Here is a 115343-nt window from a genome sequence, read left to right on the forward strand (position 1 = left end):
CCCCTCGCGCTCCCGCGTCCCCTTCCGCCGATACTCCCGCGCAATCCCATCCCACCCAGCCCGCACCGCAACTCCATCTGACGTACCACCCCTAGCCGCCCTCACCCTGCGCAACACCTCAGCCCGCGAATTTGTAACCATATCAGTTGCCATCTCTACCCCGCCTCTCCCACCAGTCCCGAAACGTCTCCTTCGGCATCTCCTCGAGATCCCTCGCCTGAGTCCATCCGCCCAGCAGCCCCGGCAGCCATCCAATCCATCCCTCGCCCTGTCCATCCCTGCGCACCAGCGGCCTCTCCGCCACGCGCCCCAGCCGCTGCGCCGCTCTGAACCTCCGCTCGCTCCGAAAGATCATCGCCATCGCCTTCATCGCCCCGGCCTCCACATCAAACAACCCCGCGACCCCAGCCGTATTCTGCTTCACCACCTTATTGCGCAGATGTATCAGCACCTCCGGAATATTGATCTTCACCGGACAGACCTCATAGCAAGCCCCGCACAGCGAAGACGCGTACGGCAGCGACTGCGCATGATGCATCTCCTGCAGCTGCGGTGTCAGAATCGCCCCGATCGGCCCCGCATACACGCTCCCATACGCATGTCCCCCCGTCTGCCGATACACCGGGCACGCATTCTGGCAGGCCCCGCAGCGAATACAGTTCAGCGTCTGACGTCCCTCCTCATCCGCCAGGATCTCCGTCCGCGCATTGTCCGTCAGCACCACATGAAACACCCGCGGACCATCTCGCAAACCATCCCCAGAAGAAGCAGCATCCACCCCAGTCCAGATCGAGTTATACGGATTCATCCGCTCCCCGGTAGCCGACCGCGGCAGCAACTGCAGCATCACCTCCAGGTCCTGAAACCGCGGCAGCACCTTATCGATCCCCGCAATCGTGATCAGCGTCTCGGGCAGCGTCAGGCACATCCGCCCATTGCCCTCACTCTCCACCACGCAAACTCCACCCGTCTCCGCAATCAAAAAGTTCGCCCCACTCACCGCCGTCTTCACCCGCAGAAACTTCTCCCGCAAAAACATCCGCGCAGCATCCGCCAGATCCTGCGGCCTCTCTCCCAACTCCGGCAGCTTCATCTCCCGCTGAAAGATCTCGCGAATCTGCTGCCTGTTCTTATGCAGCGCCGGCACCACAATATGCGACGGCCGATCCTCCCCCAACTGAATAATCAACTCCGCAAGATCGGTCTCATAGGGATGAATCCCCGCCGCCTCCAGCGCAGAGTTCAGTTGAATCTCCTCCGTCGTCATCGACTTGATCTTGATCACCTGGTCCGACCCCGAAGCCTTCACCAGCCCGACAACAATCCCTCGCGCCTCCTCCGCATCCCGAGCCCAGTGCACCACTCCACCCGCGCGCGTACAGTTCGCCTCAAACTCCTCAAGATAGAAATCCAGATACTCCATCGTGTGCCGGCGAATCTGCCTCCCTGCCTCGCGCAGCTCCTGCCAGTCCGGCATCTCACCCACCACGCGAGCCCGCTTCTCCTGGATCACGTCCGTCGCATGACGCACATTCTTCCGCAGCTGCGTATCACCCAGCATCGCCTTCGCCGCCATAGGAAACGTCGGCGCCGTCTTCGGATCCAACCCCACTCCACTCATCGCCCTACCCCGTCTTCCCCCGCCAGAATCTCCGCCAGATGCACCGTCTTCACGCCCGTCCTCTGCCGATGCAGCGCCCCCTGAAGATGCATCAGGCAGGAGTTATCGCAAGCCGTACAAGCCTCCGCCTTCGTATTCAAAACCGCCGTCGTCTTCTCCGCCAGCATCGCGCTCGAAACATCCGCATTCTTCACCGCAAACGTCCCGCCAAATCCGCAGCACTGCTCCAGCCCCTGCAGTTCGACGAGATCAATTCCCCGCACCGCCTTCAACAGCCGCATCGGCCCATCGCCCAGCAACAGATTCCTCAACCCATGGCAACTCGCGTGATACGTCACCCGATGCGGATAGTAAGCCCCCACATCCTCCAGCCCCAACCGCTTCGTCAGAAACTCCGAAAACTCAAACACCCTCGGCAGCAGAGCATCCACCTCCGCAATCAACTCCGCCCGTCCGCTCGCCACAGCCATCTTCGGATAGTGATCCCGCATCATCGCCACACACGACGACGACGGCACCACCACAGCCTCCGCCCCGCGAAACTGCGCAACAAACCGCTCCAGCAGCGGCATCGCCTCCGCCTGGTAGCCGGTGTTATAGTGCATCTGCCCGCAGCAAGTCTGCCCTCGAGGAAACTCCACCATATGCCCAAGCCGCTCCAGCACCCGCACCACAGCCTTGCCGGTCTCAGGAAACAGCGTGTCGTTATAACAAGTAATAAAGAGTGAAACTCGCAGACCAACCTCCAGCGAAGCGCAATCTCGATATAATTCAATAGAGAGTATATTTCCCTAACGCAACTCGCGTCAGGTACGATAGTACCCGCTCAACCCAGCATCTCCATCATTCAACAGAACGAGGCTTCGTGGGACCCAATCCTTTCATCGGCGTCATCTATCACTGGATCGGCGGCTTCGCCTCCGCCACCAACTTCATCCCCTTCCGCGGCATTAAGCGCTGGTCGTGGGAGATCTACTGGCTCATCCAGGGCTTCGCCGCGTGGATCATCGCCCCCGTAGTCCTCGCCGCGCTCCTCGTCCCGAATCTCTTCGGCATCCTCCACGCCGCCCCGGCCTCCAGCATCCACTACGCCATCTTCTGGGGCATCCTCTGGGGAGCAGGCGGCCTCACCTTCGGCCTCGCCATCCGCTACCTCGGCATCGCCCTCGGATACGCCATCGCCCTCGGCCTCTGCACCGCCTTCGGAACCCTCATCCCGCCCATCTACGACGGCTCCATCCACGTCATCCTCCACGAGACCTCCGGCCAGATCATCCTCGCCGGCGTGCTCCTCTGTCTCATCGCCGTAGCCGTCAACGGAGCCGCTGGCCTCTCGAAAGAACGCGAAGTCACCCCCGAAGAAAAAGCCGAAGCCGGAGAGACCGACTACAACTTCGGCAAAGGACTCGCCGTCGCCATCTTCGCCGGCATCATGAGCTCCTTCTTCGCCTTCGGCCTCAAAGCCGGAGCCCCCATCGGAGCCCTCGCCAAGACCGAACTCCTCGCCCACAACCGCCTCGACCTCTGGCAGAACCTGCCCGTCCTCATCGTCGTGCTCTGGGGAGGCTTCCTCACCAACTTCATCTGGTCCGCCATCCTCATCCTCAAAAACGGCTCCATCAAACAGTTCACCGGCCAGCCCGGCCTCAACCCCATGCGCGCGACTCACGCCTCAGGCCAAACCCTGGTCGACTTCGACCCCCTTGACCCCTCCACCTACGACCACCTCGCCCCAAAAACCCTCGTCCAGAACTACATCTTCGCCTCGCTAGCCGGCCTCATCTGGTACTTCCAGTTCTTCTTCTACTCCATGGGCCAGACCAAGATGGGCAAGTACGACTTCTCCAGCTGGACCCTCCACATGGCCAGCATCATCATCTTCGCCACCCTCTGGGGACTCTTCCTCAAAGAGTGGCGAGGCACCAGCCGCCGCACCAAAACCCTCGTAGCCACCGGCCTCTTCCTTCTCGTCAGCTCCACCATCGTCGTAGGCTACGGCAACTACCTCAAAGCCAACGAAACCCCCACCACCATCACCACCCGCTAGCCACGACTATTACCACCCATTAACCCCAACCACTTCGTCATCTCGACCGAAGCGGTTCACAGCCTCATCGTGAACCGCGCAGTGGAGAGATCCCTGTATTTCGCCTTTGCCGTTGCCTCTTTTTTGTTGTCATTCCGTAGCGCAGCGGAGGAATCTGCTGTTGCCTTCGCTGTTGCTGTCCTTAACTCAACACGCAGCCACCACCATCATTTATCCGTATCCTCAAACGCATACCGCCCCAGCGCAAACGGACGCGAAACCGCCGGCTTACTATCCAAAGGATAAGAAGGATAAGGATCGACTGTCCCCGTAGGAAAACCCCAGATCTTCCCGGTTCGCAGATCCACAACGACCTTCCCATACACCTGCCCCGTCCCATCCGGATACCGCAGATTCTGCACTCCCGGCTCGATGTAGAACGCGTGAGCAGCCGCCGAGTCAGCCACAACCGGTGGTGGAGACACATACGGCCTCGCAGCGATCGCAACCAGCGCCACCGCAATCACAGACAGAAGAACATTCGTCAGCGCACCTTTTCTCACGAGGACCTCCCTCACCAACAAACTCCGCCGCATCCTTATTCCCAATTTTGGACGAGAACCCGCACCAAAAGCCTCACCGGAGAGAAACAATTCTCAAGAACCTAACACTGGCAACCTCCCTGCCGATAAAGCCCCCATGTTCTCAAAGCCGAAGTTCTCCGACGGAAGATTCTGCCCCCACTGCAACACCGAATCCCTGCACCGCTCGCACCGTCGCGGCTGGGACTGGTTCTTCCACTATCTGGCTCTGCGCCCTGTTCGCTGCACCTGTTGCTGCCAGCGCTTCTACGCCCCCCGAACCGCCTACGGCCCCCATATCCGCCCCCATACAGGCCATTCGCGATAAACTAGAAGGGACATGATCCCTACCCTCGAATGGCTCCCCACCGGCGTTAACTTCCTCGACCAGACCAAGCTCCCCCTCGAGGAGACCTACGTCCTCGCCACCGACTACAAGCAAGTCGCCACCGTCATCCGCGACATGATCGTCCGCGGAGCCCCAGCCATCGGCGTCTCTGCCGCGATGGGCATGGCCATCGGCATCGACCGCAGCATCGCCACCACCCTCCCCGCCCTCACCGAAGAGGTCGCCCTCATCGCCAAGACCCTCGCCGAAACCCGCCCCACCGCCGTCAACCTCTTCTGGGGCATCGACGAGATCCGCAATCTCTACATCCAACTCGCCGCCAAAGACACCGCCATCTCAGAGATCAAATCCGCCGTAGTCGCGAAGGCCCGCCGCATGTACGACGAGGACATCGCCGCCTGCAAACAGATGGGCGCGCACGGCGCCTCACTCCTCCCCAAAGAGGGCACTGTCCTCACCCACTGCAACGCCGGAGCCCTCGCCACCTGCGGCTACGGCTCAGCCCTCGGCGTCATCCGCGCCGCAATCGAGCGCGGCCACAAGATCGACGTCTTCGCCGACGAGACCCGCCCCTTCCTCCAGGGTGCCCGCCTCACCGCATGGGAGCTCATGAAGGACAACATCCCCACCACCGTCCTCTGTGACAACATGGCCGCCTCGCTCATGCGCCAGGGCCGCATCCAGGCCGTCATCGTAGGAGCAGACCGCATCGCCGCCAACGGAGACGTCGCCAACAAGATCGGCACCTACGGCGTAGCCATCCTCGCCAAAGAGCACAACATCCCCTTCTACGTCGCCGCCCCCTGGTCCACCCTCGACCTCGCCACAGCACACGGCGACAGCATCCCCATCGAGCAGCGCGACGCCCGCGAGGTCACCCACTCCAACGGCAAGCAGATGACCCCCAACGGCGTAGCCATCGAGAACCCAGCCTTCGACGTCACCCCTGCAAAGTACGTCACCGCCATCATCACCGAGCGCGGCGTCCTCACCGCCCCCTACAACAACTCCATCCGCGCCATGTCCAAACAGACCGAATCCGAGCTCACCGCAGTCTAGGAATCTCACGACGACTAAAGTTGCCCGCGGATAAACCGGCAATCTCATCTGGGGGTGTTCACTTATCTGGACGCACCCAGAAACCCACCACAACCAACTCCGCACAACGATCTCCCGCCATCGTTGCAATCCGCTTTGCCTGCATCAAAAAAATAAGGACCGTAGGTACGCCACGCCTCTCCCCCTAACTGGCACTAAACCCATCACGCCCGTATCCTTAAACAGATAGGTTCAACCAGACACACCGCGTGAAACATCCCCTCTTCAATCCGCGTGCCCACTCTCTTCTACGCGGCAGCCTCCTCGTACTCCTCAGCCTCGCCGTCTCTCTTCTCCTCTCCGACTTTCCCCACAACCGCGCCACGCTCTTCCTCATCCTTCCCGTCCTCTTCGCCATCGCCGGCACTGCAGACACCGTCCGTTGCATGCAGCGCCGCTGGAGCTTCTATCACGCCGGGGTCATCCTCTGCATCTACATGGACCTCATGGCCCTCTGCATGATTCTCTTCTTCCTCCTCTACCCCTACGCCCGCTGGATCGCCTCCTCCCAATAGCCCGCCCCAGCCCGTTTTCACCCCTCAACTATCCTCAAGCCTTAAAAATCTCCTGCGTTATACTCGCCGCACCGGAACAAGCAGTGATCAACGGTTCCCATGCACGATCAAACTAGGAGACTGACCTCATGTTCAAAGGATTCCGCGATTTCATTCTGCGTGGTAACGTCGTCGATCTTGCCGTCGCCGTCATCATCGGAGCTGCATTTACCGCCATCGTCACCTCGCTGACTGAAAAGATCATCAATCCCCTCCTGGGCGCAGTCATCGGCAAGCCCAACTTCGGCTACCTCATCGCCCACGTCAACGGCGGCGAGATCCGCTATGGCGACTTCATCACCGCAATCATCAACTTCCTCCTCATCGCCAGCGTCGTTTACTTCTTCCTCGTACTGCCGATTCAGTACCTCTTGAAAAAATTCCACCCCGCAGTTGTCGAGCCGCCAGCCACTAAACCCTGCCCCCAGTGCCTCGGCGACATCCCCATCCCCGCCACGCGCTGCAAGTTCTGCACTCAACCCGTATAGCCTTCTCTCGAAAAAGGAACACGTCGAAGCGGCTCACAATCCATCGTGAACCGCTTCGACGTGTTTGCAGCCACCCATTGCAGAGACTCAACCGCCTCGATAGAAGCCTCTGCCCTCAGAACTTACCCGCCCAAAATCCTGCCGAAACTCAATTCTGCGATACCCTGATATCTCAACAACCCACACCGAGGCCCACGACTTGACTCGTCTCCGCACCGTAGCCTGCCTGCTCCCTCTCGCCGCCCTCACCCTGGCCCAGTCTCCCGCCCCGCAGGTCTTCGGCTACCGCGACTTCGCCCAGCAGGCAAAGTGGGACAAAGTCTTCATGGCCGTCCCCGACGCCGCACTCGCCGGCCAGCACCTCAAGACCCTCACCGCCGCCCCCCACTGGGCCAGCTCGCCCGAGGACTACGCCACCGCCGTCTACGTCGCCGACAAGTTCAAAGCCGCCGGCCTCGAAACCCAGATCATCCCCTACAAAGTTCTCCTCACCAAACCCGTCAAGATCGTCATCGAAGCCTTCGACGCCGACGGCAAAAAGCTCATGTCCGGCCCCACGCCCGAGCATGTCGACCCCAACAAATTCGGCGGCGACCCCTTCCAGGACGACCCCCGCATCCTCCCCGCCTTCAACGGCTCCTCCCCCTCCGGCGACGTCACCGCCGAGGTCATCTACGCCAACTACGGCACCCTCGCCGACTTCCAGCAGCTCGCCAAATTAGGCATCAGCGTCAAAGGCAAAATCGTCCTCGTCCGCTACGGCGAAAACTTCCGCGGCATCAAGACCTACATCGCCCAGCAGTACGGAGCCGTCGGCGTCCTCATCTACTCCGACCCCGCCGACGACGGCTACTTCCGCGGCGACATCTACCCCCGCGGCCCCTACCGTCCCGAGACCGCCGTCCAGCGCGGCTCCATCCAGTTCCTCCCCATCTACCCCGGCGACCCCACCACCCCCGGCGTAGCCTCCACCCCCGACCTACCCGACTCCAAACGCATCCCCATCGACAAGCTGCAAAACAACCAGCCCACCATCCCCACCAACCCCCTCTCCTACCACGACGCCGCCCCCATCCTCAAAGCCCTCGGCGGAGCCGAATCCCCCCGCGACTGGCAGGGCGCACTCCCCTTCACCTATCACCTCGGAGCAACCGGAACTCTCGGAGCAGGTGGAAATCTCGGAGCAGGCGGAACCCACAGCACCCCTCCCAAAATCACCGTCCACATGCACCTCGAGCAGGACGTCGCCCTCCGCACCATCTGGGACGTCACCGGCACCATCGACGGAACCGACCCCGCCCAGAAAGAAGACTGGGTCGTAGCCGGCAACCACCGCGACGCCTGGGTCTACGGCGCAGTCGACCCCAACTCCGGCACCGCCGCCATGCTCGAAACCGTCCACGGCCTAGGCGAGCTCCTCAAACAGGGTTGGAAGCCGCAACGCCGCATCGTCATCTGCAGCTGGGACGCCGAAGAAGAAGGACTCATCGGATCCACCGAGTGGGCCGAGCAGCATGAGACCCACCTCGCCCACGCCGTAGCCTACTTCAACACCGACGTAGGCGTAGCCGGCCCCAACTTCGACGCCGCCGCCGTCCCCTCCCTCAAACAGTTCGTCCGCGAAGTCACCAAGGAAGTCGCCAGCCCCAAGGGCGGAACCGTCTACGAACAGTGGAAGGCCGACCAGGCAACCGCCCCTACCCGCCGCAGCCGCAAGCCCATTGAATCCACCGACTCTGACGTCCACATCGGCACCCTGGGCTCCGGCTCCGACTACACCCCCTTCATCCAGCACCTCGGCGTCCCCTCCACCGACATCGGCTCCGAAGGCCCCTACGGCGTCTATCACTCCGTCTTCGACAACTACAACTGGTTCACCAAATTCGCCGACCCCACCTTCGTCTACGAGCAGCAGCAGGCCCGCGTCTTCGGCCTCGAGATCCTCCACATGGCCGACGCCGACGTCCTCCCCTACGACTACCAGCTCTACGGCAAAGAGATCGTAGGCTACCTCGAGGCCGCGCAGAAACAAGCCACCACCAAAAACCTCACCCTCGACTTCACCGCCGCCCAAGCCGCAGCCAGCCGCTTCGCCGCCGCCGGCGCCGCCATCCGAGCCGCCCAGTCCGCACCGCCGTCGAACCCCGCGGCGCTCAACCAGTCCCTGCGCGAAGCCGAAGGCGCTCTCCTCAACCCCGAAGGTCTCCCCAAACGCTCCTGGTACAAACACACCATCTACGCCCCAGGCGAGTTCACCGGCTATGCCGCCGTCGTCATCCCCGGCGTCAACGAGGGCATCGACGCACCCGACGCACCCCGAGCCCAATCCCAGCTAGCCGCCCTGGCCGCAGCCCTCAATCGCTCCGCCGCCATCCTGGAGTCCGCCAACAAGGAAGCCGCCAAATAACCACCAACCCACCACAAACCACCATCCCAAACACCACAATCAGCCATCCCCACGTAGCTGGCTGACATGAGCCTCCGACCAACGGGAGGACCACGCGAAGCTTTAAAAAGGCGTGCGAACGCCCGCCCTCCGCGCAGGAGGCCCGTCCGGCAGGACACCAGCCTTAAAGAGAAATAAAACCATCCCCCAAAAGGTGCATCTTTCGTTGCCGAAGTGGGATATCCCCAGTTAGTCACCTGCCCCATGATTACTCTCAAGACGGTCAAAGCCGCCCAAAGGAGACTCCCCAATGGTCCACGATCTCGTTTTAGCTTTGGTATTTCTCGCAATGATTATTGCTCCTGCACTTCTTGCCATGCGATCTGACAAACAGGAGAAAGATATTCTCTAGACTCACCCCTGTGCTGCCGCCCCACGGAGTAAGTTGTTGCCAGCCCACACCAACCCGCATCCTCCACCGCATCGCGGGCATGGCCTTCAACTTCAGCGCTGACCAATTCGAGCCGTCCTTCGAACCCAGCTCTGAGCTACCCCGTGCCGCCCAGCAGCCCAGTCCGATTCGCCCCCGACGCAACAAACTCGCAGCCACCGCTACGAGCCAACCTAAACCAAACTCCTCCCCAAAGAGATAGGCCGCCTCCCAAACCAGGGACGCGGCCTTTTTCTATAGAACCACTGCCAACCCGAACAAAGCAGCCATCCCGAACAAAGCCTCCACCCCCAACTAAACCGCCCCCTCACGATCGTCATCCTGAGCAAAGTTGCTCGCGGCACTTTGCGAGCAACGCAGTCGAAGGATCCCTGTATTTCGTCTTTGCCGTTGCCGTTCCCTTCGCGGTTGCACTCTCCCGCAACCGCCGAAAGCTACCCCCGCAAAGCCATCTGCTCCGTAACAATCTGCGTCAGGTCCTGCTTATGCAGACCATGCTCCTTCGCATTGAACTCGTCCACCTTACTCGACCAGTTCATGCTGCAGAACTTCGGCCCGCACATGCTGCAGAACGCCGCTTCCTTGTAGTAGTCATCCGGCAGCGTCTCATCGTGCATCCCCCGCGCCGTCTCCGGGTCAAGCGACAGCGCAAACTGCTTATCCCAATCGAACGTATACCGGGCATGCGAAATAGCATCATCCCGATCCCTCGCCCCGGGCCGATGACGAGCCACATCCGCCGCATGCGCTGCAATCTTGTAAGCGATAATCCCGTCCTTCACGTCCTTCTCATTCGGCAGTCCCAGGTGCTCCTTCGGAGTCACATAGCAGAGCATCGCCGCCCCATGCCACCCAATCATCGCCGCGCCAATCGCCGACGTGATGTGGTCATACCCCGGAGCGATATCGGTCACCAGCGGCCCCAACACATAGAACGGAGCCCCATCGCACAGCTCAACCTCTTTATCCACCTGCAGCTTGATCTGGTCCATCGGAATATGTCCCGGCCCCTCGATCATCACCTGCACATCGCTCTTCCACGCCTGCCGAGTCAGCTCACCCAGCGTCTTCAACTCCGCAAACTGAGCCTCATCGCTAGCATCCGCCAAACACCCAGGCCGCAGCCCATCGCCCAGCGAGTAGCTAACGTCATACTTCGCCATCACCTTCGTGATCCGATCAAAATTCTCATACAAAAAGTTCTGCTTATGCTTCGAAGTCATCCACTGCGCCAGAATCGCGCCACCGCGACTCACAATGCCCGTAATCCGCTTCGCCACCAGCGGCACATACTCAATCAGCACGCCCGCATGAATCGTAAAGTAGTCGACCCCCTGCTGCGCCTGCTCCTCAATCACCTCAAGGTAAAGGTCGATATTCAGATCCTCCACCCGCTTCACCCGCGAGAGCGCCTCATACAGCGGCACCGTCCCAATCGGCACAGGGCTATGCCGCAGAATCTGCTCCCGAATCATCGGAATATCCCCACCCGTCGACAGATCCATCACCGTATCCGCGCCAAAGTGCACCGCTGTATGCAGCTTCCTCAACTCCTCATCCACGTTCGACACCAGAGCCGAGTTCCCGATATTCGCATTGATCTTGCACAGCGACTCCACCCCAATCGCCATCGGCTCCAGCTCCACGTGGTTGATGTTCGCAGGGATAATCATCGTTCCCTTCGCCACCTCGCTCCGCACCAGCTCCGCCGCAATCTTCTCCCGCTGCGCAACATAGGCCATCTCTTCGGTAATCAGGCCCTTCCGCGCAAAGTGCATCTGGCTCATATTCGTATCGCCAGTCAGCGCCGCTTCGGCCTTGCGCTTCACAATCCACTCCGCCCGCCCTGTCGGCACCTTGTAGTCGTTGCCGTGCGAATGCGCCCCATTGCCGTTGCCGTTTGCCCCGTTCCCGTTTTCGCTCATGTCTCTCCCCTGCCCGTCCTGCCGTGCTATCAAGTAAGTAGCCGTGTTATCGAGTAAGTATACGATGCACGCATCTCCCTAAACGCTTCCCTGACGCTTCCCAGCCGCTTCCCGCAAAGTTTGCCGCGCTCAGCTTCCGGCTGGCCGCCCCAGAAAGAAGGGCCCTCCGTGCCGCGGAGAGCCCTTTCGACTTTGTGCGAGGTCGCGATTCGAGGCCCGCAACTCCCAGAGGAGCCCGCACAAGGCAGCATCCTCCTACCTCCCCGCGTGCTAAGCCTTGCTTACGATCATCGTCTGCACTGCTCTATGCAGCGCGTGGCTTTCAGAAGACGCAAACCCCGCCTCGCCAAACAGCCTCTCGTACTCAGCGAAGGTATAGGCATCCCCCGCCGCTGTCGTCCCCAGCATCATCATCGCAAATCCCGCAGCCATCGGCGGCGAAACGCGATCGTCATTGGGCACAAAGTCCAGCGTCACACAGCGCCCTCCTGGAGCAAGCGACGCCCGGATCTTGCGCATCAGCCCCGCGCAGGTCGGTGGATCGAAGTGATGAAAGAAATTCGTCACCATCACCACATCGTACGGCCCGCCAAACTCCACCTCGAACGCATCCCCAGGCAGCAGTCGGTGACGGTCCGCGACGCCAAACTTCGCAGCGTTCTCGGTTGCGACCGCCAGCACATTGGGCCAATCAAGCGCCGTAATCTGCGCCTTCGGATTCTGCTTGGCGATCATAATCCCATACAGCCCATGTCCGGCCGCGATGTCCAACACCCGCACCTCCCCATCGCCCGCCACCAGCTCCGCCACCTCCCCCGCACCAGGAATGACCATCGGCGCCATCTGTCTCGCAAAATCGACCCAGATCGGATTGTCGTGGCTGACCGTCCCGTCCCCCGGAAGCGTCGTCGTTCCATTCCGCACCACGTCGGTCAAGTTGAGAAACGGAGCGATCATGCGAGGATCGAGAAGAAACTTCGCGATGCTCCCGAAGTACGCCGGCGAGCTCCGATCCAAAAACGTAGCTGAATTAACCGTCAGCGAATACTCCTCGCCACTCTTCGCAAGAAATCCACTGATCACCAGGTAGTCGCAAAGAATACGAATCCCGCGACTCGACGCCTTCACCGCCTTCGCAATCGCCTCCGCGCTGCGGCTCCCGCGTGCAACTTCTGTGAACACATCAAGCTCAATCGCAGCCTTCAAGGCCACAGAGCGCTGGTAAGCGTTTAATGTGTCGAAGATCATCCCGGGATCGGGCTCAGGGGCAGCGGACGTACCTGGCATTGTCATAAGTCCGCCATTCTACACACAGAATTTTGCGCGTCGAGAAAAACCGCAGGTAAGCCCTGTTTCACGGAATTCATCACCCTTTCCACCCAGCAGTAATAAGTCGAATTCCACAGCCAACCCTCTCTGCAACCTCGCATCCTACCCAGCAGAACGCAGAACGACCGTGAGCACCCCGGCTTGAACGTTCGCCGCTCTCACCCACACCTTACGCAACACCAAAGACGCCTCCGCGCGCCAGCGGGAACATCTCGCGATTTTTCCAAAAGGAGCATCACCATGAAGCTATTCTCCGAGAACATCGAAGACCTCCGCACCCTCTACATCGCCAACCTCAAAAAGGCGCTCGACATGGAGCAGAAGATCACCAAGGCCCTCCCCACCATGATTGAGAAGTCCACCGACCCGCAACTGGCCACCGCCTTCCGCAATCACCTCACAGAGACCCAGGGCCACGTAGCTAAAGTGGAAAGCATCCTCCGCGACGCCACCAACGGCAACGCCGACACCTCCACCTGCAAAGCCATCTCCGCCCTCATCACCGAAGCCGAGGACAACATCAAGGACGCAGGCGACACCAGCATCCGCGACATCACCCTCATCGCCTCCGCCCAGCAGGTCGAGCACCACGAGATCGCCGTCTACGGCACCCTCCGCACCTGGGCCGAACTCCTCGGCGACGACGACGCAGCCGACCTCCTCGACAGCATCCTCGACGAAGAGAAGAACGCCGACGAGCTCCTCTCCACCATCTCCGACAGCGTCAACACCACCGCCGCCGAACCCAAAACCGTAACCAGCACAGCCGTCTAAGCGCTTTCTAAAACGAAGCGGAGATCCCAACGATCTCCGCTTCGTTCGTCTCAATCCCCTCAAATCAAATCGAGCTCCCAGGTCTGTCCTACGAGATCTTTCCCAAAGCTGTGGTGCGGCTCTTCTTTCACCAACCTGAACCCAGCTCTCTCATAGATCCGATGCGCGCCTGTAAGAATGCTCTGCGTCCACAAAACCACTCTCTTGTATCCCGCGCCCCGCGCAAAACGAACGCACTCACTCACCAGTGCATCTCCCAACCCCATGCCCCGCGCACTTGGCTCAACAAACAGCAATCGCAGCTTCGCCGTCTCAGCTTCCGTCGGATGCTTCACCAGAAACACATGCCCCACACTCTTGCCATCCACCTCAGCAATCCAGCAGCGCTCTCGCTCAGCGTCGAAGTTCATGACGAACTCACTCACAATCCGCGCCACCAACGCTTCAAACGTCTCATCCCATCCATACTGCTCGGCATATCCGAGACCCTCTCGATAGACAATCCACCCCATGTCTCCCACTCGATGCGGGCGCAGACTATAAGCCATCCGACCCCGATCACTCTTGCCTGCAACTCCCCCAGCGGTCTCCATACCTCTACTCTACTTTTCACTCCCAACATGCGAAAGGGCCACCTCATTCACCTCCGGCAAAGAGGCCAGCAGCCTGCCCAGATCGTGCTTCAACCTGTCCAGAAACTTTACAGATCGTCATCTCGACCGGAGCCGTGCAGTCTTATCGCACGGCGCAGTGGAGAGACCCCCGCATTTCGTCTTTGCAGTTGCTTGTTTTCAGTTGGGACTAAGGATTCAGCGTGTCGTTCTGCGCAAACCCCTTCTCAAGCTCGCGCCGTATTTCAGGAGTGTCTTCCAGCACGCCGCATCGGTCGAGTTTGATTGGCGAGTCTTTTGTTAGGATGTCGTGCTTTTCGTCATTTCCAACGGGAAACACGATGTACCGCCTTCCTGGAACCAGATCTTCGGACTCCTCAGGCGGTGAAGTATATTCATTCCCGTGAAAGGGGTGTGCGTTTACGATCGCGCCACTCAGCCAGGGAGCAGGTTCCTTGAGAGAGGTAACAACCCGGACTTTTGCCACAAAGGGATCGGACTCGGGGTCGTTCTCGATCTTCGTCAGAGCCTCGACGGCTAAAACAAAGCGGGCGTCCCGCGCGTGCGCCCACACAGGAATGTTGCTGCAGGGAGGGATTGGCGTCTGAACATAGGAACTAGATTCGGGCCTTGGAGGTGGTATCGGCACAGTGGGGCTGGATGAGTATGGATCGTCGTAGAGGTGCCACTCTTTGGATGCAGGTAATAGATCTTCAATGTGTGAACACGCGATCAACTGAGTAAAGCAGGAGAAATTGTACGACGTCAGGCGCTCAATCTCGGCAGGTGGAGTATGGGTGGAATAGTAGACAACCTCAAACTGGCAGTTGATCTCGCAGCCCCCTGGCCTTCCTACTTTGTAGTACGGGTGTTGGGCGAGTTCATCCTCAGAGCCCATATAAGCCGGCCAATTCTCTATTGTCCGATGAAGTCTCTGGTAACTCACGGCACTGATAGAGAGACTCCGGGGCCAATCGTTATCCCTTCGGATCCTCCTGGTGGGGACGGTGACGCCGATCCCGCTGCCTGTTCTCCAGATGGTCCCGTCATGAACCGTGAAGGAAGCATAAAATACTGCGTCGCGGCCACCGAGCCATTCGTAGAGATTGAATCGGTCGTGCGCAGAAAACCATTCCACCCAAGCGCGGCGGGGAGCATTGGGGTTTTGATATCTGATGGTGCCCATGCCGATTGCGTATTGGCAACTTGCAGCCGTGCAGCTTCCGTCGTAGTGGCCCCACGCTCCCCAGCGATTCATGAGACGCTGCGCATCGGCCCAGGTGCTTTGGTAGAGGCGAATCTGATGCATATCTGCTGACAGCCGCTCGGCTCGCCAGCGCGATAGTATCAGCTGAATCTGCACTGCCAGAAAAATGAGCAGCACCAGAGACACAACCACCCAACCCGCAAAGCGGACCACCCGCACAGTCCACATTCTAAAGGTCATATCAGGTTAGACACCACGAAAAGTGAAAGTGCACCTGACCTCAAGTACATTTGAGATGTGTGATGAATTCATATCGTCTGGCGCAACCACCCGCAACTGTTCCCTGCAACTACTTTGCGCCGACGCACGCTGTATAGGTCGAAAGAAATCGATCTCTCATCATGCGATAGTCCTCAATCGTTTGGAAGCTTCGGTCCTTTGGCTCCTGATTCAAAAAATAAATTGTAGTCACCATTCTCGTCGCATCATTCAACAGCAGATAAATACCCAGCACTCCACCCTCAAGTTTGTCTCTATCCAGCCCACGAATATCCAGACCGTTCAGCTTCGGCTTCAACCCATAGTTTCTTGTGCTGTCTTTACTCGATGCCAGGAAGTAGTCGAAGTTGTCGACCAATGTCTGTCTCGTCTCCGCATAGTCCTTCTCCGGCAGTATCTCTACCTTCACGTTGGCGTAGAAATCCTTCCCGGGATACGCGAACATCACCCTTCGCCCCTCTACCATCCCAACCTGTCTCGGTCCCTTCAGGGTTTCAACCGTTCGCTCGTGAATGCCCGGCGCCAACGGCGACGTCTCCACCACCGCAAGTTCATCGCTGAACCTGCATCCCGTATAACGATCAAACGCCGAACTGTCCAAACGAACACTGCTCTGCGCTACCGATGACACCAGCGAAGAAACAAACGAAGAGAAGACAAACCCGCAAACTAGCAAAATCGATCCTTTACGCATTGCCGAACCATATCTCAAACGCCTGCTTCGAAGAAGCCCAAAAAGCTCCTTAGCGCATAAAGCGTGGACGAGACTCTAGTCCACGAACATAACGGGAGAAAATCTTGTCAAGCCCCACCTATGACAAAACCCGCGCCCAGAGCACCTTTTGTCGTGGCGTATTACCCCCCGCCAATCGTCTAAAATAGAAGTAGCAAACAGGAATCAATAGACTCCCGCTCCGCCCACACAACCAGGAGCGCAACTACAACAAAACAAATATTTTGTACGCAAGTCATTTGGATGGAATACTTTACAGACACACCCTCTCTGCAACCGATTCATTCCAATAGACTTCCGCCCAAAATACCCTCAGGGGGGAGGGGGGGTACCCCCCAACCGGTTGACTACCCAAATCGAACCCGCGAACGTAGACTGAAAGACGAAGAACATGGCAAACGCACTCCACAAGAGCCCGATCAAATTCATCGTCGCCACACTCATCATCGTGGCCACCATCGCCTATCTCTCGTTCACCGGCGGCCGCGACAACAAGAGCTACTACGTCACCATCGGCGAGCTGCAGGGCATGGGCAACAAAGCCTACGTCCGCCACCTCCGTGTAGCCGGCAACGTCGCCCCCGGCAGCATCCACCGCGTAGGCACCAGCGCCACCTTCGACCTCCTCGAACAGGGCCGCAAACTCTCAGTCGTCTACCAGGGCTCCGAGCCGCCGCCCGACACCTTCAAGGACGATGCCCAGGCCCTCGCCGTCGGCACCTACGGCCACGACGGCGTCTTCCACGCCACCCAGCTCCAGGCCAAATGCGCCTCCAAGTACGCCCCGGCGCCGGCCTCTGCAACCCCGGCCACCACCGCCGCCGCAACCCCTCCCACAACCCGCTAACCGCCGCGCACGAAAAAATATGACGCAGACGGCAGAGACAACCCGCAGCAGCATCTCTCCCTCCGCCGCCGACACGGACTGCATCTCGCTCGACTCCGTCTCCAAGATCTACGGCACCTTCGCCGCCCTCCGCAACGTAACCACCAGCTTCTGCACCGGCTCCTCGACCGTCATCCTCGGCGAAAACGGAGCCGGAAAATCCACCCTCCTCCGCATCATCGCCGGCCTCATCACGCCCACGCGCGGCCGCGTCACCGTCTTCTCCGGCCATCCTCACCTGCAACGCCGCCGCATCGCCTACATGAGCCACTCGCCCATGCTCTACGACGAGCTCACCGCCATCGAGAACCTGAACTACTTCTCCTCGCTCCATCGCGAAGGAGGCTGCGCCTGCGTCGGCAACCCCGAGATGGCCCTCCGCGCCGTCGGCCTCGACCCCAAACTCAACCGCCCCGTAGGCCAGTACTCCCAGGGCATGCGCCAGCGCACCTCGCTCGCCCGCGTCCTCCAGACCGACCCCGAGATCCTCCTCCTAGACGAGCCCTTCTCCAACCTCGACGCCGCTAGCGCCCGCCATATGGTCGAGCTCCTCGCCGACTTCCGCACCTGGCCCGTAGCTCCAGTCAACGGAGTAGCCGGCGCCCGCACCATCCTCCTCACCACCCACCAGTCCGCTCTAGCCGAACCCATCGCCGACCGCACCCTCACCATGCGCAACGGCCAGATCGTAAGCTCCCAGCAGACGAACCACCACATCACGGACTCCCCAGCCGAGGCCGCTGGGTGAAGACGCCTGCCCCAGCCAAGACCAACGCCGCCCGCCTCCTCGACACCCTGGGCATCCCCTACGAACTCCGCCCCTACGAGGTCGATCCCGACGACCTCACCGCCCTCTCCGTCGCCCGCAAGATAGGCCTCCCCCCCGAGCAGGTCTTCAAAACCCTCCTCGCCCACACCAACACCGGCGCCGCCGGCCCAAAAGGGATAGACCACGTCTTCGCGGTCATCCCCGGCGACGCCGAACTCGACCTCAAAAAACTAGCCCACGCCGCCGGCGCAAAAAAAGCCGAACTAGCCTCCCTCAAAGAAGTCGAGCCGCTCACCGGCTACATCCGCGGCGGAGTCACCGTCATGGGAGCCAAAAAGCCCTTCCCAGCCTTCGCCGACGAGACCATCGAACTCTTCGACCAGATCTCCGTCTCCGCCGGCCAGCGTGGCCTCCAGCTCCTCCTCGCTCCCGCCGACTACCTCCGCGCCGCCAAAGCAACCCTCGCCGACCTCACCAAAGGCCACGCGCCGGCATGAAGTACCTCCAGCACGTCCTCGACCACCTCCGCAAAGACCTCCGCCTCGAGTGGCGCTCCCGCGACTCCATCAACGGGATGCTCTTCTTCTCCCTCCTGGTCGTCGTAGTCTTCGGCCTCGCCTTCGACCCCACCAGCTACCCCACAATGGCCCGCCAGATCTCCGGCGGAATCCTCTGGGTAGCCCTGCTCTTCGCCTCCATCACCGCCCTCAACCAGTCTTGGACCCGGGAGCAGCGCAACAACGTCCTCGAAGCCCAGCGTATGGCCCCCTCCCCCGCCTCCGCCCTTTTCCTCGGCAAAGCCCTCGCCAACATGCTCTTCGTCCTGGCCGTCGAGGCGGTCCTGGCCCCCATCTTCATCGTATTTTTCAACCTCCACGCCCTCGGCAACGTCTGGCTCCTCGCCCTCATCCTGCCGCTAGGAACCTGGGCGCTAGTCGTCAACGGCACCTTCTTCGCTGCCCTCGGACTTCGCGCCCGCAACCGCGAACTGCTCCTCCCACTTCTCCTCCTCCCTATCTCCCTCCCGGCCCTCCTGGCAATGGTCCAGGCCACCACCGGGGTTCTCACCGCAGACCTCGACTCCATCCAGATCAACACCTGGATCAAGCAGCTCCTCGGCTACGACATCATCTTCACCACGGTCTGCATTCTGCTCTTCGAGACCGTCCTCAACGCCGAATGACCGCATTCGCGATAAACTAGATCCATGGAGCAGCGTACCCCCACTCTCCGCAGCGTCGCCTGGCTCTGGTTTGGAATCAGCGTCGCTGTGCTCGCCGTCGGCTTCCGCCAGGCCATCTTCCTAGTCCCCACGGACGCAGCGCAAGGCAACGTCGGGCGTATCTTCTACTACCACGTCCCCATCGCGATGTTGAGTCTGATCTTCCCGTACATCAACTTCGTAGCTTCGCTCTTCTATCTCTACTGGCGACGTCGCGACCCGCTCAAGGCCCTCACCGCAGATGCCTTGGCTCTTAGCACTGCGGAAGTGACCGTCGTCTACTCCAGCATCTGCCTCCTCACAGGTATGCTCTGGGGACGCGCCACCTGGGGCATCTGGTGGACCTGGGACCCCCGCCTTACCAGCATGCTGCTCCTGTGGCTGCTCTATGTCAGCTACCTCATGCTGCGCAGCTTCTCCTCTACCGGCCAGACCCACACTCTCGCCGCGGTCCTCTCGGTCTTTGCCGCAGTCGATGTTCCCATCGTCTACATGTCCATTCGCTGGTGGCGCACCCAACATCCTGCGCCAGTCTTCGGAGGCGGACCTGACTCAGGTATCGATCCCTCCATGCTTCCCGCCTTCTATTGGAATCTGGCGGGCTGGACTCTGTGGGGTATCTGCATCGTTCTCTTCCGTTTCGCCCTCGAGCGCCGCCGCCAACTTGCCGAACAGGAAGCCGCCCTGCAGGCCATCGAAGCTTCTTTGGAGATTCCGCAATGACCTGGCGTTCGTTCCTCGATATGAGCACCATGCCTCACCGGCACCTGCTCTTCGCCTACGTGGCAGTATGGGTTATTCAGGGAGGATACTTCGCATGGACCGTCTGGAACTGGGTTCATGTGCGGGATGGCCGCCGCTAAAAATCAACGAAGCCGCGGGGGACCACAGCTTCGTTGTCCGAGTAGGAATTGCACGTGATGCTGTCAATCGTCCTTCGATGAATCAGCATCGCCAACCTAAACACCAGATGGCTCCAGAAGTTTCGGGGAATAGCGAAAAACTCTTCGCCTATCGCACTTCCCCTTGCCGCCCTTGGAACACCTCGATAGACTCCGAACAGTGCCCACGCCCCACCTTTCTTCCTTTCGTTTCGTCATGCTCGCAGCCTTTGGGCTCCTCAACCTCTCAGGTTGCCGCAGGAGCAGCTTCCCCGACGTTCCAGCCGGCTATCGAGAGTACGCCTACATCAGCAACGGAGGATCGAATACAGTCACGGTGCTGGATCTCGTCTATCTGCGTCAGGATCGCACGCTCCAGGTCGGCGCGAACCCAACCAATCTGGCTGTCAATCCGGCCCGAAATGAGATCTACGTCGCCAACGCTCAGTCCGGCACCATCTCCGTAATCGACGCCGAGGCGAATCGTGTCGTTGCGACAATTTCGGTCCACCGCCAACCGTACTTCATCGCTGTCGACCCCACTGGACACCGGGCCTACGTCGCCAACTACGGCTCCAACAGCGTCAGTGTTCTTGATCTTGATCGCCGACGCGAAGTCTCCGTCGCGGGTGCTGGCGAGCAACCCGCTCAGGCGCACATCTCGCCTGACGGCCGCACTCTTGTAGTCACGAATCATGGCAGCGGCAGTGTGTCTCTCTTCGATGTAACTCCCTACGACTCCGCCAAGCCGTCGTCTGGAATGGCCATACATCTTCGTTCGACATCTTCCGGCTGTCCGGGAGCGGCGGACACTGTCATTTTGCCCGACTCCTCGAAGGTCTTCGTGGCCTGCTCCGCGGGACATCAGGTGATGGCAGTAGGTCTTGCGGCAGCGCCTGGATCGTGGGCTGCAAAACAAAATCCATCGCTTACAACGGACCATATGCTGGCCTTGCTTGATGTTGGGAAGACGCCGGTTCATCTTGCAATGAAGCCGGATGGCGGGGAGATCTTCGTTTCGAATTTTGACTCGGACAGCTTCTCCGAGATCGCTACGTGGACCAATGAGGTTGGGGGAACTTACTCCATTGGAAACAGGCCGGTTCACGGAATAGTGAGCCGTGACAACAGCATGCTTTGGGTTTCGAATCAGGGTGCTGATTCTATTGGGCTCTACAGCATCGACGACGGGAAGCTGGCGGGCAGTGTGCGCACGGGTTCGGGGCCGGGTGCGCTTGCGTTTTCGGAGGATGAGCACCTCTTGCTGGCTGCGGATACGCATTCGGGCGATGTTGCGGTTGTTCGGACGGCGGGAAAGCAGGGGCCGGCGCTCTTTACCATTCTTCCCGCTGGAATCTCTCCCAACTCGATTGCGATTAAAGCGATCCAGGAAAAATAGGAATTTCGAGAAAAAAGTTTGGCGTGGTGGGCGGCTGGACTTCTGTCGTTTTTGCTGGGTTTTTGAGGGGTGTTTTGGAAAAAGTGAGTGTTTGATCGTGGTTATTTGATGGTGTGATTGTGGTGAAATGCGTGGTGGAGATGGTGTTCTGACATCGCATCTTTCGTCGCTGAAAAATACGCCACGTTTTCCAACTATTTTTTCAGGAGTTGTCCTGCCGGACGGGCCTCCTGCGCGGGCAGCGGTCACTTCGTGACTTGTATACCGCTTCGCCTGGTCCTCCCGTTGGTCGGAGGAGAAATTGATTCCGACCAACGGGAGGACCAACGCAGATCGTCGGCTGCAAGAAAGGTATACGCGTCACGAAGTGACCGCTGCCCGCGTAGGGCGCCCGTCCGGCAGGACAACTTCCTTCAGGTCTTGCGGGCGAGTACGAGGGTGATGTCGTCGGGTTGCTCTTCGGCGCCGATCCAGGCGTCGAGCGCCAGCATCACCTGGCCGGAGATAACGTGCAGGGGCTGATCCCGGTAGCGTGCGACGACCTCCATCATGCGCTCTTCGCCAAACTCGCCGAAGTCGTTCTCCGGCTCCGTCACGCCGTCGGAGTAGGCGACCATGATGTCTCCCGGCTGCATGTGGAATCGGTCTTCTTCGTAGCTCATGCCGTCCATGAGCCCCACCACGGTACCTCCCTTGTCGAGCCGGCGGATGTGACCGTCGCGGCCGAGGACGAGAGGCGGAAGCTGTCCTGCGTTGGAGTAGGTCATCATGGCAGTGGCGACGTCGTAGTGAGCGAGAAACAGGGTTGCGTACTTCTCCGGCTGCGTACTGCGGTAGAGGTGCCGATTGAGCAGCGAGAGGATGCGCCCCGGCGATTGGAATAGCTCGTCGCAGTCTCCGCCACGGCCTTCCCTGCTGGCCATAAGCCCGGCCACACTGGATTCGCTGTAGACGAGCTCTTCACTGGCGAAGCGGTAGGCCCGCACGGCGGAGTGGAGCGTTGCCATGAGCAGCGCCGCGGAGATTCCCTTCCCGCTGATGTCGCCGATGGCAATGCCGACGCCGGTCTCGCGGCGGTCCACCATGCCTGCATGGGCTTCTTCGTGAAAGACGAGAAAGTCGTAGTAGTCGCCGCTGACCGAGCGTGCAGGGCGGCAGACTCCGTGCAGATCGAGCGTTGCGAGCCCCTGGGCGTGAAGCGGAAAGAGGTTGGCCTGCACCTCCTGCGCGATGGAGATCTCGTTCTGCAGCCGCTCTTTCTCTTTCTGTTCTTCAAGGAGGCGCTTCAGTGATCCTGACATGGTGTTGAAGGATCGGCTTAGTTCGGCCAGCTGATCGTTACTTTTTACCCCAATGCGATAGTCCAGATTGCCACGGTCGATGTGTTCGGTTGCGCTGTAGAGATCGGCCACCGACGAGGTGATGGAGCGGCTGAGACCGATCGCCATCCACAGCGCCAGAAGTTCAATGAGCGCAAAGACCACGCAGAGCAGGACGATCGCGATGCGCAGAACGCTGGTTACAATGCCGCCGAGCGAGGAGCCGAACAACTGGTTATAGAGAAGAGACGGCCGGGAGTTTATCGCTATGAGAACGTTGTCCCGCTCGCCTGTGTCCCAATCGACGATCGGTTCAGTCGAAGGAAAGCTCACGCGGGCGTCAACGAGGTTGACGGCTGGCGGCTCGGTACCACCGACGATCCAGTTCGATCCGCCGTTGATTCCATCGGGACCAACTGCGAGTCTGGCCCCCCGACTCGATTTTTGAGTAGGTGCGGGAGTGCCGGCGTTGGTCGCCGCCTTATTATCCCGGCTGATATCGTTGGCGGCTCTTCCGGCGCGCTGGGGCAGCAGGCTCGCCTGTCCCAGGCCTTCCGCGATCAACTTCAGGAAGGCGCTGTCCACCGGTAGGCTCGACATTAGAGTGAAGAGGCGACCGTCGTTCCACCTCTTCTGATGAAGGGTGACAAGATAGAGGTCATGGCCGTCCAGAACCAACCCTGAGAATTCACCACTCGGCAGTTCCGTCGCCCAGGGAGGAAGACCGAACGGCGCTTTTCCGTTATATTTTGGGCCAAGGTCGAGCTGAGCGCCGTTCATAAACACGCGGATCTGGCGATGCAACCTCATGCGGGGAACTTCGAGACGAGCTACTTCCCCGGCCTGTTCGATGGTCTGAATGGCACCGCCAATTTGGTCCGCTGTATCCTTTGGCCGTTCGGCGACGAGCGCGGTGGTAAGGTCGGCGCGGTGGCCACTCTCGTTTCTCATCTGGATTAACTCGGCCTGCAGCCTGGAGTCGGTGAGGTGGATGGCGAACTGCCCGGCTGCGACGTAGGCCAGCACAGCAACCAGGGTAAGGAACAGGACTACCGGTGCGAGACCGATGAGCAGATAGGTGAGCACCAGTTTGTTGCGAAGGCTCCAGAGCAGATGCTTTCGCACCAGCTGCCAGACGAGGGGAACGACAACCGAGACCAGCGCAATTCCAACAAAAAACTGCAGCACTCCCAGAAACGTTCCGAATCCGCCTGGGATCCAGCGACGGACGAACAGCACGCAGAACCACAGTCCAAGCCACGCTGCGGCGCCGGCAAGACCTGTCGGCAGCCGTTCTCTCAGCAGGCTAAGAACGCGCGGCCCGGTAGGGCTATTCGGGTCTTGCATCGTTTGCCGCCTCCAGTTCCGCCTGCCGTGCCAGCTTCAGGGTATGTCTTGTTGCCGAAAAATGCGCGCCCGCCAGCAACAGCAAGCCGGAAAGAAACGCCCACATCATCAACCCTACGGAAATATAAAACGGCCCGTATACGGACTGAAAATCGAGCCAAGGGAGGGCCTTGATATAGAGGTACTTCGCCATCTGCCACAGCAGGCCGATGACGATCGCCGTCGGGAGAACCGCTCGCGCCGGAATCTTTCTGTAGGGCAACACCCAATAGATTAGAAAGAACATCAGGATGCTCGCAAGCCCGGCGCAGAGCTTGAGGAAACCGAAAGAGACAAAGTGGAAGACGATGTTTTCCGTATGGCCGAAGAAGACCCAGGCCAGGATGGTCTGCTGGCTGGCCGTGGAGGCGACCGAGGCCATCGCCAGGAAGCCGACCGCAAAGGCAAGCCCGAGGGATATGGCCTGATTGTGGAGGTAGCTTCGGTTTTGGCGCACTCCCCAGACCCTGTTCAACGCAACCTCGAGCGGCAGAAAGACGCCTGTGGAGGTGACGAGCAGCATGACCAGCGAGAAGAGCTGGGTTCCCTTGTGGGGGTGGGCCAGCAGCTGCATGTTTCGCATGACGAAGTCCTGGCCGACGGGAAGGAGATTCTTCATCATGTCGCCGACGATGGCCTCCATCGAGCGCGAGTGAAAGACGCTGCGGCAGAGGGTCAGCAGCAGTACGATGAAGGGGAAGAGCGAAAGGATCACGTTAGCGGCCACGCTGAACGCGTAGGTATGGACCTCGGTGCGGGCCATGTAGCGGGCCAGGGCGACGATCTGTGCCGACAGGCCGTATTCGCGAACGACGGGCGCGACGTCCTCGATCGGCTTCGGCGGCAGGTCTGGCTGGTCGGTCTTCGAAGACGCGGGAGCGTCGGGTTTGTCGGGAAGAATTGACGGCATAGGAGAGTTCGATGCAAGATCCGGCGAGCGGCGACCGGCGATTCACTCCGATGCTAGCAGAGGGTGCCCGTTTTTGGTGGTCGCTGGTGTTGGCTTAGGAGGACTGGCGGTTTGGAGCGGTCGTGAGGCTGTCGTGAGGCGTCGCGAGGCTGTGGATGCGTGCTATGGCCCATTGAGACGACTCGGCCAGCACAAGATCTTCGGCTGCGCTCCATTGCTCGAGCTGGGGAAGGAACTGCGTGTCGCCGGTGTTTCCCATGGCGATGGCGACGTTGCGATGCAGTCGCTTCAGACGGGTTCGCTCGAGGGGAGAGCCCTTGAACCATCGCTTGAACGCTGCGGAGTCCATCTCGGCGAGCCAGGCGAGGGGCGGATTGATCAACTGTCTTCGCGCGAGCATGCCGTCGTTTTGGGAGATGGGAGAGCGGCGGTTCCAGGGGCAGACGTCCTGGCAGATATCGCAGCCGAAGACCTGGCGGCCAATCGGCTCGCGTAGCTCTTCGGCGATGACGCCTTTTTTTTCGATGGTGAGGTAGGCGATGCAGAGTGAGGCATCCATCTCACGCGGCGCGACCAGTGCGTTGGTGGGGCAGGCGTCGAGGCAGCGGGTGCAGCTTCCGCAGCGGTCGGCAGCGACTTCGAGCTCGAACGGGGACGATACCGGGATCGAGGTGATGATGACGCCGAGCAGAAGCCAGGAGCCGAGCTTCTGATCGAGGATGCAGGTGTTCTTGCCGACCCAGCCGATGCCGGCCTTTGCGGCTGCGGAGCGCTCCACCAGGGGGCCGGTGTCGACGTAGCAGCGAGTCTGGCAGGAGAACCGCTCGTGGAGTTGCGATTCGATTTTTTTGAGGCGGCTCAGTAGCTCGTCGTGATAGTCGGTGGGGGCGAGCTCGTTGGGGTTTGCGGGATCGGTGCGGCCGCTCCAGGCGTAGCGGGCGATCCAGCCGGTGCCGGGTGTGGATTCGTCGATGGAGAGCGGGGCGGAGGCGTTGTAGTTCAGCGCACAGACGATGACCGACCGCGCCCAGGGCATCGCGATCTGCACATCGCTTCGAAGAAGGACTCCTTGCTCGTCGCGGCGCTTGAGGTAGTCCATCTCGCCTGCTCGGCCGGCTTCGATCCAGGCTTCGAATCGATGCGCGTCGAGTGGCTTATTGTCTTCGGGATTGCCTGTGGCGACTGGCGCTACTCCTGCAGTATCGAAGCCGGAGTGCACGGCTAACTCACGCAACCATTGCTTGAGGTCGGAGGTCCACGCCGCGGCGGGTTGTGGTGTCTGCGCCATTAGGCTCTCTCCCCCGCAATGAAGCATCTCTTTGATCACCTTCAGGATAAATTGCTGAGAGTAACGCTTCCGATCGAATCTAAAACTTCGGCGTGCTTGCGAGGATCGTCTCATACTGATTGATCTGGTCGAACGTGTAGGCCTGCATGTCAGCTCCCGCTTCGTGCGCCTTATACCAGCGGACGAGCCAATCGAGCGCGTCGGCAAGATGCAGGTGCGGCGTCCAGGCCAGGTCGGCGCGGGCTCGGCTTGCATCGAGTTTGAGATAGCCGGCTTCGTGCACGCTGGGGTCTTCGTCGAGAACCCACGAGGCGCCGTCGCCCCAGGTGCGCGTCATGCGCTCTGCAATCCAACCTACGGGGCGCGCGTCGTTGTCTGCAGGGCCGAAGTTGTAGGCTGTTGCGTACTTCGCGGGCTCTGCGGAGAGCAGCTTTTCTGCGAGACTCAGATAGCCGTGGAGCGGCTCAAGCACATGCTGCCAGGGACGTATCGCGTGCGGGCGACGAATAGGCACTGGCTTGCCGGAGAGAAAACCTCGAACGAGGTCAGGGAGCAAGCGGTCGAGTGACCAGTCGCCTCCGCCGATGACGTTACCGGCGCGTGCGGTGGCGATGGCCACGCGGTGGTCGGCGATTCTGTCGACCGGGAAGTAAGACTGCCGGAAGGCGGCGGAGACGATCTCGGCGCAGGCCTTGGAGCTGGAGTAGGGATCGTAGCCGCCAAGGGGATCGGTCTCGCGATAGCCCCACACCCACTCTTTGTTCTCGTAGCATTTGTCGGTGGTGACCGAGACTACGGCGCGAACCGACGGCGTACGGCGAACCGAGTCCAGCACGCGAGCTGTGCCGATTACGTTTGTCTCGTAGGTGGTGATGGGATCGTCGTAGGAGAGACGCACCAGAGGCTGCGCAGCGAGGTGAAAGACAACCTCCGGGGCGAAGCTCTTCATGGAGCTCTCCAGATGAGCCGCGTCGCGAATGTCACCGCGAATGTCTTCCACTCTGCTGCCTATGCGCGCGGCGTCGAAGAGGCTGGGTGTCGTGCACGGGTCGAGCGAGTAACCTCGGACCTCTGCACCCAGGCGAGAGAGCCACAGAGCGAGCCATCCACCCTTGAAGCCGGTATGCCCGGTGAGGAAGACGCGCCTTCCAGCCCAGAACTTCGCATCGTGCGACATGAAACCCTCCGCCTCCCTGGTTATAAATCCTTCGCCTCTACTTCCAAATTCGTAGAACTGTAGCGCGCTCGGTGGCGATTCGTATCGTGACGCAAGCGATCTACCAGGTCTTCCAGGGTGCTTTGCCCGTCTGCCAGAGCTCTTCCAGATGCTGCTTTTCGCGGAGAGTATCCATCGCTTGCCAGAAGCCGCGGTGGAAGAAGGCGTGGACCTCTCCTTTGTTCACGAGCGTCTCGATGGGCTCCCGTTCGAACATCTGCGAGTCATCGGTGACGGCATCGATTGCTGAAGGTTCGAGGACGAAGAAGCCGCCGTTGATCCATCCTCCCTCGTCGGACGGCTTTTCCTGGAAGGAGTAGATCTGCGTGTTGTTGAGTCCCAGTGCGCCGAAGCGGGCGATGGGCTGGACACTGGTCAGCGTGACGGCCTTCCGGTGCTGTTTGTGAAATGCAATCGATGCCGTGATATCGACATCTGCGACCCCGTCACCGTAGGTCATGCAGAAGGGCTCGCCCGGATCGAGGTACTGCCTCACGCGACGAAGGCGGCCGCCCGTTCCGGTCAGCTCGCCGGTATCGACCAGCGTGACGCGCCATGGTTCGGCAACGGAGTTGTGCACCTGCATCTTGTTCAACTGCATGTCGAAGGTGACGTCGGACATGTGGAGAAAGTAGTTCGCAAAGAACTCCTTGATCACGTAGCCCTTGTATCCGCAACAGATGATGAAGTCGTTGATGCCGTGCTGGGAGTAGATCTTGAGAATATGCCAGAGCATCGGCAGTCCACCGATCTCCACCATCGGCTTGGGTCGAAGCGTAGTCTCCTCCGCCAGTCGTGTTCCAAGTCCACCCGCGAGGATGACTGCTTTCATGCTTTGATTTCCTTCCGCCCGGAAGTGCTGCGAAGCGTTAGCCTTCGTGACCAAGTATCTATGTTGTATCTATGTTTCGCCAAGTCACGTCTAATTCCCTCTAATTGCCCGACAAGCTATTTGTAACCGTGGACGTCAAGGATAGGTTGTCCCCTTCCGCTACTCCGGCTACATCTTCAATGATGGTGAGAGGCTGCTTCTTCAGCTGTTGATACATACGGCCAAGATATTCGCCGATGATGCCGAGAAGCATCGCATTGATGCTGATCGATGCCAGGCTGAGAGCGGCCAGTGTGGCAAAGCCTGCCGGCCATTGCGAGCGGAAGATCAGCTTTGCCGAGGTGTAGCCGATGATCGATATCAACGTGATCACCGAGATGATAAGTCCGAAGTAGGTGGAGAGACGGAGCGGCACCACAGAATGATTCAGGATTCCATCCAGCGCGAGCGACACCAACTTTGAAAACGGGAATTTACTCTCTCCGCGAAGCCTGGCATTGCGGCTGTACGGTATTCCAACCTGCTTGAAGCCCATCGTGGCGATGGTGCCGCGCAAGTAGGGTTGAGCGTCTTCGAAGCTCTTGAGGAGATCGATGATGCGCCGGCTGATCAGACGAAAGTCGCCCGCATCGACCGGAATCTTCTCTTCGCTGAGTCGATCGATCAGACGATAGAAGATGATTCTTTGCAGATTGAGAAGCCAGGACTCCTGCCGTTTGATGCGGACGCCATAGACGACATCGGCTCCCTGCTGCCACTCCTGCAAAAATGTCGCGATCAACTCGGGAGGATCCTGGAGGTCAACGTCAAGCTGGATCGCTGCGTCGCCACGCGCGCGGGTGTAACCTGTCATGATCGAGCGCTGGAATCCGAAGTTTCTCGAGAATCGATAGGCATGGACCCGGCTATCTCGCGCGGCGAGATCCCGCAGCAGGGGAAAGGTCTGATCAGAGCTGTGATTGTCGGTGAAGACAAATTCGAACCGGTATAAGTCCTCTAGTTTTCCCGTCTCAGCGCACACGGCATCGTAGAAAGGAAGGATGTTCGCCTCCTCGTTGAAGACAGGCACTACGATTGAAATAAGCGGCTTTACCGGGGTCAAAGAGGCTCTCTTCCTGCTCTCTACTTTAGTGTGGTTTCAGCTAAAGTCAACAATCACGAACGGACTTCCAGGTTTTGGTGAGGCCCTCTTCCAGGGAGATGGCTGGACGCCAGTTGAGAGCGGAAAAAGTTGTCTCTGCAATCGGTTCGTAGGAAAAGATCTCGCCTGTCTTATACGGAAGGGCTCCGTAGCGAATGAGCCCGTGGCGCCGTGTGATGCGCTCGATCCGTTCCAGGCAATCTCTCACCGTAACCACTTCACCAGAGGCCAGGTTGAAGGAACGACCCTCGACGCCCTCTCTTACAAGAGCGCTGACGACACCCTTTGCTACATCCTCCACGTGGATAAAGTCGCGTGTCTGCCTGCCTTCGGTGACTGCAATCTCTTTTCCTTCGAAGAGCGATTGCAGCACCTGTGGGATGAGCATGCGCGGAGCCTGAAAGGGGCCATAGACGACCGATGGCCTGAGAACCACGACAGGAAGCTGAAAGGCGCGATGAAACATCCTGGCATAGGCTGTGATCGCCGCCTTGCTGGCGCCGTAGGGCGAGGCGGGGTCCGATGCGGTGTTCTCATCGAAGGGTCCGGTGACTGGACCGAACTCCTCACCCGAGCCGAGGAGGATAAGCCGCTTCACCTGCATCTCTGCGCAAGCCGTCATAAGATCGAGCGAGGGAAGCAGATTCGTCTCGAGCGTGCTTCGAACCGCTTCGGCGCTGCGATTTGTCGTTACCGCTGCGTGAAGATGGACCACGTAGTCGGGTTTCGCGGATTGAACCGATTCTGCCAGCTTGTCCGGCCGGTCGAACCAGAGCGTTTCGATGGATCTGGCTGGGTGTTCGGGACGACGAGCGGTGCGGCTGCGGTCGGCGACGGCAATGACGGTTGCGTCGGCTCTCTGAAGCTGATCGACAACATAGCCTCCGAGGAAGCCGGTCGCCCCGGTAACGACGACTCTCTTCCCGGAGAGGTCTGCACTTCTCAACATCTGCCTCCGCTGACTACAGCTTCGAAGATTTCTAGGATTTCGAAGATGAGACTCATTTGCATCTCGCTCGCACCATATTAGATGAACTAAAGTTGCGCGTCGGAGCCTTGTCGAGTGAATCGTCTGATGACCCGCCGCTCAGCGCAGCGAACGGTTGCGTGCAGCCAGGTGAGGGTGGGATCGCTGAGGATACAGGCGGCATTGCACCAGACCCACCTTTGCCGGTAGACTTGTCATAGCTGGGCAGGATCTCCAAGTCTTCTGAGAAATGCCCGGTTACAGATCACTATCGATGGATGTGCGCTCTTCGCATCTCGCGCCTGCTGGTGTTGCGGCTGCCATCGATAGGTTAGTTACAGTTCCTCAGACTGCAATTAACACCACACTGGCACCGCTGCTTTGGCCACGCCAAAGACAAGGTCCAGGGTGATTGATAGAAATGCGGAGAGGTGGCAGAGCCCGGTTGAATGCACCTGACTCGAAATCAGACATAGGCGTAAGTCTATCGGGGGTTCGAATCCCTCCCTCTCCGCCATTCAACCTGTTCCCGGACATCAGGTCTTCCGTCGCCATTTCGCACTCAGAAAAACTGCCGCACCGCCACCGACAAGTAGAAAAGTTGAGCCGAGTATCTTGGCGATCGCCAATCCTTTGTGCGGTTCGTCGTCAGGCGGAACGAGAGCCAGAACAATCGTCAGCAACGTAGTAATCAGCCCGACAGAGGCGAGTAGAACTGCAACTGCCCTTCCGCCCGGAAACCGTATTCCTCCGCGGGGAAAAGGTTCGCGCTGCAACCTGATCATCGCCAGGAAGAGAAAGACAAATGGGATGAAGTAGGTGACGATCGACATGCTTACGAGCAGATCGTAAGCGCTCTGCACCGTGCTGCCGGCCTGGCTCAGCAACGCACAGAGCATTCCCGCAACACCATAAAAGATGATCGCGATCCATGGTGTTCCCCACCTTGCATGGACGCGTCCGAAGGCCTTAGGCAGGTATCGGTCGATGCCGGCCACAAAGGGTAGCCGCGAGGTGGAGGAGAGGAAGGAAGCGGCTCCTCCGATGCTGTTGAGCGCAAGGAAAAGCGCGATCACTACGACGATCCACGAAAGTCCGAGACGTGCGCACATTACCTGAATGGCGCTTGCGAAGCCGCCGACACCGCTGATCTGGGCGCTCGGCAGTGCGACGAGCAGTGCGATGGTTCCGGCGATATAGCTCGCCGCGAGAATGATCCCCGAGACGATAAGGGCACGAGGAATGGTGCGCCGCGCGTTCTTGATCTCCTCGCTCATAAAGGAGCCCGTCTCGCAGCCACCGAAGGCAAAGAAAATCGTCGACCAGAAGATCGCATTCTTAAGATCGGCGTGTGGGGTCATACTCGCCGCCGTGAACTTCGTGGCGGACCCGAAGCGGAAGACGCTGACGCCCGCGATCACTAGCAGGATAAGGATTGGAATCCAGCTCCCAAATGCGCCTATGCTGTTCAGCCATTTCCCGAACTTCAACCCAAGAACGTTGAGCACTGTAATTACCGCGAGGCATACCAGAGCAAACAAGAGGTAATAGCTTCCAGTAGCGGCTAACTTCTGGCCGTTGTGAAATGCGAAGAGCAAGCTACCCGCTCCGAAGTAGAGCACCGCGGGGAAGTATGGAAGATTACTCATCCAGTAGGTCCAGGCAGCGAGAAAACCTGAAAAGTCGCCAAAGGCACGCTGCGTCCAGACGTAGAGTCCGCCCTCCTCCGGATAGCGCGCCGAGAGTTCGAGCACACTCGCAGCGAGAGGCACGAAGAAGAAGAGACACGCGAAGATCCAGACGAGGATCGTGCTCGGACCGGCCGCAGCCGCGGTGGCTACCCAGCGCAAACTCAGTCCGCCAGCAATGTAGAAGAGGGTTAGATCGAAGAAGCCCAACTCGCGCTTCAGGAGCTGCTTCTCTCCCAAATGGCCGGGTTCAATCATCGAGCCTCATCCAGATCGCGAAGCACCGCCATCGCAGCATTGCGCCCGTTGATGCCGATCACGCTGCCGCCTGGGTGAGTACACGCACCGCACAGATAGACGCCCTTCATCGGAGTTCTCGCGGCGAGGCGCTTGCTCCACATGTAGGCAGGAAGGCACTCGCCCTGGAAGATATGTCCGCCGGTCAGACCGACCTTCTGCTCGATGTCAGGCGGTCCCAGCACCTGCACGTCGACTACAGCGTCTTGCAGATTGCTGCAAAAGCGGCCGATCGAACGCAACGCGAGGGCCTTTGCCTCGCTGCGATGCTCCTCCCAACTGCCTGACGCAAACTTGTAGGGAACGTACTGCGCGAAGACGCTCATGGTGTGCAGGCCCGCTGGAGCTACGGTTGCATCGTGCACACTCTGGAAATAAAGTTCGCACCAGAGTTGCTCCGGAAGGGTTCCCGCACGAGCTGCGGCATAGCCGGCCCTCCACTCGGCCTTCGTCAACGGAGCATTGATCTGGCCGTAGTGATGTGGCTCTTCGACTCCCGGCCGAGCGGTAAAGTTCGGCAGTTCGCGAAGCAATACATTTAGTTTGACGGTACATCCTTCGATCGGCACCGAGCGCACCTTGGCAGCCCAGGCCGGGTCCGCACCCGCATCCAACATGCACAAGGTGCGGATTGGGTCTGCATTGGATACGACCACCCGCGCAGTGATGCGCTCTCCACCCTCGAGCAGCACGCCCTCGCCGGGAAGAATCCGCGCCACGTTGACGCCCGCGGCCACAACCGCTCCGGCCTCGCGGGCAGCATCGCAGAAGTAAAACGACACCATCCCCATGCCGCCTTTCACATAACCCCACATGCCTGGCATGCCACCGAGCCGGCCGGAAGAGTGGTGGAAGCGAATGGAGGCCGTACCGGCGTCGAAGGGGCTCGCGTTGGTGCCGATCACGCCTTGCCCCAGATAAGCAGACTGCAATCGGTCGTCGACAAGATAGCGCTCGACAAACTCCGCCATCGACCAGCTGAAAAGAAGATGGTGCGCTTCGACGTCATCTTTGAGCAGATCTTCGAGTTGCTCCTGTGCGGGCGCATCGCCAATCCACAGATCGCGCCGGCCCTCGTGTGGATTGCCGCTAGCGATGCCGCCTGAAGGCCGAAGCTTATCTCGCAATCTACGGACTACGTCATTCATCGCACGCCAGCCTTCAACGTCGCGCGGCGAGAAGCGGCGAACTTCTTCTTCACATCGAGTGTCATCGTCCCAAAGCTGAATGCTGCTGCCGTCCAGAAAGGGCACAAAGAGCCCGTTGACAGCAGGTGTCCACGTAAAGCCACGGCTTGGCAAGCCGAGTTCCTCGATCACGAGCGGATGCAGCAGCCCGGCAAGATACGCACAGGGAGACATCCGGACACCGGGAAATGGCTCTTCGACCGTGCAAGCTCCCCCAACTCGCTCACGGCTCTCGAGCACGAGTACGCGTTGACCTGCCCGGGCCAGGTAAGTCGCGCACGCCAAGCCGTTGTGGCCCGCCCCCACAACGACCGCATCCCAGTGACGCGCGGCAATCTCCTTGAGCGGCACCGGAAGCCCGACTTTTCCTAAGATCGCCGCCGTCGCAGACATACAGGCCAGTATCAACATCCGAGTCGTAATAGCAAAGCAAAAACAGATGTGGACCTCGGATACTCCGTTCCGCCCGACTGCGGCTGGCCAGAGCAGCCATGGAGCAATCTGGCTTCCCTGCTCTATCTCCCGCCTGCGAGACAAAATCTTTTGCGGAGAATATCGTTGCAGGTAGTGGTCAATTTCATGATGCGAGGACAGGGCACGTGTTGAATCGTCGAAATTTCCTGAAAGCCGCGGGAACAGCAACCGCGGAGACGTTGCTGGGATCAAGGATGTATGCGCTCGCAACAGCTCAGACCAGCCCTGCCGCGCCGGTTGCAGCCAACGATCACATCCAGCTCGCGTTAATCGGGGCCGGCATTCAGGGCCAATTCGACACAAAGGTCGCAGTGCAGGTTCCCGGCGTGAAGCTGGTGGCCGTAGCAGACTGCTACGACGGCAGGCTCGAGCGCAGCAAGGAGCTCTGGGGCAGCGACATCTTTACGACACGCGACTACAAGGAGATCCTGGCCCGCAAGGATATTGACGCCGTCCTCATTGCCACGCCGGACCATTGGCACAAGCAGGCAGCCGTCGACGCCATGAACGCGGGCAAGGATGTCTACTGCGAAAAGCCGATGATCCATCTGTACTCCGATGGACCCGAGATGATCGAGACCGCCCGCAAAACAAACCGCATCATCCAGGTCGGAAGCCAGCGCGTAAGCTCGATCATCTACGCGAAGGCGAAGGAGCTGCTAGCTTCGGGCGCCATCGGCCAGCTCAACATGGTCACAGCACGCTGGGACCGCAACTCCTCCATGGGCGCATGGAACTACACCGTGCCGCTCGACGCATCGACCGAAACCTGCGACTGGCCGCGCTTTCAGGGGACTGCCCCCAAAATTCCCTTCAACGCGGAGCACTTCTTCCAGTGGCGCAAATGGAAGGCCTACAGCAGTGGCGTAGCAGGCGATCTCTTCGTGCACCTCTTCAGCGGCACTCACTTTATCACTGGATCGCATGGCCCCACGCGAGCGATGGCAACTGGAGGCCTGCGCTTCTGGAAGGATGGCCGCGACGTCCCCGACGTGATGCTTGGCCTCTTTGACTACCGCGAAGGATTCAACCTCAGCCTCCGTGTGAACTTCGTCGACGGCGGCGAGGAGAGTGAAGGACTTATCTTTACCGGATCTGAGGGCACAATGGAGATCGCAGGAAGCACAGTCAGCGTAAACCGGGTGCCTCTCCAGAAAGAACCCGGCTACACCATTGGCACCTTTACCGATGCGATGCAAAAACGCATCCTTGAAGACTACCGGCAGAAGTATCCGGTCACGCATCCATCGGGTGGTCCGACAGCCGGATATGAGAAGTATGTTGCTCCCGCTGGATACAGCGACAGCTATGACCACTTCAGTAACTTCTTCTCGACGGTTCGCACGCGGAAGCCGGTTGTGGAAGATGCGGTGTTTGGTTTCCGCGCCGCCGGCGCTGCACTACTGAGCAATCTCAGCATGGAGCGTGGTGAGGTCGTAAAGTGGGACCCGGACGCGATGAAGCTCGTGTGAAATATCTCTGAAAAATCAATTGATCGCGACGCAACTCCCCTGAAAGTCAATCTCTAACTCAAGAATTCTTTGTAAAAAATGCCGGCTTCAAACGTTTTTGTAGGGCGAAAACTGCCAACACTCCTCGATTGACAAGCAACTAAAACGCAGACTATCTTTGCCGGCGCAATCCACCCCATGCGTACCGGAGTTGCCAACGTGAGATACAGAGCAAGCAAATCTATCCCTGCGAAGCCAGCCTTCGCGCGCCTCGTCGGAACACTTCTCTTAGCAGCAGGTGCACTTACCAGTTCGGCCGTCGCTCAGAACACATCAGATCTCGGCCCAAACGTTTACATCTTCGATCCCAGCATGTCGACGAGCCAGATCCAGGCAACAGTCGACTCCATCGCCAGCCAGCAAACAGGCAATCAGTTCGGAACTCAACGCTATGCCCTGTTATTCAAGCCGGGTGTCTACGGCAGCCCTGCTACTCCACTCAACTTCACGGTAGGCTTCTACACCGAGGTGGCCGGATTGGGCGCTTCGCCGGACGATGTCGTCATCAACGGTTCCGTCGATGTTTACAACCAGTGCTTCGGCCCGAACAATTGCATCGCGCTCGACAACTTCTGGCGGTCGCTGTCGAACCTCGCCATCAACGTCAACACGCCTAACTTTGGCTGCTACTCCGGCGAGTTCTGGGCCGTCTCGCAAGCTGCCCCGATGCGCCGCGTCCACATCACCGGCAACAGCACGCTCATGGACTACTGCACTCCCCCCTCGTTTGCGAGCGGAGGCTTCATCGCCGACTCCCAAACCGGCTCCATCGTCAACGGGTCCCAGCAGCAGTTCTACGTGCGCAACAGCAACATCGGCACCTGGTCGAACGGGGTCTGGAATCAGGTCTTCTCCGGTGTCACAGGAGCGCCGGCGCAGAGCTATCCGAATCCTACCTACACGACCCTTCCGAGCACGCCGGTAAGCCGCGAGAAGCCCTTCCTCTACTTCGACAGCAATGGCAAATACAAGGTCTTTGTTCCCACTCTGCAGAAAAACTCGTCCGGTATCAGCTGGTCAAACGGAAGCGCGCCTGGTCAATCCAGGTCGATCAATAACTTCTTCATTGCGAACCCCTCAACCAATGTGGAGGAGATCAACCTCGCGTTGCTCTTTGGCAAGAGCCTAATCCTCACGCCGGGCGTCTATCAGCTCAGAGACACCATCCGCGTCCTGTATCCCAACACTGTCGTATTAGGCCTCGGCTTCGCCACGCTTGTCCCGCAGACCGGCAGGCCAGCTCTAACCGTCACGGATGTAGACGGCGTGCGGATCGCAGGGCTTATCGTGGATGCCGGCCCGATCAACTCCGACGCGCTCGTCCAACTCGGCAGCTCGAGACTGAGGAGCCTGGACAACCGTTTCGGGATTAACCTCTTCCGGGATCACTCCTCGAATCCATCCTCCTTGAGCGACGTCTTCTTCCGCATCGGCGGAGCCGCCACTGGAAGCGCCACCACGAGCCTCGAAATCAACAGCAACGACGTCCTGCTCGATGACATCTGGGCATGGCGCGCAGACCACGGCACCGGAGTCGGTTGGATAGTAAACACCGCAGACCATGGCCTGGTCGTCAACGGCGACAACGTAACCGCAACCGGCCTCTTCGTGGAGCACTACCAGAAGGAGCAGGTACTGTGGAACGGCAATGGCGGCGAGACCATCTTCTACCAGAGTGAACTGCCCTACGATCCGCCGAGCCAGAGCGCATGGACCGACGGAACCGCCAATGGCTATCCATCGTACGTCGTCTCCAACTGGGCCACGACGCATCAGGCATACGGTTTGGGCATCTACTCTTTCTTCAATCAAGGGATCAACATCATCGAAGACAACGCGATGACAGTTCCCAACGCAAGCGGAGTAGCTATTCACGACGTCGGCACAGTCTGGCTCAATGGCAGCGGGCAGATCACCCACGTCATCAACGGGCAAGGCGCAACGGTGAACAGTAGCAACGCGGATACGCTGAGCCCTGTCGTGCTCTACCCGTAAGCACCGAGCATTTCAGAAACAGATTGCATCGATCATCACTGAGGGGCAGCAGACGTCGAGGGGCAGCAGACGTCATGCTGTCCCTCAACTGCTTTGTCCCATCGCATCACTCAAAGAATCACGAGTTACAGCTCACGCAATCACAAGGCACAATCACGTGCTCACCTCCAACTCGTCGAACCTGCGCCACTTGTAAAACCAGATCGAGACGATCCAGCTCAAGGCAAAGAGTCCAATGATGACGTAGCCCAGCGTGCCAAAGTTTTCATTGAGAGTTCCAACCCAGGACCAGAACGTCCCGTGAAAGTGAAACTGGTCGACCATCAACCCCAGGGCTTCGATCCCCCCCACCATCACCGCGACGATAACCGAGATCAGAGTGATCGTCATGTTGTAGTAGATCTTGCGAATCGGCTTCACAAAGGCCCAACCGTATGCGCCCAGCATCAAAACGTTGTCCGTCGTATCGATCAGAGACATGCCTGCCGCAAACAGCGCAGGAAACACCAGAACCGACCAAAGCGACAATCCCCTTGCAGCCTCGGAGGCCGAGAGGCCAACCAGTCCAATCTCCGTCGCCGTATCGAACCCAAGGCCAAACAGGATGCCGAGCGGGTACATGTGCCAGCTGTGCCGGATCAACGCGAACATCGGTCGAAAAAGACGAGACAGAAATCCGCGGCTGCCCAGCAGCAGATCGAAGTCTTCCTCAACATACCGCTCTCCTCGACGAACCCGCCGGAAAGCGAGATATACCGACCGCAGAACCGCCATGTTCACGATCGCGATCCCAAAGAGAAACAGCGTCGAGACGAGCGTCCCAACTACTCCGCCGATGTGTCTCGCTGCATCCAGTCGATGTTGCAGCGACAGTGCCGTTGCCGAGATAGCAATAGACCCCAGCACCACAATCGTCGAGTGGCCGAGCGAGAACATGAATCCCACCGCAACCGGCCGTTTGCCCTCCTGCATCAACTTCCGCGTTACGTTGTCGATCGCTGCAATATGATCGGCGTCGACCGCATGCCGCAGGCCGAAGCTGTAAGCCAGAAACGCAGTCCCCAGCAACACGGGATAGTGTCGAAACGCAAGAAACGCCCACATCCATGCGGAAACATTCATCAGGAGCAAAAGGCTGTAGATAGCGAGGACCTTGCGCCTGGTATTGGCCGCAATATGGTCAAGCACGCCGCTAAGCAAATCTTTCATCCAATCCTTACCAAACAATACGAATCACAGTACAACATCAGATCGAACAGCGTCTCATCTGCCGCAGAAAACATCTCCACATTATCGAAGAGCACACGCGCCTCATCGAACAGCTCTGGTCAACGCCGTAATCACCTCAACAAACTCGGGCCACGCTTCACATAGCTCCTTTCGTTCGCCGGCATCATAGTCCTCAAACTCAAACCCAGGGCTCACCGTACATCCCAGCAGCGCCCATCGCCCTCCCTCGACCAGACGCGAGCCCTGCCACACGCCCCGTTCCACCACCACCTGCGGCCTCTGGCCTCTCAGCAGATCGCTCCCAATCACCACCATCCGGCCCTTCCCCTTCTCGACCAACTGCAGCATCTCCACCGCATCCCCAGCATAAAAATGAAACACCTCATCCGACTTCAGCCGGTGCATCTCGCTGAACGTCTCCGGCTCCAACAGATAATAGATCGCAGTCGCAGTCCGTCGCGCTCCCGCATACCTCTTGTCCTCAAATATCTCGGCATCCACCTTCTCCGCAGCCTCGTAGGTCCTCACATACCATCCACCCTCGCGCGGATGCGGTTGCAACCCAAGTAATTTCTTCACGTCCTCTGCTGTCATCAAAGCCCTCTCACGCTATGCTTGTACTACTCCATCCATTCTAGTTTCCCGTCTCACAGGAGCCCTGACCTGATGCCCATCCGCACTCGCCTGGAGCACTACTTCGGCTTCTCAGCACACGCGACAAACTGGCGAACAGAGATTCTTGCTGGTCTTACGACCTTCATCACGATGGCTTACATCATCTTCGTGAACCCTTCCCTTCTCAGCAAAACGGGAATGCCCCTCGCCGCCATCACGACGGCTACCTGCCTCTGCGCGGCCATCGGCAGCATCCTCATGGGAAGCATCGCCAACTACCCTCTCGCCCTCGCACCCGGCATGGGCCTCAACGCCTACTTCACCTACACCGTCGTGCTCGGCATGGGAGTTCCCTGGCAAACGGCACTTGGCGCCGTCTTCCTCTCCGGCATCATCTTCCTCGCCCTCACCTTTAGCGGCATTCGTCAACGCCTCGTCGCCGCCATCCCTCATCAGCTGCACGCCGCCGTCGGCGGAGGCATCGGCCTCTACATCGCCTTCATCGGGTTTCGCAACGCCGGCATCATCGTCCCTAGCGCTGCCACCACGGTCACCCTCGGAAACCTCCGCGCGCCCGGCACCGCCCTGGCAATCTTCGGCCTCCTACTCATCGCAATCCTGCAAGTCCTCCGCGTGCGAGCCTCCATGCTCCTCGGCGTTCTCACCACCACGTTCCTCGGCATCCTCTGCCATCAGGTCCACTGGGAGCCCGCGCACTACGACCTCTCCGCCATCAAAGCCACAGCCTTCCACCTCGACATCCTCGGCGCGCTCCACATCGGAGCCTTCGAGATCATCTTCGTCTTCCTCTTCGTCGACCTCTTCGACAACATCGGCACCCTCGTCGCCGTCACCCAGCGCGCCGGCCTCATCGCCCCCGACCACACCATCCCGCGCCTCAACCGCATCTTCCTCGCCGATGCCAGCTCCACCATCCTCGGCTCCCTCGCCGGCACCAGCACCGTCACCAGCTACATCGAGTCCTCCGCCGGAGTCGCAGCAGGAGGCCGCACCGGCGTCACCGCCATCGTCACCGGCATCCTCTTCTTCCTCTCGCTCTTTCTCGCTCCTCTCATCGGAGCCATCCCCACCTTCGCCACCGCGCCCGCGCTCATCCTGGTCGGCGGCCTCATGCTTACCGGCCTCGGCGAGATCGAGTGGGACGACCCGCAGATCGGCATCCCCGCCTTCCTCACCGTCGCCACCATCCCACTCACCTGGTCCATCGCCGACGGCCTCAGCTTCGGCCTCACCAGCTACGCACTCCTTCAACTGCTCACCGGCCGCGCCCGCCGTCAGGACTGGATGCTCTATCTCCTCGCCACCCTCTTCCTGCTCCGCTTTATCTTTCTCGTCCGCAAATAACCCACGCCTCCAGGAAGCTCACAGCCAGAACCTCACAACCCCTTGTCTCTGGCTCCACTCCTGCGAAAGAATCGCGACAAAAGCTGAGGAGAAGCTGATTCATAGATGAGCGAGCCGGAGACGTACAGCTCTACCTCCGTTCCGGCACCAGCCTCACTCCAAACCGCCAGATGTGCGCCAATCCGTTTGGCCCGCTCTCGCATGCCGGGCAACCCCCAATGCCCCGCGCGCTCCCCTTCCTCGAGGACCTTCCGGTCGATTCCCTTTCCATCGTCGCGGATTCGCACGCGCAGCAGCCTCTTCCCATACGTAATCTCCGCTTCGATCTTCTGCGCTTCACTGTGCTTGAAGGAGTTTCGCAGCGCCTCTCGAACGATGTGGTAAACATCGTCCCGGAAGATCGGATCCAGCGGCTTCGCGGTCCCTTCCTCGACGACAGAGAACCCAGGCCTCGCTCCCTCTTCGATCTTGGCCCCAAGCTCTTCTCCCAGCGCGGTGATCATGTGAGCGAGATCGTCGTCGATCAGCGTAGAGGATCGTATGTCGTAGATTGCGTTCCGCCCCTCCACCATCGCCTCGTCCGCGCTCTGCAGAGCGGTGTCAAGACTCTTCTCCGCCTTGGAAGGATCTCTTGGAATCAGATCCCGGGCCGTCTGAAAATGAAGAATCAATCCCTGAAAGCTCTGCAGCAGCGTGTCGTGCAGCTCGCGAGCGATTCGCGTTCGCTCAGAAAGCCGCTCGATAAACTGCAGATCCATCCGCGACGTGACCTGGCCGACATGCCACTGATAGACAACCCATGCCAGAACCCCAACCGCCGCCGCACACAGCAACAGAAACCAGTTCGTCTGGTAGAAAGTCGGAACCACCGTCAGATTCAACGACGGCCCATCCATATTCCAGACTCCATCGCAGTTTTCGGCGATGACGCGGAACGTGTAAGACCCTGGGTCGAGGTTTGTGTAGATGGCCTCCCGCACTCCAACCGGCTCACTCCAGCCTCGATCGAATCCATCAAGGCGATACTTGTATCGAATTCGTTCCGGCAGTGAAAGATTCACACCGGAAAAGCCGAACGTGATCCGCTGGCTGACAGATGGAACCCGAACAGCTGTCTTTATATCGATAAGATCTCCATCGACAGAAACGGCATCGATCTTCGCCAGAACCGGCGCAGCACCCCGCACAGCTCGAATCGGATCGACGACCGAAAGTCCGTGGTTCATGGAAAACCAGATCCGTCCCAGCGGATCTTCGACAACCGATTGCTGCCTCTTGACCCCCTCGACTCCACTCAGGCCATCGCTCGTCCCATACTCTCTTACATCTTCCTCCGCGATCGCGCCGCTCAGCAGCCTGTCGCGCCTCACTCGTAAAACATGATTGGACGTCGCAACCCAAAGCCAGCCATTGGTGTCCTCCGCAACTCCGAAGATCTGCTCGTGCAGCGACTCCGGCACATTACGAGGAATATGGATCGTGCCGGCGTTGAAATACGCGAGACCCGACGTCGTCCCGACCCACAGCACGTGGCTTGAATCCTCAAGCAGGCAATCGATATCGGGCGAAGGCAGCCCATCGGTCTCTGTATAGGTTCGCAACTGGCCGTGTAACAGCTGCGTCAAACCAACCGGCGTTGCGAACCACATGCTTCCGTCGGCGCCCTCCGCCATCGCTGTCACAGTATTCGACGGCATCCCGTTCGCCATCGTGTAGGAGGTAAACTTACCGTCCCGCAGCTCACTCACCCCGCCGCTGAGAGTCCCAGCCCATACAGATCCGTCGCGATTCTGATGAACCGCATACACACTGTCCTGAAGCAGCCCGTCCGCATGCGTGTAGGTCTTTGTCTCGAAGCCGCCCCTGGCAACCCGCAGCCGTGTGAGTCCGCCCCGTTGTCTGCCCGCCCATAACTCATCGTGGCTTCCCGTGATGGAGTACACCACATCTCTATCCAGGCCTCCCGCGGTCACGCTCTCGATCTTGCCGTCTTTCAGCCAATGCAATCCGCCGTTGAAAGGGGCGAACCACGTGCGTCCTCCCGCATCGATATAGACCGGACCGCCGCTCGTCGATCGCAGCTCCTCGTCAACCGCATAGCTCACAAAAGTGCTGTCGCGAAGCCTTTCAATACCTCGCGGCGTTCCCAGCCATATATCCCCTTCTCTATCCTCAAAGACAGAGTTCACCGCCAGATCGGAGGCCACCGTACCGTCGTCATCGAAAGAGACGCCGCCGGCGTTGGACCGAAGCAGTCCATGAGATGTGCCGATCCAGAGGTTTCCATCCCTGTCACGAATCGCCGAGAGCGCCGACACCTTCGAAAGCTCCGAGGGCACTCCTTCGCGAGTGATCCTGGACCCCGTCCAGCGCAGAACACCTTTGTCAGTTCCAATCCACAGCTCGCCGTTCGCCATCGGAAGCAGGCAGTTGATCCTGCCCTCCACTGCCTGGGCTACGTCATGAACCTGCCCGTCTTTCAGATAGAAGAGACCTCTATCGGGCGTACCCAGCCAGATGATGCCATCGCTGGTCTCCGCGATGGCCGCCACCGAAGTATTCGGTTTGGCAAATCGATGAGTCGCCACGCCCGTCGCCCAGCTCAACCGGCTGGAGAGTTCATCGTTCATCACCGCCGCCTGGGGAGAATCGGATCTCCCCGGCGTCGACGGCGCGGTCAGCACATCGAACTTGCCGGCCTGGTACCCAAGCGGACCCAGGGCCAGCGACGAGAGAAGCGCCGAGCCATCCCTGCGCCGCCCGATCGATGTAATTCCAACCGCTGCCTGACTGTGCCCGGGGTCGAACTTCCCATCGCGATATCGCAGGATCGTAGTATTCGCCAGAAGGATCCAAAGATTCGATTGCGAGTCGGCAATCAGCTCCTGAACAGGGCCGATCGGAAGCGCCGTCGGAGTCTGCTGCTGGAAGACCTGAAAGCTCAGCCCGTCGAAGCGAACCAGGCCCTTCTCCGTCCCGATCCACAGATAGCCATTTGGCCCCTGGGCGATCGAGGTCACGGCCCCCCCGGTGAACCCTCGCTCAAGTCCCCAGCTCTCCCGCATGTACTGCGAGATAGCCCGGTTCGGATCGACAGCATAAACCGTCCGGGCGAAGCACATCGCAACAAACACGGCCACCAATTTTCCGACAAGCCGATGAACTCTCATAACTCCATCACGGAAGATACTCGAACTTCTCCAGAACAACTTCGCTGTCTTTCTGCATCGGGTACTTGTCGCTCGCAACCACGTAGAACAACAACTGCATCTTCTCGTGGCCAGGCGACGGCACCCCGGAGGTAAAGACATGCTCCGCGACAACGGGAGCGCCCTTGTGAATCGAGTCTCCGCGCACCGTAACAAACTTCACGCGCCCGGGCTCCCAATGGAACGAGTGAGTCAGCTTCCCCGCAGGCTCGACGAACGGAGCCACATTGCCCGGAACATAAAAAGGCTGAATGCCAAACTGCGCATTGTCCTTACTGGAGCCATCGCCCCACTGACTCATCTCGACATCCACCTCTCGGTAGTTCTGCTCTCCTCCAAAATCGTCGAAGGTATTCAAACTCAGTACCGAGGCCGGTTCCAGATGAGATGTATCCCGCACCGTAAAGAGGTACGTTCCATATCCCAGGCTTCGCGTCATCTCTACCTCCGCACAGGACCACTTATTCCCTTTTTTCCTGATGCGAAGATGCAGCGCCCCTTCCGGATCGACCCACGCGTTATCGCCTTCGTAGGGAAGATTCAACCCTCCGCGATCCGACGCAATCGTCCGTACTCCCCAGTCATAACCACTGAATTTGATCGGCACCGTAGGTGCAATCTGAGGCTTGCCCACGCCATCCACAATCGCCAGCGCCGCCACCGAACCGCCGGCCGACGGCGCCACATCCATCGTCGGAGGTGGTTGATATCCCGGATCCACCAGCATCGCGGCATACTTGAACCCGAGATGACTTGTCGCGCTCCAGGTCGAGTCCGCCTGGATGGGAATAAAGGGCTGATCTGGCCACGGCTGAACCCACCACGGCCCGCTCATCGCATAGATAACGATCCGTTGGCCAGGCCGCGCCCCACTGACACGTCCCGAGATCGTATCCACCCGCTCGCGGCCTCCCTGTGCAGCCGGAGGAATCTTCGTAAATTCAATGGTCGGACTGGCTACGTCCTGCCGGGAGCGGCACCCAGCCAGCAAAAGCAGAGACACGGTAAGACAAACCGCATAGCCCATCGAAACCGACGAAACCGCACTCCGCATCAAGCCAGGCCGATAGCCCGACAGACACCGGACGAAAAAGCCATCACTGAAAGCGGTCGCATAATGTTGGCCCACAGAAACCCCCGGGAGTTGTTCAGTCTTCTTAGTTGAGATAGCAATCATAGTCCATCCAGCTATCCTTACCGCTATCCCCTACACGCAGCCAGTGCGATCTTCGCGCATCCAACCCAGCACAGCGAACGCCCCAACCTCATCGTTCTTCCCGGCGCAAAAACAGCCTCCGCAACAGGGCATTTCGGACCATCGAAAGCCCCGGCTCGCATGGTGTAAGATATGGTCTTCCGCCCACGTAGATGCGGTTGGATCGTTGCACCAGAGATCCACAGCTTCGATACGAAGCGGATGCAGTTTATGGATCAAAGTGCCCTCGGGCGGCGTTCCACGAGGGGACGTACCCTGAAGCTCCGACAACACCACCCTGGGCAGCCACCTCACTTTTGTAAAACACCGGAGTTCTTCACATGGCAAAAGGCGTCAACAAAGTCTTCCTCCTCGGCAACGTCGGCAAAGACCCCGAGATCCGCGCCACAGCCGGCGGCATGACCGTCGCAAGCTTCTCTCTCGCCACCGCCGACCGGCAAAAAGACGCCCAGGGCAACTGGGCCGACAAGACCGAGTGGCACAATATCGTCTGCTTTCAGCGCACCGCAGAGGTCGTCCGCGACTACGTCAAAAAAGGCTCGCAGCTCTACATCGAAGGCAAGATCCAGACCCGCTCCTGGGACGATAAGACCAGCGGCGAGAAGAAGTATAAGACCGAGATCCTCTGCAACGAGCTCACCCTCCTCGGCGGTAAACCCGCCGGCGAAGGCGCCTCCACCGGCGGCTACTCCAAGTCCAACACCGCCAGCTACGATCAGCGCACCCCCTCCAGCCAGCCCGACTACGCCGACGTAGGCATCACCGACGACGACATCCCCTTCTAGAATTGGGCCTTGCCTTTCGTGCCGAGTTACTCCGATACAACGGCTTGTAAGCGGGGGAGGAGGGGGCTGCAAGCCCCTTTCTCCACCCAGCCTTACGGTCTCTACTGTCTGTATGGTCACTAACGCACGGACGTCTCAGGCCGATTAACCGACTTTTCGTCCAAGTGGAAAGTCCTCACAGGAAATCAGTGAACACTAGGGCGTTTATGAGGACTAATCCTCGATAAGGAGCCCTATTCTGGGTCAATGAGCGAGGTGGCGTGTTTTCGTCGGTTGAGAACCAGTTCCTCCCAGAGATACCAACCTTTCGATGCAAACCCGGACCAAACGACCGACTGGCACTTGGCTGAAAGCAACAGATTCTGTGAGATTTTCGACGAATTGCTCTCTACTCAGAAAATGTTTGAAGTGATTCCGTCTAACCACGCTGTCGAAATGAGCGAGTTACTCGGAACGTAGCGCTTCCACGGCGTTCACTCTTGCGGCGCGCGCAGCGGGCACCGCTGAAGCAATTACGGCCGCACCCAGAATGACCACAGCGGAACCGACAAACGCAAGTGGGCCCGGCTGATGGATATCCGTTACGTATTTGGCGATTGTGCGTGAGAGCGCAAACCCTACCACTACACCCGCGCCCACTCCGATGCTGGCCATCGTCACGCCCTCTACCAGAACAATGGTGAGAATGCTACGCGGCAGAGCGCCCAGGGCCATGCGGATTCCAAACTCGCGCGTACGCCAGCTCACAGAGAAAGCAAGAACGCCCGCCACGCCCACCACGGAGATTAAGAGTGCAACGGCGGCGAATCCGCCAAACACAATCGCGTTGAGGCGGTCGGGCGTCAGCACCTCCGCGCGAACGTCTCCGAGCGTGCTGGCCTTTTCCACGGGCTGGTCTGCGGACAGCTCGTGAATGGTTTGGGAGATGGCCGGGACCAGAGCGTACGCATCCTGATGTGCGCGTACGAACAGGCGGCCGTTCCATCCTTGCTCTTGTTCGGTCGGCTCATAGATCGTCATGGCCGGGGAAGGGATGATATTTTCATCATCGAAGTCGGGTACCACGGCAATGATTCGCCTTGGCTCGGCGCTGATGCCGACAAACTTTATGACCCCGTCCGTCCACCACAGTGTATGGTTCACCGCGTCCTGTCCTGGATAGAGCATCTTCGCAATACTCTGACTGATGATGACGACGCGTTCGGAGCCGTCTTTGTCGCTGGCGTTGAGGTCGCGGCCTTCTTGAATCGGCACACCGAACGTGTCGAAGAATCCTGGCGATATCACCCGGAACTTTCCGCGGAAATCCTGACCATCCGCCCGTCTCGCGCCCTGCGCGGCAAATTGAAAGCTGATGTTCAGGCCCCTATCGTCACGCCAGGGAGCGCTGAACCCGGAGGACACGTGTTCCACTCCCGGCAGCGCGCTGATCCGGCGTTGCACCTCACGATAGAACTCATCGACCTGCTGGGGCGACCGCCCATACGACATCAGCGGAAGATTGAGTGCCAAAACGTTGGCCGAGTCGAACGGCGGCCGCGTCTGCTCCAGTACAAACAGAGTCTTCATCAGCACACACGCTCCGGCAAGCAGGAGGAATGAGGCTGCGATCTGCGTAACAGCAAAGATGCGGAGACGCCGGCTGCTCCCTCCGGCCACACGTGTTCCCCGGCCGGTAAGCCCGCCTTGCGGCGCGTTTGCCGAGGGCAGCCGCGGAATGAATGCCAGGAAGACGGCCGCGATCAACGCCAGCCCAATCCCAAACCACACCATACTGAAATCGAGCGTGAGGTCGTTGGCGCGCACTGAGAAGCGCGATGCGTAACGACCCAGCACGGCCACCATCGGTATGGCGAGGCCCACTGCCGCCACTGCCCCGCTTCCGCATAGCACGAGGCTCTCAGCTAATAGAGAACGGCGCAGCACCGCAGTGCTTGCGCCCAGCGCGGAGCGTATCGCCAACTCCGGTTCGCGGCGCACCGTTCGCGCCAGCACCAGATTGGCAACGTTCGAGCTCGCAATCACGAAGAGCAGGGCCGCAGCCGCGAACAATATCCACAAGATCGTATTGGCGCGCGAGTTGATCTGCTCATGCATGCGCGTTACGTCGATCTTGAAATGCTCCTCCGGTTTGTAAACCTCCGGGTGTGCCGCCACCATGGCGCCGTATACGCTGCGCAGCTCCGCCCGCGCGTTGTCGACACTTGCGCCGGGAGCCAACCGCGCGAAGACTTCCGTCATGCGATGCTCGCGCCCCGTCACCATTGTGGCGGAAAGATGATGCGGGCTGGTGACGATATTGGCGATGATCTCTGTTGCCACCGGATAGGGAACGGATGGTTCCAGAACACCAACCACGGTCGCAGGGCGCGCGCCGGTGGGGCCCTCCAGCCGCACCGGCTTTCCAATCACGCTGGGATCGGAGTGTAGCGATGTCCTCCAGAAGTGATAGGTCAGCACCACGGCTCCGGCGGCATTCGGACCGTCATCGGATGGAGTCAGCAGGCGTCCGAGCACCGGGCGAAGGCCCATCACCTCGAAGTAGTGTCCATCCACCACGCCCGCTGGAATCTCGCGTGGCGTGCCCAGACCCACGACCGTAAAATCCAGCTCTGAAAATGTGCCCAGTTCCTTGATGGACTTCAGCCCGCTACCAATGTCCTGAATCTCGGGGACCGAAAACGCTGCGTTGTCCTGGCCGATGCCGGGGGCGCTCTGGCGCAGATAAAGCAACTGATCTTCGTCGCGATTTGCCAGCGGACGCAGCAGCACGGCACGCACCACGCTGAAGATTGCGGCATTGGCTCCGATGCCCAATGCCAACGTAAGGGCGACTGTAATCCACAGCGCAGGCACTCGCGCCAGGGAACGCACGGCAATTCTCAAATCGCGAAAGAACGACATATCAAATCTCCATTCAGGTGATTTCCTCTGCCCGCATACAAACCAGGGTCAAGCCAGCTGAAAAACATGAGAGCCGCCAGGCCAGCCCCTGCCATGATCCTGATCATTCTTTCCCTCGTGGCCTCATCGCGAGGTATCCTTTCGCCGTCGTTGCTCACTTGCCTTCATGATTTCGTTCATCTCCCCCGCTGGCCGAATCTCGAAGATGTTGCCATACGTCATCGCGGGATGCTGCTCCATGAGCTGTACAGCATGATTCATGTCCCGCGCTTCAAGGACGAGAATGCCACCGAGTTGTTCCTTGGTCTCCGCATAGGGACCGTCGGTAGTTGCCACTTTGCCGTTTTTCCAATACAGGGTCAGGGCAGTTTCCTGAGACTGAAGCGCTTCTCCACCAGCCCAGTGCCCGTTGGCGCGAAGATGGTCGTCGTATTCAAAGCATGTGTCGAACATGGCGTTTCGCTCGCCCTCAGCCATGCCATCAAATTTGTCTTTATCGTAGTATCCCAGACAGACGTATTTCATTGTTCTTCTCCTCCTGTTAGGGACCAGCAGCGAATCTTGCGCGCCGGCTTGTTCAACCTATAGTCGCCGGGCACAGGGAAAATCGACAGCAGAGCCAATTTTTTATTGCAGCCCCTCAGCCGCCCTGCGAGGAACCGACGCTCTGGCTCGGACCGAACCAGGCCAACGCCTTCCCTTACGAATCACGCGCCTCCGCAAGCCTGCCCAGCCTGCGGCACAAGTCCGCCCGGGCGGAGTGCCGGTGGTATTTACCGATCGATGGGAGGAGAGGTAGCAAGGCGACCATCACAACGCCGATGTGGCGCGCGAGTTCGGTTTGCCGACCATCCGGGAGTTAGGTGACGAGCACGGCGTTTACCAGGACTGATCACCGAGCTGTGGAGCCGCAAAGCCCGCCGGCGAGGCTCTAATCAAGTCTGGACTACGCTTAGGGAAAGAAGCATAATGTCGTGGTCAAGAAGGCAGGCGCGATGACCCCGTTGAAATCCCGTGTCCTTCAGATGGCGGACGACTGAATCAATTCTTCGCAGAGGAATTGGAACAATTAGGGTTGCTGATCACCGCCAAAGGCTCATTTGCAGGCGCGACGTTGAGGGTTTTCAGGACGATAAGCAGTAAACGAAGCGGCAGCCGACTATCGTGTACCGCTGGTGCCCAGCGTGGTTGCGTTTGATGCGGGGGTTTGATCCAGGCGCAGCTGACTTTCAATCTGCCGTTGGTGAAATTGCCGGACAGGAAAAATAAGGCTCGGTTCGCAACATTCACGGCGCCAGAGAAAATTAAACATGGAGGGAAAGAGCCATGGAATATAAGGTTAAGCGCATTTCGACAGCTGGGATTGCTGAGGCTATCTCGAAGGCTGAACTCTATCGCTCGCTCAACGAACCGGAAGAGGCAGAGTCGATCTGTCGCGATATCTTGACCATCGAACCACAGCATCAGCCCGCATTGCGTTTACTTGGTCTCGCCCTTACAGATCAGTTCACCGGCAGTGGGTCTGATCGTTACCGCGAAACCGAAGAGATCTTCCGGCAACTCAAGGATTCGTACGAGCGCCTCTACTACACTGGGATTCTGCACGAGCGACGCGCAAAAGCCCAGCTCAACGCTGGACAACTACCTCGCTCATTGGTGGCGCTTTTCGACCATGCTCTGCACCATTTTGCAGAGGCTGAGAAAATCCGCCCGACAGGGAACGACGATGCCATCCTTCGCTGGAATCGCTGCGTGCGGCTGCTTCAAAATCCAGCCTATGAATGGGGAGAATTGGAACAGGAATTGGTTCCCTTTGATGTCCAGGACGCCCGGCCGAGATAGCAAATCTCCCCGATATTGGGAGAAATGAGTTTAGTTAGAGGATGCGGAACAGCCGCTTCAGAGGATCGAAGTAACGGTCTACCACGCGCTCTTTGAGCGGGATAATCGCGTTCTCTGTAATCGTGATCGACTCGGGGCAGACCTGCCGGCAACAAGTCGTGATGTTGCAGTAACCGATGTTGTGCTTGTGCCTCAAATCGCTGACCCGGTCTTCGGTGTCAAGCGGATGCATTTCGAGTGCGGCAGCATAGACGAGCAGACGCGGACCGATAAATTCGTCGTACTTGTGGTGTTCCCGCAGAACGTGGCACACGTCCTGGCAGAGAAAACACTCGATGCACTTGCGAAACTCCTGCACGCGCTCGACGTCGGCCTGCTGGATGCGCCATGTTCCATCGGCCGCGTCGGGTGGGCGGGGCTTGAATTGCTTGATCGACTTCTTGGCCTGGAAATTCCACGAAACATCCGTGACCAGATCGCGTATGACCGGAAACGCGTGCATTGGCTCCACGATGACCGGCATACTCAGGTCGATGGCACTTAGCCGGGTCATGCACATGAGGCTGGGCATGCCGTTGATTTCGGCAGAGCACGATCCACACTTGCCAGCCTTGCAGTTCCATCTCACCGCCAAGTCGGGTGCTTGCTGCGCCTGGATGCGGTGCACCGCGTCTAGAACAACCATCCCCTCCTCCACGGGTGTTGTGTAATCCTGGAATGCGCCGCCCGCGCGGTCTCCGCGCCAGATGCGAAATGTCGCTGGTGTGGCCATCTCTTTCGCTCCCGCTACTTCATCTCTTCAATCACTTTCTTCAACTCATCCGGCATCGGCGTAAGTGCGCGCTTCTCGACTTGCATCTCACCGTCTGCACTTCGACTGATGATGATGTTGTACTTTCCCCACTCCGAGTCCTTGTTGGGGAAGTCTTCGCGGAACTGCGCGCCGCGGCTTTCTTTTCGCAGCAGCGCAGCACGTGTAATTGCTTCAGACACGATCATCATGTTGCCGATATCGATCGTCGTATGCCAGCCGTTGTTGTACTCGCGATTGCCTGCTATGCCTGTTCGCTCTGCTCGCGCGCTTAGTTGCCCGATCGCCTCGAGCGCCTGTTGCATTTCACTCTCGACTCGCACGATCCCGACGAGGTCCTGCATCGTTTCCTGCAGATCGTATTGAATCTGGTACGGATTCTCGCCGGCAGGGCCACGGTCAAAGGGAGCGAGGGCCGCTGTTGCGGTGGTCTGAAGCTCCTCTTCGTCGATCGTTACTGGGCCGTTGGCATTGGCGAATTCTGCGGCAAAGCGCCCCGCACGCTTTCCGAATACAACTAGATCAGACAGCGAATTTCCGCCCAGCCGATTGGCGCCATGCAATCCTGCTGCCGCCTCCCCAGCGGCGAAAAGCCCGGGCACATTGGACATCTGCGAATCGCCATCGACACGAATTCCGCCCATCATGTAGTGAGTCGTTGGACCGACTTCCATCGGCTCTTTCGTGATGTCGAGATCCGCAAGCTGCTTGAATTGGTGATACATGCTGGGGAGCTTGCGCTTGATATGCTCCTCTGACTTCGGCATGCGCTCCTTGATCCAGGAAATATCGAGGTAGACACCGCCGTGCGGCGAGCCCCTACCTGCCTTGACTTCCCGATTGATGCACCGCGCAACATGATCCCTGGTGAGCAGCTCAGGCGGACGGCGCGCATTCTTATCGCCTTGCGTATACCGCCAGCCTTCTTCCTCAGAGTCCGCAGTCTGCTCCTTATACAGGTCAGGGATGTCGTCGAACATGAATCGGCGGCCTTCGCTATTGCGCAAGACGCCGCCTTCGCCGCGGACACCTTCGGTTACGAGAATGCCGCTCACGCTGATCGGCCAGACCATGCCAGTGGGGTGAAACTGAACGAATTCCATGTCCTGGAGTTCGGCTCCGGCACGATACGCCAATGCAAGGCCGTCGCCTGTATATTCCCAACTGTTGCTGGTCACCTTGAAGGCACGCCCGATTCCGCCGGTGGCCAGCACCACTGCCTTCGCCTCCCACAACTGGAAGCGGCCCTTCTCGCGGTCGTATCCGCAAGCTCCTGCAATGCGATCTCCGTCCATCAGCAGGCTGAGTACCGTGCACTCCATGTGGACTTCCATCCCAGTATGGATGCCGTGGTCCTGGAGTGTGCGTATCATCTCCAGGCCGGTGCGGTCGCCGACGTGGGCCAGCCGGGGGTATCGGTGTCCGCCGAAGTTTCGTTGAAGAATCTTGCCGTCCGTCGTGCGATCGAAAAGCGCGCCCCATGCCTCGAGTTCGCACACGCATTCCGGAGCTTCTTTAGCGTGGAGTTCGGCCATGCGCCAGTTGTTCAGGTACTGACCGCCACGCATCGTATCGGCGAAATGAACCCGCCAGTTATCGCGATCGTCGACATTGCCCAGTGCTGCCGCGATGCCTCCTTCGGCCATTACGGTGTGCGCTTTGCCGAGTAGTGATTTGCAAACCACGCCCACCTTCGCACCCGCGGCTCCAGCTTCGATAGCGGCGCGCAGGCCTGCTCCACCAGCTCCAATCACGAGTACGTCGTAGGAGAACCGCTGGAATTCCGGCATCTAGAGAATTCTCCAGTCATGCCAGATACCCATTGAACAGAGACGGACGTAAATATCGGAAAAAGCAACCCAAAGAAGGCTCGCCCATGCCCACTTCTTGTGCCCCGCGTTCAGTCGGCTCACGAAGTTGTAGATCTTGTGCCGAACGGGGTGATCCGAGATCTGGTCAAATGTTCCGCCGATCAGGTGTCGGAATGCATGACACCCGAATACGTATCCGGCCAGGAGCACGACATTCACGACCAGAACGAGGCTCCCAATACCGATTCCAAATCCCTCAGGAAAAAAGAAAGACCTCAACGCGTCGTAGACCAGAAAGCCCCAGACAACGTACGAGAGCCTCAGAAAGTAGCGATGAAAATTCTGCATAATCAGCGGAAAGGTTCTTTCCCCCAAATAACTCTTCCGGGGCTCACTCACCGCACATGCCGGAGGATCGGCCCAGAACGATTTGTAATACGCGCCGCGGTAGTAGTAGCAGGTCAAACGGAACAGGCCTGGAATCCAGAGAATGAACAGCGCCGGAGAAAATGGCAGAAAGTTCGGATACCATCTCGGTTTCGGGCCAAACAAGGCGTGTGGGGAGCTGCCGAAAAGCTCGGGTGAATAAAACGGTGAGATATACGGACCATAGGTGTAATGGCTGTTCTGGAACGCCGCCCAGTTGGCATAGATGAGAAACGCGCTGAAACCTAGGAGGATTGCCGTTGGAGAAAGCCACCAGGCGTCGCGCCGCGACGTTTGGCCAAACTTGCCGTCTTTCCAGACAATGTCGGGAGCTGACAAAAGTCCCTCCACGGCGGGGGCATTCGCAGACTGCGCCCTTCCCGCCCCGATGGCATCGGATTGTATAGCAAGAACTCTACCGTCAGCCACTGCCATGTGAGTCAGGCCGAATCCGGACCGACAGTCATGCGGAAGTGATCCCCGGTTCGGCCTCCAGCTACCTAATTCTTCCCGGTTGACGGGCGCGCTTGTTGCCAAGTGTCCGAGATGCGGACTTTTCAGGCTTATTCAGACGAATCCGTGAAATCCTTGAGTCCAACCTTACGCAGACCCTGTAAAAGCTGTTCCACAATCGACGTGTCCGCGAACCATTTTTCAGCATCTTCGCGGTAGTATTTCAGATCGAGATATATGGGATGGTGCCTACGCACCAATTCGATGGCGGCGCGCGCCATTTCTTGGTGATTGAGCTGGCCACACATGCCGCGGCAATCCCCATTCGCCAACTCACTCACCAAACAGTGCGGACACAAGACTTTGAATGAAAGGCGAATTTGACCCTTCTTCCGCACTTGTTACCGGCGAGATTCATCTCGGCCCAGTACGAGGTGAGATCGGAAGTCCCGTCCTCCTTTGACGCCGTGCAGTTCTCCGTTATCGTGCGTGTCAGTCGCATTGCTATGCATTCTGGTTTTGTGTAAAACCGGTTTGCCACCTCAGCGCGCGCCCGACGAAAAGACCGGTCCGTTTTTCTGTCAACCCAGAGTAAATGGACACGGAATAAATGGACACATACAGAAGCAAAAACAGAGTGCCCTACTCGCCTTGAGTCACGTATTTGGTCACGATGAAACGCCCAATACTACCGTTGTAGATAACTCCCTTCTCGTCTATTGATCGAGCCGGCGAGTTTGAGCACAGAAAGAGAGGGAGAGGAGCGTCAAGCTTCTCCTCCTCTTTCGCTTAGAGACGGTCTTCCCTCCCGTCCTGCCGTTGGCTTAATCCGTACGCAGCGCCTTCATCGGGTCAATCCGTGTCGCTCGTCGCGCCGGAAAATAACAAGCTGCCAAAGCCACTCCCATCATCAACACCATCACGGCGAGAAAGGTCGACGGGTCGTAAGGCCGCACCCCATACAGCAACGACGACCCCGCGATCGTTCGAGTCAGCGCCAGCGCAACGATCAGCCCACACCCGGCGCCGGTCAGCGCAAGCCTGCTGCCGCGCCCCAGCACCCACCGAAGCACATCCCTGCGATCCGCTCCCAGCGCCATGCGTATCCCGATCTCACGCGAACGTTGCCCCACAAGATAAGAGATCACACCATACATCCCAATGCTCGCCAGCACCAGCGCCGTGCCGGCAAACACAGCCAGCAGAATCATCGCGAACCGCCGCGTGGCAAGCGTGTCGGAGATAACGTCATCCATCGTCTCCGGGTTATAAACCACCTGCTCCTGATTCATCTGGGTCACCGATCTCTCGATGCTCTTGAAGCTCGGAGTAGCCCCGGACTTCGAACGCACCACCGTATCCATCCCCAGCACAACCATACTCAACTGAACCTCCGGCAACTGCATCATCGATTGATAGGTCTCAGCACGCAGCGGATTAACCAGGTCGCTATCAAGTCCCCACTGATTCACATGCCCCACCATCCCCACCACCAGCGCCGGATCGTCAAACTGATCGAGATGAATCCGTTTACCGATCGGATCGGCATCCCCGAAAAATTTCCGCGCGAACACATCGTCAATCACAATCACCCGCTGTGACTTCTCATCATCGGTGTCCAAAAGAAATCGGCCCCGCAGTAAAGGAATCCCCATCACCCGCAGATAGTCTGCCCCGACCAGATACCGTATCGCCGAACGCATCGTGTTCTGGCTTGCTGGCTTCGGCTCTCCCTCCAGCCAGAAGTACTGCTCATCATCTGACATCATAGGCAGCGCAGCCCACGAAAACGATGCCGCTTCAACATCAGGCGTAAGCGCGATCCTCCGTTGCGCCTCGCGCAGATAGGCCCGCATCGCATCGGGGCTGGCGTCCTTCATCTCCGGCGCAGCCTCAAGACCAAACGTCATCACACCCTTCGAACGAAAACCCGGATCCACGTTCGACAGCTTCACCATACTGCGAATCATCAATCCCGCGCCGATCAACAGCACCAGAGCCGAAGCCATCTGAAGGATCACTAACCAATCCTGCATCCGGTGGTTTGCAACATCTGTCCCGCGTCCTCCGGACTTCAGCGCGCTCTGTACATTCTGCTTAAACATTTTCATCGCAGGCGCGAAACCAAACAGCGTCCCCGAAGCCAGCGAGATCAACGCCGTAAAGCACAGCACCAGCCAGTTCATATGAATCTCTGCAGCACGCGGCAACCCCTGCGGCAGCATCTTCACCAGCGCCTGTGTTCCCACAGCAGCCAGCACAAGGCCCAATCCACCACCCACTATGGAAAGGATCAGACTCTCCGTCAGCAACTGCCGCAACAGACGCCCGCGACTTGCTCCCAGAGCCGACCGCACCGCAAACTCCTGCGCACGGACATTCGACCTCGCCAGTAACAGATTCGCAACATTGACACAGGCAATCAGCAGCACAAACACGACAGCCCCCATCAAGACCACCAGCAGCGGGCGCACTTCGCGTACCAGCGACTCCTTGAACGGCACCAGCCTGGCACGAATCCCCTGATCCTCTGCCGGGAAAGTCGCCTCAAGACCTCGCGAGACTCTCTCCATATCCGCCTGCGCCTGCTCCAGCGTCACCCCCGGCTTTAGCCTCGCGATACCGTGTATCCCAAGCCCCGCCGCCCGATCACTCAACGCAGGATTTTGAAACTGACCGATCGGCACATAGATATCGCTGGCTCGAAAGTTATTGATCGCAAGGTTGAAGCTCGCAGGCATCACCCCGACAACGATATAGTCGCGTCCATCGAGCGTGAGCGCCTTCCCAATCACATCAGGCCGCCCGCCAAGCTTCCGCTGCCAAAACCCCGCGCCGATCATAGCCACAGGACTCTGCCCAATCTCATCCTCATGCGGAGCAAACAACCGCCCCGCCACCGGCTTCACCCCTAGAAGCGGAAAAAACTCCGAAGAGACAAGCTCGCCTCGCACCTCCTCCGACGCGCCAGTCCCCGTCAGGATGTACCCCGTGCTCCGCGAAACAGCCAGCGCACTCAATGTCTTGTTATCGCGCTGCCAGTCGCGAAAGTTCAGGTAGGAGACGGAGCCTTCGTTGAAGTTCTGCTTAGCCGCATGGACCGTCAACAGCTCCTCGGAGTGAGGATAAGGAAGCGGGTTCAGCAGCACGGCATTGATCACGGAAAAAAGAGCCGTGTTCGCTCCGATTCCGAGTGCCAGCGTCAGCACCGCCACAACAGTAAATCCACGACTCTTCCCCAACACACGCACACCAAACCGAATATCCTGCCACAGCGTCTCGACGCCAGGAAGCCCCTGTCTCTCGCGATAGGCCTGCCTCGTCTGCTCCAATCCCCCAAGCCGAATCAGAGCCTGCCGTCGCGCCTCCTCCTCCGACATCCCCGACCGGACATTGTCCTCGATGTGCATCTGGAGATGGCTCTCCAGTTCGTCGGCCAGCTCCGTGCCTCCGCTTGAATTGTTCAAAGCCCCAAGAACCCGCATCCAGAACGCTCGCAGTCTTCGCATCAAACCTCCTCCACAACAGAGAAGCAACCTGAGACCAGAGCCAGTGTGCGCTGCCCCGCATCCATCCTAGTCCCGCTGAATCTCCCGGACCACTCCTATTGCCAACCCATACATCCTCTCACTTCCCCTATGGCATAGCAATAGGTATCTCAAAATAAACGGAGAAGTCCTCGAATTCAGAAGCCTCCACGCAAGCAAAGCTCAGACCGATAAAACGCTGCTACGATAGACGCATGGGAATGAGGTCTCCCAAAACCGCCGTAAGCACCCGGCTGATGACCTCTGCCAATTCGATCTTCTTAATCTGAGGAACAACGAGGCAGACGATGTCCTATCTCTGGGTCACAATCGGCAGTGCACTGGGCGGTCTACTGCGTTACACCATCACCCGCCTCACACTCACCTACAGCATTGGATTTCCCTTCGGCACCATTCTCATCAATGTGCTCGGGTCTTTTGTCATCGGCTACTTCGGCACACTCACCCTGCAAAGCGGCCGCTATCCCGCCTCCGAGAACCTCCGTCTCTTCGTCATGGTCGGCATCTGCGGAGGCTTCACCACCTTCTCCTCCTTCAGCCTCCAGACCTTCGACATGATGCGCTCCGGCGCATGGGGCAGAGCCCTCGCCAACATTCTTCTCTCCGTCATCCTATGCTTCGCCGCAGTAGCCGCAGGCCATCTGCTCGCCCACCGCGCCGTCCCGGCCCAGGCCATCACTGAAACAGCCCAGGAAGAGTACACGGGGTAAAGAGGAGTACGCGGGGTAAAGAACGGTACACGGGTAAACTAACCTCATGATCGACGAAGCCACCTTCCGCCGCGAATCTGACCGTGCCCTCGAGTCCCTCAAGCAGTCCCTCATCTCCGCCGAGGACGACGACGCAGGCTTCGAGTTCGAAGACAACAACGGTGTCATGAACATCCTCTTCGCCAACGGCTCCAGCAAGTTCGTCATCACGCCCAACACCCCCATCCGTCAGGTCTGGATCTCCGCGCAAGCCACCAGCTACAAACTCGACTGGGCCGAAGCCACCAGCGTCTTCACCCTCACCAAAACCGGAGAAGACCTCAAGACCCTCACCCAGCGCCTCCTGCGCGAGCACCTCAAAGACCCCACCATCACCCTCCCCTGAAGCGGCTACCACTACGCCGTAAAGAACCTGCTTGCCAACTCACAAAACCGTAATAAACTGAACCCTCTAAGTGGCCATTCCGGCCAACTGGGCATAAAGCACAACCTGAGTTTTTACCGCTCCCAACTTGGGAGGATGGGATAGCCATCATGACGCCGAAGCTGTCCGTAGCGATCATCACGCTCAACGAAGAGGCCAACCTGGCCCGTACCCTCGCCAGCGTCCAATTCGCCGACGAGATCATCGTCGTCGACTCCGGCTCCACCGACCGCACCCTCGAGATCGCCGCCGAATTTAAGGCCAAGCTCTTCCTCGAGCCCTGGCAGGGCTTCGCCGCCCAGAAGAACTTCGCCATCGAGCGCTGCACCGGCACCTGGATCCTCTCCCTCGACGCCGACGAAGCCCTCACCCCCGAGCTCCAAGCCGAGATAAGCGCTCTCCTCGCCGCCTCTCCCTCCGCCGACGCTTACCTCCTCCGCCGCCGCAATCTCTTCCTCGGCCGCTGGATCCGCCACGGCGGCTTCTATCCCGACCCCCACCTCCGCCTCTTCCGCCGCCACTCCGCCAACTTCGCCCCTCCCGCCCGTTTCACCGACCGCCCCGTCCACGAGACCATCGCCCTCGACGGCGTCACCGAGACCCTCAAACACGACATCGTCCACCACGCCTACCCCACCATCGAGAGCTACATCGAAAGCCTCAACCGCTACAGCACCCTCGGCGCGCAGATCGTCATCGACAAGGGCCACACCAGCGACTCACGCCTCGCACTCCTGCACAACGTCCTCATCCTCCCCCTCCTCACTTTCTTCCGAAACTATCTTCTCCGCCTCGGCTTCCTCGACGGCCGCGAGGGCCTCCTCCTCCACCTCTACCACTCCACCTACACCAGCTGGCAGTACGCCAAGGCCTGGCAAACCGCCCGCAGATCCTGACCGCAGAACTTCCTCCCTCAAGAAAAGTAATCGTCATTTCGACCGAAGCGGTTCACAGTCTCATCGTGAACCGCGCAGTGGAGAAACCCCCGCATTTGTCTTTGTCTTTGCTCTCGCTTTGCCTCCCTCTGGTGTAAAACAAAACCATGCCTAAACGCATGCCCCTGGCCCTGCTCGCCCTCTCCGCAATTTATGCCACTCTTCCGGTTACAATCTCCGCGCAGACCATCACCGACAAAACCACCGGCATGAAGCACCTCGACGGCTATCTCCCGCTCGACTGGGACGCCAAAGCCGGCAAGCTCTACCTCGAGATCCCCCACCTCGATGCCAGCGGCCGCAGCCCCGACCTCCTCTACACCCACTCCCTCCCCTACGGCACCGGCTCCAACGATCTCGGCCTCGACCGCGGCCAAATCTCCTCCGGCGAAATCCTCCACTTCGAGCGCACCGGCCCCAAAGTCCTCCTCGTCGAACCCAACCAAGCCTTCCGCTCCACCTCCACCGACCCGCTCGAACAGCTAGCCGTCCGCCAGTCCTTCCCCGAGTCCATCCTCTACGGCTTCAAGGTCGAGGCCGAAGACGCGAACGGCGCAGTCCTCATCGACGCAACCGACTTCTACCTCCGCGACGCTCACGGCGTAGCCGAAACCCTCACCACCACCAAGCAAGGCACCTACAAACTCGACCCCACCCGCTCCACCATCGCCCTCGACGCCACCAAAGCCTTCCCCAAAAACACTGAAGTCGAGTCCATCCTCACCTTCACCACCGACGACCCAGCCAAAGCCGAGTTCGTCAACAACGTCACCCCCGACCCCCACGCCCTCACCCTCCGCGAGCACCAGTCCTTCATCGAGCTCCCCGGCCCCGGCTTCACGCCCCGCCGCTTCGACCCCCGCGCCGGCTACTTCCCCACCACCTACCGCGACTACGCAGCCCCTCTAGGCGCCCCGCTCGACCAGCACTTCATCATCCGCCACCGCCTCCTCAAAAAAGATCCCGCCTGCACCCACGCCTGCGAGGCCGTAATCCCCATCCAGTACTATGTCGACCGCGGCGCCGCCGAGCCCATCCGCACCGCCCTCCTCGAAGGCGCTCGCTGGTGGGACCAGGCCTTTCAAGCCGCAGGCTGGGCCAAAGGCACCTTCCGCGTCGACATCCTCCCCGCCGACGCCGACCCCATGGACATCCGCTACAACATCATCCAGTGGGTCCATCGCTACACCCGCGGCTGGAGCTACGGCTCCGCAGTAGTCGACCCCCGCACCGGCGAGATCCTCAAAGGCAACGTAACCCTCGGCTCCCTCCGCAGCCGCCAGGACTACCTCATCGCCGAAGCCCTCCTCAGCCCCTACGTCAACGGCAAACCCCTCCCGCCGGCAAACGATCCCATGCTCCAGATGGCCCTAGCCCGCACCCGCCAACTAGCCGCGCATGAAACCGGTCACACCCTCGGCCTCGCCCACAACTTCGCCGCCAGTTCCTTCCCCCACACCCCAGAAGAGTCCGTCTCCGTCATGGACTACCCCCACCCCTACATCACGCTCAACAAAGAAGGCATCCCCACCCTCGCGCAAAGCTACGCCGTCAACATCGGCATCTGGGACAAGGTCGCCATCGACTACGGCTACCGCGAATTCGATCTCGTCGAGGGTAAACGGCACTACGGCGTTTCGTTCGAATCCCCCGAAGGACTGAACGCCATCCTCGAAGCCAGCGAAAAAACCGGCCTCATCTACATCACCGACGAAGACGCCCGCCCCTTCGGCGGCGCGCACCCCCACGCCCACCTCTGGGACAACGGGACTGATCCCGCAGCGGAGCTGGACCGCATCCTAACCATCCGCACCGCCGCCCTAGCCCGCTTCGGCGAAGACGCCATCAGGCCCGGCGCACCCATGGCCCAGCTAGAAGACACCCTCGTCCCCCTCTACCTCCTCCACCGCTACCAAACCGAAGCCGCGATCAAAGAGATCGGCGGCCTCGACTACCGCTATCAACTCCGCGGCGACAACCAACCCGCGCCCGAGATCGTCCCCTCCGCCGAACAGAAAAAAGCCCTCACCGCCGTCCTCAAAACTCTCTCACCCGACACTCTAACCCTCCCCGAGCCCCTCCTGAAAATCCTCCCACCCCGCCCCCCCGGCCTGCCCCGCACACGCGAATCCTTCCCCTCCGAGACCGGCCTCACCTTCGACCCCATCGCCACCGCCGAGTCCGCCGCCGACCTCACCCTCAACGTCCTCCTCGACCCCGCCCGCGCCTCACGCATCGTCCAGTACCACATGCGCCTCGCCGACGCCCCCTCCCTCCGCGGCGTCCTCGAAGCCATCTCCAAGACCACCGCCGAGAGACCCGAAGGCGGCCACACCATGTCCTCCGAAGTAGAGCGAGCCGTAGAGTTCCGCGCCCTCGAAGCCATGCTCTCCCTCGCCGTCAACCCGCTAGCCTCCACCCAGGCCCGAGCCATCGCCCGCTCCCACCTCAACGACCTCCTCAAGCAGTGGACCACCGCCGCCCCGCTCACCGACACCGCCGAAGCCATCCACCGCGCCGCCCTCATCGACCGCATCAACGACTTCAACCGCGACCCCGCCAAATTCATCCCCGCCAAACCCATCGAAGCCCCACCCGGCATGCCCATCGGCGACGAAGACGCCTTCTGATTCTCCTCAGAAACCGACTCTCCAGAAAATCCACAAGGAAATCCCACAAACGATACACCACATCCAGAACTCGTTCTGGACTTAGCAATAGAAGAAATCTCTTTTCTTAAATATATTCAACTCAACATGAACGACTCGGCCGCTGCGATTCTGCCTGCCTCTTGGTTATCCCTCTTCGTCTTAGCCATCCTCACGTCAACCGGCTTTGCACAGACAGCTCCCTCTGCTAAAAGTGCTTCCTGCAAAATCGATCATGCTGCCCCCACCCCAACCGAGTTGGCGTTTTACCGTGACGACTATAAAAAGTCGGCTGACCTCGCCGCAGCCGAATACAAGGCTGACCCCAAAAACAGTCGCAGCCGGCAGCTTGAGATTGACAGCCTGATAGGTCAGGGCAAACTCGACGAAGCCAGAAAAAAGACCGATGCATGGACCCTCGCCGAGCCAACAGATCCTGTCGCGATCGTCACCGCCGGCGAGCTCCGCCACGCTGAAGGAGACTGGGTCGAGTCCTACGCGCTCATGCTCAAGGCGCTCAAGCTCGACCCCTGTCTCCCCGCCGCCTACGAGGGGCTGGCCGAGTATGAATCCCTCGCCGGCTACCACGCCACCGCACAAAAACATCTCGTACTTGCCCACCAACTCAGCCCCAACAACGAGAACATTCGTTTCGCCTGGATCAACTCCCTGAACGACGAACAGTCCGCAGCCGAACTTGCAAATTTTGTCCAAGAAGCCAAATCGATCGACGACAAGCGTCGAACTTCCCTGGCCAGGCGGCTCGAACAGGAAGACTCCAGCCTCAAAAATCGTTGCGAACTATCATCTGCAACCGGACCCCTGCAAATACCGATGACACCCGTCTACGGTGCCATCGGTATCGACCACTACGGTCTTGAAATCGCCTTCAACGGACACAAACGCACCCTCCAGATCGACACCGGCGCCAGCGGGTTTCTCCTCACGCACAGCAAATTCTCCGGAATAGGTCTGCAAAAGGTGAACTCCTCCCGCGTCTGGGGCTTCGGCGATCAGGGCTCCAACGCCATCGACCAATTCACCGCCGCATCGGTTCATATCGGAGGCATCGAATTCAAGAACTGCAACGTCGGTGCTCTGGAAAACTTCAGCGTCATGGGCGGTGGCCACATCGGCCAGGCCCTCGATACAAGCGACGGCCTCGTTGGAACCGACATCTTCTCTCGTTACCTCGTCACCGTCGACTACGTAAAACACGAGATCCGCCTTGAGCCGTTGCCGCAATCTTCCTCCGCTCCCACGGCGCCACTGGACGGGCTCGGTGGTGACCCGGCAAACGACCTCAGCAGCTTCGACCGCATCAAGCCGCCATCCATGCAGAACTGGACCAGCATCTACCGCCGGGGCCACCAGCTCATCATGCCCGTCGTCATCAACAGCAGCAAGCCGACGCTCTTCATTGTCGATACCGGCTCCTTCACCAACTTGATCGACACGGACTTCGCCAAGCAAGTGACCCAAACAAAGGACTCCATGAACCTTATCCGTGGCGTCTCCGGAGTAAGCAAACTGAAAGAAGCTGGCAGCTTCACCGCAGACTTCGCTGGCCTTCGGCTTCCCGTCACCAATATGGACTCGCTCAACCTGTCACGATTCGACGGAGTTCACGGCTTCCTCGGCTACCCCACTCTCGAACAGCTCGTCATGCACATCGACTATCGCGACAACCTGGTCCTGTTCGAAGCTCCCAACGGACACAAGTGAAGAAGCGTACGACTCACCTTCTCCTCCGCTAAGGTGAGGTCTGCCAAAACCCGCCTCTCTTCAAACTCACTCCACCGAAACACCACATCTTCACCATCAATCACCATCGAAATACCACAACAACGACACCAGAGACAGCCAGAGAATAAATCGAAAGATCACCCCCCACGCGCCTGCTCTCGGATGACTCCCGGATCGGGACTCAAGACCGCCGCAGCACCAATCCGAAGCTACGCGCAGCCACCAACGCTTGTTCCATCAAGCAGCCTGATTCGCCCGAGGGCAGAGCCCTCCCAAAATCTTGTCAAGCCCCAACCTTACGAAAACCCTCGTCAACACAGGCGATTCGCGTGGCGTATATACCCAGCCCAACTCTCTATAATGGAAGGTAGGAGCTAATGGAAGGTAGGAGGCTGAGTGTACTCTCTCTTGCCGATACGCGGCGTGCAGGTAAACTGTTGATTACAAATATTTTAGGCGCAACCAATTTGAAATGAACACTTTACAGACATAACCGTGCCGCAACTAACAGAAACCAAAGTACTTCCCTGCAAGATACCCCAGGGGGGAGGGGGGTACCCCACCCGGCCACCCGCCAGATATACTCGCTCCTCAATGCCTAACTCAATGCCCAATACGCCTCGAATCCGCGTTCTCGTCGCAAAGCCAGGCCTCGACGGCCACGACCGCGGCGCCAAGATCATCGCCCGAGCCCTCCGCGACGCCGGCATGGAGGTCATCTACACCGGCCTCCGCCAGACCCCCGAGATGATCGTCTCCGCCGCCATTCAGGAGGACGTCGACTGCATCGGCCTCTCCATCCTCTCCGGCGCCCACAACGTCATCGTCCCCCGCATCACCGCCCTCCTCCGCGAACAGAAGGCTGAAGACATCCTCCTCGTCCTGGGGGGCACCATCCCCGATGAGGATCAGCCGAAATTAAAGGAAAACGGCGTCTCGGCCATCTTCGGACCGGGAACGCCGCTTGAAACCACCATCACCTTCATCCGCGAGAACGTAAAACCGCGAACCCTCGCTCTTTGAAAATTCATGTCCTGCCGGACGGGCTGCCCTGCGCGGGCAGCGGTCACTTCGTGGCGCGTATACCTTGTCTTGGCAGGACGATAGACATAGCTCCTCCCGCTAGTCGGAAAGAAGATGGCTCGCGACCAACGGGAGCGCCAACCGAAGGGGTATACAAGTCACGAAGTGACCGCCCCACGCGCAGTGGGGCCGTCCGGTAGGACAAAGTAACTACCAGGGCAGCGCCTTACCAAGGTGAAGAAACTCCCCATTCGGCCCACTATCCTGCAACGTCGCCAGCTCTACCGAGGTCTTCGCACCGGTAACAATATCCAACTGCGCACCTTCGCCACCCATATCCGTCTTCACCCACCCGGGGTGCGCCGAGTTCACCTTGATCTTCGTATCCTTCAACTCATGCGAAAGATGAATCGTAAACGAGTTGAGCGCCGACTTCGAAGCGTCATAAGCAAACGTCTTCGCATCGTAGATAAACGACCCCGGCGTAGCGTGCAGCGTATTCGAACCCAGAATGCTCGAAAGATTCACAATCCGCCCACCCAGGCTCTTCTTCAAAAGCGGCAGCAACGTCTGAGTCAGCCCCACCACCGCAAAGAAGTTCGTATTGAACGTCTTCTGCAAAATTTCTTTTGACGTCGTGGAAGTCGCATTCCCCTTCCGCCCATCCAGGAAAATGCCCGCGTTATTGACCAGAATATCGAGCACGCCATAATCCTTCTCGATCAACTTTGCCACCGCCGCATAGTCCGCCGGATTATCCACATCCAGCTTCACCGCACGCGCTTCTACGCCGTCCTTCTTCAACTCCGCAACCGCAGCGTCGCCTTTGGCCACGTCGCGAACGCCAATCAGCACAGTAATCCCAAGCTTCCCAAGCTGCCGTGCGGTCTCCAACCCAATCCCTTTATTACCACCCGTAATCAGCGCAACCTTCTTGTCAGTACTCATCCAGCCTCACCTCGTCACCGATCTGACTGCAAACCATCTACCTCATGGGATGCCCGAGACCCGAGATACGCCGCAAAACGTTCCGCATACTTTGGCGGCAGGCCCCTCTTCTTCATGTCCTTGCCCACCACCACATGCACCGTCTCGCCCTCGCACAGCAACGCGCCATCCCCAATCCGCAGCACTCTATACCCGAACTTGATCACCGCGCCACGAGCCGCCACCAACCTCGTCTCCACCACCAACTCATCGTCATACCGGGCCGGCGCGCGATACCGCACATGCACCTCGACCACCGCAATCCCGCAGCCCTCTTCTACCTCCATCCGCTTGTAGTCCAGCCCCATGCTGCGGATCAACTCCACCCGACCCACCTCAAACCAGATCAGGTAGTTCGAGTGATACACCACGCCCATCTGGTCGGTCTCGGCATACCGCACCCGCACCCGGGCCTCCCCCACACGCTTCTCTGCGACAACTTCAATCATCCAGACAGTCTACCTAATCTGAACCGCAGTTCAGATCGATGTGCCTCCTGGTGCAGCAGCTATACGTCCCGCAACGATCAACCCTTGCCCCAAACAGGCTTCCTCTTCTCCAAAAATGCCGCCACCCCCTCGCGAAAATCATGCGTACCCCTTGCCTCCGCGTTCGCCGCCAGTGCCTCCGCAATCGCCGCATCCAGCCACGCCTTATTCTGCGCCCTGAGCAACCGCTTCGTCGCCGCCATCGCCTCAAGACTATTTGCCCGCAACATCCCTACCAGCTCCAGCGTCCGCGCCGTCAGCTTCTCCGCGTCGACAACCTCATTCACCAACCCCAGTCGCGCCGCCTCTTCGCTGGTAAAGATCCGTCCCGTTAGCAGCAGATCCCGCGCCGGCTTCTCCCCAATCTGCAACACCAGAAAAGCCGACACCACCGCCGGCACAAATCCGATCTTCACCTCCGTATATCCGAACTTCGCCCCCGGCACCGCCAGCGTAAAGTCGCACATCGTCGCCAGCCCGGTCCCACCCGCAATCGCCGCTCCATGCACAGCCGCTATCGTCGGCTTTGGCAGTTCATACAGCGTTCGAAACAGCCGCGCAATTCGTTCCGCATCTGCGGTATGTTCCGCGGCGGACTTATCATTCATCCCCTGCAGCGCGCTCAAATCCAAACCGGCACAAAACGCCTCTCCCGCGCCCGCAAACACCACCACGCTACAGTCGCTCGCCGCAGCCTCTTCCATCGCCTGAATCAACTCCTGCTGCATCTCAGGCGTCATCGCATTGCGCCGCTCCGGACGATTCAAAGTAATCATCCGAACCCCGTCCACATCGGTAACCAAAATAGTTACATAACTCACAAAGCCTCCTAACTCTCTACTCCGAGTCCAGCTAACTCGCTGACTAGTTGACTCGCTATGCTTACTGCACTCTCTCCCCATACTTCCGAGAGATCTCCGCACTCGCCGCCAACAACCCATCCAGCGGCCGCAACGGCTCCAACTCCGCCCCGAGCCCCTTCAGCTCCGCCAGCAGCACCTCCGTAGCGACATTCCCCACCAGCGCATCCTGGGCAAACGGACACCCACCCAACCCGCCGATCGCGGCATCGAACCGCCGACACCCCGCCTCGTAAGCCGCACGGATCTTCACCGCAGCCTGGTCCGGCCTCGCATGCAGATGCACCCCAATCTCAATCCCCTCATGCACCGCCAGAACATCTGCCACCAGATCGCTCACCTGCTTCGGTGTCGCCAGCCCCACCGTATCCGCCAGCGAGATCTGCGTCACGCCGTTGTCCGCCAACAGATCGCAGGCAGCAACCACCTCGTCGATACTCCACGCCTCGCCATAAGGGTTCCCAAACGCCATCGAGATATACGCCACCACATCCATCCCCGCCTTATACGCCAGCGTGCCCACCTTCTCCAGCTCTTCCAGCGCCTCCTCCGGCGTCTGCCCCTGATTCCGCTGCAAAAACGCCGGCGACACGGAATAAGGAAACCCCACCGTCTGCACGCTCCCCGTCTTCACCGCCCGCTCCGCCCCCTTCGCATTTACAACGATCCCGATAATCTCCACATCATCCGGCGGATCCAGATACTCCAGCACCAACTCCGAGTCCGCCATCTGCGGCACCGCCGACCGCGATACAAAGCTCACAGCATCGATATGCTTGAACCCCGCCGCAATCAACACCCGCAGATAATCCGCCTTCACCTCCGCCGGCATATTCTTAGGCAGCCCCTGCCATGCATCCCGCGGACACTCAATAATCTTCACCATTTCCAGATTTCCTCGTTCTATCTCTGCTGCGTAGTCCACCATCTAAACCATAACCAAAGACAAACTAAAAAAATCAACACAGAGCCTGTTTGCATCCATCCCGTGAATACCTGATCCCATTGAAGTCTTACCTCGCTTATGATCGTCAGCTTGTCTTCATCGGGGGTGGACTTCGTTACTCGATAAGAGCCCAGTGGGAACAAAGGCATGAAGGAAAAAACAATCCATCGTGTGACTACTTCTATCCCTTTGCTCTTGTCTGACTCGCTAATGAACTTATGACCGCGTAACTGAAGTCCATTTCCGCTATACGAATATGGATTATTACCAATCTGCATTTGGAGCGTTGTCTTCCTTTGCTCGATGCGTAAAGACCTGACCTCGGCCGCTCCAATTGAACGCCTCCGCATCTCTGCCCGCAATGCAATATCAGCTTCAGTTCGCAGACCTCCCTCACTCGCAAGTTGAGTTATGGCCTCATCGGATAGAGTCCGATATTGCCTGGCAAAATCTTCCGCAGACATCGAACTCATATCGCTCACGTCTGCAAAACCCCCGGATTAAACCTAGCCACATCAGGATTCAAACTAGCCGCCTCGAGCGCCGTCATCAAAACCTCCCGCGTCTTCACCGGATCAATAATCGAATCGATCCAAAGCCTCGCCGCCCCATACCTCGGATCGGCCTGTGCATCATACGACGACTTAATCTCGTCATACAGCTCCTTCTTCTCCGCATCCGACAGCATCTTCCCTCCGCGCTCCATCTGCTTCGCCCTAACCTCAGCCAAAGTATTCGCAGCCGAAGCCCCGCTCATCACCGCATACCGAGCCGTAGGCCACGCAAACAAAAACCGCGGATCATAAGCCTTCCCACACATCGCATAGTGCCCCGCCCCAAAGCTCCCGCCCACGATCACCGTGATCTTCGGCACCACGCTCGTACTCACCGCGCTCACCATCTTCGCCCCGGCACGAATAATCCCGCTCCACTCCGCATCCTTCCCCACCATGAACCCATTCACATCATGCAGAAAGATCAGCGGCACCAGGCTCTGATTGCAATCCATAATGAACCGCGCCGCCTTCTGCGCACTCTCCGTATAGATCACCCCACCAAACTCCGTCCGCTTCTCTCCAGCCTGCGGTCCCACCGCTACCGTCTGCGACTGGTGCATCTTCTGATTCGCCACAATCCCCACAGCCCGCCCGCCAATTCGAGCATACCCACACAAAACCGTCCGCCCAAACTCTGCCTTGTACTCATCAAACTCCGAGCGATCCACAATCCGCGCAATCACCTCGCGCATGTCGTACACATTGCTCGCAGCCTTCGCCGGATCGGGATCAATCAGCCCATACAAATCCTCCGCCGCAAACTTCGGCGCATCCTTCACCCCGTCATACGCGATAACACTAAACGGTGCCTTCGCCGGCGAACCGATCTTCCCCACCAGAGAACGTAACCGTGCCAGGCACAGATGATCATTCGGCTCCTTGAAGTCTACGGTGCCCGAGATCTCCGCATGCATCGCCGCCCCACCCAGCTCCTCGGCGTCCGTCTTCTGCCCAATCGCCGCCTGCACCAGCGACGGCCCCGCCAGAAACAACCCCGACCCCTCCGTCATCAAAACCGTATCCGTCATCACCGGCAGGTAGGCCCCACCCGCCACGCACATGCCCATAATCGCCGTAATCTGCGGCACCCCCAGCGAGCTCATCACCGCGTTATTGCGAAACACCCTGCCAAAATCATCCGTATCCGGAAACACATCCTCCTGCAGCGGCAGAAACACCCCCGCCGAATCCACGAGATACAACGTCGGTATCCGGTTCTCCAGCGCAATCGTCTGCGCCCGCAGCACCTTCTTCGCCGTCATCGGAAAAAACGCCCCTGCCTTCACCGTCGCATCATTCGCTACGATCATGCACAGCCGCCCGCTCACCCGCCCCAGCCCGGTCACCACCCCCGCCGCCGGCGCACCGCCATACTCGCCATACATCCCATACGCGGCCCACAGGCCCAGCTCCAGAAACTCACTGCCGTCATCCAGCAGCAGCGCCAGCCGCTCCCGCACCGTCAGCCGCCCCTTGGCCCTCTGCGCCTCCGCCGCCTTCGCCCCGCCACCCAGCCGAATCTCGTCCTCCGAAACCCGCAACGCCGCCATCAACACCTGCAACGCCGCACGATTCGCACCGAACCGCGCCGCCTTCACATCCAGCTTCGACCCCAACGCACTCTCCAACTTCCATCCTCCGATAACCGCCCGTTCACAAAACCGTGCCAGCCTTAGCATCTTAGCCGCACAATACGTTCACCGTCTTGTCCGAAGACGTGTACCCTATCTTCGAACTGAATCCAGAGATAGTTCAGACATCTTCCACGGAGACACGGAATGAACCTCCGCATCAAACTCGCACAGTTGATCCTGATCTCCAGCGTGCTTCTCCTGCCTGCCCGCGGCATCGCTCAAACTCCCACCGTCGACCTCGACAAATCCATCGACCTCTCCGTCGGAAGCCACGTCAAAGTTCAACAGCTCCTCTTCAACCTCCAGCAAGCCGTCGCTAAGCACAACCCCGCTGCCGTCGCCGCCCTCGTTCACTATCCCATCAAGGTCAACCCCGGCAAGCGTCCCATAACCATCAAATCTCCAAAAGCCTTCATCAAGGACTATGACCGCATCATCACCTCCGACATCTCCTCGGTCATCCTGAAACAAAAATACGATGCTCTCTTCGTCAACTCCCAGGGCGTCATGCTCGGCGACGGCGAAGTCTGGATCACCGGCTTCTGCCTCGACAAGAACTGCAAAAACTCCGACATAAAAATCGGCACCATCCAGGACACCACAAACCTCAAACCATAAGCATTAACGCAGGCAGCAATGTCAGACTCATTTCATGTCCAATGACGCCGGGTGCCCCATATCTCGATTTTGAGATGTGGGCATCGTCCGAAGGACGACCGTAGCCTTCACTTGTTGCACTACCATCAAGTCACCATGCAACTCCAACCCACCGACGCCCTCCTCGTCATCGACGTCCAAAACGACTTCATGCCCGGTGGCACCTTGGCCATCGCAGACGGCGACGCCGTCGTACCCCTCATCAACGCCCTTGCAAAAAAGTTCGACCATGTCATCCTCACCCAGGACTGGCACCCCACCCAACACATCTCCTTCGCCGCCACCCACGCCGCAACTCATGCGAACGCCCAGCCCTACGAGACCATCCAGGCCCCCTACGGCCCTCAGACACTCTGGCCCGAACACGTCCTCCAACACACCGAGGGCGCAGCCTTCCATCCCGCACTCCGCATCCCCCACGCCGAACTCATCCTCCGCAAAGGGTTCCGCCGCCACATCGACAGCTACTCCGCCTTCCTCGAGAACGACCACGCCACACCCACCGGCCTCGCCGGCTACCTCCGCGAGCGCAACCTCACCCGCCTCTTCCTCTGCGGCCTCGCCTACGACTTCTGCGTCCGCTACTCCGCCCTCGACGGCCACGCCCTCGGCTTCGAGACCATAGTCATCGAAGACGCCACCCGCCCCGTCAACCTAGCAGCCTCAGTCACCGAAACCAACGAAGCCCTAGCCGTCGCCGGCATTCCCCGCATCGCATCTGACAGCTTGTGACCGAGCGACCCGTAACCGAGCAGCCTATACCCGATCAGCCCTGGATCGCCACCGAAGCCACCGTCACTACCTGCCAGTACCAGTCTCCCGGCCTCAGCACTCTCGCCTTCGGCTTCCAAACCGGCGAAAAGTTTCGCATCGCCTTCGACTATTACGCTCATGGCCGCCTCTACTCAGACGAATTCCAATCCCCCATCGCCATCCCCCAGAACGAGCACATTCCCATCACCTACAATCCGCTCCACCCAGAACAAAACAGCCGCAGCCACGGCACCGCACTCAAGACAACCCGCCCACCGATCGTGATCATCGGCATTGTCAGTTCTATCTTCCTCTCACTTCTTTGGCTAACCGTCCTCCGCAGCTGTCACTAGACGAGCAAGATCGGAGACAACAAAAATTCAAAAGCTAACCCTAACCGGTGCCACCCTCCAGTCCTAACTCCCCCGCCCGCGCCTGCATCGCCTTCAGACAATTCCCCACATGCTCCTCCAAGCTCACCCCAAGCAACTCCGCGCCATCGGTAATATCCTCCCGCTTCACCGCCCGCGCGAACGCCTTATCCTTCATCTTCTTCTTCACCCCCGCCACCTCCACCTCGTGAATCGACTTCGAAGGTTTCACCAGCGCGCAAGCCGTCAGAAATCCCGCAAGCTCATCGCACGCAAACAGCGCCTTATCGAGGTGCGACTCCCGCGGCGTTCCCGAGTAGTCCGCGTGCGCCAGAATCGCATGCAGCACCTCGTCCGGCCATCCCAGCTCACGCAGATGCTTCACCCCGACAAACGGATGTTCCCCCAGCGTCGGATGCCGCTCATAGTCCATATCGTGCAGCAGCCCCGCACTCGCATATCTTCCGACAAACTCCGCCGCCGCCTCCCCCGCGAGCCCCAACCGCGAAGCCTCCATCACGCCATAGGCCTCCGTACAAACCGAGACCGCCAACCCATGCTTCCGCAGGCTCTCGCCCTTGGTCCACTCTTCCAGCAACCCCAGCGCCTGCCCTCGTCCAAAACCATCGCTCATCAAAAACTCCTCCTCTCCAAATCTAACGCGTTCGCCGCCTATCCCCTCCCCGACGAGCAAGCAAGTTACCACTTTGGTTCCTTTCCGGTTTTTTTAGGCTTTTGTGGATTTGCGTGCGGTTTTTCTGTTGACTCACCCGAGTCCCAGTGTCAATCTAGGCACATCATATGTTCCGTTATCGGACATGTGCTGGGTCCTTGCTCTGGGTCCCTTCGCAACAACACAACTTATGGCAACCATGATGGCACCTGTCGAACAACGTGAGGTACTACGTTGCGACCACTGCAGTTTGGTGCAGTTTCGGACAGCCAATGCGCTGTGCCGCCGCTGCCACAAATGCCTCGAGGTCGAAGAGCCCGAACCAGCTCCCACACCACTGGCGCTGGTTCCCCCACCATCAACCCAGGAAGGCGGCCTGCAAGTAGCTCACGCCGTGCGAGACCTGCGCCACGTGCGCAATCTCTCGCAGCGTCAGCTCGCAGCTCGCATGGGAGTACCTCGCACCTACATCTCCAAGATCGAGAACGGCAAGGCCATGCCGACCCTCTCCTCCCTCGATCGCCTCGCTCGCGCCCTCCAGGTCGACATCTCCGCCCTGCTGCGCGACGCCAACACCCGCCATCGCGACGAGACCGCGGTCCTCATGACCGATCCCTTCCTCGCCGAGATCGCCACCTACACCTCGCAGCTCGACGAACTACAGCGGTCCATCTTCCTGAACCATGTTCGCGAACTGGCCGCGGGACGCCGCCGTACCGCGTAAATAACGTCCCTGCAACACCGATCCACGCCCTCCAGGGAGGCGTCAGCACTCATCGTGACGCCTTCCTCTCCTTCTTCCCTCAACTCCCCGCCTCTCACGCACGAAAGATGTATAGGGCGTTCATTGCGCGCCCCCCAGCGGTGTGCTAGCGTCAATATCTGCGAGGTCGCTTTGCGCGCATCAACACCCCTACCGAACTCCAGCCGCGTTCCCAATCGCAGCCATGAGCTCTCTGCCGAAGAGCAGAGCGTCTACCGGCAGCTGGATCCAGCAAAAATTCCGCAACACGTCGCCATCATCATGGACGGCAACGGCCGCTGGGCCGGAAAACGTGCCCTCAAGCGCTTCCTCGGCCATCAGAAGGGCGCCGAGTCCGTTCAGTTCGTCGTAGAGACTGCCTCGCGCATCAATCTACCTTGGCTCACCCTCTACGCCTTCTCGCTCGAGAACAACCTCCGCCGCCCCAAGTCCGAAGTCAGCTTCCTCATGAAGCTGCTCAAGAGCTACCTCGTCGGCAACGTCAAGCGCATGAACGACAACAACGTCCGCATGGCCTACATCGGTCGCACCCACGACCTCCCGCAGGAAGTCCAGGACACCATGCAGTGGGCCTCCGAGGCCACCGCCAAGAACACCGGCACCACCCTCACCCTCGCCCTCAACTACGGCGCCCGCTCCGAGATCGTCGACGCCGTCCGCACCATCCTCACCGACCTCACCACCGAAGCCCACACCCGCGGCTGCTCCGTCGAGGACCTCCTCGGCGCCGGCGCCCTCGAGTCCCTCGACGAACCCACCATCGCGCGCGCCCTCTACACCGCGCACATGCCCGACCCCGACCTCGTCATCCGCACCTCTGGCGAGCAGCGCATCTCCAACTTCCTCCTCTGGCAGATCGCCTACTCGGAGATCTTCGTCACCGACCGCCTCTGGCCCGACTTCAACGGCCTCCATCTGCTCGAGGCCATCAACGCCTACCAGCATCGCGAGCGCCGCTTCGGTGGCCTCGGCGAAAGCTTCACCGACGAAGACCTCAACAACCTCGAGCCAGCCGAAGAAGTAGCCGCCGAGATCAAGGACCACCTCATCCCCAAATCGGACGCCAAAGCCGACAGCAAATCCGAAGCAAAGCCCGACGCCGTCCTCACCCGCCGCTAGAAACAGCAGTTTGCGCTTCGCAAAAATCTCTCGCGACGGGCAACCTTTTGCGCGTCACAAATTCCCCTGCTCACACGGCAACTTTCCGTCCAGCCCTCCGTCTTCAACGTTCAGAGGAAACATGTTATGCATGTTCCATTGCGTAAATCCCTTTGCTGTACTCTTGCCTTGCTTCTCGCCTCCACGCCTCTCACTCGGGCCCAACAGAACAGTACCGTATCTCCTCCACCAACCCCATCCCAAATCCAGCAAGCCCACACCGTCTTTCTCACCAACTCCGGCACCGACCCCAACTTTCCCATCGACGAAACCAAGGCCTTCAACGATATCTATGCGGCGTTGCAGGCCTGGGGCCACTATCAGCTCGTCAACTCCCCGGACGAGGCCGATCTCGTCTTTCAGCTTCGAGACATCGCTCCCATTACTGATGTGACCGGGAATGACGGCGGCGTCTATTCCTACACCAGCCCGGCCTTTCAGCTCACCATCATCGACCTCAGATCCAATATCGCCCTCTGGACCATTACCTCACCCATATATCTCGCGGGAAAAAATCAGGTCTTTGCCCGCTGGGTCTCTATCTCCGAAACCAACCTTGTAAGCCGAGTCAAAGTCGTCGCCGGTCAGCCACTCACTCCAGACGAGACCGCTGACCTCACCACCGTCCCCAACTATCACCACGTTAGAACTGGGCTAATCATCGTCGGCCTCGTCGTCGGCACTGGCGTCGCAGGCGGCCTCATCCTGCATCACCTGTTCGAAAACTCATTGGCCGATCAGAAAGCCTCACAGGACGCCTTCTGCAAAGCAAACAACATTCCTCTCTCCGAGTGCGCGGGCGGCTAGCAAAAAATAGTCCTGCCAGACGGGCCTCCTGCGCGGAGGGCGGTCACTTCGTGACGCGTATACCTTGTCACGGTAGGACCAGCTGCATGGGGCCTCGCGTTGCTCGGCTTGATATCTCTTCCGACCAACGGGAGGACCACGCGAAGCAGTAAAAAGGCGTGTGAACGCCCGCCCCGCGCGCAGCGGGCCCGTCCGGCAGGACACTCGCCGTCAGCCTAAAGCAACCTACCCGGACCGCCAGAGCCAACGGTCTCAGGACGCTGCTTCAACCCACGCACAAACTCCCCCAGCGCCGGACGAATCGTCGCAAACATCGGATCGTTCCGCTGCATCAGAGCCACCTCGGAGAACAACTTCAAACCAACTCCCAGCGACGCGACCGTGTCGCTATCGAATGGCAGCCGAGCTCGCATCCTCTCCACGATCCCCAGAATATCGTCGTGGTTCGCAGCTTCGAACGACAGTGTCCGTCCCTCCACCGGCTCTCCCTTCGCTCCAGTCAGCGCCTCAACCGTGACTCTGTAACGGTAAGAGTTCATCAAGCCCTCTCAATCTGCTTGGCAGCAGCGTCAATGATGTCCGTGATCGCGTGAATCTGTTCCGTCGTCAGCGGGCCTTTCTTCATCCGCAGCGCCATCCGAAAGTTCTCCACCGCGCGTTCGATCTGAGGAGAACGACCACTCCCCTGCTCACTCCGAGCATGGTCCATCCTCGCGAAGATCGCATCGACCATCGCCTTGTTCTCGGCCAGCGACTTTGCCCCTTCTTCCGTGATCGTATAAAGCTTGCGCGCGCCCTCGGAGACCACGGTCGCATGCCCCATCTCCTCCAGCATCGTCAGCATCGGATACACCACGCCCGGACTCGGCGCATACATTCCGCCCAGCCGCTCCTGGATCGACTTGATGATCTCGTAGCCATGGCTCGGCTTCTCAGCGATCTGCTGCAGGATCACATAGCGAAGGTCGCCCGCGCCGAAGAACCGCATCGGGCCTCCATGTCCCCCGCGCCCCCCGCGAAAGCCATGCCGGCCTCCTCCAAAGTCGCCAAAACCGCCTCGTTGATCGTCCCTATGTCTCTCACCACGGCCTTCTTCTCTGCCGTGGCAACCTCTGTAGTGTTCATGTAAGTGTTCGTGTAGTTTTCTCATATCTGAATAGTACTAAGATATATCTTGATAAGTCAAGATAGAAAATAAAACAATCTGTCCAAGCCCGATATACGGCCCGATATATCCTGTTCAGGACTTCATGAAACGCATCCTCACCGCCACTGTTCTCATCCTCGCCGTCTTCGCCCTCATCTTCTTCGGACAGCTGTGGATGATCACACTCTTCAGCGCCATCGTCGCAGAACTAGCAGCCTATGAGTACCTCAAGCTGGCCGCAGTCGGTGCCGAAGCCCACGGCGCCAAACTCCGCATCCCCACCTGGTGGATGGTCCTCGGAACCGCCCTCGCCTTCGTCGTCACCCTGCCTAACTTTCCAGTAGAAGCCCAACTCCCCGTCCTCAGCGCGCTCACCCTGGTCCTCTTCGCCTGGAACGGCTTCCGCGCCCCCCTCATCCAGGTCCTGCCCGACACCGCCCAGGGCCTCTTCGGCCTCATCTACATCGCCTACCCCCTCACCCTCGTCCCTCTCCTCTGGAAGCAGGAGGATGGCCCGGCCCTCGTGCTCTTCCTCATGGTCTGTGTCTGGGCCGGCGACATCGCAGCCCTCTACATCGGCCGAGCCTTCGGCAACCGCAAGCTCGCCCCCCGTCTCAGCCCCGGAAAGACCTGGGCCGGCTCCATCGCCTCTATCGTCGGCAGCATGATCGCCGGAGGCATCGTCATCGCCATCGCCGACACCCTCACCGCCCACGGCAACACCCTGCTCCACATCTCCGAGCCCATCTGGCAATCGCTCCTGCTCGCCGCAATCCTCAACATCGCCGCTCAGCTGGGCGACCTGCTCGAGTCCGCCATCAAGCGCGGAGCAGGCGTCAAGGACTCCGGCACCATGCTCCCCGGCCACGGAGGCATCCTCGACCGCATCGACGCCCTCCTCCTCGCCGCCCCAGTCCTCTGGTACATCCTCCTCCTCAAGGACTACTTCGGCCTCGGCCGCTTCTAAAAAGCTGTCCTGCCGGACGGGCCTCCTGCGCGGAGGGCGGGCGCTCGCACGCCTTTTTAAAGCTTCGCCCGGTCCTCCCGTTGGTCGGAATCATCTTCCTCGCGACCAGCGGGAGCGCCAACCGAAGGGGTATACAAGTCACGAAGTGACCGCCTCCCGCGCAGGGAGCCCGTCCGGCAGGACAGCTCTGGACAGCAAGAGAGGCTGTAAACAAGCTATTCGACGCTCGCTCCAAAACCGCTCCTCACGTCCAGCCAAATCCTGTCAACCCCCGAAACCGCCAAAACCCGCGCCAATCAAGGGAATTCGCGTGGCGCATTAGTTCCCCTCAAACAGCTATACTTGAAGTAGTTCCGAGGTAAACCCTGGCACTTACCTGAATACCACCGTAACTCCTTTGTTTAGACGTATCTGCAAGTAACCCTTTGTATATGACATATTTACGAGACAACACGACCCACATCTCCATGCAAAGAAAAGACTTACGCGCCGGTAATATGGGGGGGGGCCCCCTCCTCAGCCCAACCACAGCCCCCGAGGCCGACGCCTCGTGAAAAAGCTCGCTATCCTCGGCTCGACCGGCTCCATCGGCCACAGCACCCTCTCCGTCTGCGAGTCCTTCCCCGACCGATACCAGGTCGTCTCCCTCGCCGCAGGCACCAACATCGACGATGCCTTCGCCCAGTGCCTCCGCTGGCGCCCCAGAGTCATCTCCCTCGCCACCGAAGCCCTCGCAGCCACTCTGCTGACTCGCCTCAAAGCCGAAGGCATCACCAGCATCGAAGTCGTCCACGGCAGCGCAGGCACCATTCACGTCGCAACGCTGCCCGAGGTTGACTTCGTAGTCTCCGCAATCGTCGGTGTAGCGGGCCTCGAAGCCACCTACGCCGCAGTCTGCGCCGGCAAGACCATCGGCCTCGCCAACAAGGAGTGCCTCGTAGCCGCAGGCGAGCTCATCCTCGCCGCCGCGAAACAGCACAACGTAGCCCTCCTGCCAATCGACTCCGAACACAACGCCGTTCACCAGTGCCTGCGCGGCGGCACCGCAGCCGAAGTGAAGCAGATCTGGCTCACCGCATCCGGCGGCCCCTTCCGCAACACCCCCCTCGCCGAATTCGAAAACATCACCCCACAGCAAGCCCTCAAACATCCCACCTGGGTCATGGGACAGCGCATCACCATCGACTCGGCCACCATGATGAACAAAGGCTTCGAGGTCATCGAAGCCTGCCGCCTCTTCAACCTCCCCGCAGCCCGTGTCCGCACCACCATCCACCCTCAATCCACGGTCCACTCCCTGGTCGAGTTCGTCGACGGCAGCATCCTCGCCCAGATCTCGGTCACCGACATGCGCCTCCCCATCCTCTACGCCCTCGCCTACCCGGAGCGCGTCGCCGTAACTGAAAAAGAGTCCCTCACCTTCGACCTCACCACCCTCTCGCAGCTCGACTTCTCTCAGCCCGACCTCACCCGCTTCCCCTGCCTTCGCCTCGCCTACGAAGCCGCCGAAGCCGGTGGAAATGCGTGCATCGCCCTCAACGCAGCCGACGAGATCGCCGTAGCGGCATTCCTCGAAGGACGTATCCCCTTCCTCGGCATCCCGCGTACAATAGAGGCTGTGCTGCAGCTAACTTCCAGTCAATCACCGGCGTCTATCCTCGATGTGCTAAATGCAGATCTTGCCGCGCGCGCCTCTGCCCGCGAAGTGATTGCCCGCCAACTCACCGGCGCCCCACGGTAGTCTGCAGCTAACCAGGTAACGAGGTCCTTCCGAACTTCATGGCAACAATCGTCCAGCTTCTCATCGTCCTCGGCATCATGGTTCTGGTCCACGAGTTCGGCCACTTTGCGGTCGCCAAGCTCTGTGGCATCCGCGTCGAGGTCTTCTCCATCGGCTTCGGCAAACGGCTCTTCGGCTTCCGCCGCGGCGACACCGAGTACCAGATCGCCGCAGTCCCCCTCGGTGGCTACGTCAAGATGGCCGGCGAGATGGGTTTTTCCGGAAATGAACTCACTCCCGGCAGCGTCGCGCCCACCGATCCTGGTGACTTCAACGCCCATCCCCGCTGGCAGCGCATCCTTGTCGCACTTGCCGGACCAATCGCCAACTTCATCCTCGCCCTCGGCCTTATGACCGGCGTCTCCATGCTTCACAACGAGGTGCAGGAGTTCATCGACGGCCCCGCCTACACCGACTACATCACCCCAAACACACCCGCATTCCGCACCGGCATCCGTAGCGGCGACACCATCGTCCACTACGACTCCATCGAAAATCCTACGTGGGATCAGGTGGGCATCCGCTCCCTGTTGAACCTAAACCAGACCGTTCCCTTCTCCTTCATTCACAACGGCCAGCGCGTTGACACAAAACTCTTCGTTGAAAACAAGGGTGCTCCCGACGACTTCTCTCTCGATAACCTTGGCGTCATTCCGAAGATGCAGACAACGCCAGTTCAGGTCGACTCGCTTGAGCCCAACATGCCCGCAGCCCGCGCTGGCCTCAAGCCGCACGACAAGATTCTCAGCATCGACGGGCTTCAGCTGCACTCAGTTCCCGCTCTGCTGTCCTATCTGCAGGATCAGGCCGGCAAGCCCGCAGACCTCTTGATTCAACGCACTGCAGCTGATGGTGCAACGCAAACCCTTCCGATTCAAGTTACTCCGGAGCTCGCTGAGACGCCTGGTGGGCCTAAGGAGAAGGACTATCGGCTGGGTTTTGTGGCGGTGCAGCCACCTGTCAAGGTGGAGCGGCTGCCGCTGGGTAAGGCGATGGTTGCGTCGTGGGAGTTCAACAAAAAAGGCTCTTTGCTGATTGTTGAAGTGCTCAAGCGGCTGTTTACGCGGCAGGTTTCGGTGAAGAGTCTGCAGAGCCCGATTGGGATTGGGCAGCAGATTCATCAGGCGGCGCAGATGCCGGGGTGGATGCCGCTGATTGGATTGATGAGCTATATCTCGTTGAATCTGGGGATCTTCAACCTGCTGCCGATTCCGATTCTGGACGGCGGGATGATCCTGTTTTTGTTGATTGAGACGATCATGCGGCGGGATGTGAATCAGCAGATCAAGGAGCGCGTGTATCAGGTTGCGTTTGTTTGTCTGCTGGCGTTCTTCGCGTTTGTCATCTTCAACGATCTGACGAAACTCAACCTTTTTACGAAACTTAAACCTTAGAAGATTTCAAAAAAAATATGCCCTGGTGCGAACGTGATTCGCCCCAGGGTTTTGTTGTTTTTGCTGGTGTTTTTGAGGGGTGTTTCAGAAAGAGAGTGTTTTTGGTGTGGTGTTTTTGTGGTGAGAACGTGGTGGAATGCGTGGTGAACGTGGTGCGTTGACCGTCACTTCTCCGCACACGAAAAACACGCCAACTTTTTCAATTATTTTTTTCATGTCCGGTTGCGGCCGCTCGCAGCTCAGCCACAATCTCGTCGACTGCCTTTCGCGCCTCGTCCTCGCGGTCGGGGGGGAAGCTGATTGCGCCTACGCGAGCGTGTCCGCCGCCGCCGTAGCGCTCGCAGATTTCAGCGAGATTGACCAGCTCGGTCGGCATCAGCTTGGTCCACGGATTGGTTCCTACCGACACCTTGGTGCGAAAGCTCGACTTGCTGAGTCCCACATTGTAAATTGCGTCGGGATGCAGGTAGTACGGGATGAACTTGTTGTAGCCCTCGGTGGGCTGGTCGGTGATGTCGAAGGTAATCACGCCCTGGTCTACCGTTGATCGTTGTTTGATCAGCTCGAGCGCGGCCCAGTGCCGGTCCATCAACGGGCCAAGCTGCTCCTGCACGAATCCCTGGTCCAATACCTGCTGAAGACTCATCTCGGTCAGGAGCGGAATCAGTCTCTGCACCAGCGTGGGGTCGGAGGAGCTTTCGATGACCATCGTCAGCTTCATCGCGGGCGCGGCCATCTCTACTGCGGCCTTGGCGCTCTCGTATCGGGCACCGTCGACGATGTCGGCCCACTGGATCAGCTCCAGCATGGGGGCTGTGTCGAAGCCGAAGTTGACCTGCGCGATGTCTGCAATGAGGCTGGTGCAGGAGATGTAGTCTGGGTTGAAGAACTTCCGCATGCGCTGCGACCCGTCGGCCTGTCCTGCTTCAAAGTTTTTCTGGTCTTCGGGAGTCAAAAACGCGCTCTGATGATGATCGAACCACCACGTCACCCTCGGCGAAGCCGAGTATTTGAAGTCCACGATCGCATTTTCGCCGCTGCCGAAGTCGCCTTCGTCGAACAGTGCGCCAGCCCGGTGCACGAGTCCGTGATAGGAGTACGAGGTCGCCGTCTTCACGCACTCCCGGTGGAATCGCGTGAACAACGAAGCCGAACAGGCTCCATCGAAGCACTTATCGTGATAAAAGATCTTGCAGTCCAAATCGGCTATCTCCCGCGCTCAACACCTTTCTCGAAGGTGTGAAGAGTCCAGCATAGCGCACCTGAATCACTTAGCGATCTATCTCGCTTGGCGGAACTCCATCTCGCTTGGCGGAACTTTTCGCGAGATCTTCTCGTACCTCAAATCCAGCCTCAAGAGGATTCCCTTGCAGACCTATACCCAAGATCCATCTCCCGACACGCCGCTGCCACCGAGCTCGGAACCTGCCATCGAGCGTCCCACCCCGCTACGCCATGTGTTCTTCGGCACCGACGGTCTTCGCGCCGGCTGGAGCATCCTTCTTTTCGTTGCTCTCTTCGCGGCGTTTATGTTCGTTGCGCATGTCATCGCGGTGAAGATTCACCCACCCACCCACCAGACCTCACCGGACCACACCATCCCCTTCTTCTTCATGTTTCTGAACGAGGCCGTACCGCTGTTGGGAGTTGGAATCGTCACCTGGATCATGTCGAAGGTGGAGCGCCGACCTATCGGCGTCTACGGTCTTGGAGGTGCCAGCAAACTCCCGCACTTTATCGCGGGCCTTGCATGGGGCATTATCTGCCTCACGCCGTTCATTCTCATCCTCTGGAAGGCTGGTTTTCTTGTCTTCGATAACCGCCTCCTCTTTGGCAGTGACATACTCCGCTATGGCGCGCAGTGGTTGGCGATGTTCTTCGCTGTCGGTCTGCTGGAGGAGTACTTTACTCGAGGCTATCTCCAGTACACGCTCACTCGCGGACTGGCCGGCCTCTTTCGATCAGCCTTCAAAACTCCTCATAGTAACGTTCTTGCCTTCTGGACTTCGGCTGTCATCTTTTCAACGCTCTTTGGCCTGGTCCACGGCAGCAATCCCGGCGAGTCGCCCATCGGGCTGCTTACTGCCGGCCTCGCCTCCATGATGTTCTGCCTCGTTCTATGGCGCACGGGCTCTCTCTGGTGGGCCATCGGGTTTCATACCACCTGGGACTGGGGCCAATCGTTCCTCTACGGGGTAGCCGACAGCGGCATCATGATCAAGAATCATCTGCTCGCTACTCATCCCGTCGGCAAGCCTCTGCTGAGTGGAGGCACAACGGGGCCTGAAGGCAGCATCATCATCCTGCCGATCATCGTGCTCATCGTCGCGGTTATCGTCTTCACGCTGCCTCGCACCAATGCGGGCTATACCAGGCTGCCGGAGCGGGCCGCCGAGTCATAACGAAGCTGTCCTGCCCGGACGGGCCCACTACGAGTGGAGCAGCCACTTCGTGACTTGTGTACCTTGTTGTGGTTAGGGAACGATGCTGGTCCTCCCGTTGGTCGGAATCAACTTCTCCTCCGAGCAACGGGAGGACCGAGCGAAGCAGTAAAAAGGCGTGCGAACGCCCCGGAAGGACAGTCTCTATGCGATCGGCGTCCCCTGGTATCGCGTCTCTGCAAGGTCGAGCTCTCGTTCCATCGTTCGGAGCACATCATCTCCAATACGTCCTTTATCCCGCAGAGAGATGAGTGTGCGTCGCTCGGCCTGCAGAGCATCCTCGAGAATGCTTCGCAGTCGCGTCATCGTCTCCCTATCGACAGCCTCGAGACCTCCCTCATCGTCTCCGCCGACAGCTGCGAGCTTGTGTCTGTAGCGATGAATGAGATCGTCGTATAAATGCTCCGCATCATGTCCACCGCGCCTACGCCCTTCTTCGAGATGGTGAACGGCCGCTCGTAGAACGATGCGTCGCGCCTCTTTCTCCTCAGGATCCATTCCCAGGTTGCCTGCAAGGCCAAGGATACGAATCAGCACGGGCAGCGTGAGGCCCTGCAACACCAGCGTGACGAGAATCACGCAGAAGGCCAGAAACACGATCAGGTTTCTCGTCTCGGACCTTCCATCACCGAGCATCTCCGGAACTGAGATTGCGGCTGCGAGCGCGAGTACACCGCGCATCCCTGTCCAGCCGACCACGAAGACCTCGCGCGGCTGTAGCTCCTCTTCCTTGTGTTTCATCCAGCGCCGATCGATATATGCTGCGATCTTGAAGACCGGAATGACCCAGACGATTCGCAACAGGATCAGCACGACGCTGAAGACGACTCCGTAAAGGATCAGCGTTCCCTTACTGAACCTGCCGTGAATTCCAGCCAGCACGTAGGGAAGCTGCAGGCCGATGAGCACAAAGACCAGCCCATTCAGCATGAACGTCAACGCCTCCCACGCCCCAACGACCTGTAAGCGCACGGCTGGCGAGAAGAACTCTGTACTCTTGCGGCTCATGTAGATTCCGCACGCTACTACAGCCAAAACGCCTGATGCCTTCGCGTGCTCTCCTGCGAGATACGCTGCGTAGGGAACGACGAGACTCACGACCAGCTCGACGGGGCCGTCGTCGATGAACTTTTCCAGCCAGCCCACGATGATGCCGATCAGCAGGCCGATCAAGAGCCCTCCGAAGACCAGATACAGCAGCCTGAAGAGGCCGCCGCCGAGAGTAGGGGTCTGTCCTCCCTGAATGATGCCGATGCCTATCTCGAGAGCGAGCAGGCCGGTTGCATCGTTGAGCAGACTCTCTCCTTCGAGGATGTCGACGATGCGCCTGGGGAGGCCGATGGACTTTGCGATCGAGGTCGCAGCGATTGCATCTGTGGTCGCGACTACAGCGCCGAGCAGAAAGCCGGCCTTCCAGTCGAGCGCGGTGATGAAGTGGTCGGAGAAGAATGCGACTCCCCAGACGGTGAAGCCGACCAGACCGAACGCCAGCAGGCCTATCACGACTGCGTTGCGGCGAAACTCACGCCAGGACATCAACCAGGCGGAAGAGTACAACAGCGGCGGCAGAAAGACGACGAAGACGACGTCGGGATCGAGTGGAACGTGCGGCATGCGCGGCAGGAAGCTGATGAGGAGCCCTGCCAGCACGAGCACGATGGGATAGGGCACCTTGAGCCGCCGCGCCATTGCTGCAAAACCTGCGACCAGCACCAGCAACAGCAGAATGACCGTCTCGACTGCATGCAGACTCGATCCAGCTTCCATGACACCCTCGTTTCAGCCCCGCACCGCGTTCCGAACCAGACCACATCCAGTGTCGTTATCAATGATGCTAAGTAAACCAGATTAAATGACGTGCGCGGTTGTCTGTCGAGTTGAGCGCCGGGCCACGCTTCCATTTACACTTCGATCAAAAGCTATGAACCCGTACGAATCGATCGCCGCCGCAGCCTCCCCGGAAGAAGCCCGCACCGCCATGCAGGTTCGACGCAGGCGAATCTTCTATCGACTCGTGGTTATTTTTACTTTGCTGGTGCTGCTCTTCGGCGTGGTTGGATTTTTCTATGCGCGGCACTGGACTCGCAAGGCGATGCGCGATGCTCTGCCGCAGCTGGATGGCGCGATCTCTATCGCTGGGTTGTCCGCGCCGGTCTCGGTGCAGCGCGATGACCATGGCGTTCCGCATCTTCGGGCGAGTTCGCTGGACGATCTGGTGATGGCGCAGGGGTATGTGACGGCGCAGGACCGGCTGTGGCAGATGGATGCGCTGCGCCGGCATGCCGCGGGCAGTCTTGCCGAGATACTTGGAGCGCCGCTGATTCCGCATGATCGCGCGCAACGCACCCTGCAGATTCGCGCTGCCGCCGACCGCGCGCTGGCGACTCTTCCGGCGGATCAGCTTCATCTGCTGGAGCGGTACTCCGCTGGCGTGAATGCGTCGATCGCCGACCAGAGCGCTCATCTGCCACTGGAGTTTCGCCTGCTGCGCTACGAGCCCGCGCCGTGGACTCCGCGCGACAGCCTTCTGATTGGGCTGGTGATGTTTCAGGATCTGACGAACAGCTTTCCGCAGCAGCTGAATCGCGAGGCGCTGACTGCGCGGCTTCCGTCGCACCTGGTTGGGGACCTGTACCCCGTGGGCTCGTGGCGCGATCATCCGCCTGCTCAGCCTGTGGTTGATCTCACAGCGCCGCAGCAGGATATTCCTGATATTCCGCTGGATGAATCGCAGACGAAGCTTCGCAGGCCGGCGCCTTCGAGGGCGAGTGGGACGGCTACTCCCGAAGATCTGCTCGCACTACAGGAGACTCTCAAGAACCCCATCTGCGAAGGCTGTTTTGCGGGGTCGAACGACTGGGTCGTCTCAGGCGCTCATACCGCTACCGGCAAGCCGCTGCTCTCGAACGACATGCACCTTACGCACAATGTTCCGGGGATCTGGTATGAGGCGGATCTCGAAGCGCCTGCGCCGAATGGGGATCTTCACGTCTCCGGCGTCTCGCTGCCCGGCGTGCCGTTTATCATCGTCGGTCACAACGCCCATGTTGCGTGGGGATTTACGAATCTCGGCGCCGAGGTGCAGGACATCTACATCGAACACACGCGTGGCAGTGGCGACGCGATGGAGTATCAAGCGCTCGACAACAGCTGGCATGCGGTAGTCCACCAGCAGGAGATCATCCACGTCAAAGGCGCGAAGGATCTTGTTCTTGATGTGCCTGCCACTCAGCACGGCGGCGTGAATACACCGATCATCTCGGGCATCTTTCCCAGCGAAAAGCGCAGCCTCTCCCTGCGCTGGACGATCTACGACCCTGCAAACATCACGCCGTCTTTTCTCGCGATGAATACAGCCACGGATGGAGTCAGCCTGGTCGCTGCCTTCTCCAGCTTTGGCGGCCCAGCGCAGAATCTCGTCTATGCGGACGACCAGGGTCACATCGGCTACCATGCCGTCGGAAAGATCCCGATTCGCGGCAACATCGCGACGCCAAGCCCCATCAGTCCGGTTCCCAGCGACGCGCTCGACGCTACGCAGGACTGGGCCGGCACGATTCCATACGAGATGCTTCCGCGCGCGACGGACCCGCCCAACGGCATCCTCGCCACCGCAAACGCCCGTGTCACCAGCGACGACTATCCTTACCCGATCACGCTGAACTGGGCCGCTCCTTATCGCAACGAGCGCATCTGGAAGGTGCTTACGGCACGCGCCGCCGAGACCAAAGACCATCTCACCGCGGCCGACATGCTCGCGCTCCAGACCGACGTGTACTCCGATGTCGATCACGCCATCGCGCAACGTCTCGCCTACGCCATCGATCACGTCACCAAGTCCGAGTTCACTACAGAAAGGACCGCCGCGAAACGCCTTCATCAGGCGGCGGATCTCCTCCGCGACTGGAACGGCAACGTCGATGCGGACGCCGCAGCCCCTGCCATCGTCGTTGCCGCTCGCGCCGCACTGTGGCCGCTCCTGCTCGACCCGCAGCTCAGCGCGCAGCCCCGAACGAAATCGGATCTTCAGCCCGGCGTCCCTCGCACGGGAGCGGCTCTCTATACGTGGGGCAACAAGGCCTACGCGGAGGAGTGGCTCATCATGCACACTCCCAGCCGCTGGCTGCCTCCGGCCTATCCCACGTGGGACGACCTGCTCACCGCCGCCGTCTCAAAGGCCCTCGCCGACAATCATGCTCCCGGCGATCTCTCCAAATGGCGCTACGGTCAGTTCCGTCCCATCGACATCGAACATCCCATCTACAGCCAGTCCCCGATCCTTCAGCGCGTTATTGGCCTGCCCACCAGCCCCGGCCTCCAGCCCCAGAGTGGCGACGACGTCACCGTCAAGCAGGTAGGCCGCAGCTTCGGCCCCTCCGAGCGCTTCACCGCCGACCTCTCCGACCTCGACCACAGCACGCTCAACCTCGTCCTCGGCGAGTCCTCGAACCCGATGAGCGCCTGGTTTATGGATCAGTGGCCTGCCTGGTACCACGGCACCACCTTCCCGCTGCCGTTCAGCCACGCCGCAGTGGATGCCGCCGCCACCCACACCCTGACCCTCACCCCGAGATAACGATCCGCCTCCGTTGCGCGTCTCAACTTTGAAGAGCTTGTCACACGCTTGTCGATCGTCTCCGGGTAAAATCCTTTGCGTGCACGCGGGCCGCGAATCACCCAACCTAAAAAAGAGGACACCTTAATGGCACATCCGTTCTGTCACATGGAACTAGGCAGCACCGACGTTGCGAAAGCCAAAACCTTCTACACAAATATGTTCGGCTGGGCGATCACTGACGTGGATATGGGTGGCAGTATGATCTACTCCACCTTCAAACCGGAAGACACCGGCCCCGGCGGCGGCATGATGATGCAGCCCGTCCCCGGAGCGCCTTCGGCCTGGCTTCCCTATGTCGCCGTCGATGACGTCCAAGCAGCCACAAAAAAAGCGGCGGGCCTCGGCGCGAAGGTCCACGTGGACGTACAAGAGGTGCCGAACCTGGGCTGGTTCAGCGTCATCAGCGACCCCACTGGAGCAGCGCTCGGACTCTGGCAGCAGAAGGTATAAATACTTCTCACGCATCGCAGCAGGACAGCAGATACAGGCCGGGACTATCTTTGCGTCTTTTTCGCGAATGGTGTTCGGCCAGTTTTGTTGGTGAGTGAGATGGGGTGCGTCTCGAAGGGGAACGACAGCTCCTCCGTCACGTCAGATCCCTGCGAGTCGCAGACGAAAGCCGTCATACACTAATCAGCAGATGCGATCCTCTCACCTTCTTCTGGCCCTCACGTTGGCAACGACCCAAGCCGCAAGCTTCGCCTGTGCGCAGTGGGATATCGAAGAGTCCCACACCACCGCAAGCCTGCGCGGCATTCATAATGTCGGCGGAGGAGTCGCGTGGGCCAGCGGCACCAACGGCACCGTGCTTCGCACCGAAGACGGTGGTTATCTCTGGCAGACCTGCACGATACCGCCCGGTGCTGAGAAGCTAGACTTCCGCGGCGTCCAGGCCTTCGACGAAAACACCGCCATCGTCATGTCCAGCGGCCCCGGTGATCAATCGCGCCTCTACAAAACCACCGATGGCTGCCAGAGCTGGAAATTAGTCTTCACCAACCCCGATGCTGGCGGGTTCTGGGACACGCTTCGTATAACCGATGCCAGAACGGCTTACCTTCTGGGAGATCCCGTGGATGGCAAGTTCGCAATGTTTTTCACCGACGACGGTGGAGATAATTGGTTCATCGCCAGCGACCCCGGTCGTGGAGCCTCTCCGGGAGACGGGGCCTTCGCCGCGAGCAATTCCGCACTAACATCGAGCGGGCCATTTCTGTTTTTCGGCACGGGATCGAGCGCCGGTACCACAACACTCCCGCACGTTTACTCCACTCGAGCCAAATGCGTTCCACCGCCAGATAAACCCAAGGCACCCCCTCTCACCTGCACCATTGAATGGACACGAGCCGAGGTCCCCATGGCTGCCGCAGGTGCTACCTCTGGCCTCTTCTCTCTCGCGGCCCGCATGAGCCCCACCAAAAGCGGTGTCTCCAAAATCACGCTCGTCGCGGTCGGAGGAACATACGATAAGCCTGAGCAAGCCTCAGACACTGCTGCCACATCCGAAGACGGTGGCAACACCTGGACTGCATGCAAAGCCCCGCCCCACGGTTATCGCTCCTCCGTAGCCTACGACCCCACCCAGAAACTCTGGATCACCGTAGGTCCGAACGGCACTGACATCTCCACCGACGACGGCAAAAATTGGCGTCCGCTTACACCCTCATCCACTGACCCAGCCGATGCCGACAAGAACTGGAACGCGCTCTCGCTTCCCTTCGTGGTTGGTCCGCATGGACGTATTGGTCGCCTGCGCACTATCGATCAAAAGGCAGCGGCTGCAAAGAAACCGTAGTCCCCCCGCAACTACGATTTCCGGCGCAACACCGAAGCCGCAAAGTATTACTGTGGCTGCTGTGGTGGAGTCGGCGTGGTTGTGCCGCTTCCTTGTGTGCCGGACGTCGGAGACGATCCGAATCCCGAACTCGGCGACGAGCCAAATCCGGAGCTGGGTGAGGATCCAAATCCAGAGCTTGGCGAAGATCCGAACCCCGAACTGCCCGACGATCCGTACCCAGAGGTTCCAGTTCCAGCACCTCCAACCCCGGAGTTCAGTGAACCGGCTGATCCCAGGCCCCCTCCGCCTTGTAGACCTGCGGCCGCCTTCATCTGCTCAATCCGAGGATCGTAGATAAACTCCCACGTGTTGTACGACGTCTGCTCATTCAACACCTTGATCGAGGTGCCTTCCTTCGGAATTCCCACGCCGACGAAGGGCGCGCCGCCCCCCGAGAACCCGCCGGACGACTGGCTGGCGATCCCGGCGGCCGACCCTAGGGTGCTGTTAGCGCCCGTCCCAGTCGAGGCGGCTCCGGAGTTGTCCGTTGATCCTGTCGTCCCCGTTGTCCCCGTTGTCGTCGCCCCGCCCGGGCCTGACGCTCCAGCTCCCGCCGTGCTCCCCTGACTGCTTCCCAGACTCGTTCCGGCGGAGCTTGAGCCTCCCAGCGTAGCTCCGGAAGAGCCACCGTAGGCGCTCGACCCGCCCGGCGCCGATGAACCGAACGCGCTGCTAGTCGACGAGCCGAACGCGGAGTTCGAACCAGCAGCCCCTGCGCCGATACCTCCCGGCGAGGCCTGTCCCGCGGCTGCGCCCAACCCAGGCGCAAGGCCCGTCAGCGGCTGGCCGAAGAATCCCTTCACCGTCGTCTTCGCCTCGCCCACGTGAATCAATCGCCAGTCCGACTTGCCCGTGAAGGGGTCCACATACTCCTGCCGCAGATACTTCACAGGAGTTCCCTTGGCCAGCGCGTCCATCGTGCCGGGATAGGAGTTGTTCTTGCGGTAGTAGAGCTGGATCGCGCGTACGTACTGGTTTCCACGATGCACGGCCTCGACCTCCTTCTCGCGCCTCAGCCCCTGCGCCATCTTCGGCGCGGCAATACTCAGAACCAGCAGAATAATGAAGATTGCGACGATCAGCCCTACCAGCATGAAGCCCTGCTCCGCCTGCCGCTCGTCGGCGGACAGAGGACCCTGCGCAAGATAGCGCGGGATTCGACCCTCGAGAAAAAGCCGTGAGCAAAGTCTCTTCATCCGTCTACCTCAAGCGTCAGCAGCTTCACCGCGCCAGCAGCGGCAGCGTCTGCTTGTTGTTATTCGCCATATCCTCAACCTCTACCGAATTAGCCGAGATGGTGATTACCTTATACCGCCGCTGCACGATGTCGCCATCGGAGGCCAGGAACACATCCTCTCCATGCAGCAGAAACGCCCTGCGCGTTCCGTTCGCCGCGGTCGCAGTGCCGAAGAACTTCAGGTCGATTGGCGGCGGTGGTGGCGGCCCTGGAGGTGGTGGCGGCGGTCCTGGCGGCGGAGCCTTTACCGCTCGCACTGGCGCGATCGGCTTCGGAATCTCAATCGGCGCCGAGTTTGCAGAAAATATATTTCGCCCACTGCCTGAGTACACCAGCGATTCGGTGACCAGCATCGCATCCATTCGCAGCGTCGGATCGAGCTGTGCCGAGGTGGTCCCCAGCTTCTTCGCCGCCGCGCCCGCGATATTTCCCGACGGCAATGCGACGACCGCTCCCGCAGCAGGAGCAGACCTCGCCGGAGCCGTCACGACAACAGGCGGCGCAACCGGCGCAGGACTGTCATCACGCAGCTCGTAGTACAAGACCCCAGCCGCAACCAGCACGAACGCACCGATCGCAGCGCCCTTCTTCTGTTGATCCGCCGTCAGCCGCATCATCGCCGGCCTCCCGCAGCATGGCCTTCCGAGGCGCTGTCTGCCGCCTTCTCCTCCGCACCTGCCACAGTCTTCTCCGAGCCTTCGGTCCCCACCGGAGACCGCAGATACGTCGTCAGCCGCAGCCGCAGCCCGACCGTCCCGCTCTGCTGCCCGGTCAGTGTCAGCCCGGTAATCAGGAAGAACATCTTGTCCCGCTCCAGCGAGTTGATAAAAAGCACCAGCGGCCGATAATCCCCGCTCAAACTTGCATCCATTCGAGTCTCGGTCAGTGCGCCGGCGGTCCCGTCCATTACAGGAGAGTGCGCATACTGTACTCGCGTCAGCTTCACCCCTTGCTTCTTAGCCAACGCACCGACCTCCCCTGCCACCTGGGAGTCAGCAAAGGGCAGGCGCTGTTTGTAGAACTTGTCCGCATCCTTCGTGGCCTGCGCCAGCTTCTCGTCCAAACCTTCCAGTGGCTGCTTTGCAATCTCGGCGGTCTTCATCTGTATTGTCTGGTCTGCAAGCGCAGCTGCATTCTGACTATTCGCCGCCCGCCACGCAAACGCCATATGCGCCAGCAAGTAAAGATTCACCAGCCCCAGCGCCATCGCTCCCGCAATATGGAAGTTCTTCAGCGTACCCAGTCGACTTGCCTTCTCGGCCCACTGCTTCGCCGCAACTGCGGTTCGTTTCTTCTCGGCAACCGTCGTCATCGCGCTGCTCCCTTCTGCGCTGGAGTCTTCACGCCGGTCGTTGGAGATGCGGGAGAAGCACTCCTCGGAGCCCTCTTTTTCTTCACGCCATCCGCAGGCGAATCGCCCTCTGCGGTACCGCCCTTGCCCTTCGCAGCGACATCTTTCGCCGCCTTCTCCGGCAGCGGGTTATATCCGCTCAACACATCGAACTGCACCGCGCCGGGAACCGTCACCTGCGTCGCATTCCGATTTCCCTCCTGGGTCTGCGCCTGCTCCGACGCAAGCCTCGGCGAAAGGAACCGCTGCGACGTCTCAAGGTTTCTCACGAGCTGCACCGCCTTCTCGCGATCCCCACTCACGCGCAGCCGAATATTCACATCGCCTTCCTTCGTAATCGCCGGATCGATGCTTGTCACCTGCACTCCGACCGGCAGCACCTTCTCGAGGTCCATCATCACGGCCGTCCAGCTGAAGCTCTTTACCGCAAACATCGTGTTCAGAAAATGCGACCGATCCAGCACCGCCATATTCTGCGGCTGCCGCATCCTTGCCTCGTTCGCCATTCGTTCCTGTTGGAACCTCTGCGTCTTCGCCTTCAGCGCATCCATCTGCGCCTGCGCCACCTTCGCCTTCGCATTCAACGAGTGCAGGGCAAACCCCAGCCCCACCGCCAGCAACGCCAGCACCACCATCGCCAGCCGCAGCTTCGCAAACAGCGGCCTCAGCTCAATAAACGGTCGATTCGCAAGATTGACAGAGATCCGCATCAGTTCTTCAGCGCTCCCCGGACGCCGGCCAGCCAGCCTCGCGGCACACTCGCCGTCACCGCACCCGCCTCCATCATTCCTGAATCCATCATCTCGCGCACCCGCAGGCCCTCCAGCCCGTTCTCTTCGGTCGCCGCCGTCAGCGTCCCCACATCCAGCGTTCCCGCCATCAGCAACTGCTCCGGGGCCGACTGCAGCGAATCCTCAAAGTACGCCGCCGCCACACTCACCGCCTGCGCCACCTCCCGCGCTGCCGCCTGGGCCTCAATCTCCCGCACCAAAGCCGAGTTCATCACCGAAGGCGGCATCGCAGACGGCGCATCGAATCGCTCCCATCCCTCCGGCCCCAGCGGCTCCTGCCGCGCCCACTCCTGCACCGAACTCTCCCGGTCCACCAGCGGTATCGCGCTGTCCACAAGTTCAGCCGGAGCACTCGCCCCTGCGCCCATATCCACCGAGCGATGCAGTAGCAGAACCCCCCCCTGCACAATCGCCGTCGTCACCGAGCCCAGCCCGGCATTGACCACCAGCACCGGCGACGAAGTCTCATCCAGCCCCGCCAGCGCGGCCAGCGTACTCGGCAGCACCGCTCCCGGCAGATACCCCGCGGCCAGCACCATCGCCTCATACTCCTCGAGCACAGCCTTCGGCATCGCAACCGCCAGCAGCCTGATCGTTCCCTTCTCGCTCGACATCACCTGGTAGCTCACCATCGCGTCATCCGAGTCGAAGGGCAGCAGCTTCTTCAAACGAAACCGCACCAGCGGCAGTGCTTCGGCCGCCTTGGTAGGCAGCTGCTCGAAGTCCAGAAACAGCACCCGCACCGCCGCATCCGGCACAATCAGCGTCACATCGCGCAGTCGCCCAGCGCCCCGCTCTGCGCGATCCGACGAGCCACGCCCCGAAACCGTATCAAGCGCCTTCTTCACCGCAGCCGTCACCGAACTCTTGTCGACGAGGTTGCCCGCCTTCAGCCCCGGCGCAACCGCACCATTCGCCAAGTCCACCCGCGCCACAGAGGTCAACAGGGCCGCCGCATCCTCGGCCCGCGCCGCCACAACGCCCTCTGCGCGAACCTCAACCGCCAGCCGCGGCCGCGTGCCCAATGTCTTCGGTAAAATTTCCATTCCGTCCTAGACTACCTGTTTTTCTTCATCAAGCTACTTACTCTCAGAATGCGCTTGACCTATTAAAATCCACCGTTTTGCGAAGACATAAATCCATAGCGAGCGAATGCAGACGATGAAGACTACTGCGGGCCATCGCCATGCCGAGTTAGCCATTCCCAGCCAAGCGCTATGAATGCTACGAGGCATGGTACAAACCGCAAGAAGTGCCAGCAGAAAGCACGTCCAACCAAAAAGCCGTGAACTTAGGAATGGAGTGTTTCCACTCACCGCCCTTACCGTCCCGCCTCGATAAACGTAACCTTATTGATCTCTTTCAGCGTCGTAATCCCGTCCCTTACTCTCTCCAGCGCCGAATCCCGCAGAAAAGCCATTCCCTTCTGCTTGGCCTTCTTGCGAATCTCGCTTCCCGGCTTCTTCGCCAGCAGCATCTCGCGAATCTCGTCATCCAGCTCCAGCAGTTCGTGGATCGCCGACCGGCCGCGATACCCCGTCCCGCCACACTCAATACATCCCGGCCCCTCGCGGAAGTTGAACCCGCGCCACTCCTGCAGCTCCAGCCCGCTCGCCAGCAACTCCGCGTCGCTGTAGTGCACATCTCTCACGCAAAATTCACAAACTTGCCGCACCAGCCGCTGCGCCAGAATACAGTTCAGCGCCGAAACAAAGTTGTAAGGCTCGACGCCCATGTTCAAAAACCGGCCCAGCACATCGACCACGTTATTCGCGTGCACCGTCGTAAACACAAGATGACCCGTCAGCGCGGAGTTGATGGCAATCTGCGCCGTCTCCGCATCGCGGATCTCTCCGACCAGAATCTTGTCCGGGTCATGGCGCAGAATCGACCGCAATCCTCGCGCAAACGTCAACCCCTTCTTCTCGTTCACGGGAATCTGCGTAATTCCGCGAATCTGATACTCAACCGGATCTTCAATCGTGATGATCTTATCTTCTTCTGATTTAATCTCGTTCAACGCCGCGTAAAGAGTCGTCGTCTTACCCGAACCCGTCGGCCCCGTCACCAGCACCATGCCGTACGGCTCTTTGATGTACCGACGGAATCTCTCCAGATCCTTCGCCGCGAATCCCACCACATCCAGCGATAGCGACTTGAACTTCTCCGACATCGACTCTTTGTCAAGCACACGGAGCACAGCATTCTCGCCATGCACCGTCGGCATAATCGAAACACGGAAGTCGATCAGCCTGCCCTTGTAGCGAACGCGAAAACGTCCATCCTGCGGCACACGCCGCTCTGCGATATCCAGCTCGCTCATAACTTTGATACGCGACAAAATAGTCTGATGATGCTCGCGCGCAATCGGGGCCATCGCCTGCTGCAGCACGCCGTCGATGCGGTACTTCACCAGCAGCGAATCATCGAACGTCTCGAGGTGAATATCCGACGCACGCCGCTCCAGCGCGGTAAAGATAGTCGTATCCACCAGCCGGATAATCGGCGAGATATCGTCTTCGCTCGTCAGCCGCTCAATCGAAATATTCGAGTCCTGATTCTCATCGCCGTGCAGCACATCGAACGCCAGCCCCTCGCTCGCCTCATCAAGCACACGCTGGCTCTGCTCGGTCTTCTTCAGCAGCTCGGTGATCTGGCTCAGTGTCGCCACCCGCGTCACCAGCCGCTGCCCCAGCAGCCCGGAGATCTCGTCCAGCACCATCAGCTTCGAAGGGTCGGAGACCGCAATCGCGAGCTTGCCCTCCATCTGCTCCAACGGCACGAAGTTGTACCGGAACATCATGTCCACGGGCACACTCTTGAACAGCTCATGCGAGATCTTGAAGTTCTTCAGGTCAACGAAATCAGCACGATAGCGCCGCGCCAGCAGCTGCGCCCGCTCTATCTCGCCCATCCCCGCCTCATTGATCGGTATTGCCAACGGTGCCATTGCCATATTCGTAAGACTCCTCTTCCAACCAACCGTCACTCACACCTTCGCGTCATTCACAGTGTGTTCAAACGGCTTTCTTTGCGCGAATCCCTTTGTGAAAAACCTTTGTGCAAAAACCAGTATCCGCCGAAGACGAAAACTTCCGTCCAATCTTCTATTATTCAGCAGAATCACCTCTTATGGTATCCTCCGCGCAACCCCGTTTGGGCTCACAGACCTACGTCTTTTGGAGGACCCGACCATGAGCACCTACCCGCCGACTTTAGCCGCGCTCGCCCCCAAAGCCATCAACTGGTCCATCGCCCTCAGCATTCTACTCATCCTGGCCGGTCTCTTCGCCATCCTGGTACCACCGTTCTCCGGTCTCGCAGTGACCCTCATCTTCGCGTGGGCCATGATCATCAGTGGAATCACGCACTTCGTCTTCGCCTTCAAGACCCACACCACCGGCGGCGTGCTCTGGGAGCTGCTCGTCGGGGCCATTTACCTCTTCACCGGAATCTATCTTCTGCTGCACCCACTCGATGCCCTCATCGTCCTCACGCTGATCCTTGCCGTCTATCTGGTCTTCGAAGGAATCGTCGAGATCATCCAGTCGTTCCAGCTTCGCCCCCGCCACGGCGCCAGCTGGCTCCTGTTCGACGGTGTCATTACGCTGATTCTCGCGATCATGATCTGGCGGTCGTGGCCTGCGAGTACGGTCTGGGTCATCGGAACGCTGGTCGGCATCAGCATGATCTTCAGCGGCATCTCCCGCCTCATGCTCTCGCTCGCTGCCAAGCGGGTGCTCAAGCAGAGTCTCTGACAGACGATGTCCTGCCGGACGGGCTCCCTGCGCGGGAGGCGGTCACTTCGTGACGCGTATACCTTGTTTGGGCGAGGCTAGCTGCTTCGGTCCTCCCGTTGGTCGGCACAATCTTCTCTCCGACCAACGGGAGGACCAGCCGACGTGGTATACCCACCACGAAGTGGTCGCCCCACGCGCAGTGGGCCCGTCCGGCAGGACATATCTTTACGGCTGATCCGCATTCAAAGAAGCAATCAACGCATCCGCCTGCGCGATCGACGCATCCAGGCTCACCATCAGTACATCCACATCCGTCGACATCTGCGCCGAGGTCCCCTTCAACGAGCCAATCGCCCGCGCATTCAAATTGTGCTTCAAGAAAGTAACCTGATCCCGAAACGCCGTAATCACCGGCGTCATCCGCGCCTCAGTCTGCCGCATCGACTTGATGTACCCCGCCTCACTCAACCGCGACTGTCGCAGCATCAACGCCGACTGCGCCTTCAGTTTCTTGTTCTCCATCCCGTCGATCTCCTTCTGCCACTCCTTGAAGAGATCGTTCGAGACCTGATCAATCGAATCAATGCGGTTATGCAGCTTCTGCGCACTATCCGCAGCTTTTTCGTACTCCCCGTTTAATTTTTTATAGTTCTTCTCCAGCGACCCACCCTGAAACCCCGTCAACTCCTGAAACGACTCCATCGTCGTCTTGATCTGCTCCTTTGCCTGCTGCTGATCCTTCTTCGAGTCCTTCACCCGCGACACCAGAATGTCCCGCTTCTCCTTGCCAAACGTCTTCATCGCCTTGTAGTACGAGCTGGTACACCCAACCAGCACAATCAGCGGAGCCACCGCCACCACGCCTCGCAACACCCAACGCCGAGAGATCACAGTCAACTCCTTCACCCCGTCAGAGCTTGACGAATTGTAACCTCTAGCCCGCATGCCCCGAAGATCGGCCCAAATCCTCTCTAACCAGCAACAGGAAGCCGATCTCCCCTCGAACGCAGCCAGAGCTCCATAGCAATCGTGTTGATCGAAAAGCCGATCCAGAACGCAATGCCGAAGAACTGCCCGGGCTCAAGATGCGTCAACCGGCTCGTAGCGAAGAACACACCCATCACCGGCCGCGTCGTTGCAATGCCAAGAAGAATCGCAACCGACCGCAACATCCACCGCATCTTTTCAAGCGCCTCGCCCCGCCGCGCCGCCACAAAGGCTCGCCCCAGCGAAAACAAAAAGAAGCTATTGAACAGCAGCACCGCAGATCGCTCCACCCATCCACCAACCGGATGGGCGCTCATGGCATACGCAGTCACCCCCACCCATACCCCCAGCGGAAAGAACAGTCGCTCCGCCCACACCGCACCGGATCGTTGCAACAGCACAAACGGACTCAGAAGAACAAACGCCATCGCCGGAAGAATATGCGCAAGCGTCAAAGCAGCATGCGACGCGAACACCGCATCCAGGGCCGCCGTGGGTGACGATCCACCCTGCGTCGGATTAGCAAGCACCGCCATTCGACGCAACACCACCGCAACCGCGATCACAACGCAGATCCAGAAAGCCACCTTCAGCCAGCGAGGATACCCATACGCACGATACCCAGAAGAGACACCGCGACCAGCACCCCCTCGCATCTCGATCACCCGTGCCGGAGCCTTCGCATCCATAAACCCTCCCTGCCGCGAGGCCGAGCCGCACTCCGCTCAGGCCTCCAAAGGGTACGCAAAGAAGAATCCCGCCGTTCCCTACTGCCCGCCCGTTCCACCCGCACTTAGGCTGAAGATCGGCAGATACAGCGCAATCAGAATCGTCGTCACCACGAGCCCCATCATGATCAGGATCAGCGGCTCAATCAAACTCATCGCCGCCGTAAGATTCGTCTGCACATCCTCCTCAAAAAACTCCGCCACAGAATTCAACATCTGCGGCAGCGCACCAGTCGATTCGCCCACCTCGATCATCTCGATCGCCAGCTCCGGAAACACTTTCGTCGCCTGCAGACTGACCGACAAACCCTTCCCCTCGCGAACCGTCTCGACGGATTTATAGACCGCGCTCGCAATCTGCCGCGAATCGATCGACTTCGCCGCAGTCTCAAGCGACGGCACCAGCGGCAATCCACCCGTCAGCAGTGTCGAAAGCGTCCGCGAAAACAACCCCACCTGATACTTCAGCCACACACTGCCAAACACCGGCAGCTTGATCCGAATCTTGTCGATCAGGCTAGCGCCCGCATCCGTCTTCGACCACCGATACAGCAAAAATCCAACCACACCCACCACCACCGCAACATAAATCCCGTAAGCCTGCGCCTCCCGCCCCAGGTTCAGCAGGAACGTAGTCAACGCCGGCAGCTTCGTCCCCAACTGGTCATAGAGCTGCGCAAACCGCGGCACCACAAACGTGATCAGAAAGATAAACAGCGCAATCACCATCACCACCAGCAGCGCCGGATAGATCAGACTCGCCTTCAGCTTCTTCCGAAACGTCAGCGACACCCGCTGGAAGTCCAGGAACCGCTGCAGCACCTCCTCCAGATTTCCCGACCGCTCTCCCGCCAGCAGCGTGGTCGTATAAACAATCGGAAATCCGCCCTGCGCCTCAAACGCCTGCGAGATCGACTCCCCCGTCTTCACCCGCGACGCCACATCCTCCAACTGCGCGCGAAAGTGCGGAATCTTCTGCCGCTTACCCAGCAGCTCCAGCGAGCCCAGAATCGGCAACCCCGCCTTGATCAACGTCAGAAACTGTTGATTGAAGACCAGAAACGTCTCCAGCTTCACCTTCTTCTTGCTCGCCCCCAGCGCACTCTTCGCCTTGACCGAATAGACGAAGTACCCCGCCTGCGTGAACCGCGCCTTCAGCTCCTCTGCCGTAGCCGCCGCGTGGCTCTGCTCCATCACCCGTCCACGCTCATCCGCCAGCTTGATCACAAACTCAGTCATAAAACCCTGCAGCACCCGTTCAGCTAGAAGTTACTCGTCCATCTTAGACGCTCCCGCCACCAAAACGCGTGTCAGAATGACACACCGTTACCATCCCCCAAACGGGTCACAATATTCTCAACGACCGCAAAACTGCGTTCCTGTACTATTTGTGAGACATTTCCGTCGCCACGAATAAATCTTTCAGGCGGCATGACTCCCCGAATAAAAGCACGGTACGAGATTCACAAACCTGTTCCCGCTGAGCATCTTTTGAAGGACATGCCACAATGACTGCCACTCCTTGGTGCAAGACCCCCTCCGGAGCCCGTTCACTCCTCGCCTTCCTAATCACCCTTCTCCTCACCCTCCCCGCCTTCTCTCAAACACCAATCTTTCCAGTACTTCCATTCGATTTCGCGCTCTTCCCATCGAGCACCTATGCATACGCGGACTTCAATGGCGACGGTCAAGTGGACCAGGCCGCCCCAAACGGCATTAACGCGATAGGCATATCGTTCAACAATGGCGCGAATCACTCGCCAACCTTCGGCACCATTCAATTGACATGCCAGCCACAGTCAGTCGTGGCAGCAGATCTAAATAATGACTCTAAGAGCGATCTCGCCTTCTCTTGCCAGACTCCCAACCAGCCTGCATACATCGGAGTAGTGCTTGGCAACGGCGACGGAACCTTCCAGGCAGCGTCCTACTATGCGGTTCCAGGAGCGGCCAGCGTTCCAACGCTTACTACCGTCGATCTGAACGGGGACGGTTATCTCGATGTTGCCGTCCTCATAGGATCTTCGCAGGTGGGTGTCCTGCTCAATCAGGGCAGCGGCAAACCAGGCTCGCTCCTTACCGCTTCCCTCTACGCCGCGCCAGCAGGTGTGTCTTTCCTCTATATAAGCGCCGGTGACTTCAACGGCGATGGCAAGCAAGACATCGTCGCAGGAAACACGCAAATTGCGGTCTATTACGGCAAGGGTGATGGGACACTGAACACCCCACAGCTCACGACTGCGAGCGCCCCAGGAGGCCGGCCTTTTGTCACTGGAGACTTTAACCGCGACGGTTTAGCCGATATTGCTTTTCTTGGATCGCCCGCGCAGGGCTCTGCGACTTCACTTCAAGTTTTGCTTGGCGATCCCAGCGGAAAGCTCGTCACCGGCTCCAATCTCCCGCTCGATCCGTCCGTGAACTACAGCTGGATCGTGCCTTTTCAGAACACCAGCACGAGCAACATCACCAACTTCGCTCTAATCGGCTATGTGACTTCGATCGCCCTCAACGATGGCAGCGGAGACTTGTCTCTGGGTGAAAGCTATGGCGTATCGACTTTTGCAATCGCACAGACCGGGAGCAATGGAAACACCAACCTCTACTTCCAGTCGGATGTGGAGTCAGTCGCCCTCGTCGGCAATGGCAACGGCACCTTCCAGGGCCCTCCAACGACCTTGCTGGGTGGCGGAAGCGGCGTGGCCATCAGCGCTGACCTAAACGCGGATGGCATCTCCGATGTACTTTCGATCGACTCCGCGGGCAATCTCGTGGCTGCCCTGGGCAGGGGTAACGGCACATTCCTGGTTTCGAGCCGATCCTCCGGCACCGGCCAGCTTCTTGTCACCGGCGACTTCAACGGGGACGGCAATCTCGATGCCGTGACCATCTTTCCCGGAGCTGTCGATTTCCATGGAAACACCCTCTCAACCACATCGCTCTATTTCTATCGCGGTAATGGTGGCGGCGTCTTTCAGCCGAACACAACCCCTCAAAACCTCACGATAACCTCTGCGCTAACTCCTCTAGTGGGCGACTTCAACGGCGACAACAAACTCGACCTCATTCTCCCCTATAAAGCTGAGAATGTGGACCCAGAAGCGCCGCAACCCCCGAGTGGAGTTCTCTTCTTGGCCGGGAATGGAGACGGAACCTTCGCTACTCCTGTTTCCTTGCCGCTTCCGTACAACACCATCGGCTTCGCCGCGGATCTGAACAACGATCATAAGCTGGACATAATTGGAGGGGACACGGTTAGCCTTGGAAACGGCGACGGGACCTTCACACAACAACCTCTCGGAATCACCGGAACTATCCTTGCTGTCAGCGATTTAAATGGTGACGGGAAGCCTGACCTGGTGATCTTCAACAACGCCACCAGTATTGGCCTATACGCAGGAAATGGGGACGGCACCTTTCAAACAACTCCCTTCTACAGCACGTCCGCTTTCAGCCCCCAGGCGGGAACTACGCCACTGGTCGCAATCGGTGATGTCAACGGAGACGGTCATCCAGATCTAATCTTGCAGTACTTGTTAGTCATTGCTCCCAGACTCCAGGTACTTCTCGGAGACGGCACGGGCAACTTCACACCCGACTCCAATAACTACCCTCTGGGCGCTGCCACCAGTAGCATTGCGACGCTCGCTCGACTCAATAACACAGCGCCTCCTCCAGCAGCGGACCACGCTTTGGACTACCTCTACAGCGTAGGCGGAGCGGTCACCTCTCTCCTTAATCAACTCAACCCCGGTCCATCGGTTCCCATATCCTACACTTCGACGACGACACTCTCGTCTTCCACCAGCGGAGCGGCGCCCGGCCAGCAACTCACCCTCACCGCGACAGTTATAGGAGCCACTATAGGAGCCACCCCAACCGGCTCAGTCTCCTTCGTTGCGGACGGCAAAATACTCGGCATCGCACCGCTGACCAACGGAGTCGCCACCCTGGCGATCTCGTTCCCCGCAGCAGGCACGTTTGCCGTCATCGCCAACTACCCCGGAGACATCAACAGCGTGGCAAGCTCCTCCAACCCGCTCTCGCTGGCAATCGCACCAGTCGCTTCAAAGACAGTTCTCGAACTCTCATTCACCGGGACCGGACTTAACACTGAGCCTCTCTTCTACGCTACGGTCTCGGGCCTCAACCCCACTGGCACGGTAACCTTCAACTCTGGAACTACCACACTCGGTACTGCTCCGGTCCTGAACGGAACAGCATCCTTCACCTACACGTTTCTCACAGCTGGGAATCACCCGGTCACCGCAACTTACTCAGGCGACGTAGCCAACCTGCCAAGCACCTCCAATACCTTCGGGGTCGACGTTCCGGAATACTCCATCACCACCTCTCCAATCTCCGCCGTCGTCAAGGCTGGGCAATCAGCAACAGCGACATTTACCGTCAATCCCTCGGTCGGCTACACAGGCACCTTGAAGTTCGCCTGCGGGCCACTACCTACCGGAGTGACCTGCACGTTCACACCAGCTTCGATTACCCCGTCAAGCGGCCCGGCCACTACCACCCTGACCATCACCACGACCGCACCCACCACCGCTCTTCTTCGCCGACTCGCCATCCCCCTTCAAGGGACTGCCTTGGCCAGCTTTCTCTTCCTGATCCTCATCCCGCGACGTTCTTCAAAGTGGAGTCGGAGTGGCAGGCTGATCGCGCTGATGATCGCCGCAGGGCTGATCTCACTCTCCGGCTGCAGTTCGTCCTCACCCTCCAGTTCCGGCAGCAACACACTCGCAACACCAGCAGGCGTCTACAACATCGGCGTGAACATTACAGACTCGACAAGTAACGTTCAAAACCCGTTTTTCACGTTTCAGGTAACAGTCCAATGATCCAATGATCGACAACGCAAGATAGGATCTTTCCAAACCGTCACCAACAAAAAATCCCCGAGTTCGCCTCGGGGATTTTCCTGCCTCCGAATCGCCCTCTCAAATAATTTCAATCCCACCCAACATCATCTCCAGCGACTCCCGCGCATCTTCCACCGCACTGCGATTCCCCTCCAGCCGGCTGATCATCAACGCCCCCTCCAGCGTCGCAATAATCGTATTCGCGATCCGCCGCGGCTTCACCTCTCCCCGAATTTCCCCCTCGGCGATCCCATCCTCCACGATGCTCGCCAGCCGAGCCTTCCACTCCTTCATCGCCACGCACACCAGGCTCCGCAGCAGCGGATTCCCATCATCCGCATCGATCGCCGTATTCATCAGCGGACACCCGCCCGGAAAGATCCCCGGAGTCTCCGCAAACCGCCTCACCGAGTATCTCAGCTTCTCCACCGCGCCCGGAATCGCATCCTGCCCCTCCCGCCGCGCCTTCGCCACCCGCGCCCACGCATACCGAAACGCCTCCGCCGCCAGCTCCTCCTTGCTCTCGAAGTGCCGGTAAACCCCACCCTTCTCCAGCCCCGTAGCATCCAGCACATCCTGCATCGAGCACCCGGCAAACCCCCGCTGATTAAAGATCGGCGCCGCCTCCTCGATAATCCTCTGCCGCGTCAACTCACCTTTTCCCATCTCTCTCCCCTCGCCGCCCTACCTGCTCCGAAATCCTACAGCAGCAAGAAAACGCATCGTACGGCGCCTCTCATGAATCAGATGCTTAAAGAAACCGTTCAGTCTCTTTTTCGAGACTGCGCACCCCCAAACCGAGAGGAGATGCAGAAGTCCATGGCCACCGCCACCCTCATCGAGCCACTCCAGGCCACTCCCCCACAGCCGGCCAAGTCCGTAGTCCAGCTCCGTAAGTCCCGCCCCATCATCAACCCCTGGGTCGTCGCCCTCACCGTCACCCTGGCCACCTTCATGGAGCTGCTCGACACCTCCATCGCCAACGTCTCGCTCCCCTACATCGCCGGCGGTCTCGGCCGCTCCTACGACGAGGTCACCTGGATCCTCACCACCTACCTCGTCGCCAACGCCGTCGTCCTGCCCATGTCCGCCTGGCTCTCCCGCGTCTTCGGCCGCAAGACCTACTACATGGCCTGCGTGGCGCTCTTCACCATCACGTCGTTCTTCTGCGGCATCGCCCCCACCCTCGGCATCATGCTCCTCTCGCGCGTCCTCCAAGGCATCGGCGGCGGCGGCCTCGCCCCGGTCGAACAGGCCATCCTCGTAGACGCCTTCCCTCCCGCCAAACGCGCCTCCGCCTTCGCCCTCTACACCGTCGCCATCGTCACCGCACCCGCCATCGGGCCCGTCCTCGGCGGCTGGATCACCGACAACTACAACTGGCGCTGGGTCTTCTTCATCAACATCCCCGTCGGCCTGCTCTCCCTCTTCCTCACCAACCGCTTCGTCCACGATCCCGAGTCCTACGCCGAAGAGCGCAAGACCGTCCGCGGCCCCGCAGTGAACGGAAAGCCAGGCAAGCTCCGCGTCGACGGCATCGGCATCGCCCTCGTCGGCCTCGGCTCCGCAGCCCTCGAAGTCCTCCTCGACCGCGGCCAGATCGACGACTGGTTCGGCTCCCGCTTCATCATCGCGATGTTCGTCATCGGCATCTCCTGCCTCACCGCAGCCGTCTTCTGGGAGCTCCACGTCCCCGACCCCATCATCGACTTCCGCCTCCTCAAGGTCCGCAACTTCGCCCTCGCCAACCTCTTCTACTTCGTCTTCGGCTTCGGCCTCTTCGCCTCCACCACCATGATCCCGCAGCTCCTCCAGTCCCTCTACGGCTACCGCGCCATCGACGCCGGCCTCGTCCTTGGACCCGGAGCCCTGGTCATCACCTTCCTGGCCCCAGTAGGCGCGCAGCTGGTCCAGCGCGGCATCGTCAAGCCCCGCATCCTGCTCTTCGGAGCCGTCATGATCGTCGGCATGTCCTTCCTCCACTACAGCCACTTCAACCTCGACACCGACTACAAGCACTACGCCCTCGCCCGCGCCCTCCAGGGCCTCGGCTACGGCTTCTTCTTCGTGCCGCTCTCGGTCATCGCCTACTCGCAGCTAAGCCCCGCACAAAACAACAAAGCCTCGTCCCTCACGAACTTCTTCCGCAACTGGGGCGGCAGCTTCGGCATCGCCTTCATCACCACCATGTCCGAGCGCCGCCAGAACTTCCACCAGGACCGAGTCGGCTCAACCATCGCAGCCTCCTCCAGCACGCTCCAGCAGAACATCCACCAGACCGCCGCCTACCTGCAAGCCCACGGCTTCTCTCCCGCCGACGCCGTCACCGCAGCCTATGGACGCGTCTACGACCAGCTCCATGCCCAAACTCAACTCCTCGCCTTCATGGACTGCTTCCACATCATCGGCGTCATCACCCTCATCGCCGCGCCGCTGGTCCTGCTCACCAAGAGCTTCAAAGCACCAGCCAAAGCTCCCGAAGGTCACTAAGCGGACAACTAACTTGCAGTCGTCGTTGCCCTTAAGAGCTGCCCTTGCCTCCCAACCCGACCGTCAAAAAAATTATTGTTGACTATCTACAATAGCCTTGTGTAGATAGTCACAGTATGGGTAAGCCAAGCGATCTCGTGCAGGGCACTTTAGACCTCCTCATCCTCAAGACCATCGCACTCGAGCCGATGCACGGCTGGGCCATCGCCAAGCGCATCCAACAGATCTCGAACGAGGTCCTTCAGGTCCAACAGGGCTCCCTCTACCCCGCTCTCCACCGCCTGGAGCAGCAGGCATGGATACGCGCCAAGTGGAGCGAGACCGAAACCGGTCGTCAGGCGAAGTTCTACTCTCTCACCGCCGCCGGACGCACCCAGTTGGAGCGTGAGAAGGAAAGCTGGAACAGGCTCTCCAGCGCCATCAACCTGGTGGTCGAGAACGTATAGCAACGGAGGTACTAGAGATGCGCTGGATCCAACGTCTCCGCATGGCCATGCTGATGCTCTTCCGCCGCAACTCCGAAACAGCTCGTCTCGACCAGGAGATGCAGTTCCACCTCGATCAACAGATCTCCGAAAACATCGCCGGCGGAATGGCCCCGGCCGAAGCACGCTCCGCCGCCCTGCGCACCTTTGGCAATCCAACTCTTCTCCATGACCAGGCGCGTTCCACCTGGAGTTGGAACTGGCTGGAAAAGTTCGCCCGCGACATACGATACGGCGCCCGAACCCTCCGCCGCTCTCCCGGCTTTGCCATCGTCGCCGTCCTCGTCATGGCCCTTGGCATCGGCGCCACCACCTCGCTCTTCACCATCGTCCGCGCCGTCCTGCTCAAGCCGCTTCCCTTCCACGATCCCAACAATCTCGTCATGGTCTACGAGCACTTTCACAACTTCGAACTCGGCGATGGATTCAACGTCGTCGCACCTGGTGACTTCCACGACTGGCGCGCGCATACAAACGGCTATCAGGACATGGCGGCCTGGCGCGACTATGGCTTCAATCTCGCCGGCGAACATGCCGAACTGCCCGAGGTGGTCCAGGCCGCCGGTGGCTCCTGGAATCTCTTTCCCCTCCTCGGTATTCAGATGGCCCACGGCCGCTCCTTCACCCCGGAAGAAGATCAGGTCGGTGCAAACCACGTTGTCCTGCTCACCTGGAACATCTTTCAAAGGCGCTTTGCCGGAGACGCTTCCATCATAGGCAAACAGGTCCGTCTCGACAGCAATCCGTACACGGTCACCGGCGTCCTCCCCGCCTCGTTCACCTATCCCGATGCGCGGACCCAGGTCTGGGTGCCCTACGCCCAAACCCTCAACGCACGCCAATACGACGCGCACGACAATCATCAGAGCCACGTCATCGCCAGGCTCAAGCCCGGAGTCACCGCCGCATCGGCACTCGAACAAGTCAGCGCCCTGCAGTACCAATTGCATCTGGCCAACGCGTCGAAGCCCGTCGCAGAAAGCGCCGTCTCCCGGCCCATGATCGACGACGTGGTCCTCGACATAAAGACTCCACTCACTGTCCTCTTTTGCGCCGTCGGATGCATGTTGCTCATCGCCTGTCTCAACGTCTCCAACCTCTTCGTCGCACGAAGCGCAGCCCGGCGCAAAGAGATCGCGGTGCGCGGTGCGCTCGGCGGCACACGTCTCGCCCTCATCCGCGAACAGATGACCGAAAGCCTGCTCATCTGCGCCGCCGGAGGTGTACTAGGACTGGCAATCTCTGCGCTCACAACCCGCTGGCTCGCAACCCACTGGACGACCCTCCCCCGCGCCGAGATAGTCCGGATGGACACCACCGTCCTCGCCTTCTCCATGGGTCTCGTCGTGCTGACGGCACTATTGGCCGGTCTCCTGCCCGCCATCTCAGCGACAGGAAAGATGACCTTCGGACTTCTTCAGGAGTCCTCGCGATCCGTCGGAGGCAGCACCTCACGCGCAACCATGCGCAAAACTCTGCTCGCTGTCGAGATCGCCCTCACCGTTATCCTGCTCTTCTCCGCCGGCCTCCTCTTCAAAAGCTTCATGCATCTCAGAACCACCGATCTCGGCTGCGTCACCGATCGTGTCCTCACCATCAAGTACGGCCTGCCGGAGAATCAGTACAACACCAGGGAAAAGGTCGTAGCCTTCCATGAGTCTCTGCTCGAAAAGGTGCGACGCCTACCCGGAGTCACCTCTGCAGCCCTTGTCTCCACTCCTCCCGGAGGAGGCTACGAAGGCGACGATGTCTTCACCATCCCCGAGCACCCGCCAGCCGCCTCCGTCCTGCAGGACGACGCCATCTATCGTTCCGCCGATCCCGAATACTTCAAGGTCATGCAGATCCCGCTCATCAGCGGCCGCGTCTTCACCGATCAAGAGCGTCTCACCCGCGATCACTACCTCGTCGTCAGTAAAAAATTCGCCGATCAATACTTCTCCAGAGATAACCCCATCGGCCGGCACATCAGAGTCAGCTGGGACACGCCCGAACCGGAAAACTACGAGATCATCGGCGTAGTCGGCGACACGGTCTACGACGTCGCCGAGCCCATTAAACCCACCATGTACTTCCCTGTCCTGTCCGGCCTTCCCAACCAGGTCAGCAGCTCCACCATCATGGTGCGCACCGCCGGTGATCCGCTCCTCCTCTCTGTTCCCGTGCAGAAACAAGTGGCCGCACTCGACCCTTCGCTTCCCGTCTACGACGTTCTCACCATGCAGCAGATCCTCGGCAAGACCACCGCCAGCCAGAGCTTCAGCGCTACCCTCACGCTCGCCTTCGCGCTGCTGTCCCTGCTTCTGGCCGCCATCGGACTCTATGGCGTCCTCTCCTACCTCATCGCGCAGCGCATCACCGAGATCGGCATTCGCATCGCACTCGGCGCTCAACGCTCTCAGGTCCTGCGCCTTGTCCTGTTTGACGGCCTGCGTCCCGTCTTCCTCGGCCTTCTCATCGGACTCGCAGGAGGCGCAGTCGCAGGAACCCTCATCCGCTCGATACTCTTCGGAACCAGCCCCTACGACCCTGTAGTCTTCGCCGCCATGATCGGCAGTCTTCTCCTGACTGCAGTCGCCGCCTGCGCCATTCCCGCCATTCGTGCTCTGAAGATCGATCCCATGCAAGCCCTCAGAACCGAATAAGCGACCAATGCCGTCATCACTCTCGACCGCGGTCCACACTGCCTCCGGTCTTATGCGTCCGACCGTTCTACCAGGCTCTTCAAGACTGTCTCCAACTCAACCTTGCCCTTCCGCACCTCCGCTGGTCTCTCAAATCCAATCCAGCCTTCATTGAATCCATCGAGCATCCGCATCCACGGCGTCGGATTCTTCATCCCCTGTGAACGAGACAGCGCCTCCCACTCCTCACGCGGAACCAGCTCCACCGCAATCGGACGCCCCAGCACCTTTGCAAATCCAGCAGCCAGATCATTCGGAGATACAGGTCGCGGCCCCGTCAACTCGACCACGCGATGCCCGCTCCATATCTCCTGCAACAACTCAGCTCCAACCCGCGCGATATCCGCAGTCGCGATAAACGGAAAGCCCTTACCAGCCGGACTCAGGAAGCTGTAAATCACGCCTTCGTCACGAGCCGAAGCGACGTTATGCGCCGAGTTCTCCATAAACCAGCCCGGACGCAAAATCGTAATCGGCAGGGATACTTCTGCCAGCATCCTCTCGAGAGCCGTATGCAGCGACAGCAGATTCTGTTCAGTCGCCTGCGCTCCAATCGTCGAAAGATGCACCACCTTCCTCGGGCGCGCAGACTGCAACGCCTCCGTCAAAACCTTCGACATCGCCATATGCTCCGCGAAACCAGGCGTCGGATCGTATATCGGCGGCAGCATCGTAAACACACCATCAACTCCCTGAAACGCTGCAGTCAGTGACTTCACATCATTCAAATCTGCAACCGCGATCTCGCATCCCAGCCTCGCCCACTCCTCACCCTTTTTGGCATCGCGCACTATCGCACGCACAGACTTCTTCGCGGCCAGCAGAGTTCTTGCCATCTCACCGCCGACATTACCCGTTACTCCCATCACTGTAAACATGGTCAATCTCCTTGAGGAATCAAAATCAGATCCGCATATAGGATGGGAAAATCGAAATGACTATTCATACATAAACAGAACTACAATCATTACCAACGATTATGAATAAGATGACACTCTCAACCGCCCCGAATGATCGCCTGCTAAGCGGCATCACCGTGCTCATGGCAGTTGTCGAAGCCGGCAGTTTCATCCGCGCAGCCGAGACTCTCGGCATCACTCAGCCAGCCGTCAGTCGCGCAATCGCCCGCCTCGAATCCCGCATCGGCGTGCGTCTGCTCGACCGCACCACCCGCTCCCTCACCCCGACCGCCGAAGGCCGCCGCCTCTACGAAGAGACCAGCCCTCTCCTCTCCGGCATCGCCGATGCCGTCACCTTCGCCTCCGGGTCTTCCGCCACCGTCCGTGGCCGCCTCCGCGTCAACATGGACCCGCTCTTTTCCAGTCTTCTCCTCGCCCCGCATCTGGGCCGCTTTCTCGACAGCTACCCCGAGGTCTCGCTCGAGCTCCTCACACGCCCAGAGTTGGGAGACCTCGTCGCCGAAGGCTTTGATCTGGCTGTCCGCTTCGGCGAACCGCCCTCCTCCTCACTCGTCGCACGCAAGCTCCTCGAAACCCACATCGTCACCGTAGCGGCCCCATCGTATCTCGCCAGGCACGGACGCCCCGAAAAGCTTACCGACCTGGCAAAACACCACTGCCTCCAATTCCGAGACCCGCGCACCAACCAGCCCTACGAGTGGGAGTTCCATCGTGGCCGCAGGATCGTCCCCATCAAGACCTCAGGCCGTCTCGTGCTCTCAGACGCCTACACCTTCCTCGGAGCCTGCGTCGCCGGAGCAGGTATAGCCCAGGTTCTCGCCCTCTCAGTCCAGACCGAACTCGACCGTGGCGACCTTATCGATATCTTCCACAACTGGCCCGACGAGAGATTCCCCCTCTTCGCCCTCTACCCCTCCCGCCACCTTCCACCCGCCAAACTTCGCGCCTTCCTCGACTTCGTCCTCGAACTCGTGAAACTTCCCTCACCTCCTCAAAAATAAATCTGAAAAAGTTGGCACATTTTTCGTTGTCGGCCAGACCGATGCCAAGCCACCACATCCACCACGCAAAACACCACGATCTCACCACAAAAACACCACGTCCAAACCACCACTTTTCCTGAAACCACCCCCAAAAACGCCCAAAAAAGACGAAAAAAGCCCCGGCAACCGCCGGAGCTTTTTTCTAAACCAAATTCAAAAAACTAAACGCTGAAGCTCGATCCGCAACCGCATGTGCTCTTCACCGCGGCATTCTCAAACTTGAACCCAGCCGCCTCAAGCGTCTCCACGTAGTCCACCGTGCAATTCTGCAGGTACATAGCCGAGGTCGCGTCCACAAACACCTTTAGATCCTCAAACTTATAAACCTTGTCCATCATTCCGCTCTGATTTTCGAATGACATAGAGTACTGGAAACCCGAACATCCGCCACCAACCACACCGATCCGAAGCCCAGCAGGGACCGGAGTCTGAGTCGCCATAATCTCCCGAACCTTGTTGATCGCGGCAGGGGTCAGGGTCACAGGCGTAGTCGAAGCAGGTGGTGCTCCAACAACAACTTCGGGGGTAACGGATGCAGTAGCCATCAGAAAATCTCCTTGTCTGATTCAGACATCTTTAAGTGTATGCGCATGCCACCGCTCCGGCAAGCCCTCATTCCATAGGATGCGCCGCAGCCTGTTCCGATTCAGCTGTTGGCCTAAGAATCCTGCTACCATCAACCAGTACCTCCCTCTAAATTAACGTGAAACTTCTCCTCTTCATCTCGAACGCCTTCATCAATACAATGGGCATCACCCAGCCCTCGGCGAAGACCGCAAATCGTGCAGCGTGGTTCATCTTTATCATGTTGTGTGCCGTCCTCACCACGGTCGCAACCATAGCATTTCTGGGCATCCGCTGGGCCTCTCAGCACTAGCGTTCCAGCCCCGTTATAAGTTAGTCTCCCCCTCGAAAAACCCTGTCGAACCGCACCCTTCCAAGCGTATGATTGCGGCGGACGGCCTGCTCCGAAAGACGCAAAAACGTTGCATCACTCGGAACACGGACCGCCCGAAAAAAAGAACGTCGGCCCTGTCACAGGGCGGAGGAACCGCTATGAGCGCTTTACCTGTTCTCCTAATCGTCTGGGCGGTATTTTCGGCCTGTTTCCTCGCGCTACTCGCCTACAAGGGACAGCTCACCCGCTATGAAGAGGACCAGCTCTTCCTCAGCGAAAACGCAACTCACGAACAACAAATTCAGACCGAGATCGTTCGCAAGGTAACTAAAATCGCGCCATTTGTCCGCGTCTTTGGCGTTGCGGCAGCGGTTATGACCGCAGGTATCATCGGCATCTTCACCTACGACGCTTGGCAACATCTAAGGTAGATCGCCGAAAGAACGCGCCGGCCATCCCGCAAGGACTGTGTCGGCCCTCTGCTAGCCCGCCACGCTGAATGCCTTGGAAAAATCGTTCCAGAACAACGGGAGGTAGAGCCTTCCTGATAGAAAGCTCTACCTCTCGCAGGTCAACGTGTGTCATCGTCGCTTATTGCATAATTTACGGCACAGCTCTACTTCCCTCTCACCGCGATCACTTCTATCTCAATCAGTGCCCACGGAGCAGCCAGCGCCGCCACCTGAAAAGCACTCCTCGCGGGCTTATTCGGCTGATCCTTTGTGCCGAAGAACTGGGTATACGCCGCCTGCAGACCCGGAAAATCCAGCTTGCCACCCTTCTCCGGATCGCCCGCAAGGAACACCGTCATCTTTACGACGTCCTTCATATCCAGCCCTTGCTCTTTCAGCAGCGCCTGAATCTTATTTAACGCGCTCATCGCCTGCGTCTTCGTATCGCCATAAACCGCAGCAGTCCCCTTCGCCTCATCGGCAGGCGTCACAGGCGAAGCCAGCTGCCCGCTCAGATAAAGCGTGTCTCCAGCCCACACACCATTCGCGATAGGCGACTTCTCATTCGGCTGCAGATGCTTCACAACAACCTGTGCCTGCACTCCACACGCAACAGCCATCAACGCTGCCGCCATCACCCCAAGCTTGATCTTCATCAATCACTCCCTATGCTTCCAGAAAAAACTAGCTAAGCACCGCACCAGCAGCCCCGGCAAGTCTAGCCGACTTCACCTTATCGGAGATCATCCCCACCGCACGACGCGCACTCAGCGCCGCACCCTCCTGCCATCCCACAATGTGGCTCGCCGTATCGCCGGCAAAGTAGATCGGCCCATCCGCCTGGATGATCACGTCATACCCGCTCTTCCCGCCACCATAACTCCGAATCCATGAGCCCTCATTCCACGGCACCCTGCTCCATCCGCAAAACACAGGGTTCTTCAGCTCATTCCCATGCCCCGGATGAATCTTCTCGATCGACGCCCGCGACGCGGCAAACTTCTCTTCCAGAGTCATGTTGTAGAACGGTGTATCAAGCTCATCCGTATAACCCGACACCAACACACCCGTCGGGTGCATCAGCCGGGACGAAGGATACCAGATCGGGCTCGGCCCCTGCATCAGGTACGACAACCCACCGTAGATGTTGTAGTCCTGCTCCCAGAACCTTCTGCTCTCCCACGCAATCTTGTACGCCCCACCCATCGTGCTCTCGTCCACTACCTTTTTGAACGTCGGCGACAAGTCATTCGGAGTCTTCTTCAATATCGAAAACGGCATCGCGATAATGCAGTAAGAAGCCTCCACCTGCTTCGTCGCGCCGCCCTGCGTATACGACACGCGAACACCGTTCGAAGACTTCCGAATCTCCTTCACAGGAGAGTTGTACTGCACGACCGGTCCCAGCGCCTTCGCAAACGCATACGGGATCCGGTCCATCCCGCCCACCGGCTGCATCATCGTCGCCTGCCAGTCCCAATCCTCTTCGACAAACAGGTTATACCAGAAGTCCTCATCCAGCAGCACCCGCATATCCAGCGGCACCTCTGGCACTCCCACCTGTGCCCCAGCGCCCGGCGTCGTCTTATATCCAGCCCGCTCCGACCCAACATAAGCACCGTTATCGTTCAGCGGTCCGTAGACCTTCAGAAAAGCAGTCATCCGCTCGCGGTCTTCTTTGGTCAACTCCGAGTCCAGCGCCCCATGTGCAATGCACTTCGACAGCAGCTCCGAAACGTGCCCACGCGTATCGTTGATCGCCTTCCTCTGCGGCACTGGCTTCCCCTCGTTCGCCCGGTCGTTCTGAAGTAGGGTTGAGCGCGACGTATTGATCTCCACCTCCATCGGAACGCCGAGCTCGCGACAATATCCCAACATCGTCCAGTGGGTGCTCGGCAGCCGCGCCGGCCCAAGGTTCTGATAGTTCCCCTCTTCCCATTTGATCGCCTGTTTGCTTCCATCGCAGAAACAAACCTCCTGCCCGGCGCGTCCGGTCCAGTTGCGCCCGCCCGGCCGTTCGCGCGCCTCAAGCAGAGTCACCTCATATCCGAGCTTCTGCAGCTCATAGGCTGATACCAGGCCGCCGATCCCACCACCCAGAACCACCACCTTTACGCCCTTGCCGGACCCAGCTGCCGCCTGAATCGGCTCAGCCTCCGCACCCTTCATCGGCATCAGCCCGAGAGACTGCATCGTTGCAAACGCAGCACTATAGCCACCCACCTGCCCTACTCGCATCAGAAAATCGCGCCGGGAGATCCCCATCATGCCACCTCTTTCATCCAATGAATTCAAATCCTGATGCAGCTGCAAGAGAACGAACATCCTGGTGGAACGGAAAGGAATG

The 115343-nt window shown here is 59.4% G+C and carries 99 protein-coding genes, 1 tRNA gene and 1 riboswitch (1 of these 101 cut by a window edge); of the genes, 46 read left to right on the forward strand and 54 right to left on the reverse strand.

What is annotated here, in order from left to right; genetic code table 11:
- The 3 genes in view from HDF09_RS05420 to HDF09_RS05430 are tightly spaced (each overlapping or abutting the next) and all read right to left on the reverse strand, a layout consistent with a single transcriptional unit that may run on beyond the window.
- Positions 1 to 153, reverse strand: the 5' end (the start) of a protein-coding gene (locus tag HDF09_RS05420; protein WP_183762513.1) for a LutC/YkgG family protein. Its footprint begins 531 nt before the window's first position; 153 of the gene's 684 nt are visible here — the first part of the coding sequence; it begins with the start codon at positions 151 to 153; its stop codon lies off the left edge, out of view.
- Positions 143 to 1621: a LutB/LldF family L-lactate oxidation iron-sulfur protein gene (locus HDF09_RS05425; RefSeq protein WP_183762516.1), complete on the reverse strand. Its 1479-nt coding sequence runs from the start codon at positions 1619 to 1621 to the stop codon at positions 143 to 145. The genes HDF09_RS05420 and HDF09_RS05425 overlap by 11 nt, the downstream gene beginning before the upstream one ends.
- Positions 1618 to 2358 (reverse strand): (Fe-S)-binding protein, encoded by a 741-nt coding sequence (locus tag HDF09_RS05430; RefSeq protein WP_183763420.1) that lies wholly within the window; start codon positions 2356 to 2358, stop codon positions 1618 to 1620. Before HDF09_RS05430 ends, HDF09_RS05425 begins: the two co-directional genes overlap by 4 nt.
- 128 nt (positions 2359 to 2486) lie before the next feature.
- On the opposite strand from HDF09_RS05430, the gene HDF09_RS05435 reads away from it, so the two are divergent.
- Entirely contained in the window at positions 2487 to 3668 is a 1182-nt protein-coding gene (locus tag HDF09_RS05435) for an L-rhamnose/proton symporter RhaT (protein ID WP_183762520.1), read from the forward strand.
- Between the two features lie 206 nt (positions 3669 to 3874).
- Here the strand turns inward: HDF09_RS05435 and HDF09_RS05440 are convergent, their stop codons facing one another.
- Positions 3875 to 4210, reverse strand: coding sequence for a hypothetical protein (locus tag HDF09_RS05440; protein ID WP_183762523.1), 336 nt, complete (start codon positions 4208 to 4210; stop codon positions 3875 to 3877).
- Between the two features lie 358 nt (positions 4211 to 4568).
- Between HDF09_RS05440 and mtnA the strand changes: the two genes are divergently transcribed.
- From mtnA to HDF09_RS05460, 4 genes are all read left to right on the forward strand, one after another.
- Positions 4569 to 5636 carry an S-methyl-5-thioribose-1-phosphate isomerase gene (gene mtnA, locus HDF09_RS05445; RefSeq protein WP_183762526.1) on the forward strand — a complete coding sequence of 356 codons (1068 nt, stop codon included), beginning with the start codon at positions 4569 to 4571 and terminating at the stop codon, positions 5634 to 5636.
- A 248-nt stretch (positions 5637 to 5884) separates the two neighbouring features.
- Positions 5885 to 6190 carry a permease gene (locus tag HDF09_RS05450; RefSeq protein WP_183762529.1) on the forward strand — a complete coding sequence of 102 codons (306 nt, stop codon included), beginning with the start codon at positions 5885 to 5887 and terminating at the stop codon, positions 6188 to 6190.
- Positions 6191 to 6318: 128 nt separating this feature from the next.
- The gene (gene mscL, locus HDF09_RS05455; protein ID WP_183762532.1) at positions 6319 to 6717 is read left to right on the forward strand and encodes a large conductance mechanosensitive channel protein MscL; all 399 of its coding nucleotides are present in this window, start codon (positions 6319 to 6321) and stop codon (positions 6715 to 6717) included.
- A 199-nt stretch (positions 6718 to 6916) separates the two neighbouring features.
- Positions 6917 to 9124, forward strand: a complete 2208-nt coding sequence (locus tag HDF09_RS05460; RefSeq protein WP_183762537.1) for a M28 family metallopeptidase — start codon at positions 6917 to 6919, stop codon at positions 9122 to 9124.
- Positions 9125 to 9988: 864 nt separating this feature from the next.
- On the opposite strand, the gene thiC is transcribed toward HDF09_RS05460, so the two are convergent.
- Positions 9989 to 11479 (reverse strand): phosphomethylpyrimidine synthase ThiC, encoded by a 1491-nt coding sequence (thiC, locus tag HDF09_RS05465; RefSeq protein ID WP_183762540.1) that lies wholly within the window; start codon positions 11477 to 11479, stop codon positions 9989 to 9991.
- Between the two features lie 270 nt (positions 11480 to 11749).
- Entirely contained in the window at positions 11750 to 12772 is a 1023-nt protein-coding gene (locus HDF09_RS05470) for a class I SAM-dependent methyltransferase (protein WP_221270000.1), read from the reverse strand.
- A gap of 276 nt (positions 12773 to 13048) precedes the next feature.
- On the opposite strand from HDF09_RS05470, the gene HDF09_RS05475 reads away from it, so the two are divergent.
- Positions 13049 to 13582, forward strand: a complete 534-nt coding sequence (locus HDF09_RS05475) for a YciE/YciF ferroxidase family protein (RefSeq protein ID WP_183762543.1) — start codon at positions 13049 to 13051, stop codon at positions 13580 to 13582.
- A 59-nt stretch (positions 13583 to 13641) separates the two neighbouring features.
- On the opposite strand, the gene HDF09_RS05480 is transcribed toward HDF09_RS05475, so the two are convergent.
- From HDF09_RS05480 to HDF09_RS05490, 3 genes are all read right to left on the reverse strand, one after another.
- Positions 13642 to 14175, reverse strand: a complete 534-nt coding sequence (locus HDF09_RS05480) for a GNAT family N-acetyltransferase (protein WP_260180928.1) — start codon at positions 14173 to 14175, stop codon at positions 13642 to 13644.
- 208 nt (positions 14176 to 14383) lie between these two features.
- Positions 14384 to 15640 (reverse strand): hypothetical protein, encoded by a 1257-nt coding sequence (locus HDF09_RS05485; protein ID WP_221270001.1) that lies wholly within the window; start codon positions 15638 to 15640, stop codon positions 14384 to 14386.
- Between the two features lie 109 nt (positions 15641 to 15749).
- On the reverse strand, positions 15750 to 16373 hold the full coding sequence (locus tag HDF09_RS05490) for a hypothetical protein (protein WP_183762549.1): 624 nt from the start codon (positions 16371 to 16373) through the stop codon (positions 15750 to 15752).
- Between the two features lie 430 nt (positions 16374 to 16803).
- Between HDF09_RS05490 and HDF09_RS05495 the strand changes: the two genes are divergently transcribed.
- From HDF09_RS05495 to HDF09_RS05525, 7 genes are all read left to right on the forward strand, one after another.
- The gene (locus HDF09_RS05495; RefSeq protein WP_183762552.1) at positions 16804 to 17259 is read left to right on the forward strand and encodes a cytochrome c maturation protein CcmE; all 456 of its coding nucleotides are present in this window, start codon (positions 16804 to 16806) and stop codon (positions 17257 to 17259) included.
- A 19-nt stretch (positions 17260 to 17278) separates the two neighbouring features.
- Positions 17279 to 18046 carry an ABC transporter ATP-binding protein gene (locus tag HDF09_RS05500; RefSeq protein WP_183762555.1) on the forward strand — a complete coding sequence of 256 codons (768 nt, stop codon included), beginning with the start codon at positions 17279 to 17281 and terminating at the stop codon, positions 18044 to 18046.
- A complete protein-coding gene (gene ybaK, locus HDF09_RS05505) occupies positions 18043 to 18564 on the forward strand; it encodes a Cys-tRNA(Pro) deacylase (RefSeq protein WP_183762572.1) in 522 nt (173 codons plus the stop codon). Before HDF09_RS05500 ends, ybaK begins: the two co-directional genes overlap by 4 nt.
- The gene (locus HDF09_RS05510; RefSeq protein ID WP_183762575.1) at positions 18561 to 19250 is read left to right on the forward strand and encodes a heme exporter protein CcmB; all 690 of its coding nucleotides are present in this window, start codon (positions 18561 to 18563) and stop codon (positions 19248 to 19250) included. The genes ybaK and HDF09_RS05510 overlap by 4 nt, the downstream gene beginning before the upstream one ends.
- A 24-nt stretch (positions 19251 to 19274) precedes the next feature.
- On the forward strand, positions 19275 to 20012 hold the full coding sequence (ccsA, locus tag HDF09_RS05515; protein WP_183762591.1) for a cytochrome c biogenesis protein CcsA: 738 nt from the start codon (positions 19275 to 19277) through the stop codon (positions 20010 to 20012).
- Positions 20009 to 20152 (forward strand): hypothetical protein, encoded by a 144-nt coding sequence (locus tag HDF09_RS05520; RefSeq protein WP_183762594.1) that lies wholly within the window; start codon positions 20009 to 20011, stop codon positions 20150 to 20152. Before ccsA ends, HDF09_RS05520 begins: the two co-directional genes overlap by 4 nt.
- Before the next feature lie 199 nt (positions 20153 to 20351).
- The gene (locus tag HDF09_RS05525; RefSeq protein WP_311718752.1) at positions 20352 to 21569 is read left to right on the forward strand and encodes a beta-propeller fold lactonase family protein; all 1218 of its coding nucleotides are present in this window, start codon (positions 20352 to 20354) and stop codon (positions 21567 to 21569) included.
- A gap of 413 nt (positions 21570 to 21982) precedes the next feature.
- On the opposite strand, the gene HDF09_RS05530 is transcribed toward HDF09_RS05525, so the two are convergent.
- The 7 genes from HDF09_RS05530 to HDF09_RS05560 all read right to left on the reverse strand — a co-directional run bounded on the left by HDF09_RS05530 (position 21983) and on the right by HDF09_RS05560 (position 30610).
- The gene (locus HDF09_RS05530) at positions 21983 to 24235 is read right to left on the reverse strand and encodes a PP2C family protein-serine/threonine phosphatase (protein ID WP_183762597.1); all 2253 of its coding nucleotides are present in this window, start codon (positions 24233 to 24235) and stop codon (positions 21983 to 21985) included.
- Positions 24219 to 25184, reverse strand: coding sequence for a YihY/virulence factor BrkB family protein (locus tag HDF09_RS05535; protein WP_183762600.1), 966 nt, complete (start codon positions 25182 to 25184; stop codon positions 24219 to 24221). The genes HDF09_RS05530 and HDF09_RS05535 overlap by 17 nt, the downstream gene beginning before the upstream one ends.
- A gap of 94 nt (positions 25185 to 25278) precedes the next feature.
- Positions 25279 to 26472 carry a tRNA epoxyqueuosine(34) reductase QueG gene (queG, locus tag HDF09_RS05540; RefSeq protein WP_183762603.1) on the reverse strand — a complete coding sequence of 398 codons (1194 nt, stop codon included), beginning with the start codon at positions 26470 to 26472 and terminating at the stop codon, positions 25279 to 25281.
- Positions 26473 to 26551: 79 nt separating this feature from the next.
- Positions 26552 to 27649: a CDP-glucose 4,6-dehydratase gene (rfbG, locus tag HDF09_RS05545; protein WP_183762606.1), complete on the reverse strand. Its 1098-nt coding sequence runs from the start codon at positions 27647 to 27649 to the stop codon at positions 26552 to 26554.
- Positions 27650 to 27749: 100 nt separating this feature from the next.
- On the reverse strand, positions 27750 to 28520 hold the full coding sequence (gene rfbF, locus HDF09_RS05550) for a glucose-1-phosphate cytidylyltransferase (RefSeq protein ID WP_183762609.1): 771 nt from the start codon (positions 28518 to 28520) through the stop codon (positions 27750 to 27752).
- A 100-nt stretch (positions 28521 to 28620) separates the two neighbouring features.
- A complete protein-coding gene (locus tag HDF09_RS05555; RefSeq protein ID WP_183762615.1) occupies positions 28621 to 29622 on the reverse strand; it encodes a glycosyltransferase family 2 protein in 1002 nt (333 codons plus the stop codon).
- Positions 29623 to 29668: 46 nt separating this feature from the next.
- Positions 29669 to 30610 carry an NAD-dependent epimerase/dehydratase family protein gene (locus HDF09_RS05560; RefSeq protein ID WP_183762618.1) on the reverse strand — a complete coding sequence of 314 codons (942 nt, stop codon included), beginning with the start codon at positions 30608 to 30610 and terminating at the stop codon, positions 29669 to 29671.
- A gap of 443 nt (positions 30611 to 31053) precedes the next feature.
- On the opposite strand from HDF09_RS05560, the gene HDF09_RS05565 reads away from it, so the two are divergent.
- Positions 31054 to 31145: transfer RNA gene (locus tag HDF09_RS05565), tRNA-Ser, on the forward strand.
- 19 nt (positions 31146 to 31164) lie between these two features.
- Here HDF09_RS05565 and HDF09_RS05570 read toward each other — a convergent pair.
- Positions 31165 to 32574: an APC family permease gene (locus tag HDF09_RS05570; RefSeq protein ID WP_183762621.1), complete on the reverse strand. Its 1410-nt coding sequence runs from the start codon at positions 32572 to 32574 to the stop codon at positions 31165 to 31167.
- Positions 32571 to 34211: a phytoene desaturase family protein gene (locus HDF09_RS05575; RefSeq protein ID WP_311718758.1), complete on the reverse strand. Its 1641-nt coding sequence runs from the start codon at positions 34209 to 34211 to the stop codon at positions 32571 to 32573. Before HDF09_RS05575 ends, HDF09_RS05570 begins: the two co-directional genes overlap by 4 nt.
- 257 nt (positions 34212 to 34468) lie before the next feature.
- Between HDF09_RS05575 and HDF09_RS05580 the strand changes: the two genes are divergently transcribed.
- Together HDF09_RS05580 and HDF09_RS05585 are read left to right on the forward strand one after the other, a co-directional pair.
- Positions 34469 to 35746 carry a Gfo/Idh/MocA family protein gene (locus tag HDF09_RS05580; RefSeq protein ID WP_183763431.1) on the forward strand — a complete coding sequence of 426 codons (1278 nt, stop codon included), beginning with the start codon at positions 34469 to 34471 and terminating at the stop codon, positions 35744 to 35746.
- Between the two features lie 198 nt (positions 35747 to 35944).
- On the forward strand, positions 35945 to 37780 hold the full coding sequence (locus tag HDF09_RS05585) for an adenylyl cyclase (RefSeq protein ID WP_183762627.1): 1836 nt from the start codon (positions 35945 to 35947) through the stop codon (positions 37778 to 37780).
- A gap of 153 nt (positions 37781 to 37933) precedes the next feature.
- Here HDF09_RS05585 and HDF09_RS05590 read toward each other — a convergent pair whose 3' ends face one another.
- Both HDF09_RS05590 and HDF09_RS05595 read right to left on the reverse strand, forming a co-directional pair.
- Complete coding sequence (locus tag HDF09_RS05590) at positions 37934 to 38989, reverse strand: HoxN/HupN/NixA family nickel/cobalt transporter (RefSeq protein WP_183762632.1); 1056 nt, start codon at positions 38987 to 38989, stop codon at positions 37934 to 37936.
- A gap of 102 nt (positions 38990 to 39091) precedes the next feature.
- Positions 39092 to 39604 carry a cupin domain-containing protein gene (locus HDF09_RS05595; protein WP_183762635.1) on the reverse strand — a complete coding sequence of 171 codons (513 nt, stop codon included), beginning with the start codon at positions 39602 to 39604 and terminating at the stop codon, positions 39092 to 39094.
- A gap of 72 nt (positions 39605 to 39676) precedes the next feature.
- Here HDF09_RS05595 and HDF09_RS05600 point away from each other — a divergent pair, with 72 nt between their 5' ends.
- Entirely contained in the window at positions 39677 to 40990 is a 1314-nt protein-coding gene (locus HDF09_RS05600) for an NCS2 family permease (RefSeq protein ID WP_183762638.1), read from the forward strand.
- Between the two features lie 32 nt (positions 40991 to 41022).
- Here HDF09_RS05600 and HDF09_RS05605 read toward each other — a convergent pair whose 3' ends face one another.
- Together HDF09_RS05605 and HDF09_RS05610 are read right to left on the reverse strand one after the other, a co-directional pair.
- Complete coding sequence (locus tag HDF09_RS05605) at positions 41023 to 44160, reverse strand: sensor histidine kinase (RefSeq protein WP_183762641.1); 3138 nt, start codon at positions 44158 to 44160, stop codon at positions 41023 to 41025.
- Between the two features lie 7 nt (positions 44161 to 44167).
- A complete protein-coding gene (locus HDF09_RS05610; RefSeq protein ID WP_221270002.1) occupies positions 44168 to 45376 on the reverse strand; it encodes a LamG domain-containing protein in 1209 nt (402 codons plus the stop codon).
- 359 nt (positions 45377 to 45735) lie between these two features.
- On the opposite strand from HDF09_RS05610, the gene HDF09_RS05615 reads away from it, so the two are divergent.
- Positions 45736 to 46200, forward strand: coding sequence for a single-stranded DNA-binding protein (locus tag HDF09_RS05615; protein ID WP_183762644.1), 465 nt, complete (start codon positions 45736 to 45738; stop codon positions 46198 to 46200).
- Positions 46201 to 46644: 444 nt separating this feature from the next.
- On the opposite strand, the gene HDF09_RS05620 is transcribed toward HDF09_RS05615, so the two are convergent.
- Complete coding sequence (locus HDF09_RS05620) at positions 46645 to 49104, reverse strand: ADOP family duplicated permease (protein ID WP_183762647.1); 2460 nt, start codon at positions 49102 to 49104, stop codon at positions 46645 to 46647.
- Between the two features lie 123 nt (positions 49105 to 49227).
- Positions 49228 to 49629 (reverse strand): YciI family protein, encoded by a 402-nt coding sequence (locus HDF09_RS05625; RefSeq protein WP_183762650.1) that lies wholly within the window; start codon positions 49627 to 49629, stop codon positions 49228 to 49230.
- An 801-nt stretch (positions 49630 to 50430) separates the two neighbouring features.
- Here HDF09_RS05625 and HDF09_RS05630 point away from each other — a divergent pair.
- Complete coding sequence (locus HDF09_RS05630) at positions 50431 to 50946, forward strand: hypothetical protein (protein WP_183762653.1); 516 nt, start codon at positions 50431 to 50433, stop codon at positions 50944 to 50946.
- A gap of 34 nt (positions 50947 to 50980) precedes the next feature.
- On the opposite strand, the gene HDF09_RS05635 is transcribed toward HDF09_RS05630, so the two are convergent.
- The 5 genes from HDF09_RS05635 to HDF09_RS05655 all read right to left on the reverse strand — a co-directional run bounded on the left by HDF09_RS05635 (position 50981) and on the right by HDF09_RS05655 (position 57956).
- Positions 50981 to 51718, reverse strand: coding sequence for a succinate dehydrogenase/fumarate reductase iron-sulfur subunit (locus HDF09_RS05635; protein ID WP_183762656.1), 738 nt, complete (start codon positions 51716 to 51718; stop codon positions 50981 to 50983).
- A gap of 14 nt (positions 51719 to 51732) precedes the next feature.
- The gene (locus HDF09_RS05640; protein ID WP_183762659.1) at positions 51733 to 53547 is read right to left on the reverse strand and encodes a fumarate reductase/succinate dehydrogenase flavoprotein subunit; all 1815 of its coding nucleotides are present in this window, start codon (positions 53545 to 53547) and stop codon (positions 51733 to 51735) included.
- Positions 53548 to 54333, reverse strand: coding sequence for a succinate dehydrogenase (locus HDF09_RS05645; protein ID WP_183762662.1), 786 nt, complete (start codon positions 54331 to 54333; stop codon positions 53548 to 53550).
- 224 nt (positions 54334 to 54557) lie between these two features.
- Positions 54558 to 54779 (reverse strand): hypothetical protein, encoded by a 222-nt coding sequence (locus HDF09_RS05650; RefSeq protein ID WP_183762665.1) that lies wholly within the window; start codon positions 54777 to 54779, stop codon positions 54558 to 54560.
- A gap of 492 nt (positions 54780 to 55271) precedes the next feature.
- On the reverse strand, positions 55272 to 57956 hold the full coding sequence (locus HDF09_RS05655) for an ABC transporter permease (RefSeq protein ID WP_183762668.1): 2685 nt from the start codon (positions 57954 to 57956) through the stop codon (positions 55272 to 55274).
- Between the two features lie 226 nt (positions 57957 to 58182).
- Positions 58183 to 58248, forward strand: a riboswitch (Fluoride riboswitch).
- A gap of 34 nt (positions 58249 to 58282) precedes the next feature.
- On the opposite strand from HDF09_RS05655, the gene crcB reads away from it, so the two are divergent.
- The 6 genes from crcB to HDF09_RS05685 all read left to right on the forward strand — a co-directional run bounded on the left by crcB (position 58283) and on the right by HDF09_RS05685 (position 65481).
- Positions 58283 to 58705, forward strand: a complete 423-nt coding sequence (gene crcB / locus HDF09_RS05660; protein ID WP_183762671.1) for a fluoride efflux transporter CrcB — start codon at positions 58283 to 58285, stop codon at positions 58703 to 58705.
- Between the two features lie 46 nt (positions 58706 to 58751).
- A complete protein-coding gene (gene cyaY, locus HDF09_RS05665; RefSeq protein WP_183762674.1) occupies positions 58752 to 59090 on the forward strand; it encodes an iron donor protein CyaY in 339 nt (112 codons plus the stop codon).
- A gap of 149 nt (positions 59091 to 59239) precedes the next feature.
- Entirely contained in the window at positions 59240 to 60025 is a 786-nt protein-coding gene (locus HDF09_RS05670) for a glycosyltransferase family 2 protein (protein WP_183762677.1), read from the forward strand.
- Between the two features lie 146 nt (positions 60026 to 60171).
- Positions 60172 to 62694: a zinc-dependent metalloprotease gene (locus HDF09_RS05675; RefSeq protein WP_183762680.1), complete on the forward strand. Its 2523-nt coding sequence runs from the start codon at positions 60172 to 60174 to the stop codon at positions 62692 to 62694.
- 126 nt (positions 62695 to 62820) lie between these two features.
- A complete protein-coding gene (locus HDF09_RS05680) occupies positions 62821 to 64437 on the forward strand; it encodes an aspartyl protease family protein (protein ID WP_183762683.1) in 1617 nt (538 codons plus the stop codon).
- A 615-nt stretch (positions 64438 to 65052) separates the two neighbouring features.
- Positions 65053 to 65481, forward strand: coding sequence for a cobalamin B12-binding domain-containing protein (locus tag HDF09_RS05685; RefSeq protein WP_260180930.1), 429 nt, complete (start codon positions 65053 to 65055; stop codon positions 65479 to 65481).
- Positions 65482 to 65691: 210 nt separating this feature from the next.
- Here HDF09_RS05685 and HDF09_RS05690 read toward each other — a convergent pair whose 3' ends face one another.
- The 5 genes from HDF09_RS05690 to HDF09_RS05710 form a co-directional block, all read right to left on the reverse strand.
- Complete coding sequence (locus HDF09_RS05690) at positions 65692 to 66429, reverse strand: SDR family oxidoreductase (RefSeq protein ID WP_183762686.1); 738 nt, start codon at positions 66427 to 66429, stop codon at positions 65692 to 65694.
- Positions 66430 to 66443: 14 nt separating this feature from the next.
- Positions 66444 to 66917: an acyl-CoA thioesterase gene (locus tag HDF09_RS05695; RefSeq protein WP_183762690.1), complete on the reverse strand. Its 474-nt coding sequence runs from the start codon at positions 66915 to 66917 to the stop codon at positions 66444 to 66446.
- A gap of 77 nt (positions 66918 to 66994) precedes the next feature.
- Positions 66995 to 67777: an enoyl-CoA hydratase/isomerase family protein gene (locus tag HDF09_RS05700; protein WP_311718767.1), complete on the reverse strand. Its 783-nt coding sequence runs from the start codon at positions 67775 to 67777 to the stop codon at positions 66995 to 66997.
- 61 nt (positions 67778 to 67838) lie between these two features.
- Positions 67839 to 68702 carry a hydroxymethylglutaryl-CoA lyase gene (locus HDF09_RS05705; RefSeq protein ID WP_183762696.1) on the reverse strand — a complete coding sequence of 288 codons (864 nt, stop codon included), beginning with the start codon at positions 68700 to 68702 and terminating at the stop codon, positions 67839 to 67841.
- 538 nt (positions 68703 to 69240) lie between these two features.
- Entirely contained in the window at positions 69241 to 70998 is a 1758-nt protein-coding gene (locus HDF09_RS05710) for an acyl-CoA carboxylase subunit beta (RefSeq protein WP_183762699.1), read from the reverse strand.
- Between the two features lie 99 nt (positions 70999 to 71097).
- Between HDF09_RS05710 and HDF09_RS05715 the strand changes: the two genes are divergently transcribed.
- The 3 genes from HDF09_RS05715 to HDF09_RS05725 all read left to right on the forward strand — a co-directional run bounded on the left by HDF09_RS05715 (position 71098) and on the right by HDF09_RS05725 (position 72716).
- Complete coding sequence (locus HDF09_RS05715; RefSeq protein WP_183762702.1) at positions 71098 to 71571, forward strand: hypothetical protein; 474 nt, start codon at positions 71098 to 71100, stop codon at positions 71569 to 71571.
- Positions 71572 to 71706: 135 nt separating this feature from the next.
- The gene (gene pncA, locus HDF09_RS05720; RefSeq protein ID WP_183762705.1) at positions 71707 to 72342 is read left to right on the forward strand and encodes a bifunctional nicotinamidase/pyrazinamidase; all 636 of its coding nucleotides are present in this window, start codon (positions 71707 to 71709) and stop codon (positions 72340 to 72342) included.
- The gene (locus HDF09_RS05725; RefSeq protein ID WP_183762708.1) at positions 72339 to 72716 is read left to right on the forward strand and encodes a hypothetical protein; all 378 of its coding nucleotides are present in this window, start codon (positions 72339 to 72341) and stop codon (positions 72714 to 72716) included. The genes pncA and HDF09_RS05725 overlap by 4 nt, the downstream gene beginning before the upstream one ends.
- A 40-nt stretch (positions 72717 to 72756) precedes the next feature.
- Here the strand turns inward: HDF09_RS05725 and HDF09_RS05730 are convergent, their stop codons facing one another.
- Positions 72757 to 73368 carry an HD domain-containing protein gene (locus HDF09_RS05730; protein WP_183762711.1) on the reverse strand — a complete coding sequence of 204 codons (612 nt, stop codon included), beginning with the start codon at positions 73366 to 73368 and terminating at the stop codon, positions 72757 to 72759.
- A 229-nt stretch (positions 73369 to 73597) separates the two neighbouring features.
- Here HDF09_RS05730 and HDF09_RS05735 point away from each other — a divergent pair, with 229 nt between their 5' ends.
- The 3 genes from HDF09_RS05735 (at position 73598) to HDF09_RS05745 (ending at position 76135) form a co-directional block, all read left to right on the forward strand.
- A complete protein-coding gene (locus HDF09_RS05735) occupies positions 73598 to 74131 on the forward strand; it encodes a helix-turn-helix domain-containing protein (protein WP_183762714.1) in 534 nt (177 codons plus the stop codon).
- Positions 74132 to 74302: 171 nt separating this feature from the next.
- On the forward strand, positions 74303 to 75289 hold the full coding sequence (gene uppS / locus HDF09_RS05740) for an undecaprenyl pyrophosphate synthase (protein WP_183762717.1): 987 nt from the start codon (positions 74303 to 74305) through the stop codon (positions 75287 to 75289).
- A 126-nt stretch (positions 75290 to 75415) separates the two neighbouring features.
- Positions 75416 to 76135, forward strand: a complete 720-nt coding sequence (locus HDF09_RS05745) for a hypothetical protein (protein WP_183762720.1) — start codon at positions 75416 to 75418, stop codon at positions 76133 to 76135.
- Positions 76136 to 76350: 215 nt separating this feature from the next.
- On the opposite strand, the gene HDF09_RS05750 is transcribed toward HDF09_RS05745, so the two are convergent.
- From HDF09_RS05750 to HDF09_RS20485, 3 genes are read right to left on the reverse strand one after another with little or no spacing between them, the layout of a single operon-like run.
- Positions 76351 to 76674, reverse strand: coding sequence for a DUF3861 domain-containing protein (locus tag HDF09_RS05750; RefSeq protein ID WP_183762723.1), 324 nt, complete (start codon positions 76672 to 76674; stop codon positions 76351 to 76353).
- Positions 76674 to 77123, reverse strand: coding sequence for a PadR family transcriptional regulator (locus HDF09_RS05755; protein WP_221270003.1), 450 nt, complete (start codon positions 77121 to 77123; stop codon positions 76674 to 76676). The genes HDF09_RS05750 and HDF09_RS05755 overlap by 1 nt, the downstream gene beginning before the upstream one ends.
- Positions 77087 to 77260 (reverse strand): hypothetical protein, encoded by a 174-nt coding sequence (locus HDF09_RS20485; RefSeq protein WP_221270004.1) that lies wholly within the window; start codon positions 77258 to 77260, stop codon positions 77087 to 77089. Before HDF09_RS20485 ends, HDF09_RS05755 begins: the two co-directional genes overlap by 37 nt.
- Before the next feature lie 125 nt (positions 77261 to 77385).
- Here HDF09_RS20485 and HDF09_RS05760 point away from each other — a divergent pair, with 125 nt between their 5' ends.
- The 3 genes from HDF09_RS05760 to rseP all read left to right on the forward strand — a co-directional run bounded on the left by HDF09_RS05760 (position 77386) and on the right by rseP (position 81423).
- Positions 77386 to 78249 (forward strand): phosphatidate cytidylyltransferase, encoded by an 864-nt coding sequence (locus HDF09_RS05760; RefSeq protein ID WP_183762729.1) that lies wholly within the window; start codon positions 77386 to 77388, stop codon positions 78247 to 78249.
- Between the two features lie 550 nt (positions 78250 to 78799).
- On the forward strand, positions 78800 to 79990 hold the full coding sequence (locus tag HDF09_RS05765; RefSeq protein ID WP_183762732.1) for a 1-deoxy-D-xylulose-5-phosphate reductoisomerase: 1191 nt from the start codon (positions 78800 to 78802) through the stop codon (positions 79988 to 79990).
- Between the two features lie 38 nt (positions 79991 to 80028).
- Positions 80029 to 81423, forward strand: coding sequence for an RIP metalloprotease RseP (gene rseP / locus HDF09_RS05770; protein ID WP_183762735.1), 1395 nt, complete (start codon positions 80029 to 80031; stop codon positions 81421 to 81423).
- A 199-nt stretch (positions 81424 to 81622) separates the two neighbouring features.
- On the opposite strand, the gene HDF09_RS05775 is transcribed toward rseP, so the two are convergent.
- Positions 81623 to 82624: a DHH family phosphoesterase gene (locus HDF09_RS05775; RefSeq protein ID WP_183762738.1), complete on the reverse strand. Its 1002-nt coding sequence runs from the start codon at positions 82622 to 82624 to the stop codon at positions 81623 to 81625.
- Between the two features lie 166 nt (positions 82625 to 82790).
- Here HDF09_RS05775 and HDF09_RS05780 point away from each other — a divergent pair, with 166 nt between their 5' ends.
- The gene (locus HDF09_RS05780; RefSeq protein ID WP_221270005.1) at positions 82791 to 83825 is read left to right on the forward strand and encodes a CPBP family intramembrane glutamic endopeptidase; all 1035 of its coding nucleotides are present in this window, start codon (positions 82791 to 82793) and stop codon (positions 83823 to 83825) included.
- A gap of 183 nt (positions 83826 to 84008) precedes the next feature.
- On the opposite strand, the gene HDF09_RS05785 is transcribed toward HDF09_RS05780, so the two are convergent.
- Positions 84009 to 85631, reverse strand: a complete 1623-nt coding sequence (locus tag HDF09_RS05785; protein WP_183762741.1) for a Na+/H+ antiporter — start codon at positions 85629 to 85631, stop codon at positions 84009 to 84011.
- A gap of 154 nt (positions 85632 to 85785) precedes the next feature.
- Here HDF09_RS05785 and HDF09_RS05790 point away from each other — a divergent pair, with 154 nt between their 5' ends.
- From HDF09_RS05790 to HDF09_RS05800, 3 genes are all read left to right on the forward strand, one after another.
- Positions 85786 to 88440, forward strand: coding sequence for a penicillin acylase family protein (locus tag HDF09_RS05790; RefSeq protein ID WP_260180933.1), 2655 nt, complete (start codon positions 85786 to 85788; stop codon positions 88438 to 88440).
- Between the two features lie 126 nt (positions 88441 to 88566).
- The gene (locus tag HDF09_RS05795; RefSeq protein ID WP_183762745.1) at positions 88567 to 88932 is read left to right on the forward strand and encodes a VOC family protein; all 366 of its coding nucleotides are present in this window, start codon (positions 88567 to 88569) and stop codon (positions 88930 to 88932) included.
- A 223-nt stretch (positions 88933 to 89155) separates the two neighbouring features.
- Complete coding sequence (locus tag HDF09_RS05800) at positions 89156 to 90277, forward strand: YCF48-related protein (protein WP_260180934.1); 1122 nt, start codon at positions 89156 to 89158, stop codon at positions 90275 to 90277.
- 47 nt (positions 90278 to 90324) lie between these two features.
- Here the strand turns inward: HDF09_RS05800 and HDF09_RS05805 are convergent, their stop codons facing one another.
- From HDF09_RS05805 to HDF09_RS05830, 6 genes are all read right to left on the reverse strand, one after another.
- Positions 90325 to 91515, reverse strand: coding sequence for a type II secretion system protein (locus HDF09_RS05805; RefSeq protein ID WP_260180935.1), 1191 nt, complete (start codon positions 91513 to 91515; stop codon positions 90325 to 90327).
- 25 nt (positions 91516 to 91540) lie between these two features.
- Entirely contained in the window at positions 91541 to 92173 is a 633-nt protein-coding gene (locus HDF09_RS05810) for a hypothetical protein (RefSeq protein ID WP_183762751.1), read from the reverse strand.
- Positions 92170 to 92868 (reverse strand): hypothetical protein, encoded by a 699-nt coding sequence (locus HDF09_RS05815; RefSeq protein WP_183762755.1) that lies wholly within the window; start codon positions 92866 to 92868, stop codon positions 92170 to 92172. Before HDF09_RS05815 ends, HDF09_RS05810 begins: the two co-directional genes overlap by 4 nt.
- On the reverse strand, positions 92865 to 93617 hold the full coding sequence (locus HDF09_RS05820) for a PilN domain-containing protein (protein ID WP_183762758.1): 753 nt from the start codon (positions 93615 to 93617) through the stop codon (positions 92865 to 92867). The genes HDF09_RS05815 and HDF09_RS05820 overlap by 4 nt, the downstream gene beginning before the upstream one ends.
- On the reverse strand, positions 93617 to 94744 hold the full coding sequence (locus HDF09_RS05825) for a type IV pilus biogenesis protein PilM (RefSeq protein ID WP_183762761.1): 1128 nt from the start codon (positions 94742 to 94744) through the stop codon (positions 93617 to 93619). Before HDF09_RS05825 ends, HDF09_RS05820 begins: the two co-directional genes overlap by 1 nt.
- 275 nt (positions 94745 to 95019) lie before the next feature.
- On the reverse strand, positions 95020 to 96654 hold the full coding sequence (locus tag HDF09_RS05830; RefSeq protein ID WP_183762764.1) for a GspE/PulE family protein: 1635 nt from the start codon (positions 96652 to 96654) through the stop codon (positions 95020 to 95022).
- A 238-nt stretch (positions 96655 to 96892) separates the two neighbouring features.
- Between HDF09_RS05830 and HDF09_RS05835 the strand changes: the two genes are divergently transcribed.
- Positions 96893 to 97456, forward strand: coding sequence for an HdeD family acid-resistance protein (locus tag HDF09_RS05835; protein WP_183762767.1), 564 nt, complete (start codon positions 96893 to 96895; stop codon positions 97454 to 97456).
- A gap of 207 nt (positions 97457 to 97663) precedes the next feature.
- Here HDF09_RS05835 and HDF09_RS05840 read toward each other — a convergent pair whose 3' ends face one another.
- The 3 genes from HDF09_RS05840 to HDF09_RS05850 form a co-directional block, all read right to left on the reverse strand.
- The gene (locus tag HDF09_RS05840) at positions 97664 to 98329 is read right to left on the reverse strand and encodes a DUF2959 family protein (RefSeq protein ID WP_183762770.1); all 666 of its coding nucleotides are present in this window, start codon (positions 98327 to 98329) and stop codon (positions 97664 to 97666) included.
- Between the two features lie 80 nt (positions 98330 to 98409).
- Positions 98410 to 99114: a DUF2306 domain-containing protein gene (locus HDF09_RS05845; protein ID WP_183762773.1), complete on the reverse strand. Its 705-nt coding sequence runs from the start codon at positions 99112 to 99114 to the stop codon at positions 98410 to 98412.
- 78 nt (positions 99115 to 99192) lie between these two features.
- Entirely contained in the window at positions 99193 to 100392 is a 1200-nt protein-coding gene (locus HDF09_RS05850) for a type II secretion system F family protein (protein WP_183762776.1), read from the reverse strand.
- Between the two features lie 269 nt (positions 100393 to 100661).
- Here HDF09_RS05850 and HDF09_RS05855 point away from each other — a divergent pair, with 269 nt between their 5' ends.
- Positions 100662 to 104003, forward strand: a complete 3342-nt coding sequence (locus tag HDF09_RS05855) for an FG-GAP-like repeat-containing protein (RefSeq protein WP_183762779.1) — start codon at positions 100662 to 100664, stop codon at positions 104001 to 104003.
- A 99-nt stretch (positions 104004 to 104102) separates the two neighbouring features.
- On the opposite strand, the gene HDF09_RS05860 is transcribed toward HDF09_RS05855, so the two are convergent.
- Positions 104103 to 104690, reverse strand: a complete 588-nt coding sequence (locus HDF09_RS05860; protein WP_183762782.1) for a TetR/AcrR family transcriptional regulator — start codon at positions 104688 to 104690, stop codon at positions 104103 to 104105.
- A gap of 141 nt (positions 104691 to 104831) precedes the next feature.
- Here HDF09_RS05860 and HDF09_RS05865 point away from each other — a divergent pair, with 141 nt between their 5' ends.
- From HDF09_RS05865 to HDF09_RS05875, 3 genes are all read left to right on the forward strand, one after another.
- A complete protein-coding gene (locus HDF09_RS05865; RefSeq protein WP_260180936.1) occupies positions 104832 to 106514 on the forward strand; it encodes a DHA2 family efflux MFS transporter permease subunit in 1683 nt (560 codons plus the stop codon).
- Between the two features lie 116 nt (positions 106515 to 106630).
- Positions 106631 to 106960, forward strand: coding sequence for a PadR family transcriptional regulator (locus HDF09_RS05870; RefSeq protein ID WP_183762785.1), 330 nt, complete (start codon positions 106631 to 106633; stop codon positions 106958 to 106960).
- Positions 106961 to 106977: 17 nt separating this feature from the next.
- Entirely contained in the window at positions 106978 to 109644 is a 2667-nt protein-coding gene (locus HDF09_RS05875) for an ABC transporter permease (protein WP_183762788.1), read from the forward strand.
- A 50-nt stretch (positions 109645 to 109694) separates the two neighbouring features.
- Here HDF09_RS05875 and HDF09_RS05880 read toward each other — a convergent pair whose 3' ends face one another.
- Positions 109695 to 110561 (reverse strand): NmrA family NAD(P)-binding protein, encoded by an 867-nt coding sequence (locus HDF09_RS05880; RefSeq protein ID WP_183762791.1) that lies wholly within the window; start codon positions 110559 to 110561, stop codon positions 109695 to 109697.
- Between the two features lie 110 nt (positions 110562 to 110671).
- Between HDF09_RS05880 and HDF09_RS05885 the strand changes: the two genes are divergently transcribed.
- Complete coding sequence (locus HDF09_RS05885) at positions 110672 to 111604, forward strand: LysR family transcriptional regulator (protein WP_183762794.1); 933 nt, start codon at positions 110672 to 110674, stop codon at positions 111602 to 111604.
- Positions 111605 to 111807: 203 nt separating this feature from the next.
- On the opposite strand, the gene HDF09_RS05890 is transcribed toward HDF09_RS05885, so the two are convergent.
- Positions 111808 to 112191, reverse strand: coding sequence for a HesB/IscA family protein (locus HDF09_RS05890; protein ID WP_183762798.1), 384 nt, complete (start codon positions 112189 to 112191; stop codon positions 111808 to 111810).
- 158 nt (positions 112192 to 112349) lie between these two features.
- Here HDF09_RS05890 and HDF09_RS05895 point away from each other — a divergent pair, with 158 nt between their 5' ends.
- Positions 112350 to 112523, forward strand: coding sequence for a hypothetical protein (locus tag HDF09_RS05895; protein WP_183762802.1), 174 nt, complete (start codon positions 112350 to 112352; stop codon positions 112521 to 112523).
- A gap of 179 nt (positions 112524 to 112702) precedes the next feature.
- Positions 112703 to 112975 carry a hypothetical protein gene (locus HDF09_RS05900; RefSeq protein ID WP_183762805.1) on the forward strand — a complete coding sequence of 91 codons (273 nt, stop codon included), beginning with the start codon at positions 112703 to 112705 and terminating at the stop codon, positions 112973 to 112975.
- A gap of 185 nt (positions 112976 to 113160) precedes the next feature.
- Here HDF09_RS05900 and HDF09_RS05905 read toward each other — a convergent pair whose 3' ends face one another.
- Both HDF09_RS05905 and HDF09_RS05910 read right to left on the reverse strand, forming a co-directional pair.
- Entirely contained in the window at positions 113161 to 113652 is a 492-nt protein-coding gene (locus tag HDF09_RS05905) for a RidA family protein (protein ID WP_183762808.1), read from the reverse strand.
- Between the two features lie 28 nt (positions 113653 to 113680).
- Positions 113681 to 115264 (reverse strand): flavin monoamine oxidase family protein, encoded by a 1584-nt coding sequence (locus HDF09_RS05910; RefSeq protein ID WP_311718784.1) that lies wholly within the window; start codon positions 115262 to 115264, stop codon positions 113681 to 113683.
- Positions 115265 to 115343 lie beyond the last annotated feature (79 nt).

It is taken from the genome of Edaphobacter lichenicola (assembly GCF_014201315.1).
In the GTDB taxonomy this organism is placed as follows: domain Bacteria; phylum Acidobacteriota; class Terriglobia; order Terriglobales; family Acidobacteriaceae; genus Edaphobacter; species Edaphobacter lichenicola_B.

Excerpts from the sequence above, each read along its gene's own strand:
- HDF09_RS05425 (WP_183762516.1), bottom strand. The coding sequence starts at position 1,621 with ATGAGTGGAGTGGGGTTGGATCCGAAGACGGCGCCGACGTTTCCTATG.
- mtnA (WP_183762526.1), top strand. The coding sequence starts at position 4,569 with ATGATCCCTACCCTCGAATGGCTCCCCACCGGCGTTAACTTCCTCGAC.
- mscL (WP_183762532.1), top strand. The coding sequence starts at position 6,319 with ATGTTCAAAGGATTCCGCGATTTCATTCTGCGTGGTAACGTCGTCGAT.
- thiC (WP_183762540.1), bottom strand. The coding sequence starts at position 11,479 with ATGAGCGAAAACGGGAACGGGGCAAACGGCAACGGCAATGGGGCGCAT.
- HDF09_RS05470 (WP_221270000.1), bottom strand. The coding sequence starts at position 12,772 with ATGACAATGCCAGGTACGTCCGCTGCCCCTGAGCCCGATCCCGGGATG.
- HDF09_RS05475 (WP_183762543.1), top strand. The coding sequence starts at position 13,049 with ATGAAGCTATTCTCCGAGAACATCGAAGACCTCCGCACCCTCTACATC.
- HDF09_RS05480 (WP_260180928.1), bottom strand. The coding sequence starts at position 14,175 with ATGGAGACCGCTGGGGGAGTTGCAGGCAAGAGTGATCGGGGTCGGATG.
- HDF09_RS05485 (WP_221270001.1), bottom strand. The coding sequence starts at position 15,640 with ATGACCTTTAGAATGTGGACTGTGCGGGTGGTCCGCTTTGCGGGTTGG.
- HDF09_RS05490 (WP_183762549.1), bottom strand. The coding sequence starts at position 16,373 with ATGCGTAAAGGATCGATTTTGCTAGTTTGCGGGTTTGTCTTCTCTTCG.
- HDF09_RS05495 (WP_183762552.1), top strand. The coding sequence starts at position 16,804 with ATGGCAAACGCACTCCACAAGAGCCCGATCAAATTCATCGTCGCCACA.
- HDF09_RS05500 (WP_183762555.1), top strand. The coding sequence starts at position 17,279 with ATGACGCAGACGGCAGAGACAACCCGCAGCAGCATCTCTCCCTCCGCC.
- HDF09_RS05510 (WP_183762575.1), top strand. The coding sequence starts at position 18,561 with ATGAAGTACCTCCAGCACGTCCTCGACCACCTCCGCAAAGACCTCCGC.
- ccsA (WP_183762591.1), top strand. The coding sequence starts at position 19,275 with ATGGAGCAGCGTACCCCCACTCTCCGCAGCGTCGCCTGGCTCTGGTTT.
- HDF09_RS05520 (WP_183762594.1), top strand. The coding sequence starts at position 20,009 with ATGACCTGGCGTTCGTTCCTCGATATGAGCACCATGCCTCACCGGCAC.
- HDF09_RS05530 (WP_183762597.1), bottom strand. The coding sequence starts at position 24,235 with ATGCAAGACCCGAATAGCCCTACCGGGCCGCGCGTTCTTAGCCTGCTG.
- HDF09_RS05535 (WP_183762600.1), bottom strand. The coding sequence starts at position 25,184 with ATGCCGTCAATTCTTCCCGACAAACCCGACGCTCCCGCGTCTTCGAAG.
- queG (WP_183762603.1), bottom strand. The coding sequence starts at position 26,472 with ATGGCGCAGACACCACAACCCGCCGCGGCGTGGACCTCCGACCTCAAG.
- rfbG (WP_183762606.1), bottom strand. The coding sequence starts at position 27,649 with ATGTCGCACGATGCGAAGTTCTGGGCTGGAAGGCGCGTCTTCCTCACC.
- rfbF (WP_183762609.1), bottom strand. The coding sequence starts at position 28,520 with ATGAAAGCAGTCATCCTCGCGGGTGGACTTGGAACACGACTGGCGGAG.
- HDF09_RS05560 (WP_183762618.1), bottom strand. The coding sequence starts at position 30,610 with ATGTTGAGAAGTGCAGACCTCTCCGGGAAGAGAGTCGTCGTTACCGGG.
- HDF09_RS05570 (WP_183762621.1), bottom strand. The coding sequence starts at position 32,574 with ATGATTGAACCCGGCCATTTGGGAGAGAAGCAGCTCCTGAAGCGCGAG.
- HDF09_RS05575 (WP_311718758.1), bottom strand. The coding sequence starts at position 34,211 with ATGTTGATACTGGCCTGTATGTCTGCGACGGCGGCGATCTTAGGAAAA.
- HDF09_RS05580 (WP_183763431.1), top strand. The coding sequence starts at position 34,469 with ATGTATGCGCTCGCAACAGCTCAGACCAGCCCTGCCGCGCCGGTTGCA.
- HDF09_RS05590 (WP_183762632.1), bottom strand. The coding sequence starts at position 38,989 with ATGAAAGATTTGCTTAGCGGCGTGCTTGACCATATTGCGGCCAATACC.
- HDF09_RS05595 (WP_183762635.1), bottom strand. The coding sequence starts at position 39,604 with ATGACAGCAGAGGACGTGAAGAAATTACTTGGGTTGCAACCGCATCCG.
- HDF09_RS05600 (WP_183762638.1), top strand. The coding sequence starts at position 39,677 with ATGCCCATCCGCACTCGCCTGGAGCACTACTTCGGCTTCTCAGCACAC.
- HDF09_RS05605 (WP_183762641.1), bottom strand. The coding sequence starts at position 44,160 with ATGAGAGTTCATCGGCTTGTCGGAAAATTGGTGGCCGTGTTTGTTGCG.
- HDF09_RS05610 (WP_221270002.1), bottom strand. The coding sequence starts at position 45,376 with ATGATTGCTATCTCAACTAAGAAGACTGAACAACTCCCGGGGGTTTCT.
- HDF09_RS05615 (WP_183762644.1), top strand. The coding sequence starts at position 45,736 with ATGGCAAAAGGCGTCAACAAAGTCTTCCTCCTCGGCAACGTCGGCAAA.
- HDF09_RS05620 (WP_183762647.1), bottom strand. The coding sequence starts at position 49,104 with ATGTCGTTCTTTCGCGATTTGAGAATTGCCGTGCGTTCCCTGGCGCGA.
- HDF09_RS05625 (WP_183762650.1), bottom strand. The coding sequence starts at position 49,629 with ATGAAATACGTCTGTCTGGGATACTACGATAAAGACAAATTTGATGGC.
- HDF09_RS05630 (WP_183762653.1), top strand. The coding sequence starts at position 50,431 with ATGGAATATAAGGTTAAGCGCATTTCGACAGCTGGGATTGCTGAGGCT.
- HDF09_RS05635 (WP_183762656.1), bottom strand. The coding sequence starts at position 51,718 with ATGGCCACACCAGCGACATTTCGCATCTGGCGCGGAGACCGCGCGGGC.
- HDF09_RS05640 (WP_183762659.1), bottom strand. The coding sequence starts at position 53,547 with ATGCCGGAATTCCAGCGGTTCTCCTACGACGTACTCGTGATTGGAGCT.
- HDF09_RS05655 (WP_183762668.1), bottom strand. The coding sequence starts at position 57,956 with ATGCGAAGACTGCGAGCGTTCTGGATGCGGGTTCTTGGGGCTTTGAAC.
- crcB (WP_183762671.1), top strand. The coding sequence starts at position 58,283 with ATGTCCTATCTCTGGGTCACAATCGGCAGTGCACTGGGCGGTCTACTG.
- cyaY (WP_183762674.1), top strand. The coding sequence starts at position 58,752 with ATGATCGACGAAGCCACCTTCCGCCGCGAATCTGACCGTGCCCTCGAG.
- HDF09_RS05670 (WP_183762677.1), top strand. The coding sequence starts at position 59,240 with ATGACGCCGAAGCTGTCCGTAGCGATCATCACGCTCAACGAAGAGGCC.
- HDF09_RS05675 (WP_183762680.1), top strand. The coding sequence starts at position 60,172 with ATGCCTAAACGCATGCCCCTGGCCCTGCTCGCCCTCTCCGCAATTTAT.
- HDF09_RS05680 (WP_183762683.1), top strand. The coding sequence starts at position 62,821 with ATGAACGACTCGGCCGCTGCGATTCTGCCTGCCTCTTGGTTATCCCTC.
- HDF09_RS05685 (WP_260180930.1), top strand. The coding sequence starts at position 65,053 with ATGCCTAACTCAATGCCCAATACGCCTCGAATCCGCGTTCTCGTCGCA.
- HDF09_RS05690 (WP_183762686.1), bottom strand. The coding sequence starts at position 66,429 with ATGAGTACTGACAAGAAGGTTGCGCTGATTACGGGTGGTAATAAAGGG.
- HDF09_RS05695 (WP_183762690.1), bottom strand. The coding sequence starts at position 66,917 with ATGATTGAAGTTGTCGCAGAGAAGCGTGTGGGGGAGGCCCGGGTGCGG.
- HDF09_RS05705 (WP_183762696.1), bottom strand. The coding sequence starts at position 68,702 with ATGGTGAAGATTATTGAGTGTCCGCGGGATGCATGGCAGGGGCTGCCT.
- HDF09_RS05710 (WP_183762699.1), bottom strand. The coding sequence starts at position 70,998 with ATGCTAAGGCTGGCACGGTTTTGTGAACGGGCGGTTATCGGAGGATGG.
- HDF09_RS05715 (WP_183762702.1), top strand. The coding sequence starts at position 71,098 with ATGAACCTCCGCATCAAACTCGCACAGTTGATCCTGATCTCCAGCGTG.
- pncA (WP_183762705.1), top strand. The coding sequence starts at position 71,707 with ATGCAACTCCAACCCACCGACGCCCTCCTCGTCATCGACGTCCAAAAC.
- HDF09_RS05730 (WP_183762711.1), bottom strand. The coding sequence starts at position 73,368 with ATGAGCGATGGTTTTGGACGAGGGCAGGCGCTGGGGTTGCTGGAAGAG.
- HDF09_RS05735 (WP_183762714.1), top strand. The coding sequence starts at position 73,598 with ATGGCAACCATGATGGCACCTGTCGAACAACGTGAGGTACTACGTTGC.
- HDF09_RS05745 (WP_183762720.1), top strand. The coding sequence starts at position 75,416 with ATGCATGTTCCATTGCGTAAATCCCTTTGCTGTACTCTTGCCTTGCTT.
- HDF09_RS05750 (WP_183762723.1), bottom strand. The coding sequence starts at position 76,674 with ATGAACTCTTACCGTTACAGAGTCACGGTTGAGGCGCTGACTGGAGCG.
- HDF09_RS05755 (WP_221270003.1), bottom strand. The coding sequence starts at position 77,123 with ATGCGGTTCTTCGGCGCGGGCGACCTTCGCTATGTGATCCTGCAGCAG.
- HDF09_RS20485 (WP_221270004.1), bottom strand. The coding sequence starts at position 77,260 with ATGAACACTACAGAGGTTGCCACGGCAGAGAAGAAGGCCGTGGTGAGA.
- HDF09_RS05760 (WP_183762729.1), top strand. The coding sequence starts at position 77,386 with ATGAAACGCATCCTCACCGCCACTGTTCTCATCCTCGCCGTCTTCGCC.
- rseP (WP_183762735.1), top strand. The coding sequence starts at position 80,029 with ATGGCAACAATCGTCCAGCTTCTCATCGTCCTCGGCATCATGGTTCTG.
- HDF09_RS05785 (WP_183762741.1), bottom strand. The coding sequence starts at position 85,631 with ATGGAAGCTGGATCGAGTCTGCATGCAGTCGAGACGGTCATTCTGCTG.
- HDF09_RS05790 (WP_260180933.1), top strand. The coding sequence starts at position 85,786 with ATGAACCCGTACGAATCGATCGCCGCCGCAGCCTCCCCGGAAGAAGCC.
- HDF09_RS05795 (WP_183762745.1), top strand. The coding sequence starts at position 88,567 with ATGGCACATCCGTTCTGTCACATGGAACTAGGCAGCACCGACGTTGCG.
- HDF09_RS05805 (WP_260180935.1), bottom strand. The coding sequence starts at position 91,515 with ATGAAGAGACTTTGCTCACGGCTTTTTCTCGAGGGTCGAATCCCGCGC.
- HDF09_RS05810 (WP_183762751.1), bottom strand. The coding sequence starts at position 92,173 with ATGATGCGGCTGACGGCGGATCAACAGAAGAAGGGCGCTGCGATCGGT.
- HDF09_RS05815 (WP_183762755.1), bottom strand. The coding sequence starts at position 92,868 with ATGACGACGGTTGCCGAGAAGAAACGAACCGCAGTTGCGGCGAAGCAG.
- HDF09_RS05820 (WP_183762758.1), bottom strand. The coding sequence starts at position 93,617 with ATGCGGATCTCTGTCAATCTTGCGAATCGACCGTTTATTGAGCTGAGG.
- HDF09_RS05825 (WP_183762761.1), bottom strand. The coding sequence starts at position 94,744 with ATGGAAATTTTACCGAAGACATTGGGCACGCGGCCGCGGCTGGCGGTT.
- HDF09_RS05830 (WP_183762764.1), bottom strand. The coding sequence starts at position 96,654 with ATGGCAATGGCACCGTTGGCAATACCGATCAATGAGGCGGGGATGGGC.
- HDF09_RS05835 (WP_183762767.1), top strand. The coding sequence starts at position 96,893 with ATGAGCACCTACCCGCCGACTTTAGCCGCGCTCGCCCCCAAAGCCATC.
- HDF09_RS05845 (WP_183762773.1), bottom strand. The coding sequence starts at position 99,114 with ATGGATGCGAAGGCTCCGGCACGGGTGATCGAGATGCGAGGGGGTGCT.
- HDF09_RS05850 (WP_183762776.1), bottom strand. The coding sequence starts at position 100,392 with ATGACTGAGTTTGTGATCAAGCTGGCGGATGAGCGTGGACGGGTGATG.
- HDF09_RS05855 (WP_183762779.1), top strand. The coding sequence starts at position 100,662 with ATGACTGCCACTCCTTGGTGCAAGACCCCCTCCGGAGCCCGTTCACTC.
- HDF09_RS05860 (WP_183762782.1), bottom strand. The coding sequence starts at position 104,690 with ATGGGAAAAGGTGAGTTGACGCGGCAGAGGATTATCGAGGAGGCGGCG.
- HDF09_RS05865 (WP_260180936.1), top strand. The coding sequence starts at position 104,832 with ATGCAGAAGTCCATGGCCACCGCCACCCTCATCGAGCCACTCCAGGCC.
- HDF09_RS05870 (WP_183762785.1), top strand. The coding sequence starts at position 106,631 with ATGGGTAAGCCAAGCGATCTCGTGCAGGGCACTTTAGACCTCCTCATC.
- HDF09_RS05875 (WP_183762788.1), top strand. The coding sequence starts at position 106,978 with ATGCGCTGGATCCAACGTCTCCGCATGGCCATGCTGATGCTCTTCCGC.
- HDF09_RS05880 (WP_183762791.1), bottom strand. The coding sequence starts at position 110,561 with ATGTTTACAGTGATGGGAGTAACGGGTAATGTCGGCGGTGAGATGGCA.
- HDF09_RS05885 (WP_183762794.1), top strand. The coding sequence starts at position 110,672 with ATGACACTCTCAACCGCCCCGAATGATCGCCTGCTAAGCGGCATCACC.
- HDF09_RS05890 (WP_183762798.1), bottom strand. The coding sequence starts at position 112,191 with ATGGCTACTGCATCCGTTACCCCCGAAGTTGTTGTTGGAGCACCACCT.
- HDF09_RS05900 (WP_183762805.1), top strand. The coding sequence starts at position 112,703 with ATGAGCGCTTTACCTGTTCTCCTAATCGTCTGGGCGGTATTTTCGGCC.
- HDF09_RS05905 (WP_183762808.1), bottom strand. The coding sequence starts at position 113,652 with ATGAAGATCAAGCTTGGGGTGATGGCGGCAGCGTTGATGGCTGTTGCG.
- HDF09_RS05910 (WP_311718784.1), bottom strand. The coding sequence starts at position 115,264 with ATGATGGGGATCTCCCGGCGCGATTTTCTGATGCGAGTAGGGCAGGTG.